The 87,373-nt window shown below is 66.8% G+C and carries 84 protein-coding genes, 1 tRNA gene and 1 pseudogene (1 of these 86 cut by a window edge); 41 read left to right on the top strand and 45 right to left on the bottom strand.

Annotated features, from left to right (window positions below; translation table 11 throughout):
* Positions 1 to 701, top strand: a 701-nt coding sequence (locus tag G5V65_RS14115; RefSeq protein ID WP_206526801.1) for a hypothetical protein, incomplete at its 5' end; no start/stop codon positions are given.
* On the opposite strand, the gene G5V65_RS14110 is transcribed toward G5V65_RS14115, so the two are convergent.
* Both G5V65_RS14110 and G5V65_RS14105 read right to left on the bottom strand, forming a co-directional pair.
* Positions 688 to 1,170 (bottom strand): hypothetical protein, encoded by a 483-nt coding sequence (locus G5V65_RS14110; RefSeq protein ID WP_165051223.1) that lies wholly within the window; start codon positions 1,168 to 1,170, stop codon positions 688 to 690. The genes G5V65_RS14115 and G5V65_RS14110 overlap by 14 nt on opposite strands.
* 445 nt (positions 1,171 to 1,615) lie before the next feature.
* A complete protein-coding gene (locus tag G5V65_RS14105) occupies positions 1,616 to 2,137 on the bottom strand; it encodes a hypothetical protein (protein WP_165051221.1) in 522 nt (173 codons plus the stop codon).
* 96 nt (positions 2,138 to 2,233) lie between these two features.
* Here G5V65_RS14105 and G5V65_RS14100 point away from each other — a divergent pair.
* The 3 genes and pseudogenes from G5V65_RS14100 to recG all read left to right on the top strand — a co-directional run.
* Positions 2,234 to 2,431: pseudogene (locus tag G5V65_RS14100) on the top strand (winged helix-turn-helix domain-containing protein); the annotation flags it as partial.
* Positions 2,432 to 2,503: 72 nt separating this feature from the next.
* Positions 2,504 to 4,753, top strand: a complete 2,250-nt coding sequence (gene ligA / locus G5V65_RS14095; protein ID WP_165051219.1) for an NAD-dependent DNA ligase LigA — start codon at positions 2,504 to 2,506, stop codon at positions 4,751 to 4,753.
* Positions 4,750 to 6,834 (top strand): ATP-dependent DNA helicase RecG, encoded by a 2,085-nt coding sequence (gene recG, locus G5V65_RS14090; RefSeq protein WP_165051217.1) that lies wholly within the window; start codon positions 4,750 to 4,752, stop codon positions 6,832 to 6,834. The genes ligA and recG overlap by 4 nt, the downstream gene beginning before the upstream one ends.
* 462 nt (positions 6,835 to 7,296) lie before the next feature.
* Here the strand turns inward: recG and G5V65_RS14085 are convergent, their stop codons facing one another.
* Positions 7,297 to 7,749 carry an iron-sulfur cluster assembly scaffold protein gene (locus tag G5V65_RS14085; protein WP_165051215.1) on the bottom strand — a complete coding sequence of 151 codons (453 nt, stop codon included), beginning with the start codon at positions 7,747 to 7,749 and terminating at the stop codon, positions 7,297 to 7,299.
* Between the two features lie 66 nt (positions 7,750 to 7,815).
* Here G5V65_RS14085 and hisI point away from each other — a divergent pair, with 66 nt between their 5' ends.
* Complete coding sequence (gene hisI, locus G5V65_RS14080) at positions 7,816 to 8,175, top strand: phosphoribosyl-AMP cyclohydrolase (RefSeq protein ID WP_165051213.1); 360 nt, start codon at positions 7,816 to 7,818, stop codon at positions 8,173 to 8,175.
* Positions 8,176 to 8,262: 87 nt separating this feature from the next.
* Here hisI and gluQRS read toward each other — a convergent pair whose 3' ends face one another.
* From gluQRS to gyrA, 5 genes are all read right to left on the bottom strand, one after another.
* Complete coding sequence (gluQRS, locus tag G5V65_RS14075; protein ID WP_165051211.1) at positions 8,263 to 9,102, bottom strand: tRNA glutamyl-Q(34) synthetase GluQRS; 840 nt, start codon at positions 9,100 to 9,102, stop codon at positions 8,263 to 8,265.
* A gap of 8 nt (positions 9,103 to 9,110) precedes the next feature.
* Positions 9,111 to 10,448: a methylenetetrahydrofolate--tRNA-(uracil(54)-C(5))-methyltransferase (FADH(2)-oxidizing) TrmFO gene (gene trmFO, locus G5V65_RS14070; protein WP_165051208.1), complete on the bottom strand. Its 1,338-nt coding sequence runs from the start codon at positions 10,446 to 10,448 to the stop codon at positions 9,111 to 9,113.
* Between the two features lie 83 nt (positions 10,449 to 10,531).
* Positions 10,532 to 10,909 (bottom strand): DoxX family protein, encoded by a 378-nt coding sequence (locus tag G5V65_RS14065; protein ID WP_165051206.1) that lies wholly within the window; start codon positions 10,907 to 10,909, stop codon positions 10,532 to 10,534.
* 212 nt (positions 10,910 to 11,121) lie between these two features.
* Positions 11,122 to 11,433 carry a hypothetical protein gene (locus G5V65_RS14060; protein ID WP_165051204.1) on the bottom strand — a complete coding sequence of 104 codons (312 nt, stop codon included), beginning with the start codon at positions 11,431 to 11,433 and terminating at the stop codon, positions 11,122 to 11,124.
* Entirely contained in the window at positions 11,426 to 14,149 is a 2,724-nt protein-coding gene (gene gyrA, locus G5V65_RS14055; RefSeq protein WP_165051202.1) for a DNA gyrase subunit A, read from the bottom strand. The genes G5V65_RS14060 and gyrA overlap by 8 nt, the downstream gene beginning before the upstream one ends.
* Positions 14,150 to 14,343: 194 nt before the next feature.
* Here gyrA and G5V65_RS14050 point away from each other — a divergent pair, with 194 nt between their 5' ends.
* Positions 14,344 to 14,625 carry an usg protein gene (locus tag G5V65_RS14050; protein WP_165051199.1) on the top strand — a complete coding sequence of 94 codons (282 nt, stop codon included), beginning with the start codon at positions 14,344 to 14,346 and terminating at the stop codon, positions 14,623 to 14,625.
* A gap of 337 nt (positions 14,626 to 14,962) precedes the next feature.
* Here G5V65_RS14050 and G5V65_RS14045 read toward each other — a convergent pair whose 3' ends face one another.
* Both G5V65_RS14045 and rocF read right to left on the bottom strand, forming a co-directional pair.
* The gene (locus tag G5V65_RS14045) at positions 14,963 to 15,991 is read right to left on the bottom strand and encodes an ornithine cyclodeaminase (RefSeq protein ID WP_165051198.1); all 1,029 of its coding nucleotides are present in this window, start codon (positions 15,989 to 15,991) and stop codon (positions 14,963 to 14,965) included.
* Positions 15,991 to 16,917: an arginase gene (gene rocF, locus G5V65_RS14040; protein WP_165051197.1), complete on the bottom strand. Its 927-nt coding sequence runs from the start codon at positions 16,915 to 16,917 to the stop codon at positions 15,991 to 15,993. The genes G5V65_RS14045 and rocF overlap by 1 nt, the downstream gene beginning before the upstream one ends.
* A gap of 110 nt (positions 16,918 to 17,027) precedes the next feature.
* On the opposite strand from rocF, the gene G5V65_RS14035 reads away from it, so the two are divergent.
* The 5 genes from G5V65_RS14035 (at position 17,028) to G5V65_RS14015 (ending at position 21,681) form a co-directional block, all read left to right on the top strand.
* A complete protein-coding gene (locus G5V65_RS14035) occupies positions 17,028 to 17,459 on the top strand; it encodes an Lrp/AsnC family transcriptional regulator (protein ID WP_165051252.1) in 432 nt (143 codons plus the stop codon).
* 225 nt (positions 17,460 to 17,684) lie between these two features.
* Positions 17,685 to 19,655, top strand: a complete 1,971-nt coding sequence (locus G5V65_RS14030; protein ID WP_165051196.1) for a heme lyase CcmF/NrfE family subunit — start codon at positions 17,685 to 17,687, stop codon at positions 19,653 to 19,655.
* 83 nt (positions 19,656 to 19,738) lie between these two features.
* Positions 19,739 to 20,182, top strand: a complete 444-nt coding sequence (locus G5V65_RS14025) for a cytochrome c-type biogenesis protein (protein WP_206526804.1) — start codon at positions 19,739 to 19,741, stop codon at positions 20,180 to 20,182.
* Between the two features lie 63 nt (positions 20,183 to 20,245).
* Positions 20,246 to 21,022: an enoyl-CoA hydratase-related protein gene (locus tag G5V65_RS14020; protein ID WP_165051193.1), complete on the top strand. Its 777-nt coding sequence runs from the start codon at positions 20,246 to 20,248 to the stop codon at positions 21,020 to 21,022.
* Between the two features lie 122 nt (positions 21,023 to 21,144).
* Positions 21,145 to 21,681, top strand: coding sequence for a DUF2062 domain-containing protein (locus G5V65_RS14015; RefSeq protein ID WP_165051192.1), 537 nt, complete (start codon positions 21,145 to 21,147; stop codon positions 21,679 to 21,681).
* Positions 21,682 to 21,728: 47 nt separating this feature from the next.
* On the opposite strand, the gene ilvN is transcribed toward G5V65_RS14015, so the two are convergent.
* Positions 21,729 to 22,289 (bottom strand): acetolactate synthase small subunit, encoded by a 561-nt coding sequence (ilvN, locus tag G5V65_RS14010; RefSeq protein ID WP_165051191.1) that lies wholly within the window; start codon positions 22,287 to 22,289, stop codon positions 21,729 to 21,731.
* A gap of 80 nt (positions 22,290 to 22,369) precedes the next feature.
* Positions 22,370 to 24,124 (bottom strand): acetolactate synthase 3 large subunit, encoded by a 1,755-nt coding sequence (locus G5V65_RS14005; RefSeq protein ID WP_165051190.1) that lies wholly within the window; start codon positions 24,122 to 24,124, stop codon positions 22,370 to 22,372.
* A 428-nt stretch (positions 24,125 to 24,552) separates the two neighbouring features.
* On the opposite strand from G5V65_RS14005, the gene gstA reads away from it, so the two are divergent.
* Positions 24,553 to 25,155, top strand: coding sequence for a glutathione transferase GstA (gene gstA / locus G5V65_RS14000; RefSeq protein WP_165051189.1), 603 nt, complete (start codon positions 24,553 to 24,555; stop codon positions 25,153 to 25,155).
* Positions 25,156 to 25,213: 58 nt separating this feature from the next.
* Here the strand turns inward: gstA and G5V65_RS13995 are convergent, their stop codons facing one another.
* From G5V65_RS13995 to G5V65_RS13975, 5 genes are all read right to left on the bottom strand, one after another.
* Positions 25,214 to 26,125, bottom strand: a complete 912-nt coding sequence (locus G5V65_RS13995; protein WP_165051188.1) for a calcium/sodium antiporter — start codon at positions 26,123 to 26,125, stop codon at positions 25,214 to 25,216.
* Between the two features lie 181 nt (positions 26,126 to 26,306).
* Positions 26,307 to 27,146, bottom strand: a complete 840-nt coding sequence (locus tag G5V65_RS13990; protein WP_165051187.1) for an arginyltransferase — start codon at positions 27,144 to 27,146, stop codon at positions 26,307 to 26,309.
* Between the two features lie 114 nt (positions 27,147 to 27,260).
* The gene (locus tag G5V65_RS13985) at positions 27,261 to 27,710 is read right to left on the bottom strand and encodes an RDD family protein (protein ID WP_394352246.1); all 450 of its coding nucleotides are present in this window, start codon (positions 27,708 to 27,710) and stop codon (positions 27,261 to 27,263) included.
* A 71-nt stretch (positions 27,711 to 27,781) separates the two neighbouring features.
* Entirely contained in the window at positions 27,782 to 28,234 is a 453-nt protein-coding gene (locus G5V65_RS13980) for a DUF2852 domain-containing protein (RefSeq protein ID WP_165051185.1), read from the bottom strand.
* 286 nt (positions 28,235 to 28,520) lie between these two features.
* Entirely contained in the window at positions 28,521 to 28,991 is a 471-nt protein-coding gene (locus tag G5V65_RS13975) for a YbaK/EbsC family protein (RefSeq protein ID WP_165051184.1), read from the bottom strand.
* 102 nt (positions 28,992 to 29,093) lie between these two features.
* Between G5V65_RS13975 and G5V65_RS13970 the strand changes: the two genes are divergently transcribed.
* Together G5V65_RS13970 and G5V65_RS13965 are read left to right on the top strand one after the other, a co-directional pair.
* Complete coding sequence (locus G5V65_RS13970; RefSeq protein ID WP_165051182.1) at positions 29,094 to 31,880, top strand: [protein-PII] uridylyltransferase family protein; 2,787 nt, start codon at positions 29,094 to 29,096, stop codon at positions 31,878 to 31,880.
* 16 nt (positions 31,881 to 31,896) lie between these two features.
* On the top strand, positions 31,897 to 32,169 hold the full coding sequence (locus tag G5V65_RS13965; protein ID WP_165051248.1) for a hypothetical protein: 273 nt from the start codon (positions 31,897 to 31,899) through the stop codon (positions 32,167 to 32,169).
* Positions 32,170 to 32,380: 211 nt separating this feature from the next.
* Here G5V65_RS13965 and G5V65_RS13960 read toward each other — a convergent pair whose 3' ends face one another.
* The 3 genes from G5V65_RS13960 to edd form a co-directional block, all read right to left on the bottom strand.
* Positions 32,381 to 32,842 carry a VOC family protein gene (locus tag G5V65_RS13960; protein ID WP_165051180.1) on the bottom strand — a complete coding sequence of 154 codons (462 nt, stop codon included), beginning with the start codon at positions 32,840 to 32,842 and terminating at the stop codon, positions 32,381 to 32,383.
* A 63-nt stretch (positions 32,843 to 32,905) separates the two neighbouring features.
* Positions 32,906 to 33,544: a bifunctional 4-hydroxy-2-oxoglutarate aldolase/2-dehydro-3-deoxy-phosphogluconate aldolase gene (gene eda, locus G5V65_RS13955; RefSeq protein WP_165051178.1), complete on the bottom strand. Its 639-nt coding sequence runs from the start codon at positions 33,542 to 33,544 to the stop codon at positions 32,906 to 32,908.
* Between the two features lie 102 nt (positions 33,545 to 33,646).
* The gene (gene edd, locus G5V65_RS13950; protein WP_165051176.1) at positions 33,647 to 35,452 is read right to left on the bottom strand and encodes a phosphogluconate dehydratase; all 1,806 of its coding nucleotides are present in this window, start codon (positions 35,450 to 35,452) and stop codon (positions 33,647 to 33,649) included.
* 252 nt (positions 35,453 to 35,704) lie between these two features.
* On the opposite strand from edd, the gene G5V65_RS13945 reads away from it, so the two are divergent.
* The 3 genes from G5V65_RS13945 to G5V65_RS13935 are packed head-to-tail and all read left to right on the top strand — an operon-like array spanning position 35,705 to position 38,242.
* A complete protein-coding gene (locus tag G5V65_RS13945; protein WP_165051174.1) occupies positions 35,705 to 36,385 on the top strand; it encodes a DUF6778 family protein in 681 nt (226 codons plus the stop codon).
* 40 nt (positions 36,386 to 36,425) lie between these two features.
* Positions 36,426 to 37,682, top strand: a complete 1,257-nt coding sequence (locus G5V65_RS13940) for an RSP_2647 family RNA methyltransferase (RefSeq protein ID WP_165051172.1) — start codon at positions 36,426 to 36,428, stop codon at positions 37,680 to 37,682.
* A complete protein-coding gene (locus G5V65_RS13935; protein WP_165051169.1) occupies positions 37,682 to 38,242 on the top strand; it encodes an RSP_2648 family PIN domain-containing protein in 561 nt (186 codons plus the stop codon). Before G5V65_RS13940 ends, G5V65_RS13935 begins: the two co-directional genes overlap by 1 nt.
* Here the strand turns inward: G5V65_RS13935 and G5V65_RS13930 are convergent.
* From G5V65_RS13930 to G5V65_RS13900, 7 genes are all read right to left on the bottom strand, one after another.
* On the bottom strand, positions 38,218 to 38,922 hold the full coding sequence (locus G5V65_RS13930; RefSeq protein WP_165051167.1) for a M48 family metallopeptidase: 705 nt from the start codon (positions 38,920 to 38,922) through the stop codon (positions 38,218 to 38,220). The two genes, G5V65_RS13935 and G5V65_RS13930, sit on opposite strands and share 25 nt — an antisense overlap.
* Positions 38,923 to 38,974: 52 nt before the next feature.
* Complete coding sequence (locus G5V65_RS13925) at positions 38,975 to 39,568, bottom strand: DedA family protein (RefSeq protein WP_165051165.1); 594 nt, start codon at positions 39,566 to 39,568, stop codon at positions 38,975 to 38,977.
* A complete protein-coding gene (locus G5V65_RS13920) occupies positions 39,565 to 39,897 on the bottom strand; it encodes a hypothetical protein (RefSeq protein ID WP_165051163.1) in 333 nt (110 codons plus the stop codon). The genes G5V65_RS13925 and G5V65_RS13920 overlap by 4 nt, the downstream gene beginning before the upstream one ends.
* Positions 39,894 to 41,075 (bottom strand): vWA domain-containing protein, encoded by a 1,182-nt coding sequence (locus tag G5V65_RS13915; RefSeq protein WP_165051160.1) that lies wholly within the window; start codon positions 41,073 to 41,075, stop codon positions 39,894 to 39,896. The genes G5V65_RS13920 and G5V65_RS13915 overlap by 4 nt, the downstream gene beginning before the upstream one ends.
* A 9-nt stretch (positions 41,076 to 41,084) precedes the next feature.
* Complete coding sequence (locus G5V65_RS13910) at positions 41,085 to 41,249, bottom strand: hypothetical protein (protein ID WP_165051158.1); 165 nt, start codon at positions 41,247 to 41,249, stop codon at positions 41,085 to 41,087.
* A gap of 47 nt (positions 41,250 to 41,296) precedes the next feature.
* A complete protein-coding gene (locus G5V65_RS13905; protein ID WP_165051156.1) occupies positions 41,297 to 42,679 on the bottom strand; it encodes a DUF2927 domain-containing protein in 1,383 nt (460 codons plus the stop codon).
* A 478-nt stretch (positions 42,680 to 43,157) separates the two neighbouring features.
* A complete protein-coding gene (locus tag G5V65_RS13900) occupies positions 43,158 to 43,997 on the bottom strand; it encodes an AAA family ATPase (RefSeq protein ID WP_165051246.1) in 840 nt (279 codons plus the stop codon).
* Positions 43,998 to 44,168: 171 nt separating this feature from the next.
* Here G5V65_RS13900 and dksA point away from each other — a divergent pair, with 171 nt between their 5' ends.
* Positions 44,169 to 44,591: an RNA polymerase-binding protein DksA gene (dksA, locus tag G5V65_RS13895; protein ID WP_165051244.1), complete on the top strand. Its 423-nt coding sequence runs from the start codon at positions 44,169 to 44,171 to the stop codon at positions 44,589 to 44,591.
* Positions 44,592 to 44,680: 89 nt separating this feature from the next.
* Positions 44,681 to 45,862 carry an FAD-dependent monooxygenase gene (locus G5V65_RS13890; RefSeq protein ID WP_165051154.1) on the top strand — a complete coding sequence of 394 codons (1,182 nt, stop codon included), beginning with the start codon at positions 44,681 to 44,683 and terminating at the stop codon, positions 45,860 to 45,862.
* Between the two features lie 128 nt (positions 45,863 to 45,990).
* Here G5V65_RS13890 and G5V65_RS13885 read toward each other — a convergent pair whose 3' ends face one another.
* From G5V65_RS13885 to erpA, 4 genes are all read right to left on the bottom strand, one after another.
* Positions 45,991 to 46,308 carry a hypothetical protein gene (locus G5V65_RS13885; protein ID WP_165051152.1) on the bottom strand — a complete coding sequence of 106 codons (318 nt, stop codon included), beginning with the start codon at positions 46,306 to 46,308 and terminating at the stop codon, positions 45,991 to 45,993.
* A 222-nt stretch (positions 46,309 to 46,530) separates the two neighbouring features.
* On the bottom strand, positions 46,531 to 47,313 hold the full coding sequence (gene xth / locus G5V65_RS13880; RefSeq protein WP_165051150.1) for an exodeoxyribonuclease III: 783 nt from the start codon (positions 47,311 to 47,313) through the stop codon (positions 46,531 to 46,533).
* 52 nt (positions 47,314 to 47,365) lie between these two features.
* Positions 47,366 to 48,085 (bottom strand): hypothetical protein, encoded by a 720-nt coding sequence (locus G5V65_RS13875; protein ID WP_165051148.1) that lies wholly within the window; start codon positions 48,083 to 48,085, stop codon positions 47,366 to 47,368.
* 81 nt (positions 48,086 to 48,166) lie between these two features.
* Positions 48,167 to 48,499 (bottom strand): iron-sulfur cluster insertion protein ErpA, encoded by a 333-nt coding sequence (gene erpA / locus G5V65_RS13870; protein ID WP_165051147.1) that lies wholly within the window; start codon positions 48,497 to 48,499, stop codon positions 48,167 to 48,169.
* A 76-nt stretch (positions 48,500 to 48,575) separates the two neighbouring features.
* On the opposite strand from erpA, the gene G5V65_RS13865 reads away from it, so the two are divergent.
* Complete coding sequence (locus tag G5V65_RS13865) at positions 48,576 to 49,766, top strand: deoxyguanosinetriphosphate triphosphohydrolase (protein WP_165051145.1); 1,191 nt, start codon at positions 48,576 to 48,578, stop codon at positions 49,764 to 49,766.
* Here G5V65_RS13865 and G5V65_RS13860 read toward each other — a convergent pair.
* Both G5V65_RS13860 and G5V65_RS13855 read right to left on the bottom strand, forming a co-directional pair.
* A complete protein-coding gene (locus G5V65_RS13860) occupies positions 49,745 to 50,233 on the bottom strand; it encodes a disulfide bond formation protein B (protein ID WP_165051143.1) in 489 nt (162 codons plus the stop codon). The two genes, G5V65_RS13865 and G5V65_RS13860, sit on opposite strands and share 22 nt — an antisense overlap.
* Complete coding sequence (locus G5V65_RS13855) at positions 50,230 to 50,817, bottom strand: YqaA family protein (RefSeq protein WP_165051141.1); 588 nt, start codon at positions 50,815 to 50,817, stop codon at positions 50,230 to 50,232. Before G5V65_RS13855 ends, G5V65_RS13860 begins: the two co-directional genes overlap by 4 nt.
* 147 nt (positions 50,818 to 50,964) lie before the next feature.
* Here G5V65_RS13855 and ypfJ point away from each other — a divergent pair, with 147 nt between their 5' ends.
* The 3 genes from ypfJ to G5V65_RS13840 all read left to right on the top strand — a co-directional run bounded on the left by ypfJ (position 50,965) and on the right by G5V65_RS13840 (position 53,230).
* Positions 50,965 to 51,813: a KPN_02809 family neutral zinc metallopeptidase gene (gene ypfJ / locus G5V65_RS13850; protein WP_165051139.1), complete on the top strand. Its 849-nt coding sequence runs from the start codon at positions 50,965 to 50,967 to the stop codon at positions 51,811 to 51,813.
* A 66-nt stretch (positions 51,814 to 51,879) separates the two neighbouring features.
* A tRNA-Leu gene (locus G5V65_RS13845) sits at positions 51,880 to 51,963 on the top strand.
* A gap of 229 nt (positions 51,964 to 52,192) precedes the next feature.
* Positions 52,193 to 53,230, top strand: coding sequence for a cytochrome-c peroxidase (locus G5V65_RS13840; RefSeq protein WP_165051137.1), 1,038 nt, complete (start codon positions 52,193 to 52,195; stop codon positions 53,228 to 53,230).
* 40 nt (positions 53,231 to 53,270) lie between these two features.
* On the opposite strand, the gene G5V65_RS13835 is transcribed toward G5V65_RS13840, so the two are convergent.
* The gene (locus G5V65_RS13835; protein ID WP_165051134.1) at positions 53,271 to 53,876 is read right to left on the bottom strand and encodes a nucleotidyltransferase family protein; all 606 of its coding nucleotides are present in this window, start codon (positions 53,874 to 53,876) and stop codon (positions 53,271 to 53,273) included.
* Positions 53,877 to 54,219: 343 nt separating this feature from the next.
* Entirely contained in the window at positions 54,220 to 56,646 is a 2,427-nt protein-coding gene (locus G5V65_RS13830) for a GcvT family protein (RefSeq protein ID WP_165051132.1), read from the bottom strand.
* Positions 56,647 to 56,851: 205 nt separating this feature from the next.
* On the opposite strand from G5V65_RS13830, the gene G5V65_RS13825 reads away from it, so the two are divergent.
* Positions 56,852 to 58,897, top strand: a complete 2,046-nt coding sequence (locus G5V65_RS13825; RefSeq protein WP_165051130.1) for a methyl-accepting chemotaxis protein — start codon at positions 56,852 to 56,854, stop codon at positions 58,895 to 58,897.
* Positions 58,898 to 58,980: 83 nt separating this feature from the next.
* Here G5V65_RS13825 and G5V65_RS13820 read toward each other — a convergent pair whose 3' ends face one another.
* The 5 genes from G5V65_RS13820 to G5V65_RS13800 all read right to left on the bottom strand — a co-directional run bounded on the left by G5V65_RS13820 (position 58,981) and on the right by G5V65_RS13800 (position 64,233).
* Positions 58,981 to 60,279 (bottom strand): branched-chain amino acid ABC transporter permease, encoded by a 1,299-nt coding sequence (locus tag G5V65_RS13820; RefSeq protein ID WP_165051128.1) that lies wholly within the window; start codon positions 60,277 to 60,279, stop codon positions 58,981 to 58,983.
* Complete coding sequence (locus tag G5V65_RS13815) at positions 60,276 to 61,286, bottom strand: branched-chain amino acid ABC transporter permease (protein WP_165051125.1); 1,011 nt, start codon at positions 61,284 to 61,286, stop codon at positions 60,276 to 60,278. Before G5V65_RS13815 ends, G5V65_RS13820 begins: the two co-directional genes overlap by 4 nt.
* A 3-nt stretch (positions 61,287 to 61,289) precedes the next feature.
* The gene (locus G5V65_RS13810; protein WP_165051123.1) at positions 61,290 to 62,000 is read right to left on the bottom strand and encodes an ABC transporter ATP-binding protein; all 711 of its coding nucleotides are present in this window, start codon (positions 61,998 to 62,000) and stop codon (positions 61,290 to 61,292) included.
* 134 nt (positions 62,001 to 62,134) lie between these two features.
* A complete protein-coding gene (locus G5V65_RS13805; RefSeq protein WP_165051121.1) occupies positions 62,135 to 62,926 on the bottom strand; it encodes an ABC transporter ATP-binding protein in 792 nt (263 codons plus the stop codon).
* Positions 62,927 to 63,051: 125 nt separating this feature from the next.
* On the bottom strand, positions 63,052 to 64,233 hold the full coding sequence (locus G5V65_RS13800; RefSeq protein WP_165051119.1) for an ABC transporter substrate-binding protein: 1,182 nt from the start codon (positions 64,231 to 64,233) through the stop codon (positions 63,052 to 63,054).
* 228 nt (positions 64,234 to 64,461) lie between these two features.
* On the opposite strand from G5V65_RS13800, the gene G5V65_RS13795 reads away from it, so the two are divergent.
* Positions 64,462 to 65,577 carry a PQQ-dependent sugar dehydrogenase gene (locus G5V65_RS13795; RefSeq protein ID WP_165051117.1) on the top strand — a complete coding sequence of 372 codons (1,116 nt, stop codon included), beginning with the start codon at positions 64,462 to 64,464 and terminating at the stop codon, positions 65,575 to 65,577.
* Here the strand turns inward: G5V65_RS13795 and G5V65_RS13790 are convergent.
* Positions 65,566 to 66,894 carry a flavin monoamine oxidase family protein gene (locus tag G5V65_RS13790; protein ID WP_241250571.1) on the bottom strand — a complete coding sequence of 443 codons (1,329 nt, stop codon included), beginning with the start codon at positions 66,892 to 66,894 and terminating at the stop codon, positions 65,566 to 65,568. The two genes, G5V65_RS13795 and G5V65_RS13790, sit on opposite strands and share 12 nt — an antisense overlap.
* Before the next feature lie 41 nt (positions 66,895 to 66,935).
* Positions 66,936 to 67,952, bottom strand: a complete 1,017-nt coding sequence (locus G5V65_RS13785) for a GlxA family transcriptional regulator (protein WP_165051114.1) — start codon at positions 67,950 to 67,952, stop codon at positions 66,936 to 66,938.
* 161 nt (positions 67,953 to 68,113) lie between these two features.
* Between G5V65_RS13785 and G5V65_RS13780 the strand changes: the two genes are divergently transcribed.
* Entirely contained in the window at positions 68,114 to 69,484 is a 1,371-nt protein-coding gene (locus tag G5V65_RS13780; RefSeq protein WP_165051112.1) for a class II 3-deoxy-7-phosphoheptulonate synthase, read from the top strand.
* Positions 69,485 to 69,551: 67 nt separating this feature from the next.
* Here the strand turns inward: G5V65_RS13780 and G5V65_RS13775 are convergent, their stop codons facing one another.
* Positions 69,552 to 70,157, bottom strand: coding sequence for a PAS domain-containing protein (locus G5V65_RS13775; protein ID WP_165051110.1), 606 nt, complete (start codon positions 70,155 to 70,157; stop codon positions 69,552 to 69,554).
* Positions 70,158 to 70,352: 195 nt separating this feature from the next.
* Here G5V65_RS13775 and G5V65_RS13770 point away from each other — a divergent pair, with 195 nt between their 5' ends.
* From G5V65_RS13770 to iolB, 8 genes are all read left to right on the top strand, one after another.
* The gene (locus G5V65_RS13770; RefSeq protein ID WP_165051108.1) at positions 70,353 to 71,249 is read left to right on the top strand and encodes a YicC/YloC family endoribonuclease; all 897 of its coding nucleotides are present in this window, start codon (positions 70,353 to 70,355) and stop codon (positions 71,247 to 71,249) included.
* 2 nt (positions 71,250 to 71,251) lie between these two features.
* Positions 71,252 to 71,887: a guanylate kinase gene (gene gmk / locus G5V65_RS13765; protein ID WP_165051240.1), complete on the top strand. Its 636-nt coding sequence runs from the start codon at positions 71,252 to 71,254 to the stop codon at positions 71,885 to 71,887.
* A complete protein-coding gene (locus G5V65_RS13760) occupies positions 71,884 to 72,402 on the top strand; it encodes a gamma carbonic anhydrase family protein (protein WP_165051106.1) in 519 nt (172 codons plus the stop codon). The genes gmk and G5V65_RS13760 overlap by 4 nt, the downstream gene beginning before the upstream one ends.
* Before the next feature lie 184 nt (positions 72,403 to 72,586).
* Entirely contained in the window at positions 72,587 to 73,390 is an 804-nt protein-coding gene (locus G5V65_RS13755; RefSeq protein WP_165051104.1) for a MurR/RpiR family transcriptional regulator, read from the top strand.
* A gap of 98 nt (positions 73,391 to 73,488) precedes the next feature.
* Complete coding sequence (locus tag G5V65_RS13750; protein ID WP_165051101.1) at positions 73,489 to 75,408, top strand: bifunctional 5-dehydro-2-deoxygluconokinase/5-dehydro-2-deoxyphosphogluconate aldolase; 1,920 nt, start codon at positions 73,489 to 73,491, stop codon at positions 75,406 to 75,408.
* On the top strand, positions 75,405 to 77,234 hold the full coding sequence (gene iolD / locus G5V65_RS13745) for a 3D-(3,5/4)-trihydroxycyclohexane-1,2-dione acylhydrolase (decyclizing) (RefSeq protein ID WP_165051099.1): 1,830 nt from the start codon (positions 75,405 to 75,407) through the stop codon (positions 77,232 to 77,234). Before G5V65_RS13750 ends, iolD begins: the two co-directional genes overlap by 4 nt.
* 14 nt (positions 77,235 to 77,248) lie before the next feature.
* Complete coding sequence (gene iolE / locus G5V65_RS13740; protein ID WP_165051097.1) at positions 77,249 to 78,145, top strand: myo-inosose-2 dehydratase; 897 nt, start codon at positions 77,249 to 77,251, stop codon at positions 78,143 to 78,145.
* A 66-nt stretch (positions 78,146 to 78,211) separates the two neighbouring features.
* A complete protein-coding gene (gene iolB / locus G5V65_RS13735; protein ID WP_165051095.1) occupies positions 78,212 to 79,033 on the top strand; it encodes a 5-deoxy-glucuronate isomerase in 822 nt (273 codons plus the stop codon).
* Here the strand turns inward: iolB and G5V65_RS13730 are convergent.
* Entirely contained in the window at positions 79,023 to 79,430 is a 408-nt protein-coding gene (locus G5V65_RS13730; protein ID WP_165051093.1) for a hypothetical protein, read from the bottom strand. The two genes, iolB and G5V65_RS13730, sit on opposite strands and share 11 nt — an antisense overlap.
* 105 nt (positions 79,431 to 79,535) lie before the next feature.
* Here G5V65_RS13730 and G5V65_RS13725 point away from each other — a divergent pair, with 105 nt between their 5' ends.
* From G5V65_RS13725 to phoB, 7 genes are all read left to right on the top strand, one after another.
* Positions 79,536 to 80,558 (top strand): ATP-binding protein, encoded by a 1,023-nt coding sequence (locus G5V65_RS13725; RefSeq protein WP_165051090.1) that lies wholly within the window; start codon positions 79,536 to 79,538, stop codon positions 80,556 to 80,558.
* A gap of 125 nt (positions 80,559 to 80,683) precedes the next feature.
* Entirely contained in the window at positions 80,684 to 81,730 is a 1,047-nt protein-coding gene (locus G5V65_RS13720; RefSeq protein ID WP_165051088.1) for a PstS family phosphate ABC transporter substrate-binding protein, read from the top strand.
* A 31-nt stretch (positions 81,731 to 81,761) separates the two neighbouring features.
* Positions 81,762 to 83,222: a phosphate ABC transporter permease subunit PstC gene (gene pstC / locus G5V65_RS13715; protein WP_165051086.1), complete on the top strand. Its 1,461-nt coding sequence runs from the start codon at positions 81,762 to 81,764 to the stop codon at positions 83,220 to 83,222.
* Positions 83,219 to 84,580 (top strand): phosphate ABC transporter permease PstA, encoded by a 1,362-nt coding sequence (gene pstA / locus G5V65_RS13710; RefSeq protein WP_165051084.1) that lies wholly within the window; start codon positions 83,219 to 83,221, stop codon positions 84,578 to 84,580. The genes pstC and pstA overlap by 4 nt, the downstream gene beginning before the upstream one ends.
* Before the next feature lie 21 nt (positions 84,581 to 84,601).
* The gene (pstB, locus tag G5V65_RS13705; protein WP_165051081.1) at positions 84,602 to 85,396 is read left to right on the top strand and encodes a phosphate ABC transporter ATP-binding protein PstB; all 795 of its coding nucleotides are present in this window, start codon (positions 84,602 to 84,604) and stop codon (positions 85,394 to 85,396) included.
* 11 nt (positions 85,397 to 85,407) lie between these two features.
* The gene (gene phoU, locus G5V65_RS13700) at positions 85,408 to 86,118 is read left to right on the top strand and encodes a phosphate signaling complex protein PhoU (RefSeq protein WP_165051079.1); all 711 of its coding nucleotides are present in this window, start codon (positions 85,408 to 85,410) and stop codon (positions 86,116 to 86,118) included.
* Positions 86,115 to 86,801 carry a phosphate regulon transcriptional regulator PhoB gene (gene phoB, locus G5V65_RS13695; RefSeq protein ID WP_165051077.1) on the top strand — a complete coding sequence of 229 codons (687 nt, stop codon included), beginning with the start codon at positions 86,115 to 86,117 and terminating at the stop codon, positions 86,799 to 86,801. Before phoU ends, phoB begins: the two co-directional genes overlap by 4 nt.
* Before the next feature lie 20 nt (positions 86,802 to 86,821).
* On the opposite strand, the gene G5V65_RS13690 is transcribed toward phoB, so the two are convergent.
* Positions 86,822 to 87,373 carry the 3' portion of a nucleoside hydrolase gene (locus G5V65_RS13690; RefSeq protein ID WP_165051075.1) on the bottom strand. Its footprint extends 396 nt past the window's final position, so only the last 552 of its 948 coding nucleotides appear in the window; the start codon falls outside the window, past its right edge; the stop codon is at positions 86,822 to 86,824.

Below are 87,373 nucleotides of genomic sequence, written 5' to 3'. Positions count from 1 at the left end.
GCCGTCAACGCCATGATTTATATGCGAAATATCACGATTACGACAGCGAAATCAGCGACTTACTTGGAGAATGTGGGCTAGGGTCGTTCTACGCCAGCAATCAATCCGTTCTGATCGGCTGTTATGCCGAAGATGGGAACGGGGATAACGCCCAATGGAATGGCACGATGATCGGCTGCATGATCACCGATTTTTCGGCTGGCTTGGGCCAAAAGCTGATGACGGAACAAGCCAACGGCCCGCGCGCTTTGCGGAACGACATGGGTGGGTTTCGGGGGACAAATGCCACCTGTAGCGCCGACCTCGGCACCGAAAGCGGGAACATCGTCACATCGCGGCACACGACGACAGGGATCAGCTATCCTTGGCGGCTGCGGTATAAGACAGATGGCGTCGGCTTGGAAATGGGGTTCGGCTCGTTCTCCAGCCCGCTGATGAATATCAACAGCAACACCACCACGGCCACTTATGGGCGGTCTTCTGCTGTCGGGGAAAGCGTCAATTTTCCGGCGCTGTTCCTCGGCCTCAACAACTCGGCGCGGGCGCTCACCTATTCCAGCGCGGCCCCGACGACTGGCACCTGGGCGCGCGGTGATATCGTGTTCAACAACGCGCCGTCTGCGGCGGGGAAAATCGGCTGGGTCTGCACGACAGCCGGAACTCCGGGAACGTGGAAGGCGTGGGGGGTTATTGATCCGTAAGGGCGGCGGCTAGAACTTTCGCCACGTCCTCAAATTCCAAATACTCGCCTAGCTTCGCTTCATCCATGCCATTGATGCCGCCAAAATCGTAGCGTTGCAGCAGGTATATACGCGCGGCAATGCCTTCGACAATGTTGGCCCTTGCAGCCTTTGAGCAGAAGGCTTGCGCGTCATCTTTCGGCAGAATGGTATTCTCCGCAAGGGCGGCGCGGGCTTTGCTTGCCATCCAAGCCTTAGTCGCTTCTTCTGGGTTTTCCGGCCCGCCGAACCCATCCCATATGCCCTTATCCAATCCCTCTCGATATGCGGCCTCCACCTTCCACGCCACCTCATCGCGCAGGGCTTCCAGCGCGGCGGCGGCTTCGATGTAGAACGTAACAGGCTCTTCCGAATAGTCCGCGCCTTCGGGGCCAAGAATGGCATAAATCTCTCGGTTCAGCCGCGCGATCAGGTCGTCAAGGTTGGTCATGGCGTGTCCTCTGCGGGTTTCCAGTGGGTGGGTTGTTCAAGCGCGCTATCCCACCATCCGACACACTTCCGCGCGAGTGCGAAAACATGCGTTTCCCATCGGCGGTTGGGCTTGTTCCAGAAGAAACAATCTGTCGGGGTGTAATTCTCGCTTCTCAAGCGAACCAGCGTCCCATCCTTCGGCGGCGGGTGGTCGGGGTCGTCAATGCGATGCCACATGGTCAGGCTCCGGGGGGTGGGAATCCGGCATTTGCCAGTGCTGCCTTAACCGCCTCTTGCCCGTTCCGCGTCGCAGCAAGCCTTACCGCCGTGATCGCGTTGCAAATTGAAATTGGCAATCCGCAATCGTCACATTTGCGCTCCATCACTTCTCTCCATCTCCCGGCCCCTGCGGCCTGTTCAACACTGCGGCGATGGCGGCCCGCACAGCGGCAACTGCGGCGGCGTCACAGTTCAAAGCCAACTTCGCGCACCAAATCTGCGTGGATTTCGTTGAAGTCGTCACGCCACTTTTTGGCACGATCCGCCATTTCCGCCAAGGCGCGCAGCTTCTCAAAGTCCAGCGCAATCGGCTTGGCCTCGCCCCTGTAGATATACAGAAGGCCATCATCAGACCCTTCAAACCGCACATGCGTTTTCCAGCCAATGGCGTCATGGAACTTCGCGCCAAGCTTGGGTATGTCGCCGTCATACTCGCTTTCGTTGAAGCCATCAGGGAAGGGCATCCGAAGCTGGCCCTTCGGCACAAGCTGCTTGTTGTATAGCGGGCGCTCACGCTCCACCGCTTCGCGCTCGGCCTTCATGGCGGCTTCTCTGTCCGCATGGGTTTCAACCGTGATGCTGGCAATCTCTGCCGACCATCCAGACCGCGCGACATGCTGCTTTAGCCGCTCCACCGCGCTGAGAGATATGCCGACGTAAAGCAATCGGCCCTCTGCGTCGAAGTGGCGGTAAAGCTGACAAGTCATGATATCTCGCGTTTCAAGGTTGCTAGGGTGTTCGGCATTTGTCCGGGGGAAACAAAAAGCCTAACCGATTGATCTTCCACGTCAGTTTACACAATCCTGAACCACCTTTATGGGGGGATGGACGAGCCGGAACTGAAGATCATCGACGTCTTCATCTGCAAGCTGCGCAAGAAGCTGGCCGAGGCGACGGGCGGTGACAACTATATCGAGACGGTCTGGGGGCGCGGCTATGTGATGCGCGATCCGGTGCCCGAGATCGCGCATCGCCGGGTTTCCATCGCCGCCGCAAGCTGATCGGCGATCGAGCCTTCTGGACGAGGCCCCGGTCGCCCCCTAAACCTTGGGGGGCGATCGAAGGGGGCGGAGATGACTGGTGATAGGGATCCTGCAGCGCTGACCGAAGCGGAAGCGCGCGACGAACTGGCCCGCCTTGCGGCCGAGATCGCGGCGGCGAACCAAGCCTATCACATGCTGGACGCGCCCGAGATTTCGGACGCCGATTATGACGCGCTGAAGCGGCGCAACGCAGAGATCGAGGCGCGGTTTCCCCATCTGAAACGGGCCGATAGCCCCAGCGACCAGGTGGGTGCGCCGGTGTCGGACGGTTTCGGCCAGATCCGCCACGAGGTGCGGATGCTGTCGCTTGCCAATGCCTTTGATGATGCGGAAGTGGCGGATTTCGACGGGCGGGTGCGATCCTTTCTGGGGACAGAGGCGCGCATCGCCTATGTGGCAGAGCCGAAGATCGACGGGCTGTCGCTTTCCTTGCGCTATGAGGGCGGGGTTCTGGTGCAGGCGGCGACGCGGGGCGATGGCGAGGTGGGGGAGAATGTCACCGAAAATGCCCTGACGATTGCCGATATTCCGCGCCGGGTTGCGGGCGCGCCCGCCGTGATGGAGGTGCGGGGTGAGGTCTACATGTCGCATGCCGATTTCGCGGCGCTGAATGCGCGGCAGGCGGCGAGCGGGGGCAAGGTCTTTGCCAATCCGCGCAATGCGGCGGCGGGATCGCTGCGGCAGCTGGATGCGGGGATCACGGCGACGCGGCCCCTGCGGTTCTTTGCCTATGCCTGGGGGGCGCTGTCAGAGCCCTTGGCGGGTTCGCAATTTGCTGCAATCGCGCGGCTGAAGGCTTTGGGATTTCAGGTGAATCCGCTGACCGTGCTTTGCGCCGGGCCGGAGGAGATGCTGGCGCAGTACCGACGGATCGAGGCGATGCGAGCGTCCTTGGGCTATGACATCGACGGGGTGGTCTACAAGGTGGATGACCTGTCGCTTCAGGCGCGGCTGGGGTTCCGGTCGACCACGCCGCGCTGGGCGATCGCGCACAAGTTTCCGGCCGAACTGGCCTGGACGCGGCTGGAGGCGATCGACATTCAGGTGGGGCGGACGGGGGCGCTGTCACCTGTGGCGCGGCTGGCGCCTGTCACCGTGGGCGGGGTCGTGGTGTCGAATGCGACGCTGCATAACGAGGATTACATCGCGGGGCGCGACTCGCGCGGTGAGGTGATCCGGGGTGGCAAGGATATCCGTGTGGGCGACTGGGTGCAGGTCTACCGCGCGGGGGATGTGATCCCGAAGGTGGCGGATGTGGACATGTCGCGCAGGCCGGAGGGGGCGGTGCCCTATGTCTTCCCCCATCTCTGCCCGGAATGCGGGTCTGCTGCGGTGCGGGAGGAGGGGGATTCGGTGCGCCGCTGCACCGGGGGCCTGATCTGCCCCGCGCAGGCGGTGGAGCGGCTGGTGCATTTCGTTTCACGCTCGGCCTTCGATATCGAGGGGTTGGGGCGGAAGCAGGTGGAGATGTTCTTTGCCGACGACATCCTGCCGGTGCGGGAGCCTGCGGATATCTTCACGCTTGAGGCACGGGATGCGGCGAACCCCTTGCAGAAGCTGAAGAATCGCGATGGGTTCGGCGAGAAGTCTGTCACCAACCTTTGGGCCGCGATCCGCGAGCGGCGGCGGATCGGGCTGGCGCGGGTGATCTTTGCCTTGGGGATGCGGCATGTGGGCGAGGTGGCGGCGCAGGATCTGGCGCGGCATTACCTGACATGGGACGCGCTGGTTGCGGCGGTCGATCTGGCGCGGCCTGCGGCGTTGGCGCATCGCGCGGCGGATGAGGCAGAGTTGGAGGAGCGGGCGGCGGCCGTGGCCGAAGGGCGGCGCGCGCGGGTGAAGGAGGCGCGGGATCGGGCGGTGGCTTCGCTCGCGGTGCCGGAAGAGGCTGCGGCGGCGTGGCGTGAGTTGATCACGGGCGACGGGATCGGGCCGGTGCTGGCGCTGTCGCTGTCGGATACGCTGGCGAACCCCGAGGAGCGGGCGTCGATCGCGCGGCTGGTGGCGCATCTGGATATCCAGCCGCCCGAGGCGCGGGCGACGGAGTCGCCGGTTGCAGGTTTGACGGTGGTGTTCACCGGGACGCTGGAGAAGATGACGCGGGCCGAGGCGAAGGCGCGGGCGGAGGCCTTGGGGGCGAAGGTGGCGGGGTCGGTTTCTGCCAAGACGGACCTGCTGGTTGCTGGGCCGGGGGCGGGGTCGAAGGCGAAGGAGGCCGAGCGGCTTGGCGTGAAGATGATCGACGAGGACGGGTGGCTGGCCCTGATCGGGGACGCATGAGCAGGCCGCCCGAGCTTTTCCCGCTATTCGCGGGGCTGGAAACGCTGGAGGGCGTGGGGGAGAAGACGGCGAAGGCCCTGGCGGGGCTGGGGGTGGAGAGGCCGAAGGACCTGCTGTTCCTGTTGCCGCATTCGGGGGTGGATCGGGCGCGGAAGGCATCCGTGCGCGAGCTGGTGCCGCCTTGCGTCGTGACGGTGGAGGTGGAGGTGGGGGCGCATTTCCCGCCGCGGACCAAGGGGAAGCCCTATCGCGTGATGGTGCGGGATGCGGCTTTGGAGTTCACGCTGGTCTTCTTTCACGCGCGGGGGGATTTTCTGCAGCGGCTGTTGCCCACGGGGCAGCGGCGGCTGGTGTCGGGGCGGGTGGAGCTGTTCGACGGGATCGCGCAGATGGTGCATCCCGACCATGTGCTGCGGGTGGAGGAGGCGGGAGAGTTGCCGCTCTTCGAGCCCGTCTATCCGCTGACAGCGGGGGTGACGCAAAAGGTTGTGGCGAAGGCGGTGGCGGGGGCCTTGGCCCGCACGCCTGTGCTGGCGGAATGGATTGACGGGCCGCTGCTGGCGCGGGAGGGGTGGCCGTCCTGGCGCGAGGCGGTGGAGGCGATGCATCGGCCTGTTGGTGCGGCGGACCTTGCGCCCACGCATCCGGCACGGCAGCGCCTGGCCTATGACGAATTGCTGGCGCATCAGCTGACGCTTGCGCTGGCGCGGGCGACGCTGAGGAAGCAGAAGGGGTTGCCGACGGTTGGGGATGGCCGTCTGCGGGCGAAGGTGGTGGCGGGGTTGCCCTATGCGCTGACCGGGGCGCAGGCGCGGGCGGTGGCCGAGATTGCGGGGGATATGGAGGGGCCGTTCCGCATGAACCGCCTGTTGCAGGGGGATGTGGGGGCTGGGAAGACGCTGGTGGCCTTCCTCGCGCTGCTGATCGCGGTGGAGGCGGGAGGGCAGGGCGTGATGATGGCACCCACCGAGATTCTGGCGCGGCAGCATTTCGCGGGGCTGGAGCCGCTGGCGGCTGCGGCGGGGGTGCGGCTGGAATTGCTGACGGGGCGCGACAAGGGGGCGGAGCGGGCGGCTAAGCTGCGCGATCTGGCCGAGGGGCGGATTGCGGTGCTGGTGGGGACGCATGCGGTGTTCCAGAAGGATGTTCATTTCGCCGATCTGCGGTTGGCGGTGGTGGACGAGCAGCACCGTTTCGGCGTGGCGCAGCGGATGGAACTGGGCGCGAAGGGAGCGGCGACGGATACGCTGGTGATGACGGCGACGCCCATCCCGCGATCGCTGGCGCTGGCGACCTATGGCGACATGGATGTGTCCGTGCTGGACGAGAAGCCGCCGGGGCGGAAGCCCATTCGCACCGCGCTGGTGCCGACGGCACGGATGGAGGAGGTGGTGGGCCATCTGGCGAAGGCGGTGGCCGAGGGGCGGCAGGCCTATTGGGTTTGCCCGCTGGTCGAGGACTCAGAGGTGCTGGACTATGCCAGCGCCGAGGCGCGGTTCCAGCACCTGCGCGCGGCCCTGGGCGATGTGGTGGGGATGGTGCATGGCCAGATGCCGCCTGCCGAGAAGGATGCCGCGATGGCGCGGTTTGTGTCCGGTCAGACGAAGGTGCTGGTGGCGACGACGGTGATCGAGGTGGGGGTGAACGTGCCCAATGCCTCGATCATGGTGATCGAGCGGGCGGAGACATTCGGGCTGGCTCAGCTGCATCAGTTGCGGGGCCGTGTGGGGCGGGGGGCGGCGGAGTCGACTTGCCTGCTGATGTATCAGGCACCATTGAGCGAGGGGGGCGAGCGACGGCTGAAGGTGTTGCGGGATACGGAGGACGGGTTCCGCATTGCCGAGGAGGACCTGGCGATGCGGGGGGCGGGCGACCTGATCGGGACGGCGCAGTCGGGGTTGCCGCGGTTCCGGGTGGCGGATCTGGAGCGGCAGGGGGCGCTGATGGCGATTGCGCAGACCGACGCGCGGCGGTTGCTGGCCGATGATCCGGCGCTGGAAGGGCCGCGCGGGAAGGCGGCGCGGCTGCTGCTATGGCTGTTGGATCAGGACCGGGCGATCCGGTTGATCGGGGTGGGATAGGGCCGCCGTTGCCGGTTCTTGCGTGAAGCCGGCACGCGTTTTCATTTTGCGCCCAGGCAACCCCCTCCCCAACCCTCCCCCATGTCTGGGGGAGGGAGTGTTCTTGATATGAACGCGAATGTTCTTAAAAAGTTCTTTACACGAGTCGAGAATTATGAGAACAAATCAGCAACAAGTCATGGAGGGTGACGATGCTGACGGATATGAAGGACATTCTTTCCCGCTCTCGCGCGACGGTGATCGAGGATACGATCGGGGTGGTTGCGCTTTTCTCCATGCTGGTGCTGTCGCTGCACCTGTTTTCTGCCTGAGTTCTGCCTGCGCTTTCGGTTCCACGTGCCTGTCCCCAAGCGGCACCCGGATGGCAGCCCTGCCCATCCGAAGAACGAAACGCCACTGACCGCCGCCGTCGCAGGACGTGCGGCGGTTTTTTTCATGGCCAGGTTAAGGGCAGGTTGACGATCAGACCGCCGCGCGGGCCTTGAGCGCCTCGTCCATGGCCGCAAGGGTTGCGTCGAGGGCGAGGAGGATGGAGGCGTGGCGGTTGGCATAGTCGCGGGCGGGGAGCAGCACTTCCAGCCCGTCGAAGGGGGCGGCGGGGACAGCACCGCCGCGCTTGAGCATGGCTTCGAGTTCGGTGCGGGCCGTGGCGATCTCGTCCCGCGAGCGGCCGATCACGACGCGGGCGGAGACGGAGGCAGAGGCCTGACCCAGCGCGCAGGCCTTCACGTCCTGCCGGTAATCGGCGATACGGTCGCCGTCGAGCGTGACGTCCACGGTGACGGTGGAGCCGCAGAGGGGAGAGCGCTTCCTGGCTGTGCCGTCGGGATTGGGCAGGCGGCCCGTCAGCGGCATGTCGGCGGCGAGTTCGAGGATGCGGCCCGAATAGAGCTTGACGAGATCTGTGTCGCTCATGGCTTTTCCTTTTGCGGCATCCCTCTTAGATAGACCCCTCTGACGCCCCTGCCAAGGAGAGGACCGATGTCCTTTGACCCCGCAAGCCTAAAGTATGATGCCAATGGGTTGATCCCCTGCATCGCGCAGGACCCCGTGTCGGGCGAGGTGCTGATGATGGCGTGGATGAATGCCGAGGCCGTGGCGCGCACGCTGGAGACGGGGCGCGTGACCTATTGGAGCCGGTCGCGGGCGGCTTTCTGGGTGAAGGGCGAGACGTCGGGCCATGTGCAGCGGCTGGTGGAACTGCGGGTGGATTGTGATCGGGATTGCCTTCTGGCGCTGGTGGAGCAGGAGGGGCCGGCCTGTCATACGAACCGGCGATCCTGCTTCTACACGGCGGTTCGGGATGGGGGCGAGGTGGTGCTGAGCGCGCCGATGGCGTGAGGGAAGGGGGCGCTCGCGCCCCGTCTTGGTGCCATGCGCCAATTCACCCGCATCGAGGATATTTGAGAATGGATGAAGCGGCAGGGGTCAGAGGCCTGTCATGCGGCGGATGTCCTGCGGGGTGGCGCCGTCGGCGCGGTATTTGGCGATGGCGCGGGCATCGTCGCGTTTGGCGAGGCGTTTGCCCTGGTCGTCGCGGATCAGGCGGTGGTGGTGGTAGAGGGGGGTCGGCAGGCCGAGCAGGCGTTGCAGGATGACCTGAACGGGGGTGAAGTCGAAAAGGTCTTCGCCGCGGATGACATGGGTGATGCCCTGGTCAGCATCGTCGAAGGCGGAGGCGAGGAAATAGGCGACGATGTCTTCGCCCTTGCGCGACAGGACCACGTCGCCGATCTGCGACAGGGCCTTGGCGCGGTCGATCCGGTGGGGGCCTGCATGGGCGGGGCCGGTTTCGGTGAAGGAGGGCGCGTCGGGAAGGGCGTCGAGGGCGGCGGCGAGGTTCAGGCGCAGCGCGTCGCCGGGGCGGCGGTCTGACATCGGGCGGTGGCGGCAGGTGCCGGGATAGACGTTGAAGGCCACGCCTTCCTGCGGGGCGGAGAGGGCCGCGCGGATATCGGCGCGGGTGCAGGCGCAGGGGTAGAGGAGGCCGCGGTCTGCCAGCGGTTCGAGGCGGGCGTTGTAGGCGGCGATCTTGTCGGATTGGCGGTGGATGGGGCCATCCCATCTGAGGCCGAGCCAGCGCAGGTCTTCGACGATCTGCGCTTCCCATTCGGGGCGGCAGCGGTCGAGGTCGGTGTCTTCCATGCGCAGCAGGAACGCGCCGCCTGCGGCGCGGGCCATGTCATGGGCGAGGATGGCGGAATAGGCGTGGCCGAGATGCAGGGGGCCGGTGGGAGACGGGGCGAAGCGGGTGCGGAATGGCGCCATCGCGGGGCCTATTGCGCGGCGAGCCAGCGGGTGAAGCTGTCCTTCGCGCGGTCGGTATAGGCCTTGTAGCGGTCCTTGCGGCCGCGGCGGCCGCCCTTGGCGTCGATCGGGGGGAAGAGGCCGAAATTGACGTTCATGGGCTGGAAGGTCTTGGCATCCGCCCCGCCCGTGATGTGGGTGATCAGCGCGCCCATCGCCGTGTCGGGCGGCGGCGGGGGCAGGTCGCGGCCGAGGATCTGGCTTGCTGCCATGCGACCGGCCAGCAGGCCCATTGCGGCGGATTCGACATAGCCTTCGACGCCCGTGACCTGTCCCGCGAAGCGCAGGTTGGGGCGGGATTTCAGGCGCATGCGATCATCCAGCAGCGTGGGCGAGTTGATGAAGGTGTTGCGGTGGATGCCACCTAGGCGCGCGAAGGAGGCGTTTTCAAGGCCCGGAATGGTTTTGAAAACAGCGGTTTGCGCGCCATATTTCATCTTGGTCTGGAAGCCGACGATGTTGTAGAGCGTGCCGAGTTTGTTGTCGCGGCGCAGTTGCACCACTGCATGGGGTTTGACGTCCGGGCGGTGCGGGTTGGTCAGGCCCACCGGCTTCATCGGGCCGAAGCGGAGGGTTTCGCGGCCGCGTTCGGCCATGACTTCGATGGGAAGGCAGCCGTCGAAATAGCCCGCCGTCTCGCCTTCGTGGAATTCGGTTTTTTCGGCGGCCAGCAGGGCGTCGATGAAGGCGTCGTACTGGGCCTTGTCCATCGGGCAGTTCATGTAGGCGGTCTGTTCTTCGACCGTTTCGCCCTTGTCGTAGCGGGACTGCATCCAGGCGACGGACATGTCCACCGTCTCGGCATAGACGATGGGGGCTATGGCGTCGAAGAAGGCGAGGTGTTCGGCACCCGTTGCCGCGCGGATGCTTTGCGCAAGCGCGCCGGAGGTGAGGGGGCCGGTGGCGATGATCCAGTGGCCTTCGGTGGGGAGGTCGGTGATTTCCCCATCCTCGACCGTGATCAGGGGATGGTTGCGCAGGGTGCGGGTGACGGATTCGGCGAAGGGGTCGCGGTCCACGGCCAGCGCGCCGCCTGCGGGCAGGCGGTGGGCGCGAGCGGTTTGCATGATGATCCCGTCGGCGGCGCCCATTTCCCAGTGCAAGAGGCCCACTGCGTTACGTTCGTCATCATCGGAGCGGAAGGAGTTGGAGCAGACCATTTCCGCAAGGTGCCCCGTGCGGTGGGCGAAGGTGCCGACGGTGGGGCGCATTTCGTGGATCACGACGCGGACGCCCATGCGGGCGGCCTGCCAGGCGGCCTCGGACCCGGCCATGCCGCCGCCGATGATGTGGAGTGTATCGCTCATGGCGAGGGATTTAGGGGGTTTGGGGGGAAAGGGAAAGCCCCTCACCCCCGCCCTCTCCCCCTCGGGGGAGAGGGAGTGGCGCGTCAGGCCTTGTCGAGGGCGAGTTTGCCCGGGCCGTGGATGGCGAACATCAGAAGGCCACCGGCGATGGCGAGGTTCTTGAGGAACATGGCCATCTGCATCTGGTCAGCAGGGGCGAAGTGGTAAAGGACGCCCGCCACCACGCAGAAGGCGGCGGTGGCCAGCGCCACGATCCGGGTCTGGTAGCCGATGATCAAGAGGAGGCCCACGGCGATTTCGAAGATCACGGCAGGCCAGGCGAGGAAGGCCGGAAGGCCGCCGGAGGCGAGGTAGCCCGAGAAGCCTGCGACATCGCCCAGCTTGCCGAGACCGGCAAGAAGGAAGAGGAGGCCGATGAGAACGCGGCCGACGAGGGGGCCGAAGGTGGAAAGTGCTTGCATGGTGGGTGTCCTGTCCCGGTTCGTGCTGCGATCCCGGCTTCGAAGGCCGGTCGGCGAGGTGCTAACATTCCCTTCAGATGCACGAAATAGAGACTGGCGCGCGGGTGCTGTGCGCTGATGCAGGGGGCGTGCTTGCTCTGCGAGCAAGATAGCGGGCGAATTTTCTGCGAAAATTCAGGGGTATGGCGAGAGGGGTCACCATGCGTGTGCAATCAGGATCTTTGTGGAGGATCCTGCCAGAGGCGGCCGCGGGTTTCGCTGACATAGCTGGCCGGGTCGGCGGGGTGGATGCCGAGTGCGGCGAGTTTCAGGAAGAAGCCTTGCGCGGGCAGGCCGTTGGAGAGGCGCCCCTCCATCAGCGCCGCGCGCTGGGGGCGGCCTGCGGCGGCGTCTTCTTCCATCAGGCGTTCGAGGGCGGCGGTCAGGTCTGCGACGCGCCAGCCCAGATCGCGGGCCAGCGCGCCGTAAGTTATTGTCTTCCCTTGCGCGGCAAGGTCGGCCAGCCGCGCGGCAAGGTCATTCATCGCCCTGTTCGGCGACGCGGGCGACGGAGACGACCTCTTCATCCGCGCCAACATTGAAGACCTTCACCCCGCCTGCGGAGCGGGAGCGGAAGCTGATCTGGTCCACGGGGACGCGGATCGACTGGCCGGTGGAGGTGGCGAGCATGATCTGGTCGGACATTTCCACGGGGAAGGAGGCGACGAGCTTGCCGCCGCGCATCGCGCCGTCCATCGCCTTGACGCCCATGCCGCCGCGACCGCGCACGGGGTAGCCGTGCGAGGAGGAGAGCTTGCCCGAGCCGCCTGCGGTGATCGTCAGGATCAGGTCTTCGGCGGCGGACATTTCGGCGTAGCGTTCGGTGGACAGCTGGCCGACCGCTGCGGTGACGCTTTCTTCATCATCGTCAGCCTCGGCGTCATCGTCCACCGCGCCTGCCATGAGGCGGCGTTGTTTCAGATAGGCTTCGCGTTCTTCGGGGGTCGCTTCGAAATGGCGGATGATGGCCATGGAGACGACCTTGTCACCCTCTGCCAGCCGGATGCCGCGCACGCCGGTGGAGCCGCGCGATTTGAAGACGCGGATTTCGGTGGTGGAGAAGCGGATGGCGCGGCCGCCTGCCGTGACCAGCATGACGTCGTCGTTTTCATCGGCAATCGCCGCGTTCACGAGGGACACGCCTTCCGGCAGCTTCATCGCGATCTTGCCGTTGCGCATGACGTTGGTGAAATCGCTGAGGTCGTTCTGCCGGACGTCGCCGTCAGAGGTTGCAAAGACGATCTGGAGGTTGGCCCAGTCTTCCTCGGGCACGTCCACGGGCATGAGGGCGGCGATGGAGACGCCGGTTTCGATGGGCAGGATGTTGACGATGGCCTTGCCCTTGGCCGTGCGACCCGCGAGGGGGAGGCGCCACGTCTTCATCTTGTAGACCATGCCGTCGGTCGTGAAGAAGAGGAGGTGGGTGTGCGTGTTCGCCACGAAGAGCGTGGTGACGACGTCGTCTTCCTTCGTCTGCATCGAGGACAGGCCCTTGCCGCCCCGGTTCTGCGACCGGAATTCGGCAAGCGGCGTGCGCTTGATATAGCCGCCGGAGGTGATGGTGACGACCATGTCTTCGCGTTCGATGAGGTCTTCATCCTCCATATCGCCGGACCAGTCCTGGATCTCGGTGCGGCGGGGGACGGCGAAGGCGGCTTTCACTTCGCGGAGTTCGTCCGAGATGATGGCCATGATGCGGTCGCGGGACGACAGGATTTCGAGGTAATCCTTGATCTTGGCGGCGAGGTCTTCGAGTTCGTCGGTGACTTCCTTCACGCCAAGTGCTGTGAGGCGTTGCAGGCGGAGGTCGAGGATGGCGCGGGCCTGAGCCTCGGAGAGGTTGTAGGTGCCGTCGTCGTTCATCGTGTGCGACGGGTCGTCGATCAAGCGGATATAGGCCGCGATGTCGGCGGCGGGCCAGCGGCGGGTCATCAGTTTCTCGCGCGCCTCGGCGGCATCGGCAGAGGCGCGGATGGTGCGGACGACTTCGTCGACGTTCGACACGGCGACGGCGAGGCCACAGAGGATGTGGCTGCGTTCGCGGGCCTTGCGGAGTTCGAAGGCTGTGCGGCGGGCCACCACTTCCTCGCGGAAGGTGATGAAATGCGTGAGGAAATCGCGCAAGGTGAGTTGTTCGGGGCGGCCACCGTTCAGCGCCAGCATGTTGCAGCCGAAGGAGGTTTGCATGGGCGTGAAGCGGTAGAGCTGGTTCAGGACGACATCGGGCGTGGCGTCGCGTTTCAGTTCGATCACCACGCGCACGCCGATCCGATCGGATTCGTCGGCGACGCCGGAAATCCCCTCGATCTTCTTGTCGCGGACCATTTCGGCGATCTTTTCGATCATGGCGGCCTTGTTCACCTGATAGGGAACCTCGTCCACGATGATGGCGAAACGATCCTTTCTGATTTCTTCCACCCGCGTGCGGGCGCGGATGATGACGCTGCCGCGCCCTTCGAGATAGGCCTTGCGCGCGCCGGAGCGGCCAAGGATCACCGCGCCCGTGGGGAAGTCGGGGGCGGGGATGATGTCCATCAGCGCCTCGGTCGAGAGATCGGGATTCTCGATCAGCGCAAGCGTGCCGTCGATGACTTCGCCAAGGTTGTGGGGCGGGATGTTGGTCGCCATGCCGACCGCGATGCCGCCTGCGCCATTGACCAGCATGTTGGGAAAGCGGGCGGGAAGGACGGTGGGTTCGCGGTCCTTGCCGTCGTAATTGTCCTGGAATTCAACGGTTTCCTTGTCGATATCGGCAAGGAGGAAGGCGGCGGGTTTGTCCATCCGCACTTCGGTATAGCGCATGGCGGCCGCTGCGTCGCCGTCCATCGAGCCGAAGTTGCCCTGACCGTCGAGGAGTTTCAGCGACATGGAGAAGGGCTGCGCCATGCGCACCAGCGCGTCATAGATCGCGCTATCGCCGTGGGGGTGGTATTTCCCCATCGTGTCGCCCACCGGCCTTGCGGATTTGCGATAAGGTTTGTCGTGGGTGTTGCCGGATTCCTGCATCGCGAAAAGAATGCGGCGGTGGACCGGCTTCAGCCCGTCGCGCAGGTCGGGGATGGCGCGGGAGACGATCACGCTCATGGCGTAGTCGAGATAGGCGGTCTTCATCTCGTCCGCGATGGAGACCTGGGGGCCGTGCCAGGGGTTCCGGGGGGCGGAATCTTCGGTGTTTTCAGGGGTTTCCGGGGTATCGTTCACGTGAGCCTCTGACTTCCGGCGCGGGGCCTATATCTTGTTGCGGGCGACCTTACACCATCCTGCATATGGGGTGCAATGCGGGAAGGGGTGGGGTTTTGGCAGCAGGGGTGGATGAGTGCCAACATATTGAAATCGTTGCCAGATCGCGCGAATCGATGCAGCCTTTCCACAGGGGGGCAAGCATGGAGGCGCGCATGGCTTCACTGGACGGGCGCAGCGAGACGGAGTTGATGCTGCGGGGATATGGTCTGACGACGGCAGAATTTTTCTACCGGATGCCGGATTATCGAAATGTTCTCAATACCTTCGTGTGGCAGCACTATGATCTGGCGCCGGATTATCCGGAACTTTTCCGCTTCATCGAATTCTGGCAGGAAAAGATCGAGGGGCCGCTGCATTCGGTGCGATTCACCCATCGCAAGCTGATCTCGCCGGGTGAGTGGCGCAATGTCGTGGGGGAATTCCGGCTGCATTGATCGGGGCGGGGGGCGGGGTGAACCCCGCCCTACGGGAAGGGAGCGGCGGGCGGGGTGAACCCCGCCCTACGGGAAGGGTGCGGCGGGCGGGGTGAACCCCGCCCTACGGGAAGGGTGCGGCGGGCGGGGTGAACCCCGCCCTACGGGGCAAATTTCGCGTGCAGCGCGCGGTGCAGATGGCCGGTGCAGCAGGGCGTATGCACGCGGCGAACGGTGGGTTAGGGGCTGCTTGATGCCCTGCCTGGCGCCATTGGCCGGTCGCCGGGGGGTTGACACCCCCGGACCCCCGTCGGGTATCTGGTCCGAGACGAAGGGGCGCGGGGTTGGCCCGACAAGATCAGGCGGCGCGGAGCAGCATGCCGAAGAGATCGCGGGGATCGTCGGGATCGGCGATCATGTCGAGGTCTTCGTAGAGGCCGGTTTCCGCGAGTTTGGAGCGGATGTAGTTCAGGGCGGAGAAATCCTCGATCGCGAAACCCACGGAGTCGAAGAGGGTGACTTGGGCGGGGTCGGTGCGGCCCGTGGCGCGGCCTGCGATGACCTCCCAGAGTTCGGTGACGGGGTGGTCGGGGGGGAGTTGCTGGATTTCGCCTTCGATGCGGGTCTGGGGCGGGTATTCGACGAAGATCGACGAGCGGGTGAGGATGTCGCGGTGGAGTTCCGTCTTGCCCGGGCAGTCGCCGCCGACGCCGTTGATGTGGACGCCTGCACCCAGCATGTTGTCGGACAGGATGGTGGCGTTGGTCTTGTCCGCCGTGACGGTGGTGATGATCTGCGCGCCGAGGATGGCGTCTTCGGCGGTGCGGCATGGCGTGACGGTGAGGCCTGTGCCTGCGAGGTTCTTCGCGCATTTGGCAGTGGCTGTGGGGTCGATGTCGTAGAGGCGCACTTCGGTGAGGCCGCAGACGGCCTTGAAGGCCAGCGCCTGGAATTCCGCCTGCGCGCCGTTGCCGATGAGGGCCATGGTGGTGGCGCCGCGCGGGGCGAGCCATTTGGCGGCCATGGCGCTGGTCGCCGCTGTGCGCAGCGCGGTGAGGATGGTCATTTCCGACAGCAGCACGGGGTAGCCGGTTTCGACATCGGCCAAGAGGCCGAAGGCGGTGACGGTCTGCAGCCCGCGCTTCATGTTGGAGGGGTGGCCGTTGACATATTTGAAGCCGTAGGTCTGCCCGTCGGAGGTGGGCATGAGTTCGATCACGCCCACGTCGGAATGGGAGGCGATGCGGGGTGTCTTGTCGAACTGGCCCCAACGGAGGAAGTCGGTTTCGATTGCTGTGGCGAGGTCGGTCAGCATGCGCTCCACGCCGATGCGGTGGACGAGTTTCATCATGCGGTCGACGGAGACGAAGGGGACGAGATTGAGCATCACATATGGCCTCTGGTGGGGCGGTCGAAGACCTTGCGCCCCATGAGGGAGGCGACGAGGTCGACCATCAGGCGGGCGGTGCGCCCGCGTTCATCGAGGAAGGGATTGAGTTCGACGAGGTCGAGCGAGGTGACGAGGTCGGATTCATGGAGGAGTTCCATGACCAGATGCGCCTCGCGGAAGGTCGTGCCGCCGGGGACGGTGGTGCCGACGGCGGGGGCGATGGAGGGATCGAGGAAATCCACGTCGAGCGAGACGTGGAGCATGCCGCCCGCCTTGCGCACGCGGTCGAGGAAGGCGCGGAGGGGGGCGACGATTCCCGCCTCATCCAGCACGCGCATGTCGTTGATGGCGATGTCATGGGTGAGGAGGGCGGCATGTTCCGCCGGATCGACGGAGCGGATGCCGTAGAGGCAGATGTTCTGCGGCGGGATCGGGGCCGGGAAGGGGGGGAAGGCGTCGAAGCCGTCGCGGCCGGCGATATAGGCGACGGGTGTGCCGTGCAGGTTGCCGGAGGTGGTGGTGAGGGGGGTGTGGAAATCGGAATGGGCGTCGAGCCAGAGGAGGAAGAGGGGGCGATCCTGACGCCTGGCGAAGGCTGCCGCGCCTGCGACGGTGCCGAGGGCGAGGGAGTGGTCGCCGCCCAGGATGATGGGCAGGCCGTTCTGCGAGAGGGCGTCATCGACACGGTCGGCAAGGATTTCGGTCCAGCCCACGGTTTCGGGCAGGGAATGGACGGCGGGGTTGGGGCAGGTGAGGGGCTTGAGGTCGGGCAGGGCGACATCGCCCCAGTCCTGCAGCCCGTGGCCGAGGTCGCGGATGGCCTGCGCGAGGCCCGCCACGCGATAGGCGGCGGGGCCCATGAGGCAGCCCGGATAGCGTTGCCCGGAATCGATGGGGGCGCCGATGAGGATGGCGTTGGGCATGGGAAACTCCTTCGTTCGGGGCAGGGTGTTACCGGGTTGCGGCGAATCCTAGCGTTGTTATGGTCGATCTGGACAGGGGTTTGCGCGGATCGGCGGAGAAATTGGCCATGATGGACGATGTTGACCAGCGGTTGATGGCGGAGTTGCGGCGCGATGGGCGGGCGGCGCTGTCCGATCTGGCGGATCGGCTGGGGCTGAGCCGCGCCACGGTGCGGGCGCGGATGGAGCGGTTGACGGTGAAGGGGGAGATTGCCGGGTTCACCGTGGTGACGCGGGGGGATGTGACGTCGTCCCCGGTGCGCGCGCTGATGATGATCGGGATCGAGGGGCGCGGGGGGGAGAAGATCATGGCGCGGCTGGGGGGGCTGCCGCAGGTGCAGGCGGTGCATTCGACCAATGGGCGCTGGGATGTGATCGTGGAATTGGGGACGCAGACTTTGCTTGAGCTGGACGAGACGATTCACCGGATCCGGGCGATGGAGGGGGTCACCGTGTCGGAGACGAACCTTCTTCTGTCCACGCGGAAGGCGGGGCGGCGGTAGGGGGCGACCCCCACCCCCGGCCCCTCCCCCGTGAAGGACGGGGGAGGGGAGGGCGCCCTTGGGCGGCCCGGGGTGGGGGTGGTGCCGTTGGAATTGGGTATTTGGGCCAAGATGAAGGGCCGGGGCGATCAAGCCTGCGTCAGGGCCTGCGACGCGGGGGCGCATCCCCATTGGAGCGGGCGCGGTTTGGGCCTATGGTCTGGCGCAGAGACCGGGAGGGCCAACATGATCGTCGAGCTTGGGCATTTCGCGCTGATCCTTGCGCTGGCGGTGGCGGTGATCCAGTCCATCGTGCCTCTGGTGGGGGCCGAGCGGCGCAATGCGGCCTGGATGGCGGTGGCCGATCCGGCGGCGGTGGCGCAGTTCCTGCTGGTGGGCTTTTCCTTTGCGGCGCTGACCTATGCCTTCGTGGTTTCGGATTTCTCGCTGTCGCTGGTGGTGAGCAATTCGCATACATTGAAGCCCATGCTCTACAAGATCTCGGGTGTCTGGGGGAACCATGAGGGGTCGCTGCTGCTTTGGGTTCTGATCCTTGCGCTGTTCGGGGCCTGCGCGGTGTGGTTCGGGGGGAATCTCCCGCCGCAGCTGAAGGCGCGGGTGCTGGCGGTGCAGGGGATGATCGGGGTGGCTTTCCTTCTGTTCATGCTGCTGACGTCGAACCCGTTCCTGCGGCTGGCGATCCCGCCGCTGGACGGGCAGGATCTGAACCCGCTGTTGCAGGATCCGGGATTGGCGTTCCATCCGCCGTTCCTTTACCTGGGCTATGTCGGGCTTTCGATGTCGTTCAGTTTCGCGGTGGCGGCGCTGATCGAAGGGCGGGTGGATGCGGCCTGGGGGCGCTGGGTGCGGCCATGGACGTTGGTATCCTGGGTGTTTCTGACCATCGGCATCGCGCTGGGATCCTGGTGGGCCTATTACGAGCTGGGCTGGGGCGGGTTCTGGTTCTGGGATCCGGTGGAGAATGCCTCTTTCATGCCCTGGCTGATCGCGGCGGCCTTGCTGCATTCGGCCATCGTGGTGGAAAAGCGCGAAAGCCTGAAGGCCTGGACGATCCTGCTGGCCATCCTTGCCTTTGGCTTTTCGCTGATCGGGACGTTCATCGTGCGGTCGGGCGTCATCACATCCGTGCATGCCTTTGCCAATGATCCGGAGCGGGGGGTGTTCATCCTGCTGATCCTTGGCGTCTTCATGGGGGGCGCGCTGACGCTGTTTGCGGCACGCGCGGGGGCGATGGAGGCGAAGGGCGTCTTCGGCATGGTCAGCCGCGAAAGCGCGCTGGTGGCCAACAACATCCTTCTGGCGGTGGCGGCCTTCGTGGTGTTCTTCGGGACGATCTGGCCCCTGGTGGCGGAGCTTCTGTTCCAGCGCAAGCTTTCGGTGGGCGAGCCCTTCTTCAACGCGGCCTTCTCGCCCTTTGCGGTGGCGCTGGCGATGCTTTTGCCGCTGGGGGCCATGATGCCCTGGAAGCGGGGCGATGCGGGGCGGGCGATGCGGCCGCTCTGGCCCTTGCTGCTTTTGTCGGTGGCGCTGGGGGCGCTGGTCTGGGCGATGCAGACCGGGCGCAGCGCGCTGGGCCCGGTGGGGGTGCTGCTGGGGATCTGGGTCGTCGGCGGCGCGCTGGTCGATCTGTGGACGCGGACGGGGCGCGGCGCGATTTCGGGCCGCCTGGCGCGGCTGGCGCGGTTGCCGCGGGCCGACTGGGGCAAGGCGGTGGCGCATGGGGGGCTGGGCGTCACGGTCTTTGCCGTGGCGGCGATGCTGGCCTGGAAGACCGAGGATATCCGCGTGGTGCAGGTGGGGGGGAGCTATGCTCTCGGCCCCTATGAGGTGACGCTGGTCGATGTGCGGGAGGTGCAGGGGCCGAATTTCCGATCGACCACCGCCGAGATGCTGGTCCAGCGGGACGGGCAGGAGGTGGCGCGGCTCTTCCCCGAGAAGCGCATCTATCCCGTGGCCGGAATGCCCACGACCGAGGCCGCGATCGACTATGGCCTTTTGCGCGATGTCTATCTGGTGATCGGCGATCCGCAGGAGAATGGCGGCTGGGCGGTGCGATCCTATATCGAGCCCTTCGCGAACTGGCTGTGGGCGGGCTGTCTGCTGATGGCCTTCGGCGGCGTGCTGAGCCTGACGGACCGGCGTTATCGCGTGGCGGCCGGGGCGCGGCGCGCGCCTGCGGGGGTGCCTGCGGAATGAGGGGGGGCGCGAAGCTGTTCGGGGGGGGCGGCGGGCTGAAGCCCGCCCTACGGCCCGCCCTACGGCCCGCCCTGCAATCCGCCCTGCGGGTTGCCCTGATCGTGGCGTCGGTCTGGGCGGCGCCCGTTCATGCGGTGCAGCCCGACGAGATGCTGGCCGACCCGGCGCTGGAGGCGCGGGCGCGGGACCTGTCGAAGGGGCTGCGCTGTCTGGTCTGCCGCAACGAGAATATCGACGATTCCGATGCGCAACTGGCGCGCGACCTGCGGATCCTGCTGCGGGAGCGGCTGCTGGCGGGCGACAGCGACGCAGAGGCGGTGGCCTTCCTGGTGGAGCGCTATGGCGAATATGTGCTGCTGAACCCGCCCGCGACGGGGGCCAATATCCTGCTCTGGGTTGCGGGGCCCGCCATGCTGCTGGCCGGGGCGGGGATCGCCTTTGCCACCTTCCGCAGGCGCGGCCAGGCGGCGGTGGAGGATCTGAGCGAGGCCGAGAAGGCCCGGCTGGCGGAAATCCTGAAGGAGTGACGCCGGGTCGGGCTTTTCCTTTGCCCATCGCCCGTTAGGGTGGGGCAAAAGGGAGGCTTTGCCATGTCATACCAGACGATCACGGTGGCGGTGGAGGGCGGCGTGGCGACGGTCACGCTGAACCGGCCGGAGGTGATGAACGCGCTGTCCTCGCTTCTGCGGGCGGAGCTTCTGGAGGCCTGGCAGAGGGTGGAGCGCGAGGCGCGCTGTATCGTGCTGACGGGGGCGGGGCGGGCCTTCTGTTCGGGGCAGGATCTGCAGGATGCGATGGCGCTGGGCCAGATGGACCTTGGCCGCGTGCTGGCCGAGGAATATGAGCCGCTTTTGCGCGCGATCTATGATTGCCCGGTGCCGACGATTGCCGCGGTGAATGGCGCGGCGGCGGGGGCGGGGGCCAATCTGGCGCTGGCCTGCGATGTGGTGATCGCCTGCGAAAGTGCATCCTTCATCCAGGCTTTCACGCGGATCGGGCTGATCCCGGATGCGGGGGGCACGTACTGGCTGCCGCGTCAGGTGGGGATGGCGCGGGCCATGGGGGCGGCGCTGTTTGCCGAGAAGATCGGCGCGCGGCAGGCCGCCGATTGGGGGATGATCTGGGAGGCGGTGCCGGATGAGGCCTTCGCTGCCCATGTGTCGGGGCGGGCGGCGGCGCTGGCGCGGGGGCCGGGCGCGGCCTATCGGCTGGTCAAGCAGGCCCTGCGGGCGAGCCCAGCCAACGGGCTGGAGGCGCAACTGGCGCTGGAGGCACGGCTGCAGGCCGAGGCCGGGGCCACGGCGGATTTCCGGGAAGGCGTCGCGGCCTTTCTGGAAAAGCGCCCGCCTCGGTTCGAGGGCCGGTGAGACAAATCTGCGGCGGATGGCAGCTTTTCACCCTTTGCTTACCTTTTGGCGGTTGAGTGGCGGGGATCCGATCCCCATCCTTGAGGGAAGGTCGGTGTGGCCGGGGCCGGAGAAGGGGCAGAATGCGCGATTGGCTGAAAGGGTTGGGACGTCTGCGCCATTCCCTTGAGGGGAACCGCGTGCTGCGGCCGGTGGCCCACTGGCTTTCGGCGCCTTCGATCTGGCATGTCAGCCGGCGCAGCGTCTCGCGCGGGGTGGCGGTGGGGCTGTTCTGCGCCTTTGTCCTGCCGGTGGGGCAGGTCTTTCTGGCGGCGGTGATCGCCGCCTTCACGCGCAGCAACCTGATCACGGCCAGCCTTGCCACGCTGGTGACCAATCCGCTGACGATGCCGCCGGTCTGGTACATGGCCTGGTGGGTGGGGCGCGGCGTGCTGGGCCCGACGACCGAGATCCGGGATGCGCTGGAAGAGGGGCCGGTTGCGGCAGGCTTTCTGGCGGGGCTGTCTGATGCCTCGTTGCAGACGGCCTGCGGGTTGCTGATCTTTGCGGTGGCATCATCCGTGCTGGGCTATGTGCTGGTGCATCTGACATGGTCGGTCACGGCGGCGCTGAAGATGCGGCGCAGACGGCTGCGGCGGCTGGCAGCGGGGCAGGCCTGAGGCCGCCCCCCGCCCGGCATGCGGGGGACGCTTGCCGTTGGGCCGGATCAGGCGCCGCGCGACAGGGCGGCCACGCCGGTGCGGGCGATTTCCCGCAGGCCGAGGGGGCGCATCAGATCGGCGAAGGCGTCGATCTTCTCGGGCGTGCCGGTCATTTCGAAGATGAAGCTTTCCAGCGTGCTGTCCACCACATTGGCGCGGAAGATCTCGGCCAGGCGCAGCGCCTCGATCCGGGCATCGCCCTTGCCTGCCACCTTGAACAGTGCCAGTTCGCGCTGCACGGCGGGGCCTTCGGCGGTCAGGTCATGCACCTCGTAGACCGAAACGATGCGGCCGAGCTGCGCCTCGATCTGGTCGATCACGGCAGGCGTGCCCGAGGTGACGATGGTGATGCGCGAGCGGTGGCCGGTGTGATCCACCTCGGCCACGGTGAGGCTGTCGATGTTGTAGCCGCGGCCCGAGAAGAGGCCGATGACACGGGCCAGGACGCCGGGTTCGTTCTCGACGATGATGGCGAGCGTGTGGCTTTCCTCGACCTGCGAATGGCTGTCGCGAAGATCATAGGCGGAATGGCTGGTAGAGCCCTTCTTGATGTTGAGCGCGGACATCCGTCACTCCCTTTTCTGGCGTTTGCTTGTCGTGCTGAGGGGGGTCCGGGGGGGCGGTTGCCCCCCCGGTGCGATGGGGGTCAGACCAGAACCGCGCCCTTGGCGCCGATGACGCCCTGGGTATCTGCCTCGCCCAGCAGCATCTCGTTATGCGGCTTTCCGCTCGGGATCATGGGGAAGCAGTTCTCGTGCTTTTCCACGAGGCAATCAAAGATCACCGGGCCGTCGTAACGGATCATCTCCATGATCGCATCGTCGAGATCCCTGGGATCGCTGCACTTGATGCCCTTGCAGCCAAAGGCCTCGGCCAGCTTCACGAAATCGGGCAGGCTTTCGCTCCAGCTGTGCGAATAGCGTTCGCCGTGCAGCAATTCCTGCCACTGGCGCACCATGCCAAGGCGTTCGTTGTTCAGGATGAACTGCTTGACGGGCGCGCGGAACTGCATGGCGGTGCCCATTTCCTGCATGTTCATCAGCCAGGACGCCTCGCCCGCCACATTGATCACCAGCGCCTCGGGATGGGCCACCTGCACCCCGATCGAGGCGGGCAGGCCATAGCCCATGGTGCCCAGGCCGCCCGATGTCATCCAGCGGTTCGGATCCTCGAAACCCAGGAACTGCGCCGCCCACATCTGGTGCTGGCCCACCTCGGTGGTGATGTAGCGATCCATCCCCTTGGTGAGCGCCTCGAGCCGTTGCAGGGCATATTGCGGCTTGATCGTCTTGTCGCTGTTCTTGAAGGCCAGGCAATCCACGGCCCGCCATTCGGCGATCTGCTTCCACCATTTCTCAAGCCCGGCCTTGTTCGTGCGCGCGCCGCGTTCCTTCCACAGGCGCAGCACCTCGCGCAGGACTTCGGTCACATCGCCCACGATCGGCACATCGACGCGGATCACCTTGTTGATCGAGGACGGGTCGATGTCGATATGCGCCTTGCGCGAATGGGGCGAGAAATCCTTCACCCGGCCGGTGATGCGGTCGTCGAAGCGGGCGCCGATGTTGATCATCAGGTCGCAGCCATGCATCGCGAGGTTGGCCTCATAGAGGCCGTGCATCCCCAGCATGCCCAGCCAGTTCTTCCCCGAAGCCGGGTAGGAGCCGAGGCCCATCAGCGTGGAGGTGATGGGGAAATCCGTCTCTGCCACCAGATCGCGCAGCAGGGCGCTGGCGGCGGGGCCGGAATTGACCACGCCGCCCCCGGTATAGAGGATGGGGCGTTCGGCGGTTTCCATCATCTCGACCAGGCGCAGGATCGCCTCGGGGTCGCCCTTGGTGCGGGGCTGATAATGCTGGAGGCGGGTCTTCTCCATCGGCGTATAGGTCGCGGTGGCGAATTGCACATCCTTGGGGATGTCGATCAGCACCGGGCCGGGGCGGCCCGAAGTCGCCACATGGAAGGCCTGATGGATGGTTTCCGACAGTTTCGCCGTGTCCTTCACCAGCCAGTTGTGCTTGGTGCAGGGGCGGGTGATGCCCACGGTATCGGCCTCCTGAAAGCCGTCGGTGCCGATCATGAAGGTGGGCACCTGGCCGGAGAGGACAACCAGCGGGATGGAATCCATCAGCGCGTCCACAAGGCCCGTCACGGCATTGGTGGCGCCGGGGCCCGAGGTCACCAGCACCACGCCCGGCTTGCCGGTCGATCGCGCATAGCCTTCGGCCATATGGACCGCGCCCTGTTCGTGGCGGACGAGGATGTGGCGGATGTCGTTCTGCTGGAAGATCTCGTCATAGATCGGCAGCACCGCCCCGCCGGGATAGCCGAAGACGACATCGACCCCCTGATCCTTGAGGGCCTGAACCACCATCCGTGCGCCGGTCATCTGTTTCGTCATCTGCCTTCACCCTTCCGTGGGGCCTTTCGCCCCGTCATCACGTCCACCGCGCAAGAAAAAGCCCCCGGCGTTCCGTCCGGGGGCGCATGGGAGCCATATGGCAAGCGTCACCGCCCCATGCGCCATCGTCCAACTACAGCAAGATTGCCGGACATCGCCCATCTCCTTGTCGACGGGGCGGACACTAGGGCGGGCTTGTGGGGGCGTCAACCGCAAAAGCGGGCCTAAAGTGTCGCGGTGGGGGCAAAAATTGTAATTTCATTTCAAATGGTGGCGGCTGGACGCAATGTCCGGAAATATCTGCGGTGATGCACAGGCGATCCTGCAAGGATGAGTCGGCTTTCCACGTGCCTTCGGGCGCGGCTTCTGCTTTGGAAGGGGGCAAGGGGCGGCAAGGTGCCGCCTGCTTGTGACAAAGGGTGATGAGGATGAAGCTCTACTTCTCTCCGGGGGCCTGCTCGCTGGCCTCGCATATCGTGCTGGCCGAAAGCGGCGCGGAGTTTTCCATCGAGCGCGCCGATATCCGCGCCAAGACAACCGAAAGCGGTGCGGATTTCGCCGCGATCAGCCCGCGCGGCGCGGTGCCGGTGCTGGTGCTGGCGGATGGCGAGGTGCTGACCGAGGGCGTGGCGATCATGCAATATGTGGCCGACAGCGTGACGCCGGGCAGGCTGCCTGCGCCGGGCACGCTGGCGCGCGCGCGCCTGCAGGAGGCGCTGAACTTCATCTCGACCGAGGTGCACAAGACCTATTCCCCCTTCTTCCGGGGGCTGGAAGGGGCGGCGCGAGATGCGCAGATGGCGCTGCTGGAAAGCCGTCTGGCCCTGGTCGAGGCGCGGCTGGGCGATGGGCGCGCCTTCCTGCTGGGCGAGGATTTCACTCCGGCGGATGCCTATCTCTTCACGGTGACCAACTGGTCCAAGGGCATCGGCCACGATCTTTCCGCCTTCCCGAAGCTTGAGGCGCTGCGCGCCCGCGTCGCGGCGCGGCCTGCCGTGCAGGCGGCGATGAAGGCGGAAGGCTTGATCTGAAGAGACAAGGGGGGTGCGGGGGGTGCGGTTGCACCCCCCGCTGCCCGTGACGGGGCCGTCAGCCCATCAGGAAGACATAGCCACCATAGGCCGCCAGCAGGAGGATGCCCGCGATTCGGGGCAGGCCGCCCAGCACGAAGGCGAGGATCGTCAGGCCAATGGCTGTGCCCGCGACCCAGGGCATGTCGATCGCGGCAAAGCGCGGATCGGCGGGGATCGGGGTGATCAGGGCGGTGAGGCCCAGAATGCCGAAGATGTTGAAGATGTTGGAGCCGACGACATTGCCCACGGCAATCTCCGTCTGCTTTCGGATCGCGGCGATGACGGAGGTGGCGAGTTCCGGCAGCGAGGTGCCGACGGCCACGATCGTCAGGCCGATCACGGCCTCGGAGATGCCATAAGCGCGGGCGATCTCGGTCGCGCTGTCCACCAGAAGCCGCGCGCCGATGACCAGGACGACAAGCCCGCCCAGCGTCATGCCCCAGGCCTTCCATTGCGGGATGTCGCCGAGATCGGCCTCCTCCTCTTCGGTCTTGCCGGTCAGGAAGGCGGTGGCGAGGAAGACGATCAGGCCTGCAAACAGGATGCCGCCTTCGGCACGCGTCACCGTGCCGTCAAGCAGCATGACCCAGATCGCCCCGGTCGCGGCCAGCATGAAGGCCAGATCGCGCCAGAGCTGGCGGGCCGGGATCAGCAGCGCGGCGATGGTGGCCGAGGTGCCGAGGATCAGCAGGATATTGGCGATGTTCGATCCCAGCACATTGCCGATGGCGATGGCGGGCTGGCCCGCAAGGGCCGCCTGCACCGAAACCAGCAGTTCGGGGGCCGAGGTGCCGAAGCCCACGATGGTGAGGCCGATCACCATGGGGGAAAGGCGGAAGTGGCGAGCCACGGCGCTGGCCCCCCGGACGAGGTATTCGCCGCCGAAGAACAAGGCCACGAGGCCAACGACAAAAAGAAGATAGGTCATGCTTTTTCCCTGCTGTCGGCCCGTCGGTGACGGGCCCCTTGCGCCCCCCCCAAATCGTGTGCGGTTTCCGGAAGACAAGGGGGCAGGGCGGGAAAAGATCGCGCTTCGGCCGGTTTTGTCGGGGGTGGCGTGGCGCGCGGGCCACGCTTCGGCCGGGCGGCGGGGGCCGTTGCGCCCGGGCTCAGCCCTCGCGCGGGACGCGGGTATCGGGCAGCGATATCCGCGCCACCTGTTCGGCGATGGGATCGACGGAGAGCGGGTGCAGTTCGGCCTTGTGATCGGCGGGATCGCCGATGTCCTGCCATCGGCCGGCCTTGTAGATCTCCAGCGCGTTGAAGCCCGCCTTGTAGCCCATCTTGCGGCTGCCCGGCACCCAGTAGCCGAGATAGACGTAAGGCAGCCCCGCCTCGCGCGCGATGGCGATGTGGTCGAGGATGACATAGGTGCCCAGCGACAGGTCGGTCAGGGCCGGATCGTAGAAGCTGTAGACCATCGACAGGCCGTCATCGAAGACATCTGTCAGGCAGACGGCGGCCAGCGGGCGGCCGCGTTCGCCGGGGCCTGCGGGGCGGGTATATTCGATGACCCGGCTCTTGATCGGGGTTTCCTCGATCATCGCGGCGAATTCGAAGATGTCCATGTCGGCCATGCCGCCATCGGCGTGGCGCGTGTCGAGGTAGCGGCGGAAGAGCGAGAACTGGTCTTCGGTGGCCCAGGGGCTGGTGGCGTTGCGGCGCAGATCCTCGGCCCGTTTCAGGACGCGGCGCTGGGTGCGGCGGGGTTCGAAATCCGCCACCCGGATGCGCGCGGACAGGCAGGCCGAACATTCCGCGCAGGAGGGGCGATAGAGCACGTTCTGGCTGCGGCGGAAGCCCTGCTTGGACAGGGTGTCGTTCAGCTTTTGCGCATGTTCCCCCTGCAGCGCGGTGAACAGCTTGCGTTCCATCCGCCCGTCCAGATAGGGGCAGGGTTGCGGAGCCGTCACATAGAACTGGGGCGCGATGGGAAGGGTGTGGCGCATCTGGCGATCATCATGGGGAACGGCACAACCCTAGCAAGGGTCGTGCCGGTCGCCAAGTCGGGAATCCGGCATTTTCCGGGCCTTTGCTGCCGATTTGCGCCTTGGCCCGGGCGATCAGGCCGCGCGGTTGATCGCGACCGAGCCGAGGACCATGTCGGTCAGGCCCTGGCCGCGGCGGCTGATCAGCATCAGCGCGACAGACAGGATCTGCGGCAGCACGAAGGCCATGGAGAGCGAATAGCCCAGCGTGTGCAGGAAGGCGGTGGCGGCATCGAAGCGCTGGCCGTAGCGATCGAGGAATTCGACCGACATCAGCCGCATCCCCCAGGTGGCGGAATCGCCCGACATCGTGATCCAGCGGTAGAGAAAGCCCACCGTCAGCCAGACCAGCGGCAGGATGAAGAGCGCGGTCAGCGCGGTGACAACGGCCACCAGCGCCACGATCAGCGTGACGAGGATCGTGTCGAGGATCCAGGCAAAGGCACGTTTGGCCGCGACGCCGCGGTAGAATTCGGCATGGCGGTCGGGATCGGGTTGGGCATGGGCCAGATCGTCGGTCATCATCATCGCGGGTTCCGGTGGATGGGGGGAAGGTGGCCCTTGCGGGCCACCGTTGCAAGTGCGGCAGGACGAGATCAGGCCTGTGCCGGGGGCAGGGGCGCGGCTTCGGGGCGCGGCGCGCGGGCGCGCTCGTCCATGAAGGCGTCGAATTCCTGCTTGTCCTTGGCTTCGCGCAGGCGGTTCAGGAAGCCTTCGAAGGCGGCCTGTTCGTCTTCGAGACGGCGCAGGGTTTCGGCCTTGTAGGCGTCGAAGGCGCTGTTGCCCGAAGAGGCGCGGACGCGGTCTTCGCCCCAGCGGGCGCGGCGGGCGGTGCGGCAGGTGGATCCGAACATGTCTTTGCTCCAGCGGTTGGTGACGGTCATGTAGGCGACGAGGGCAAGGCCCAGGGGCCAGAAGAAGATGAAGCCCAGCACCATGGCGGTGATCCAGGCCTTGCGGCCATGGTCATCGAGCCAGGCTTCGGCCCGGCGGGGCCAGGAAAGGAGGCCGCCCGGAAGGCGCTGGGCGGCGGTGGGGTAGCTGTTCATCGGCGGTCTCCCGTTGCGAGGTTGATGTGAATGTCTTTCACATGAGGGAAGATGTGGTGGCGCAGGGCACGCTGCAAGGGGGTATGTTAAAATAATTTACATGCGGAGCGGATGCCGTCCCGGCGGTGATCCTGCGGCGCGCGGGCGGGGCCCGCGCAAGCCGTTTCTCCCCACCCGCGCCCTGCGGCGCGGATGGGGCCCCGTGAAGGGGCATTCCGCCCCCTCTTGCCGCGTGCCGCGGCAATTCACCCCCTGAGGGTATTTGCCGCCAAGATGAAGGGCCGGGTCAGGCGGTGAAGGGGGCGAGGGTCGCGCCGGTGAGGCGATGCAGATCTGCGGGGGCGATCGGAAAGATGTGGCGCGGCGTGCCTGCGGCGGCCCAGACGAGGGGAAAGTCCATCAGGCGCGGATCGAGCCAGGTGGGCAGCGGCGTCAGGTGCCCGAGGGGGGCCACGCCGCCGATGGCGAAGCCTGTCACGGTGCGGACGGTGTCGATATCGGCGCGACCCAGCGCTTCGCCCGCGAGGGCAGTGGCGCGGGCGGGATCGACCCGGTTGCCGCCCGCGGTGAGAAAGAGGAAGAGCCGGTCTGGCGTGGCCCCTGCGAAGAGGATGGATTTCACGATCTGGTCGAGCCCGCAGCCCGCGGCGGCGGCCGCCTGTTCGGCGGTGCGCGTTTCGCCCGGCATTTCGAGCGGGGTGATCTGCAGGCCGGCCGCCCGAAGGGCGGCGGTGACACGGGCGAGGCTTCTGCTCATGCGGGCTCCTGTCCTTTGGCCGGGTCTAGCCTGCGGGGCGGGGGTTGGGCAATGGGGCGGGGCTTCGTTGACCCTGCCGGGCGGGCGGTGCAGGGTGCGGGCATGACAGATGCATCCTTTTCCGCCCGCACGAGCCGTTCCCCCCTTGCCCATGACGCCGAGGCCGCCGCCGATGTGGCGCGGGCCTTTGCCGATCTGGGCCCGGAGGCGGCCGGTCTTCTGGCGGCGACGGCGGGGTGCAGCCCGTTCCTGAAGGGCCTGATGGGGCGCGAGGGGGACTGGCTGCGCGAGGCGCTGGCCGGGGCGCCCGAGGCCGCGCTGGAGGCGGTGCTGGCAGCCCCCGCGCGCGCCGAGGGGGCCGAGGCGCTGGGCGAGGCGTTGCGGCTGGCCAAGCGGCGGGTGGCACTTCTGACGGCGCTGTGCGATCTGGGCGGGGTCTGGCCGCTGGAGATGGTGACGGGGGCGCTGACGCGGTTGGCGGACCTGTCGGTCGATCTGGCGATCCGTGTCCTTGTGGCCGAGGAGATCCGGCGGGGCAAGCTGCCGGGGGCCGTGCCGGGGGATGAGGTGACGGGCGCGGGCATGGTTGCGCTGGCCATGGGGAAGATGGGGGCGGGGGAGTTGAACTATTCCTCGGACATCGACCTGGTCTGCCTGTTCGACGAAACGCGCTATGGCGATCAGGCGGGTGAGGCGCGGGCCTCCTTCATCCGCGTCACGCGGAAGATGGCGGCGATGCTGTCGGATCTGACGGCGGGGGGCTATGTGTTCCGCACCGATCTGCGGCTGCGCCCCGATGCGGCGGTGACGCCGGTCTGCCTGAGCATGGCGGCGGCGGAGAGCTATTACGAAAGCGTCGGGCGGACATGGGAACGGGCGGCCTATATCAAGGCGCGGCCCTGTGGCGGCGATCTGGCGGCGGGGGAGCGGTTCCTGCGGGCGCTGACGCCCTTCGTCTGGCGCAAGCATCTGGATTTCGCGGCGATCCAGGATGCGCATGACATGCGGCTGCGCATCCGCGAGCATCGGCAGTTGAACCGGCCCCTGACGGTGGAGGGGCATAACATGAAGCTGGGCCAGGGGGGTATCCGCGAGATCGAATTCTTTACCCAGACGCGGCAGTTGATCGCGGGGGGGCGCGATCCCGATCTGCGCGACCGCACCACCGTGGGGGGGCTGGCGGCGCTGGCGGCCAAGGGCTGGATCCCGGCCGAAGTGGCGGGGGAGTTGACCGAGCTTTACCGCGCCCATCGCGAGGTGGAGCATCGGTTGCAGATGGTGGGCGATGCCCAGACCCATGACATGCCGGTGACGGCGGAAGGCGTGGCGCGCATCGCGGCCTTTTGCGGCCAGGACGAGGCAATGTTCCGGGCGGGGCTTCTGGACCGGCTGGCGCGCACCGATCGGCTGACCGAGGGCTTTTTCGCACCCGGCGAGACCGAGGCCCTGCCCGAGCTTTCCGACAGTGCGCGGCGGATCGTCGATGGCTGGTCGCATTACCCGGCGCTGCGGAGCGAGCGGGCGCAGGCGATCTTTCGCCGTCTGCGCCCGGCGCTGCTGAAGCGGCTGATGCGCGCGGCCAATCCGGATGAGGCGCTGGTGGCGCTGGACGGGTTCCTGGCGGGGTTGCCTGCCGGGGTGCAGCTGTTCTCGCTCTTCGAGGCCAATCCCGCGCTGATCGACCTGATCGTCGATATCGCCGGAACCTCGCCCGCGCTGGCGCGGCATCTGGCGCGCAATGCCGGGGTGCTGGACGGGGTGATCGGCGGGTCGTTCTTTTCCGCCTGGCCCGGGGTGCGGGTGCTGGCCGAGGCGATGGCCGCGGCCATGGCGGCCGAGCCGGATTACGAAAAGAAGCTGGGCGTGGTGCGGCGGGTGATGAAGGAATGGCATTTCCGCGTCGGCGTGCATCACCTGCGCGGGCTGGTCGATGCCTTTCAGGCGGCCAAGGAATATGCCGATCTGGCCGAGGCGGTGATTGCCGCGCTCTGGCCTGTGGTCTGCGCGGAATTCGCGCGCAAGCACGGGCCCTTGCCGGGGCGGGGGGCGGTGGTGATCGGGATGGGATCGCTGGGTGCGGCGCGGCTGAATGCGGGATCGGACCTGGACCTGATCGTGATCTATGATGCGCAGGGGATCGAAACCTCGGACGGGGCGCGCCCGCTGGCGACGCGGCCCTATTACGCGCGGCTGACGCAGGCCTTTGTCACGGCGCTGACGGCGCAGATGCCGGAGGGGCGGCTTTACGAGGTGGACATGCGGCTGCGTCCCAGCGGGCGGCAGGGGCCGGTGGCGACCTCGATCCAGTCCTTCACCAGCTATCAGGAGAGCGAGGCCTGGACCTGGGAACACCTCGCGCTGACGCGGGCGCGGGTGCTGGCGGGGCAGGGCGAACTGGCGGCCGAGGTGGAGGCCTTTCGCCGTGCGCTGCTGCCGGAAAAGGGGCGGGGGTCGAAGGTGCGGCAGGACGTGGCCGAGATGCGGGCGCGGCTGCAGGCGGCAAAGCCCGCGCGGGGGGCCTGGGAGGCGAAGAACGGCCCCGGCCGGCTGATGGATATCGAGCTGATGGCGCAACTGGCGGCGCTGCTGTCCGGTTCGCCCGCGCGTGGGGTGGAGCGGCAGCTGGAAGCGGGGCGAAAAGGGGGAATCCTGTCGGATTCGGACGCGTCGATGCTGTTGGATGCCTACAGGGTGCTGTGGCGGTTGCAGGCGGGGACGCGACTCATCACCGATGAGGTGCTGGAGCCGGAGCGGCTGGGTGAGGGGGCGCGCGCCTTCCTCTTGCGCGAGACGGGGGAGGCCGGGGCCGAGGCGCTGAGCGCGCGGCTGGATCTGGTGACGGGGCTTGCCGCGGGGGTGATTGCGGCCCATGTGGGCGATGGGGGCTGAAATGGGGAGACGGGCCGTGCGGCTGGAAGAGGCGGATCCGAAGGGGCTGGTGCGGGAAAGCTATCGCATCGAGGGCATCACGCCGGGGGAATGCCGGTCGATCCTGGTGGACTGGGCGCTGAGCCTGCCGCTGGATGCGCCGATGAAGGACGCGATCCGCACGGTGATGGCGGAATATGCGCTGGGCGCACCGGATCATCCGATGTCGAAGGTGCTGCAGGACGGGCTGATGACGCCCGATGCGCCGAAGCGGCGCGGCGGGCGCGCGGCGCGGGTCGGGGGCGCGTGAAGCGATTTCTGACGCAGAAATCGCGCCGAAATCTGGCGCAGATTTCGGGGGGCGACCCGGATGACGTGCGAGCGGCGCGGGTATGGGGCGTGTGAAGCGATTTCTGACGCAGAAATCGCGCCGAAATCTGACGCAGATTTCGGGATTGATCCGGTCGGGGGCCGGAAAATTCTGCGTCAGAATTTTCCGCGATTCTTGCGTCAAAAATCGCCTAGCCGCGGGCGGCGGCTTCGAGGGCGGCGACATCCAGTTTGACCATGCCCATCATCGCCTCGGTCACCCGGGCGGCGGCCGCGTCATCCGCGGCCTGCATCAGGCGGATCAGGCCACGCGGGATGATCTGCCAGGACAGGCCGAAGCGATCGGTCAGCCAGCCGCAGCGCATCGCCTCGCCCCCTTGCAGAAGCGCGTTCCACAGAAGATCCACCTCGGCCTGGGTATCCAGATGCACCTCGATCGAGGCGGCGGGGGTCAGGCGGTGATGCGGCCCGCCGTTGAGAAAGCTGTAGCGCTGGCCCAGAAGCGAGACATGCAGAAGAAAGACCCCGTCGCCGCCACGGCGGGGAAAGCTGTGGATGATCTTCGAGCCGGGCAGGAGCGCGACATAGGTTTCCGCGGCCTCTTGCGCCTGATCGTCGAACCAGAGGCAGGTCTGGATGGCTGGTCCGGTCATCGCGTCCCCCAGCGTTGCGGATCATTCCGAGAATGATCGCAACGGGGGAGTCGGGCAAGCCATTCAGCGCAGCGCCCGCGCCTCGGCTGCCAGCCGGGTGATGGCGGCCCAGTCGCCCGTGGCCATCGCCTCTTTCGGGGCGACCCATGAGCCGCCGACGCAGAGGATGTTCTTCAAGGACAGGTAATCGGGCGCGTTCTTCAGGCTGATGCCGCCGGTGGGGCAGAATTTGACCTGCGGGATGGGCGAGCCGATGGATTTCAGGAAAGCCGCACCGCCCGACTGTTCGGCGGGGAAGAATTTCTGCACCGTGTAGCCGCGCTCGAGGAGGGTCATGATCTCCGTGGCGGTGACCGCGCCGGGGAGGAGGGGGAGGCCCTCATCCTCGCAGGCCTTGATGAGGCTGTCGGTCGCGCCGGGGGAGACGCCGAAGGTGGCGCCTGCGCGTTTCGCGGCCTTGACGTCGGCGGGGGTCAGGAGGGTGCCTGCGCCGACCGTGCCGCCTTCGACATCGGCCATGGCGCGGATGGCGTCCAGTGCGACGGGGGTGCGAAGGGTGACTTCCAGCGCGGGCAGGCCGCCCGCGACGAGGGCCTTTGCCAGGGGGGCGGCATGGGCGAGGTCGTCGATCACGAGGACCGGAACGACGGGGGCAAGTTGGCAGACTTTCAGCGCGGCGGCGGATTGTTCGGCGGGGGTCATGGGCTTTCCTTTCGGCGGTTCGCTTGTGGCGAGCGCCGGGGGTTTTGCACCCCCGGACCCCCGCAGGATATTTGAAGAACAGATGAAGGGGGGCGGTTCCTGTCAGACGACGACGGCGCCCCCCGTTTCGGCGGGGCCGACATTGCGGCGGAAGGCTTCGAAGAGTTCGCGCCCGATGCCGAAGCCGTTCGCCGTGAGATCGGCGGTGACGGGGCTCCGGCTGTCGAAATCGGGGGCGAGGACGGTGAGGGTGCCTGCGGTGGCATCCAGGCGGATGATGTCGCCGTCGCGCAGGCGGGCGAGGGGGCCGCCGGAGGACGCCTCGGGAGAGACATGGATGGCGGCGGGCACCTTGCCCGATGCGCCCGACATGCGGCCATCGGTGACGAGGGCCACCTTCAGCCCGCGCTCCTGCAGGACCGAGAGGGTGGGGGTGAGGGAATGGAGTTCCGGCATCCCGTTGGCCTGCGGGCCCTGGAAGCGGACGACGACCACGGTGTCAGAGGTGAATTCGCCGCGCTTGAAGGCGGCCTTCACATCGTTCTGGTCGTGGAAGATGCGGGCCGGGGCCTCGATCACATGGCGTTCGGGGGCGACGGCAGAGATCTTGATGACGCCGCGGCCGAGGTTGCCGGTCAGTTGCCGGAGGCCCCCTGTCGCCTGGAAGGGATTGGTCGCCGGGCGGAGGATCTTGTCGTTGAGCGTTTCATTCGCGCCATCTTCCCAATGCAGCTTGCCATCCCTGAGCTTCGGTTCCTGCCGGTAGAGCGAGAGGCCGTCGCCTGCCACCGTCTTGGCATCGGGGTGCAGGAGACCCGCATCAAGGAGTTGGCCGATCATGTAGGACAGGCCCCCCGCCGCGTGGAAATGGTTCACGTCGGCAAGGCCATTGGGATAGACCTTGGCCATCAGGGGGACGACTTCGGAGATATCGGCGAAATCCTGCAGGTCGAGGATCACGCCCGAGGCGCGGGCCATGGCGGGCAGGTGCAGCACGAGGTTGGTGGAGCCACCGGTGGCCATGAGGCCCACGAGGCCGTTCACATAGGCGCGTTCGTCGAGGATTTCGCCCACGGGGCGGTAGTCGTTGCCGAGCGCGGTGATCTGGGCCGCGCGGTCGACGGCGGCCGTCGTCAGCGCCTCGCGCAGGGGGGTGCCGGGGTTCACGAAGGAAGCGCCGGGAAGGTGGAGGCCCATGAACTCCATCAGCATCTGGTTGGTGTTCGCCGTGCCGTAGAAGGTGCAGGTGCCGGGGCCGTGATAGGAGGCCATTTCCGCTGCCATCAGCTGATCGCGCCCGATTTCGCCTGCGGCATAGGCGTTGCGGATGCGGGCCTTTTCATCGTTCGGCAGGCCCGAGGTCATGGGGCCTGCGGGGACGAAGATCGAGGGGACATGGCCGAAGGTGGCGGCGGCGATGATGAGGCCCGGAACGATCTTGTCGCAGACGCCGAGGTAGAGGGCAGAATCGAAGGTGTTGTGCGACATGGCCACACCCGCCGCGAGCGCGATCACGTCGCGCGAGAAAAGCGAAAGCTCCATCCCCGGCTGGCCCTGGGTCACGCCATCGCACATGGCCGGAACGCCGCCCGCCACCTGGGCCGTGGCACCGGCCTTGCGGGCGGCGTCGCGGATCAGGGCGGGGTAGGTTTCGAAGGGCTGATGCGCCGAGAGCATGTCGTTATAGGCGGTCACGATCCCGATATTCGGGGCGCGGCCTGCGGCGAGGCTGTCCTTGTCCGCCCCCATGGCGGCATAGGCATGGGCCTGGTTGCCGCAGGCGAGGTGGCCGCGTGCGGGGCCTTCGGTCGCGGCGCGCGAGAGACGGTCGAGATAGGCCCCCCGAAGATCGGCAGAGCGGGCGCGGATGCGGTCCGTCACGCGGGCGATGGCGGGATTGATCGACATGGGCTTCTCCTTCGGCGGCGGCTGGCAGGGTTCTAACAGATTCTGTTAGCGCTAACAACCTCAACGGACGCCTGCAATATGGGCGGCTTTCCGCGCCATTCTAGCGCAGCGTTGCGCGGATGGCGATGATCGGGCCGATTGTTTCCAGATCGGCGCTAAATCTTGGAAATGTTCTGCCGTTAACCAATTTCGGCCACATTCGATTCGCATACCTCGTCCCATCAGTATGGGCGGAGGCCCGGAGGTATGCATATGAACAGTTTCAAGAAGATCGCCGCTCTGGGCCTTGCCCTGGCACTTTCGGCCTGTGTGAGCAGCGAACCGGCAAGCCGGAGCCTGAGCAATGATGCCCTGACGCTGGCATCGCGGGGGACCGGATCCATCCCGGAGACCGGCGCGCGCGTCGTGGCGCCGCTCTACTCGATCAGCGATATTCAGGTCTCGGTGCCGCGTGCCCTGCGCGTGTCCGAGGCGAATGTGTTCTATCCCATCGCCGATATCGTGTGGCGCGGGGATGCGCCCGGTGACCGTCATCAGCAGATCGGGGCGATCTTCCAGGCGGCGGCCAGCCAGGCGGCGGCCACGATGAAGGGGCCGCGCGCGGCGGTGCTGAAGCTGGAACTGGTGCGCTTTCACGGCGTGACGGAAAAGACCCGTTATACGGTGGGCGGCACGCATAACATGGTCTTTGATCTGACGGTTCTGGATGCCGCGACCGGCGCGGTGATCGACGGCCCGCGCCGCGTGACGGCCGATGCCAAGGCGGCAGGCGGGCAGGCGGCGATCCTGGAGGAACAGTCCGGCCGGACCCAGAAGGTCGTGGTGACCGAAAAGCTGGTCGAGACGCTGCGGCGCGAACTTTCCGGTGCGGTAACCGATCCGGCGCTGGTGGCGCGCGCGACGCAGGACCCGACGCAGCCCGTGCTGCGCTGAGGCTTTCGCACATTCGCAGGACTTGGTAAGGGGGGGCATGATGTCCCCCCTTTCTTCCATTGCCGGTGACGGCCCCGCCCCCGAACATCCCGCGCCCGGAAACCCCTTCGGGGATCGCCCGGTGGTGCGGCTGAAACCCAAGGCCGAGGCGCGGGCGATCCGGCACGGCTTTCCCTGGGTCTATGCCGATGAACTTGTGATGGACCGGCGGACGGGGAATATCCCGCCCGGCGCGCTGGCCGTGCTGGAGGATGGCGAGCGGCGGGCGCTGGGCCTTGTCACTGTCAATGTGAAATCGAAGATCGTGGCGCGGATGCTGGACCGTGATCCCGGCGCGGTGGTGGATGAGGCGTGGTTCGCGGCGCGGCTGTCCCGCGCGCTGGAGCTGCGCGCGCGGCTGCATGAGGCGCCTTTCTACCGGCTGGTCCATGCCGAGGCGGATGGATTGCCCGGCGTGGTGATCGACCGGTTCGGCGATGTGGCCGTGGTGCAGCCCAACGCGGCCTGGGCCGAGGCGTTGCTGGAGCCCCTCGTGGCGGCGCTGCGGGCGGTGACGGGTGTTTCGACGGTGATCAAGAACGGGACCGGGCGGTCGCGGGGCCTTGAGGGGTTGGCGGAGGAGACGGTTGTCCTGTGCGGCGGGGTCGCGGGGCCGGTGGCGGTGCCGATGAACGGTGCCACCTATATGGCGGATGTCACGGGGGGGCAGAAGACGGGCCTCTTCTATGACCAGCGGCCGAACCATGCCTTTGCCGCGCGTCTGGCAAAGGGGGCGCGGGTGCTGGATGTGTTTACCCATGTGGGCGGCTTTGCCCTGGCGGCGCTGGCGGGTGGGGCGGAAAGCGCGCTGGCCGTGGATGCCTCGGCGCCTGCGCTGGCGCTGGCGGAAGCGGGGGCGCGGGCGTCCGGTGTGGCGGATCGCTTTGCCGTGCGGCAGGGCGATGCCTTTGCCGTGCTGGAGGCGCTGGCGGCCGAGGGGGAGCGGTTCGATCAGGTGATCTGCGACCCGCCCGCCTTTGCGCCGGCAAAGCCTGCGCTGGAGGCGGGGCTGCGCGCCTATGAGCGGATCGCGCGGCTGGCGGCACCCGTCGTTGCGCCGGGGGGGTATCTGGTCCTGTGTTCCTGTTCCCATGCGGCGGACCTGGCGGCCTTTCGCAATGCATCCGCGCGGGGGATCGGGCGCGGGGGGCGGCGGGGGCAGTTGTTGCACACGGGCTTTGCCGGGGCGGACCATCCGATGTTGCCGCAGCTGGCAGAGAGCGGATACCTCAAGTCGCTGTTCTTCCGTCTGGATTGATGCGGGCGGTTCTGGATGCCTGCGTGCTGTTCCCGCCGGTGTTGCGGGATCTGCTGCTGGGCATGGCCGAGGCGGGGCTTTACGAGCCGAAATGGTCGGAGCGGATCCTTGAGGAATGGGCGCGGGCCACGGTGAAGCTGGGGCCTGCCGCCGAGGCGCAGGCGCGGGGTGTCGCCGTGCTGATGCGCGAGGTGTTTCCCCGCGCGATGGTGGCGGCGGCGCCGGGGGTAGAGGCGCGGCTGGTGCTGCCCGATCCGAACGATACCCATGTGCTGGCCGTGGCCATTGCCTGCGGGGCGGATGCCATCGTCACCTTCAACGCGGCCGATTTTCCCCGCCATGTGCTGGCGGCGGAAGGGGTGGCGCGGCGCGATCCGGACGGGTTCCTGTGGGAGTTGTGGTCAGGCGACCCCGGCAGGGCGGGCGCGGTGATCGCGCGGGTGCATGCCCGGGCCGAGGAAATGGCGGGGGGGACTGTCTCGCTCAAGGCGCTGCTGAAACGGGCGAGCCTGCCACGGCTGGCGAAGGCCGTCACTCAGGACGGCAGCCGCGCGGGTTGAAGCCAGCGGCGTTCGTTCGCCTCGATCTGGGCGATGCGGTCGGCGCTGCTGGGATGCGACAGAAGCCAGGCGGGCATGTCGCCGCGGTTCGCCTTTGTCATCGCATCCAGCTTGCGGAACAGCGATTTCTGCGGCGCGGTGCCGATGCCGGACTTGATCAGCAGGGCGGTGGCATAGGCATCCGCCTCATACTCGTCGCGCTGCGAGAGGCGGGCGGCGAGGGCTGCGGAAATGAGGTTCGCGATCCAGAAGCCGATGAAGGGCAGGAAACGGTTCAGCACCGCCGACAGCACGACGAAGACGGCGTTCTGGCCGGTGAAGTCGATCATCCGCCGCCGTGTATGGCCAAGGGCGACATGGCCCATCTCATGCGCGATGACGGCGGCGAGTTCCTCGGCCGTCACCTCGCCGCGCACCTTGCGGTTGAGAAAGCCGCGCGTCAGGAAGATGCGCCCGTCGGGCGCGGCGAGGCCATTGACAGGCTCCACCTCGAACACGTGAACCGGGATGGCGGGGATATCGAGCGCGGCGGCCATGCGGTCGGCCAGGCGGGTGACGGAGGGATCGGTCAGCGGGCGCGACTGCTGATCCAGCATCTTCGCCGTCCGCCAGACGGAAAAGCGATACATCATCAGCGCATAGCCGATGGCGATGAGGGTGGGGATGATCAGCGCGGCCATGGGGCAGGATATGGGGGTTTTGCCGCCGATGGAAAGGGGGGCAGGCGGCCCGTCAGGGCCTTTCCTGCCCGTTGCGCCAGAGGATGCGGCCAAGGATCACCGCCGTGACCGCGGCCCCGATGGCGGCGGCCAGATTGCCCAGGACGGCCCCCAGTTCCTCGATATCCGTCGAGAAGGTGTAGCCGAGCCCGATATAGATCGACACCCAGATGCATTCGCCCGCGATGGCGGGCAGGGTGAAGCCCGCCCAGTTGATGCGCGCGGCGCCGGCGGCAAAGTTCACGTAGGGACACAGCGCCGAGACCAGCCAGCGCGACAGGAAGATCGCGGGCAGGCGGCGCTGTTCCAGCCACGACACGGCCCTATCCAGCAACGCGGCCGTGCGGCGGCGGCGTGACAGGCGGTCGATCAGGCGGGGGCCTGCGGCGCGGCCCAGCCAGTAGCCCGCCTGATCGCCGAGGCTGGCCCCGACCAGCGCCCCGATCCAGAGCGGCAGCGGATCCAGATCGCCCGCCATGGCAAAGGCCCCGGCGGCCAGCATCACCAGCGAGGCCGGGATGGGCAGGGCGAGGCAGGCGAAGAAGTTCATCACCGCGATCAGGAGCGCGCCCCATTCCGGCACAAGGGTCAGCAGCGTGTCGGTCATGGCGCGCCATCCTGCGCGTCGATCAGCGCCTGCACGGCATTGATCAGATCGGTGACCGGCACATCCTGTTCGCGGGCAAGGGAATAGAGCGGCTGGCGCGCATCGTCGCGGTCGGTGGTGGACAGCAGCGCGGCGAGATCGTCACGCTCCAGCCCGTAGCTGCGGGCGATGTAGCGTGGCGTCATCCAGCCCGCGACGGGCTTTTCGGCGCGGTTGGACAGGATCAGCGCCATGTCCACGGCCCGCCAGCCGAAGAAGAGGCTGGCCAGCACCGCCAGGCAGAAGGCCAGCGTGATGCCCGGATTGCGCTGCCAGATGCGCCGGATCATCGCAATTCCCTTAGCCCGCGCGCGATGCCATCCAGCGTCATGGGCACCATGCGGCCTGCGAAGATCTCGCCGATCAGGCGGATCGACTGGGTATGGGGCCAATGCGCCTGTGGCACGGGATTGATCCACAGATGCCGGGGCCAGCGCGCGCAGGCGCGTTCCAGCCATGTGCGGCCCGACTCGCGGTTCCAGTGTTCATTGGCCCCGCCGGGATGGGTGATCTCGTAGGGCGACATCGAGGCGTCGCCCACGAAGAAGCAGTGCCAGTCGGGGCCGTAGCTGTTCATCAGGTCCATCGTCGGGGTCTGGTCATCCCAGCGGCGGCGGTTGTCGCGCCAGACACCCTCATAGAGGCAGTTGTGGAAATAGAAGGGGGCGAGATGCTTGAATTCGGAACGGGCGGCGGAGAACAGTTCCTCCATCACGCGGATATGGGGATCCATGCTGCCGCCGATATCAAGGAAGAGGATCACTTTCACGGCATTGCGGCGTTCGGGCCGGGTCTGCACATCCAGCCATCCGCGATCGGCGGTGGCGCGGATCGTTCCGTCGAGATCGAGTTCCTGCGCCGCCCCGTCGCGCGCCCAGCGGCGCAGGCGGCGCAGCGCCACCTTGATGTTGCGCGTGCCAAGTTCGACCCTGTCGTCGAGATTGCGGAAATCGCGGCGATCCCAGACCTTGACCGCGCGCTGGTGGCGGCTGCGGTCCTGCCCGATGCGCACCCCTTCGGGATTGTAGCCATAGGCGCCGAAGGGCGAGGTGCCGGCGGTGCCCACCCATTTCGATCCGCCCTGATGGCGGCCCTTCTGTTCCGCAAGCCGCTTGCGCAGCGTCTCCATCAGCGTGTCAAAGCCGCCAAGGGCGGCGATCTGCGCACGCTCTTCCTCGGTCAGGTGCTTTTCGGCCAGTTTCTCCAGCCAGTCGCGGGGCAGGTCGATGGCGTCCAGCACATGGTCGGGGGTGATCCTCTCAAGCCCGTTGAAGCTGGCGGCGAAGGCGCGGTCGAAGCGGTCGAGATGGCGTTCGTCCTTGACCATGGTGGTGCGGGCAAGGTGGTAGAAGCCGTCGACATCATAGGTCACGATCCCGGCAGCCATGCCTTCGAGAAAGGCCAGATATTCGTGCAGAGAGGCGGGAACCCCTTCCTTGCGCAAAGCCTGGAAGAAGGGCAGGAACATGGTCGCGCCCTAGACCATGCGGTCGATGAACAGGGTGACGAAGAGGCCCAGCACGGCAAAGGCGATGCCGAAGCCTGCGCCATATTGCAGGGCATCCAGCCGCTTTCCGCCTGATTTCAGGGCCTTGCGCGCCCCGATGATGGCGCCCAGAACGAAACCTGCGATGACGATCATTCAGCCTTGCCCCTGTCCTTGCCGTGACGGGGCGCAGGCCGGACCGATCAGCCGCGGCGGCCGGATGCGGCCAGACCGGCGATGTCGGACAGCCGCGCCCTGACCTGCGCATCCGTGCCGAAGCCATAGCGCGCCCAGCCCAGACTGTCGAGACGGGCCGCCTCTGCGGCGTCATCGCGGCCAAGGGCGACATTCGCCTCGGACCGGATCATCAGCAGGGTGGCCAGCAGCGCCGCATTCTCGGCCCGGCGCACCACGGGGATGGCGCGGTCCGTCAGGGCGAGCGCCTCGGCGAAATCGCCGCCGGCCAGGGCGAAGGCGGCAAGCTGCATGTCGACATGGGCGGTGCGCACCTCGCCGCCGGGCTGGCCCTGCCAGATGCGGCGGGCTTCGCGGAAGGCGCGGGCGGCGGTGTCGCGGTCATGGCCGACATTGGCGCGGCCCACGGCGAACCAGGAAAAGGCCAGGCGGTTGTCATTCCAGCCCTGTGCGCGGGCGATGGAGAGCATCCTGTCGGCGGCGCTGCGGCGGGCAGCATCCGAACCGCGGGCGCCAAGCGCCTTTTCCACCGCCTCGATCCAGGGGCGGGGGGCGATGGCGGCATTGCCGCCCGCGCCACGGCCTTCGCCCGCGGGGTTCAGGCGGGCAAGGATCGCGGGCAGGCGGGCGGCCACTTCGGCCCGGGTCATGCCATTGGCAAGGGCCGGGTCATTGTAGACGCGCAGGACCAGCATGTCGAAGCCGGTGAGGACGGTGTGGAAATTGTCATCGTTGAAGACGCTGTCGGGCAGGCGGTAGAGATCGTTCAGCGGGCCGATGGCCTGGGCCAGTTCCTCGTGCAGGCAGTCGCGCACTTCCTGCGGCGAGGTGTCGGAGGGGGCGATGATCCCCACACGCTCGCGCCGCGTCAGGGTGGACCAGTCGGTGGCGCCCGTCGCGCGACCCGCGCGGTATTCGGCAAAGGACGACACGCGCGGCACCACGAAGCAGGCGGCGCTGGGCACGAGGCGGCGCATCGTTGCCTGCGGCTGGAAGTCGATGGTGATGGCGGCATTGCCGCCCGGCAGGGCGGGGCGGATGTCGATGCCCGCCTCGGCGCGCAGGCGGGCCATGACGCGGGCCAGATCGGGATGGGCGGTGGCCGGGACATCGCCCGTCAGGGCCACGGTGATGGGGCCGTCGAAGCGGGTCAGGACCGGCAGCGCGCGCCCGCTTTCCATCTGGAAGGCAAGGTCGAGGAAATCGCGGGCGATATCGGCGTTACCACGCGCCGCCTGCGGGGCGGGCTGGGCGGCAAATCCCTGCAGGGGCGCCAGGGCGGCGCCGGCGATGGCCGGAGAAGGCCGGTTCATGGCCACCTGGGCCACGGGGGCCGGGGCGCAGGCGGAAAGGATCAGGGAGAGGGCCGAAACGACCAGGGATACACGCATGAGTGGCAGCTCTGCTTTCATCTTGAACCATGGGCCCGAAGGCCCGACTGACATCCGGAACCGGCGGCAGCGCCGCCTGTTCCTTACCCCGGCCCTGACGATGCCCCCGCATCGTCGCGCCGGATCCATTCCCGAAACGCAAGAAATCCGCGTCCTGCGAAAGGGGCCTGCCTGCCGCGCGTGGCGGGGCGGAGGGCAGACTTCTGCACAGGGACACGGACACTTGGTTAACCATCGACTAGAGGAACGGATGAGCGGACTGTGGTGTTAGCAAGTGTCGGCAAGTGGGCGGTCTGGTGTCAATTCCGGGAAAAGTCTTGGACCAAGGTCGAACTACCGATCGCGCGGTGGCCGGGGCGGACCACTCCATCTGCGCGCGAACATCACGCAATATTTCAAAATGTGTCAGAAATTTGCCAATCCGTTATCGGAATGTGGCGGGAAGATGGCGGAAATCGGGCAAAAGCGGGCGATTCGCCTAGCGCGTGCCCCGGGCCATGAAGGCGAGTCTTTCGAAAAGGTGAACGTCCTGCTCGTTCTTGAGAAGCGCGCCATGCAGGCGCGGCAGGGCGGGGCCGCCCTCGCGGCGCAGATCCTCGGGCGAAAGATCCTCGGCCAGCAGCAGGCGCAGCCAGTCCAGCACTTCGGAGGTTGAGGGTTTCTTCTTCAGCCCCGGCACCTCGCGCAGTTCATAGAATTGCGTCAGCGCGGCGGTCAGCAGGGCGGGCTTGATGCCGGGAAAATGCACTTCGACGATGGCGCGCATCGTGTCGATGTCGGGGAATCGGATATAGTGGAAGAAGCAGCGGCGCAGGAAGGCGTCGGGAAGCTCTTTCTCGTTGTTCGAGGTGATGATCACCACCGGGCGATGGGTGGCGCGGATGGTTTCGCCGGTTTCATAGACGTGGAATTCCATCCGGTCGAGTTCCTGCAGAAGGTCGTTGGGAAACTCGATATCAGCCTTGTCCACCTCGTCGATCAAGAGGACCGCGCGCTGGTCGGCCTCGAAAGCCTGCCAGAGCTTGCCCTTGCGGATGTAGTTCTTCACGTCATGCACCCGCGCATCGCCAAGCTGGCTGTCGCGCAGGCGGGAGACGGCGTCATATTCGTAAAGGCCCTGCTGCGCCTTGGTGGTGGATTTGACATGCCATTCGATCAGATCCATCCCCAGCGCGCGGGCCACCTGCCGGGCGAGTTCCGTCTTGCCGGTGCCGGGTTCGCCCTTCACCAGAAGGGGACGCTGCAGCGTGACGGCGGCATTCACCGCAAGGGTCAGGTCTTCGGTGGCGACATAGCCGGAGGTTGAGGCGAATTTCATCATGTCTCGCGCAGGTCATGGGCGGGTTGGGCCGGACCCTAGCCGCGACGCGATTCCGTCGCAACTGCTAGTGACAATGTCCCTGCGATGGTCTAGATGCACCGCCAACAGGAGCGCGCGATGCAAGCAGACCCCCTGTCGGCGCGATCCGACCAGACGGAGAGAGCAGTGATGAAGCCCGAAGTGTTTCTTCCAGATGATTACCGCCCGGCGGAGGACGAGCCGTTCATGAATGATCGGCAGCTGGAATATTTCCGGCGCAAGCTGATCAACTGGAAGGCCGAATTGCTGGAACAATCGGCCGAGACGATCGACAACCTGCAGGACTCCGCGCGCAACGTGCCCGATCTGGCCGACCGCGCCAGCGAGGAAACCGACCGCGCGCTGGAACTGCGCACCCGCGACCGGCAGCGCAAGCTGGTGTCGAAGATCGACGCGGCGCTGCGCCGGATCGACAATGGGGAATACGGCTATTGCGAGATGACGGGCGAGCCGATCAGCCTGAAGCGGCTGGATGCGCGCCCCATCGCCACGATGACGCTGGAAGCGCAGGAAAAGCACGAGCGGCGCGAGAAGGTTCACCGCGACGACTGATCGCGGGTCGGCCCCTTGCGGGGCCGCGCGACGGGGCAGAAAGTGGCGCCGGACCTGCGGGTTCGGCGTCTTGCATTTCGGGGGTTGGAATGAGCCTGATCGGGCGGCAGGTGACGGTGCTGGGGGCGGGCGTGGCCGGGCTGGCGGTGGCGCGGGCCTTGGCGATGCGCGGGGCGGCGGTGACGGTGCTGGAACAGGCCGATGCCATCCGCGAGGTGGGGGCAGGCTTGCAGATCAGCCCCAACGGGGCGGCGGTGCTGCGGGCGCTGGGGCTGGGCGCGGCGCTGGAGGCGGCCTCGGTCCGGGCCTCGGCCGTGGTGCTGCGGGATGGGCTGGACGGGGCGGCGGTCCTGCGCATGGATCTGGCGCGGCTGCGGCCCGATCAGGGTTGGCATTTCCTGCATCGGGCCGATCTGATCGCGATCCTGGAGCGGGGCGCGCGGGAGGCGGGTGTGGAGATGCGCCTGTTGCAGAAGGTGGAAGCTGTTGATCTGGCAGGGGAAAGGCCCGTGGCCGTAACGGCGCAGGGCGGGCGGGTGGAGGCCGATCTGATGATCGGGGCGGATGGGTTGCATTCGCCCGCAAGGATCGCGCTGAACGGAAAGGTGGCGCCGTTCTTCACGCATCAGGTGGCGTGGCGGGCGGTGGTGCCGGGGGATGTTTCCGATCCGGCCGAGGCCGAGGTGCATATGGGGCCGGGGCGGCATCTGGTGAGCTATCCGCTGCGGGGGGGCGCCTGGCGCAACATCGTGGCGGTGGAGGAGCGGCGGCGCTGGGTCGAAGAGGGCTGGTCGCTGCGGGATGATCCGATGGAGTTGCGGCTGGCCTTCGCGGGGTTCGGGCCAAGGGTGCAGGGATGGCTGGACCGGGTGGAGGATGTCTGGCTCTGGGGGTTGTTCCGGCATCCCGTGGCGAAGGCCTGGCATCGCTGCATGCCTTTGGGATCATTGGCTATTCTGGGCGATGCGGCGCATCCGACACTGCCCTTTCTGGCGCAGGGGGCGAATATGGCGCTGGAGGATGCCTGGACGCTGGCCGCTGCCCTGGCCGGGCATGACGGGGATGCGGCGGCGCTGGCCGCATGGGAGGCGGCGCGGAAACCGCGCTGCGCGCGGATCGTGGAGGCCGCCAATGCCAATGCGCGGAACTATCACCTGTCGGGGGCGAAGCGGGCCATCGGGCATGGGGTGTTGCGGCTGGGCGGGACGGTCGCGCCGGGCATGGCGCTGAAGCGGTTCGACTGGCTTTACGGGCATGACGTGACCCGGTGAGGCGTGCCGCGCCCGGTGCAGCACGGCGGTGCAGCAGGGCGTATGCACTGGGCGGCTCCGCGCGGGGTGGCCAGACGGGGGGCCGGGAGGCCCCAAGGCTCAGGCCCGGGGCAGGGGCACCCCGGGGATCATTCGTAGGTGAAGGTGGCGATTTCGCAGATATTCACCCCGGCGCGTTCCAGCACGTCGCCATCCTCGAACTCGGCGCGGAAGTCGAACATGCAGTATCCGGTCGAGTCGTCGAAATTGATGACGACGGAAGAGCCGGAGGGCAGGACATCCTCGCCCAGGATGTCTTCCTCCCAGCTTTTCGATCCGGTGTTGGAGCCGAAGAAGCGGACGATGGTGAAGCCGGTGTTGTTAACGATGGTTACCCGGCGGTCCAGTGCAACGGCGGGCAGGGCGGTGGCAAGGGACAGCGCGGCGATGAGGGTGAGGCGCAGCATGGCAGGCTCCGGCAGGGGATGACAGGGCGCAGGCTAGCCGGGCGGTGGCAGGCTGCAAGGCAGATGTTCAAAGGCAAAAGCGGCATCTGCCGCATGTGTTTTGCCCGCATCACGGAAGGCTGCGCACCCGGCGGACAAGGCGCGCACCGGGCTTTCCCCGGGGCGTCAGGATCTGCGGCCTGTTGCCTGATGGGGGGGAGGACCCGGGGCGCAGGGTTTGCCTCAGGCGTCCAGTTCCACCCAGACGGGGACATGGTCCGAGGGTTTTTCGCCGCCACGGACGGCCTTGTCGATTCCCGCCTCGCGCAGCAGATCGGCGCATTGGGCCGACAGCAGCAGGTGGTCGATGCGGATGCCGTTGTTCCGTTCCCATGCGCCTGCCTGATAGTCCCAGAAGGAATATTGCCCGGGGCGCGGGTCGCGGGCGCGGAAGGCGTCGGTGAGGCCCAGGTTGACGATCCGGCGGAAAGCGGCGCGGGTTTCGGGGAGGAAGAGGGCGTCGGTCACCCATGCCTCGGGCTTGGCGGCGTCCTGCGGTTCGGGGATGACGTTGTAATCGCCGCAGAAGGCAAGGGGTTCCTCGGTCGCCAGAAGGGTTTTCACCCGCGCTTCCATCCGGGCCATCCATGCGAGCTTGTAGTCGTATTTCGGCCCCGGCGCGGGGTTGCCGTTGGGCAGGTAGAGCCCGCAGACACGGATGGCGCGCCTTTCGCCGATGACGGTCGCCTCGATCCAGCGGGCCTGTTCGTCGGTGTCGTCGCCGGGAAGGCCGCGCGTCACATCCTCCAGCGGGAGTTTGGAGAGGATCGCCACGCCGTTGAAGGATTTCTGCCCGTGGGTTTCGACGCGGTAGCCCATGTCTTCGAAAATCTCACGCGGGAAGGCTTCGTCCACCGACTTGATTTCCTGCAGGCAGACGACATCGGGTTTCGCCTGCGCCAGCCATGCGGGCAGGGCTTCGATGCGGGCCTTGATGCCGTTGATGTTGAAGGTGGCGAGTTTCATGGGCGTCTCCCTTGCCCCCTCGTTCTAGGCCGGAGGGATGGGGGGAAACAAGTCAGCCTGTCGCGGCAAGGCCCATGCGGGCGGCGGAAAGCCAGAGCATGTCGATCCGGCGGAGTTCGGCGGGGTCGAAGCGGTGGGCCTCTTCCCAGTAGCGCCCCGAGGGGACGTGATAGCCGAGCGCGTCTTCGCGTTTGAGGGCGGCATCGGCGAGGCGGATGTCGAAGGGCATGGGGCGGGCATGGGCGGCGCGGTCGCGGGAGATGCGGGGGAAGATCAGGCGCGAGGGGCCGAAGGAGAGGTTGACCATCGCGCAGCCCTCCATCGCGGCAAGGATCATCAGGCGGGCGGATTTCGCCTCCAATGATTGAAGGGTGATGTCGGGGCGGAGGGGATCTGCGGTGCCGGCGCCGTAGAAATGGGTCTGCTGGCCCTTGGGATAGTGCATGTCGCAGCCAAAGGCCGCGATGACGCGGGGGTTGAGGGCATGAAGCGCCCAGTAGGCGGCGGTGAAGGCCATGGTGCCGCCCGCATAGACGAAGCCGCCGAAGGCGTTCTGGGCGGGGACGAAGTCGTCCTGCGTGACGGTGGTCTGGCCCGCGCGGGGTGTGGGGCGGCGATCCTCGGGGAAGTCCCAGGGGTGGATGTGATGCGTCCAGTCGGGGCGGACGGCATGGGCGTTGTTGATCGCAAGGATGGCGTCGAAGGGCGCGCGGGGCCAGTTGGCGGCCTCGGTCACGCTGGGGCCGGAGCCGAGCATCAGGACGCAGGTCATTGTTCCGTCTTCCCTTTCCCTTGGGAGGGAGAGGTTAGCCCGGCCCATCGGAAAGGCCAGTGCAAGATGCAGAGAATTGGATCAGATCGAGAAAGACGTACCGCAACCGCAGGAAGAAGAGGCATTCGGGTTTTCGATGACGAAACGCGCGCCGATCAGTTCCTCGGTATAGTCGATCACGGCGTTCGTCAGGAAGGGCAGCGACACGGCATCGACCAGCACCTTGGCCCCGTCCTTTTCAAGGATCAGGTCATCGGCGGCGGGATCGTCGAGCTTGATGTCATATTGAAAGCCCGAGCAGCCGCCCCCTTCCACCGCGACGCGGAGGGATTTCTGTTCCCCCGTCGCCTCGCAGATTTCGCGCAGGCGGGCATAGGCGCGGTCGGTGACTTTGGGCGGAAGGGCGAGGTCCATGAGGAAATCCGTGGTCCTTGGGGTGTGGTTGCAATATAGGCTAGGGGAAAAGGCGGAACAAGAACAGGCAGATCACATGCTCGCCCCCTATGCCTGCCAGCCCGACGCGTCGCGCGGGCGGCTGTTTCAGGAAAAGATGAGTTCCTTCCGGTCGCCGTTCCAGCGGGACCGGGACCGGATCATCCATTCCAGCGCCTTCCGGCGGTTGAAGCACAAGACGCAGGTCTTTGTGGAGCATGAGGGGGATTACTACCGCACCCGTCTGACCCATTCGATCGAGGTGGCGCAGGTGGCGCGGACGATTTCGGGCGTGCTGGGGTTGAACACCGATCTGGCGGAGGCCATAGCCCTGGCGCATGACCTTGGGCATACGCCATTCGGGCATACGGGGGAGGATGCGCTGGGGTTGCTGATGGAGCCCTATGGCGGGTTCGATCACAATGCGCAGGCGCTGCGGATCGTGACGCGGCTGGAGCGGCATTATGCGGATTTCGACGGGTTGAACCTGACATGGGAGAGCCTTGAGGGGATTGCCAAGCATAACGGGCCTGTGGTGGGGCCGAATGCGGACAGGAAGCATGAGGGGCCGTTGCCCTATGCCCTGGCCGAGGTGAATGCGGCCTGGGATCTGGAGTTGCACACCCATGCCAGCGCCGAGGCGCAGGTGGCGGCGATTGCGGATGACGTGGCCTATAGCCATCACGACCTGCATGACGGGTTGCGGTCGGGGTTGTTCACGGAAGATGACCTGATGGAGTTGCCGGTGACGGGGCCGGCCTTCGAGGAGGTGGACAGGCTTTATCCGGGGCTGGAGAAGATGCGGCGGCGGCATGAGGCGCTGCGGCGGGTCTTTGGCCGGATGGTGGAGGATGTGATCGCCGTGGCGCAGAACCGGCTGGCTGCGGCGCAGCCGAAGTCGGTGGATGACATAAGGCATCTGGGGACGACGGTGATCCGGTTTTCAAAGCCGCTGTATCAGGAGTTGAAGGCGATCCGGTCCTTCTTGTTCCACCGGATGTATCGCGCGCCTTCGGTGATGGAGGAGCGGGCGCGGGTGACGCGGTTCCTGAACGAGCTGTTCCCGCTGTTCATGGCGCGGCCGGAATTGCTGCCCGCCGAATGGCGCGCGGATATCGAGGCGGCGCGGGACGAGGTGACGCTGGCGCGGATCGTGGCGGATTACGTGGCGGGGATGACGGACCGCTTCGCCATCCAGGAACATGCGCGGCTGCTGGGCGGCGCGGATCAGGCCATGGAGCGCCGATAGGCCGCGACCCAGAGCATCGCGAGAAGCGCCGAGAGGATCACGTTCCAGCCCGCCATGGAGATGCCCAGCAGCGACCATGCGATTTCATCGCAGCGGATGACGGCGCCCACGTTCACGTCGGGGTTCAGCAGATCGGCGGTGGACAGGCCCGAGATCGAACTTGCGGTGCAGGAGGCGAGGCCCTCCCACCATTTCTGCTCCACCCCCACATGAAAGACGCCGATGGCCGCACTGGCCAGCGCCGCCAGCGCGCCCATCAGCGGCAGCAGGCGGCCCATCGTGCCGCGCGCCACAGCCAACGCGAGCAGGCCGATGAGGAGGGCCGCCGCATGGGGCCAGCGCTGCCAGAGGCAAAGCTGGCAGGGGGCAAGGCCGCCGAGATACTGGAAACCGAAGGCCCCCAGCAGCAGGGCGAGCGAGCCCCCGGCGGCAAGCAGGATGGTGAAGGCGCGGGTGTCGGTGATCATCGAAGAACCTCGAAGGCGATGAAGGCCAGCACGGCAAGCGCCGTGACGCCGAGGGCGATCCAGTTCAGGCGGGTTTCCAGAAACGCGGTGATCCGAAGCCCGTAACGCCGAAGAAGGACGGCCAGAAGGAAGAAGCGACCGCCGCGCGCGACGATCGCGGACAGGATGAACAGCTTCAGGTCGAAGGCAACCACCCCTGACAGGATCGTGACCACCTTCATGGGCGGAATATGCGTCAGCCCCGATGTCACCAGCATCACGAGGATGGCCAGGCTGCCGGTTTCCCCGCGCAGTGCCTCGAACGCTGCTTCCTTGCCGTAGAATTCCAGCAGGGGGCGGGCCAGCGCATCGAAGGCCCAGACCCCGATCGCCCAGCCGAAGATCCCCCCCAGAACCGAAGCCACCGTCGCGATCAGCGCATAGCGCATCGCGCGGTCGGGCCGCGCCAGGCACATGGGCAGGAACAGCACATCGGCGGGAATGGGAAAGACCGAGCTTTCGGTGAAGGACACGACGGCCAGCGCCTTGTCGGCATGGCGCGAGGCGGACCAGCGCAGGGTCATGTCATAGAGTGCGCGCAGCATCCCGGCCCTCGTTCATTCTTGTTGCGCGCTTCGATCATGCGGCCGGGTCCGCGTCAAGGCATCGGCGCGGCGGAAAGATGGCTGTCGCCCGATGGCTCGGCTGCGGTTATGCTGGTGTGGCCGGGATCGGGCAGGGGGATGACAGGGATGGAATGGCGAGGGCGCCGGGGCAGCCGGAACATCGAGGATCGCCGCCGCATGGGTGGGGGCGGCAGGGGCGCGGGCATCGGCGGGGCCGGGGTGATCGTGGTGCTGCTTCTGGGCTGGTTCCTGGGCGTGGATGTCACCCCGCTTCTGCAGGATCAGGGCGGCATGTCTTCCGATGCGCCGCGCGACCTGACGGCAGAGGACCGCGCGATGGGGGAATTCGTCTCGGTCACGCTGGCCGATACCGAAGAGGTCTGGGCCGCGCTGTTCAAGGACCAATTGGGCGAAACCTATCGGCCCGCCACGCTGGTGCTGTTCAAGGGCTATACCCAGTCGGGCTGCGGTGGCGCCTCCGAGGCGACGGGGCCCTTCTACTGCCCCTCGGATCGCAAGGTCTATCTCGACACGGGCTTTTTCACCGTGCTGGAACAGCGGATGGGCGCGGGGGGCGATTTCGCGGCGGCCTATGTCGTGGCGCATGAGGTGGGGCATCACGTGCAGAACGAATTGGGCATCCTGGAACAGACGACACGGCTGCGCCAGCAGGTCGATCAGGTGCAGGGCAACGAGATTTCGGTGCGGGTGGAGCTGATGGCCGATTGCCTGGCCGGGGTCTGGGCGCATGAGGCGGCGGCGCGGTTCGGCTCGATCCAGCGGGGCGATATCGAAGAGGCGATGAATGCCGCCGCGCGCATCGGCGATGACAGCCTGCAGCGCGAGGCCGGGCGCAGGCCGGTTCCCGACAGCTTTACCCATGGCACGAGCGAACAGCGCATGCGCTGGTTCCTGACCGGGCAGACCACAGGCGAGATCGCCGCCTGCGACACCTTCGGCGCGACGCGGCTTTGAAAGCCGCGCCCCCCGCGCCGCCCGCCGTTGACTGCCGCGCGACCAGCGGCTAGACCGCTGATGCGGGCCCGAGTGGCGGAATGGTAGACGCAGCGGATTCAAAATCCGCCATCGCAAGATATGTCGGTTCGAGTCCGACCTCGGGCACCAGTTCACCCGCAATGGATGTGACGGAAGGCAGCGCTCTCGGGCCTGTCTGTGGCGCTGTCTTGCGGCGCTGCGGTGCGCCCGGGGCGGGGCGTTCGTGTCGGCCGCAATGGGCGGCAGCGCGGGGTGCGTCAAACCGTCCAGTTTAGAATTGATCCAAGTCAAGGAGGGTAAATTGGGCTTCCGACAGGAAGGACCGGCGCGGACGAAACCCCTGATAAGGAAGAACGAGATGCGCCATATCCTGACTGCCTTGCTGGCCTCGGCCGCCCTTGCGGGCGTGGCCCAGGCCGATCCCCTGCGCGACAGCGCGCTGGAGATCTTCAAACCCCTGCCATCGACCATTCCGGCGGTGAAGGACAACCCGGTGACACCCGAGAAGATCGAACTGGGCAAGGCCCTGTTCTTCGATCCCCGGATTTCGGCTTCGGGCGTGTTCTCCTGCTATTCCTGCCACAACCTGACGACGGGCGGGGATGACAACATGGAAACTTCGGTCGGCCATGGCTGGCAGAAGGGGCCGCGGAACTCTCCCACCGTGCTGAATGCCGTGCTGAACGAGGCGCAGTTCTGGGATGGCCGCGCCGAAGACCTGAAGGCGCAGGCCAAGGGGCCGGTTCAGGCCGGGGTGGAGATGGCCAATACCCCCGCCGTGGTGGAGGCCACGCTGAATTCGATGCCCGCCTATGTGAACCTGTTCCAGGTGGCCTTCCCGGGCGAGGAGAATGCCGCCAATTTCGACAACATGGCCAAGGCGATCGAGGCGTTCGAGGCGACGCTGGTCACGCCCGCGCCGTTTGACGCCTGGCTGAACGGCGATGACGCCGCGCTGTCGGACGATGCCAAGGCGGGGCTGCAGCTGTTTGTCGACAAGGGCTGCTCTTCCTGCCATTCGGGGGTGAATGTCGGCGGGCATGGCTATTATCCCTTCGGCCTGATCGAAAAACCCGGATCCGAGATCCTGCCGCCCGGCGACAAGGGCCGCTTTGCCGTGACCGAGACGGCGGATGACGAATATGTCTTCCGTGCCGCGCCGCTGCGCAACATCGCGCTGACCGCGCCCTATTTCCATTCCGGCAAGGTCTGGGATCTGGCCGTGGCGGTGGAGATCATGGCCGAAAGCCAGCTGGGCGAGGCGCTGAAACCCGAGGAGACCGCGCAGATCGTGGCCTTCCTCGACAGCCTGACGGGGACGGTGCCGGTGATCACCCTGCCGAACCTGCCGCCGGAAACCGCGACTACCCCGCGCCCGACGGCGGTGGTGCAGTAGGCCCGGCCCTGCGGGGCATGGGAGACGGGGAAGGGCGGCGTCAGCCGCCCTTTTCCATGGCCTGCGCCGCGCGCCAGGCGGCCCAATCCTCGGGCGTGTCCAGATCGGTGGTGGCATGCCGGCCGGGCAGGGGCACCAGGTGCAGGCGGGCGCGGTGGCGGATGATCACGCTGCGCGCACCCTCATCCCCCTGCAGGCCCATCAAGTCGTCGCGCAGGTCGGGGGGAAAGCAGACCGGGTGGCCCGGCGTGCCATCCGCCGCCGCCCCGCGCAGGATCGCCGCGGGTTCAAGGCGCCACTGATCCAGCACGAGGCAGAGGTCGGCCCCGGTGATCTCGGGCAGGTCGGCCAAGAGCAGCATCACCCCTTGCCCCGCGGGGATGCCCGCCAGCCCGGCCTTCAGGCTTTCCGCCATGCCCAGATCCGGCTGGGCCACGGTGACGCGGTGCAGCGACAGCCCGTCCAGCGCCGAAAGCCGGGCCGGCCGGTCGGGGGGCAGGGCCACGGTGACGGGGCAGCGGGTGGCCAGGGCCGCGCGCGCGCTGCGCCGCAGGAGCGGCTCGCCCGCGACATCCTCGACCAGCTTGTCGCCCCCGCGCATGCGGGACGAGGAACCGGCGGCGAGAAGAAGGATATGGGGCTGCATCGCGGCACCCTTCCAAGCGGGGCGCGGGGCGTCAAGCGGGTTCGATGCGGCGCGGCGTGCCGCCGCAAGCCTTTTGTCTCGCCTGCCGCGCGTGCCGCGCGTCCGGCTCGGGCGTTCAGGGGGCGCTCGCGCCCCCTCTTGTCCCGCCTGCGGCGGGCCAATTCACCCCCGAGGGTATTTGGGGCCAAGATGAAGACATGCCGCTTCATCTTGGGAAAAATACCCTCGGGTGGGTCCGGGAGGGCAGAGGGCCCTCCCGGGGGGTGGGCCTCGCGCCACGTCCGGCAATCGCGGTGAGGGAGGGTCCGGGAGGGCGGGGCGCCCTCCCGGGGGTGGGGCAGGGTCAGCCCCGCATCCTTGCGCCATCGCCATCCCAGAGGGGGGCGAGGTGGACGGTGGCCGCGCGGCGTTCGCCCAGGATCTCGATCTCGCAGGCGAGGCCATCCTTGACCGCGTCGGCGGGCAGGAAGCCCATGGCGACGGATTTCCCCGTCCAGTGCGAATAGCCGCCCGAGGTGCAGAAGCCCACCACCGCGCCGTCAAGCCAGATCGGCTCCCAGGCCACGACATCGGTATCCCTGGCATCGACCACGAAAGAGACCAGGCGGCGCTTCGGGCCTGCGGCCCTTTCCGCCGTGGCGGCGGCGCGGCCGATCCAGTCGGCGTCCTTGTTCCAGCGGATGAAGCGGTCAAGGCCCGTTTCGCAGGGCGTATAGTCCGGGCTGAATTCGCGGCCCCAGCTTCCGAACCATTTGTCGAGGCGCAGCGACATCATGGCGCGCATGCCGAAGGGGCGCAGCCCCAGATCCTTGCCCGCCGCCGTCAGCACGTCCCAGAGATGGCGGACGGACATGTGATCCGTGAAGATCTCATACCCCAGATCGCCCGTGTAGCTCACGCGCTGGACGATGCAGTTGGCCATGCCGACGGTCATCCGCTTCACGTCCATGAACTTGAACGCATCGGAGGAGACGTCGGAGCGCGTGACGCGCGACAGCAGTTCGCGCGCCTTGGGCCCCGCGATCTGGAAGCCGGAGCGGGCGTCGGAGATGTTTTCCACCCGGCAGCCGTCCATGGCGTTCTGGTCGAACCAGCGGGAATGCCAGCCCTGCGCGCCATAGCTGGCGGTCAGCTGGAATTCGGTTTCCGTGAGGCAGGAGATGGTGAAATCGCCGATGATCTTGCCGGAATGCGCGAGCATCGGCGTCAGCGACAGGCGGCCCGGCTTCGGGACGGCCCCCGCCATGATGCGGTCGAGCCAGGCGCGGGCGTTGGGGCCGGTGACGCGGTATTTGCCGAAGTTCTGCACTTCGTTGATGCCGACGCCTTCGCGCACGGCCATCACCTCTTGGCGCGTCGCCTCCCAGGCGTTCGACCGGCGGAAGGTCGGCTGTTCGTAGCGGGGTTCCCCCGGCAGGGCGTGGTAGTTTACCACCTCCAGCCCGTATTGCTGGCCCCAGACGGCGTTCATGCCATCGAAGACCTCATACATCGGGGTGGTGCGGAAGGGGCGGGCGGCGGGGCGTTCCTCGTTCGGGTAGGAGACCGAGAAGCGCATCTGGTAGTTTTCGATGACCTTCGGCACGGTATAGCCCGGGCTGGTCCAGTTGCCGAAGCGGGCGACGTCGAAGCCGCGGGGATCGCGTTCCACCTCGCCCTCGATCATCCATTGCGCCAGCGCAAGGCCCATGCCGCCGCCCTGGGAGAAGCCCGCCATGACGGCGCAGGCGGACCAGTAGTTGCGCAGGCCGGGGACGGGGCCGATCAGCGGGTTGCCGTCGGGGGCGAAGGTGAAGGGGCCGTGGATCACGCGCTTGACGCCCGAGCGTTCCAGCACCGGGAAGCGGCGATAGGCGAAGTTGACCGAGTCCTCGATCTTGTCGAATTGTTCGTTCAGCAGTTCGTGGCCGAAATCCCATGGCGTGCCGTCGACCGACCAAGGCTCACAGGGTTTTTCGTAGAAACCGATGCAGAGGCCGCGGCCTTCCTGACGGAGATAGCTTTCGCCGCCGGGGTCCATGACATGCGGGAATTCGCGGCCCGATTTCAGGATGTCCATGATTTCGGGGATGTCGTCGGTGACGAGATACTGGTGCGCCATCGGCAGGAGCGGCAGGTAGACGCCCGCCATCGCGCCGATCTCGCGCGCCCAGAGGCCGCCTGCGTTGACGACATGTTCGGCGATGATGGTGCCCTTTTCCGTGACCACCTCCCACGATCCGTCAGGGCGCGGGTTGGTTTCCAGCACGCGGTTGTGCAGCACGATCTCTGCCCCGCCCATGCGCGCGGCCTTGGCATAGGCATGGGTGGTGCCGCTTGGGTCAAGGTGGCCATCCAGCGGATCATAGAGCGCGCCGATGATGCCTTCGAGGTTGACCATGCCATCGGTGAGCTTGTGGATTTCCTCGGGGCCGAGGATTTCGGTGTCCAGCCCCATGTAGCGGTGCTTGGCGCGTTCGGCCTTGAGCTGTTCGAAGCGCGCCTCGTTGTCGGCCAGCGTGATGCCGCCCACGTGGTGCAGGCCGCAGGACATGCCGGTGATCGCCTCAAGCTCTTTGTAGAGGCGGATCGTGTAGCCCTGCAGCGCGGCCATGTTGGTGTCGCCGTTCAGCGTGTGGAAGCCCCCCGCCGCGTGCCAGGTGGAGCCGGAGGTGAGTTCGGACCGTTCCACCAGCATCACGTCGGACCAGCCGAGCTTGGTCAGGTGGTAAAGGACCGAGCAGCCGACGACACCGCCGCCGATCACGAGCACTCGGGTATGGGTTTTCATGGGGGACTCCCTGCTTTGGATTGCCCGCAGATTGGCCGCAAGCCGGGGGCGGGGGCATGTTGATCCGCGACATGAAAGGGTCGGAAACCATCATCGGGTCGGGGGGAGGGCCGCGGGTGGCGGCCCGGCGCTAAAGTTGCGGCGGGGGCGGACGTAGAGGGGCGGGTAACGGTTTGCTCCGGATCATCCGAGGGGTCTTGCAGGGATGCGTTTCAAGTGGAAGGTTGCGGCGGCCCTGTTGGCCGCTGGTCTGATCCCGACGGGGATCGTGCTGAATCTGGGGCTGGAGCGGTTGTCTGCCTATTCCCGGCAGACCGCCGAGCAGGAGGTGATGACCTCCATGCAACTGAAGGGGCAGGCGGTCGAGCGGCATGTCGACAGTCTTGTCGATCTGGTGACGGGGCTTGCCAGCCTGCCCGAGACGGCGCTGGCCCTGGGCGAAATGGACGAAGCCGCCGATGCGCTGGCGGGGGATGCGACGGTGCAGCCGGACATGGCGGCGCTGGCGGCGCGATATGACGAACAGATGGCCCGGACGGATGGCGCGGACAGCGCGGATCGTGACCGCTGGATGGCCGGGCTGGATCCCCTGGGGTTGAAGCTGCAGCATCTCTATATCGGCAAGAACCGGGCGCAGGTCGGCAAGAAGCTGATCCTGGACGATGCCCGCGACGGCAGCGCCTATTCCGCCCTGCACCGGCAGTTGCATCCCGTCTATCGCGACTTCATGGAGCGCCACGGTTTCTACGATATCCTGGTGGTCGAGCCGCATCAGGGGCGGGTGATCTATTCTGTGCAGAAGGAGACGGATTTCGGCACATCTCTTCTGGACGGCCCCTATGCGGCGGGCCGGCTTGGCGCGGCGGTGAAGCGGCTGATCGGCTCGGGCGGGGCGGAACCCTTCCTGCTGACGGATTTCGAAGCCTATGCGCCGTCCTTCAACGATCAGGCCTTCTTCCTTGTGGTGCCGGTGAAGGAAAGGCGCAGCCTGCAGGGGATCCTGATCGCGCAGATCCCCGTCAGCTTTGCCACTGATCTGGTGACGGCCTCGGATCACGAACGGAGGACCCTGGATACCTTCCTTCTGGGCAAGGACGGGCGGTTGCGGTCGGTGCCGCGCTTTGCCGAGGGGATCGCGTTGGATGCGCCGCTGTCCGGGCCGGTTGCGGCGGCGGCGGTGCAGGGCGACAGGGGCAGCCTGTCCGATGTCAACTATCGCGGCGTGCCGGTCATCGCCGCCTATCGCCCGCTGGCGATCGAGGGGCTGGACTGGTTCCTTGTCGCCGAGGTGGAGCGGGACGAGGTGATGGCCATGGCCGGACAGATGCAGCAGGCCGGGCTTTATCTGGGCGGGATCGTGGCGGCGGCGGTGATCCTGGCGGGGCTGGTCCTGTCACGCTGGCTGCTGGGGCCGATCCATCGGCTGGGCGTCGACCTGCAGGCCGAGGCGGCGGAGGTGATCGAAACCCTGCGCGCCTCGTCCCTGCAGGCGCGCGCGGCGGCCGAGACGATGGCCGCGACGGCCGAGGAAACCAGCCGCCAGACGCAGAATGTGAAGCAGGGCGCCGACATGACGGCGGGGGATGTGGCCAGCGTGGCCGCGGCGGTCGAGGAACTGTCGACCTCGATCAACGAGGTGGTGACGGGGATCCGCCAGACCACCGATCTGGCGGGCCGGGCCGAGATCGAGGCAGGCGAGGCGGCGCGGCTTCTGGCAGAGCTGGAACAGGTGGCCGGGCGGATCACCGGGATCGTGACGCTGATCAACGATGTCGCCAACCAGACCAACCTTCTGGCGCTGAATGCGGCGGTCGAGGCAAGCCATGCGGGCGAGGCCGGGCGCGGCTTTGCCGTGGTGGCCAGCGAGATCCGCAAGCTGGCGGCGCGCACGACCAGTTCTACCGAAGAGATCGCGGCCGAGGTGCGCGCGGTCCTGGCCGCCGTCCGGCGCAATGGCGCGGCGATCCGGTCGATCACCGCCTCGATCGGACAGGTGAGCGATCAGGCGCGCGGGATCGCCAGTTCCGCCAGCCAGCAGGGCGTGGTGACCGGCGAGATCGCGGGACGCATGGCCCGCACGGCGGGCCGGGTGGCCGAGTCGACCGAGAACCTGACCGAGGTTCAGGCCGCGTCGGAAAACGCCAATCGCGCGGCGGGCGATGTGCTGGGCGGGGTGCTGTCGGTGGAACGCGCGGCAGAGGCCATCGACACTGCGATGGGCCATTTCCTTGGCCGGGTGCGCCGGATCTGAACGTGCGAAAGGGGCGGCACCGGGCCGCCCCTTTCCCCTTGGGCCGGGGCCTGCGGCCCTGACCTTTCCGGATTCTCCCCGACCTATTTCTCGGGGATCAGGCCCCGCGGGCTGAACCGCAGCACCAGCAGCAGAACGACACCCATGGTCAGCAGGCGCATATGCTGGGCGCTGTCGATCAGATGCGCCTTGAGCGGCCCTTCCGAAAGGCCCGCCACGATGCCGCCCATCACCATCGGGCCAAGGCTTTCCACGATCAGCCAGAGCCAGCCGATCAAGAGGCCGCCCAGCACCGCGCCCCAGTTGTTGCCCGATCCGCCCACGATCACCATCACCCAGATCAGGAAGGTGAAGCGCAGGGGGTTGTATTCGCCGGGCGTCAGCTGGCCCGCCATGCTGGTATACATCGCCCCCGCGATCCCCACCACCGCCGAGCCGAGGATGAAGACCTGCAGATGCCGGCGGGTGACGTCCTTGCCCATGGCGGCGGCCGAGACCTCATTGTCGCGGATGGCGCGCATCATCCGGCCCCAGGGGCTTTTCAGCGCGCGTTCCGACAGCCAGATCACCGCCAGCAGCACCGCAAGGAACAGCGCGGCATAGATCAGCTTGACGATGATCGACGAGGCGGTGGTGGGCGCAAAGCCCCAGCGCGTCGCCCAATCGACAAAGGCCGCCGATTGCTGAAGGCTCACCTCATAGGGAACCGGCCAGGGGCGCGGCATGTCGATGATGTTCTTCACGCCACGGGCGAGCCAGTCCTCGTTCTTCATCACCGCGATGATGATCTCTGCGATGCCCAGCGTGGCGATGGCGAGGTAATCCGACCGCAGGCCGAGGGCGATCTTGCCGATGGCCCAGGCGGCGCCGGCGGCCAGCAGGCCGCCCACCGGCCAGGCCAGCGTGGCGGGCAGGCCCAGCCCGCCGATATTGCCGGCGGTGGCGGGGTTGAACGCCTCGACCGCGTTCACCGCCGGGTCAAAGACCATGCGGAACAGCACGAAGCCCGCCACCACGATGGCTAGCGTCGCCGCCATGCGCAGCCCGCCCTTGGGCAGGCGGTTCCAGGCGAAGATGGCCAGCGCGATGGAGGCCGCGCCAAGGAACAGCCCCAGCAGGATGCCGCTGCCGCCCGCCGCCCAGCCTTCGGCCACGGGCCGGGCCGAGACCAGCACCACCGCCAGCCCGCCCAGCGCGGTAAAGCCCATGATCCCGGTGTTGAAGAGGCCCGCATAGCCCCACTGGATGTTCACCCCCAGCGCCATGATCGCCGAGATGAGCGAGATGTTCAGGATCGACAGGGCGAGGTTCCAGCTCTGGAACATCCCCGTCAGCAGGAACAGCAGGCCGACGGCCGCGAAAAGAGCAAGGTTCCGGGTCATACCGATTTCCCCTTGAACAGGCCGGTGGGCATGAAGATCAGCACAAGGATCAGGATGGCGAAGCTGACGGCGAATTTGTAATCGGTCGACATCAGCTGCAGCAGCCCCTCGGGCGCCATGCTTTCGGGCACCAGATAGGTGACGACCTTCTTCCAGGCATAGGTCACCATCACTTCGGAAAAGGCGATGACGAAGCCGCCCGCGATGGCCCCGATGGGCGAGCCGAGCCCCCCCACGATGGCCGCCGCGAAGATGGGCAGCAGAAGCTGGAAATAGACGAAGGGCTTGAAGCTCTTGTCGAGGCCGTAAAGCACGCCCGCGATGGTGGCGAGTGCGGCGGCGATGATCCAGGTCACCTGCACCACGCGATCGGGATTGATGCCGGACAGCAGGGCCAGATCCTCGTTGTCGGAAAAGGCGCGCATGGATTTGCCGGTGCGCGTCTTCTGCAGGAACCAGAACAGAAGCCCCATGACGACCAGCGCGGTGACGACGGTGACAGCCTGGGTCGACTTGATCGCCAGCCCTTCGGCAAGGCCCGTCATCGTCTTGAAATCGCCCGCCGAGATCAGGAAGCGGCCGCCATCGGCAAAGTTCTGGTCATCGACGCCGATGATCAGGCGGACGATGCCGTTCATCACGAACATCACGCCGAGCGAGACCATGACAAGGATCACCGGCGCGGCCTTCTGCTTGCGGTAGAAGCGGTAGACGACGCGATCCGTGCCCAGTGTCATGGCCGCGGTGATCGCGATGCCGAAGGGCAGGGCCAGAAGCGCCGTGGGCAGGACGCCGAAGCTGATGCCCATCGACTGGAACCACCAGGTGAAGAGGATCGTCACCATCGTGCCGAAGGCCATGGTATCGCCATGGGCGAAGTTGGAGAAACGCAGGATGCCATAGATCAGCGTCACCCCCAGCGCCCCCAGCGCCAGCTGCGCGCCATAGGCAAGGCCCGGGATGAAGACGAAATTCAGAAAGACCACAAGGGCGTTCAGGATATCCATGGTTCAGCCCCCGAGGAAGGAACGGCGGACTTCCGGATCGGCGAGCAGCGCCTTTCCGGTGTCGGTGAAACGGTTCGCGCCCTGCACGAGGACATAGCCCTTGTCGGCGATCTCCAGCGCCTGCCGCGCATTCTGTTCGACCATCAGGATCGAGATGCCGGTGCGTGCCACCTCGATGATGCGGTCGAAAAGTTCGTCCATCACGATGGGGCTGACGCCCGCGGTGGGTTCGTCCAGCATCAGAACCTTGGGCCGCGTCATCAGCGCCCGGCCCACGGCGACCTGCTGGCGCTGGCCTCCCGAAAGCTCGCCCGCGGGCTGCAGGCGCTTCTGCTTCAGGATCGGGAAAAGGTCATAGACCTGCGCCATGGTATCGCTGAAATCGTCGGTCCGCAGGAAGGCGCCCATCTCGAGGTTTTCCTCGACCGTCATCGAGGTGAAGATGTTGTGGGTCTGAGGCACGAAGCCCATCCCCTTGGCCACGCGGGCCTGCGGGGCGAGCGCGGTGATATCCTCGCCATCCAGTTTCACATGGCCCGCGCGCAGTTTGAGCATGCCGAAGACGGCCTTCATGGCGGTGGACTTGCCCGCGCCATTGGGGCCGACAATCACCGCGATCTGGCCCTTTTCCACCGCGATGGTGCAGGAATGCAGGATGTCCGCGCCGCCATAGCCGCCGGTCATCGCCTCGCCGATCAGGAAGGGCTCAGCCATGGCTCACCCCCCTGACTGCAACGAATTTTCTGCGAAAATTCAGCAGTCTGCACGGGGTCGGGGCCTGAATTTTCGCAGAAAATTCGTTGGCCCCGTATTCGGGGGCCCCGTATCGGGGTTCCGTTCCGGGGGCGTCACGCATGGGCCGCCTCCTCCTTGACCTTGTTCTTCAGGCCCGTGCCGAGATAGGCCTCGATCACGCGTTCGTCGTTCTTCACTTCCTCAACCGTCCCCTGGGCCAGCACCTTGCCCTCGGCCATGCAGATGACCGGGTCGCAGAGGCGGCCGATGAAATCCATGTCATGCTCGATCACGCAGAAGGTGTAGCCGCGTTCCTTGTTCAGCCGCACGATGGCATCGCCGATGGTGTTCAGAAGCGTCCGGTTCACGCCCGCGCCGACCTCGTCCAGAAAGACGATCTTGGCATCCACCATCATGGTGCGCCCCAGTTCCAGGAGCTTCTTCTGCCCGCCCGAGATCTGCCCCGCCTTCTGTTCGGCAAGATGGCTGATCGTCAGGAAATCCAGCACGTCCAGCGCCTTCTGGCGGATGCGCTCTTCCTCGGCGGCAACCGCGCCGCGGTTGAACCAGGCGTTCCAGAGCGTTTCGCCCTTCTGACGCGCCGGCACCATCATCAGGTTCTCGAGGCAGGTCATCGACCCGAATTCATGCGCGATCTGGAAGGTGCGCAGAAGGCCCTTGTGAAACAGCTCATGCGGCGGCAGGCCGGTGATATCCTCGCCATCCATCAGCACCCGGCCCGAGGTGGGCGGCAGGCGGCCTGCGATGACGTTGAAAAGGGTGGTCTTGCCCGCGCCATTCGGGCCGATCAGCCCGGTGATGGAGCCGGTCTTGATCTCCAGCGAGGCACCGTCGACGGCACGAAAGCCGCCGAAATGCCTGTGCAGGTTCTCGACTACGATCATCTGGTGTTCCCCTGTATCCCGTCATTTCCATCCGCCCTTTCATGGGCGGCGTCGCGGGACGTCTGGTTAAGGCAACGGCCCGGGCGTTTGCCCGGGCCGCGCCCAATGTCATGCCGGAAGGCGGATCAACGGAAGCCGACCGTCGAGATGGTGCCATCCTTGATTTCGTATTCGCGGTAGTTGCCGGCGGATTCGCCCGCGCCCACCAGTTCCACCGCCGTCGCGCCGACATAGTCGATGTCGGTGCCCGCCGCGATCAGTTCCAGCGCCTTGCCCAGTTCGCCCGGCAGGATCGGCTCGCCCGGGGCGTTGGCCAGATCCATCACCTTGGTCGTCCAGTCCTTCGAGGCCGTCGAATTGGCCGCCGCCATCGACATCAGGATCAGCGCCGCCGCGTCATAGGATTCGGGCGAGAAGGCCGAGGTGCCGTCAAAGCCCGCAGCCGTGGCCATTTCCTGGAACTTGGCCGCGCCTTCGGAATCGGTGCCCGGCACCGCGCCGAAGGAGCCGTTCAGCGGCTCGCCGATGGCTTCGATCAGCGCTTCGCCATACATCCCGTCCACAAGGTAGAAGGTCGAGAAGGCGCCCGAGTCGATCGAGGCCTGGATCACGCCCTTGCCGCCCTGGTCGACATAGCCCGCCACGATCAGCATCTCGCCACCGGCCGAGGCCAGCGAGGCGACTTCGGCCGAATAGTCGGCCTTGCCGTCTTCATGCGGGGCCGAGATCGTCACCGAACCGCCCTTGGCCGCGAAGGCCGCGCCGAAGCTGTCGGCCAGGCCCTTGCCATAGTCGTTGTTGGTATAGGTCACGGCGACCGACTTGATCCCCTTTTCCGACAGGATGTCGGCCATGATCTCGCCCTGGCGCGCATCCGAGGGCGCGGTGCGGAAGAACAGGCCGTCATCTTCGGCGGTGGAGAGCGCGGGCGAGGTTGCCGAGGGCGAGATCATCCCGATCCCGTTCGGGCGCGCGACGTTCTGCAGGACAGCCCCGGTCACGCCCGAGCAGTCGGCGCCCACGATGCCCACGACGCCATCGGCGGTGACCAGACGTTCGGCGGCGGCGGTGGCGGCGGCGGCATCGACGCAGGTCGAATCACCGCGCACGGCCGAAGCGGTGCCAAGGGTGAACTTGCCCGAGTCGTTGATTTCCTTGATCGCCAGATCCGCGCCCGCGCCCATGGCGGGGGTGATGGATTCGAGCGGGCCGGTGAAGCCCAGCAGCACGCCCAGTTTCACGTCTTGCGCCGAGGCGGCACCGGCCACGAGGGCGGTTGCGGCCGTGGCCAGCAGCAGTTTCTTCATTGTTGTCTCCCGTGTTGGAACATCGTCCTGACGCGAACCTAGTGTGCTTGTGATCAAAAGAAAAGCACCCCGATGCAGCGCCGGGCAGGGCAGGGCGCGGCTGACGTCGGGTCAGATTGCCGTGAGGCGGGGTTGATCGCGGCGGCCGCAGCCCTTGATCAGGGGGGCCACAAGCCGAAAGGACAAGACACCGTGCAGGATCGCGCAAGACCCGCCCTGATGCCGAAGATGCCCCTTCCGCCGCTTCGCGCCGCCCTTTGCGCGGCGTTGCTTGCGCCGGCGCAGGGCGCGCTGGCCGAAACCCTTGCCTCCTCAACCGGGCCATTGAAGGTGGAGCCGGTCATCACCGGGCTGGAAGAGCCCTGGGCGCTGGATTTCCTGCCCGACGGGGCGGTTCTGATCACCGAACGCGACGGGCGGCTTTTGCGGGCCGAGGGCGGCGTGGTTGCGGAAATCGCGGGCGGGCCTGCGGTTCTGGCGCAGGGGCAGGGCGGGCTGCTTGATGTCATGGTGCCGCGCGATTTCGCGCAAAGCCGCGAGATCTGGCTGAGCTATGCGATCCCGCTTGCGGGCGGGGCGGCCACGGCGGTGGGCAAGGGCGTGCTGTCGGCGGATGGCGCGCGGCTGGAGGGGTTCGCCACGCTCTATCACGGCGATGCGGCACGGGGCGGGCGGCATTTCGGATCGCGGCTTGTCGAGGCGGGCGATGGCACGGTCTTCCTGACGACCGGGGATCGCGGCACGGGGCCCGAGGGGATGGAGGCGCAGGATCCCGCGCGGGTGGAGGGGAAGGTCATCCACCTGAACCGCGACGGCAGCCCCGCGACCAGCCTGCCGGGGCATCGGCCCGGGGTCTATTCGCTGGGCCATCGCAACGCGCAGGGGGCGGCGCTGGGGCCGGACGGGGCGCTGTGGCTGGTGGAGCATGGCGCGCAGGGCGGGGATGAGGTGAACCGCGTCGAAGCGGGGCGCAACTATGGCTGGCCCGTCATCTCATATGGCGAGGATTATGGCGGCGGCCGCATCGGCGAGGGCGTCTCGCGCGACGGGATGGAACAGCCGCTGCATTACTGGGATCCCTCCATCGCGCCTTCGGGGATGATCTTCTATCAGGGCGATCTCTTCCCCGCATGGAAGGGGGATATCCTGACCGGCTCGCTGAACAGCGATTTCATCAGCCGCCTTGATCCCGAGGCAGGCTTTGCGGAAGAGCGTATCGCGGGCGATCAGACAGGCCGCGTGCGCGACATCGTCGAGGCGCCGGACGGGGCGATCTGGTTCCTGTCGGTGACCGATGGCGCGGCCTATCGCATCACGCCGGGGGAGGATGCCTCATCCGGCTAGGGCCTGCGCGGCGGCAAGGCCGGACAGCCAGGCCCCATGCACGGTCGAGGGGTGATCGGGCGAGGCGGCCTCGCCCGCGAAGGCCAGCCTGCCGTCCCAGTCCAGCCCGGCCAGCGCGCGGCGTGTGTCGGCCCCGGTCCCCGGCGGGTGGAAGGAATAGCTGCCGCGTGCTGCCGGATCGGCGCGCCAGCGGCTGACCTGTGCCGCGATGGGGGCGGGAAAGCGGCTGCCGAACATGGCTTTCAGGGCGTCATGGGCCGAACCGAGGGTGGTGGCGTCATCCCATGCCTCTGCCTCATCGGCCCTTGGGCCTGCATTGAAGGCCAGAAGCAGCGGCGCGGGCGCGGCTGCCGAGGGGTTCACCCATTCGGGCCACAGGTCTGCGGGCGGGCCAAGGTTCAGGATCCAGTCGGCCCGCGGCACCGGGGGCGGCGCGTCGAAGCGCAGCCAGCATTTGTTCAGAAGCCCCATGCCGAGGCTTTCGATGGCGCTCTGGCGCGCGGGGGAAAGGGGCGGATCGAAGGCGATATCGCCCGATTGCAGCACGCCAAGGGGCAGGGTGCAGACCATGGCATCGGCCCCGGCCTCTGATCCATCGGCAAAGGTCAGGCGAAGGCCGTCGCGCGCGGCCCTGACCGCCGTCAGCCTTGCCCCGAGGCGGATATCAAGGCCGCGCGCCGCGTGATGCGCCAGCTGGTCATAGCCCTGCGGGAACAGCGCGTCGCCACCGCCAAAGCCTTCGGCCTCGTCATAGGACCGCGCCGAAAGCTCGCCCCAATCGGCCCCGTATTCATGTTCCACCATGCGGTGGACGGCGGCGCGGAAGGCGTCGCGTTCCGCCGCCGTCATGCGGCCCCAGCGCGGCAGCGCCGCGACCGCCGCGCGCAGCGAGAGGTCCGCATCGGCCTTCCATGCCTGCGCCTGCGCTTTCTCCAGCATCCCCCAGGGTTCGGCGGGGTAGGGCCGTTCCCGGCCCGCCCCGAAGGCGGCGGCGCTTTCGTAATCGGTGGGATGCAGCGCCGCCCCCGCCTCGCGCGCCAGCGCTGTCAGCGGGTTGCCCGTCAGCCCGTGGATCCAGCTTGCGCCCATGTCCACCGGCAGGCCGGGCCAGGAGCGATCCGTCCAGATGCGGCCCCCGATCCTGTCGCGCGCCTCGAATATGGTGACATCGGCCCCGGCCTGTGCCAGGGCCCGCGCGGCGGCAAGGCCCGCCATGCCCGCGCCGATGACGGCCACCCGCCGCCCGCCTGCCGCCCCTGCCGCCATGCCCATGGGCGCCATTGCCAGAATACCCATCACGCCGCGCCGCCCGATCATGGCCCGCGCCCCCCCACCCGTTACTGCACCGTCACCGGCTGTCAGATCGACAGCCGCACCCCTGTTCCGCCGCCCTGCGTGCCGCGTTCGCGATAGGGCGTGGTATTGTAATGCGCGCGGTAGCATTTGGAGAAATGCGAGGGCGAGGCAAAGCCGCAGGCCAGGGCCACGTTGATCACGCTCATATCCGTCTGCATCAGCAGGTTGCGCGCCTTCTGCAGGCGCAGTTCCATGTAATAGCGCTTGGGCGAGCGGTTCAGGTAACGGCGGAACAGCCGTTCCAGCTGGCGGGTGGACATGCCCACTTCCTCGGCCAGGTCGGCGGGCGACATCGGATCCTCGATATTGCCTTCCATCATCTGGATGACCTGGCTCAGCTTCGGATGGCGCACGCCGATCCGGGTGGGGATCGACAGGCGCTGCGTGTCCTGATCGGTGCGGATGGTGGAATAGATCAGCTGATCGGCCACGGTATTGGCAAGATCCTCGCCATGGTCAGAGGCGATGACCTTGAGCATGAGGTCGATCGAAGAGGTGCCGCCCGCCGTGGACCAGCGGTTGCCATCCATCACGAAGACCGATTTCGTCAGCTTGACCTCTTCGAATTCCTCAAGGAAACCGTCCTGGTTTTCCCAGTGGATCGTGGCCTTCTTGCCATCCAGCAGCCCCGCCTTGGCCAGGGCATGCGCCCCGGTGCAAAGCCCGCCCATGGTGACGCCGCGCCGCGCCTCGCGCCGCAGCCAGTTCAGCACGCCGCGCGTGGTGGCCTTCTGCACATCCACCCCGCCGCAGACGAGAAGCGTATCCTCGCGCTCGATCTCATCGAGACCCATGTCCAGCTTGAACGAGGCCCCGTTGGAACAGGTGGCCATGTCGCCCCCTTCGCCGGCCAGCTTCCAGACATAGAGCGTCTGCCCCGAAACCCGGTTGGCGATGCGCAGCGGTTCGATCGCGCTGGCGAAGGAAAGCATGGTGAACCGGTCCAGCAGCAGGAAGACGAACCGCCGGGGTTCGGTGACCTTGGCCATCTGCTGGGCCTTCTTCGGGGGGGTGGGCATCTGAGCGACCTGAAAGTGTCGGTATTCGGCGCGCAGCCAAACATCAATCGCCCGCAGGTGCAAGGCCATTCCCGACATGGATCAGGCCAGTTTCTTCCTTTGCATATGCCGCCTGCTTTCCTTATACCCGCCCCCGTTACCGCAAACTTCGGAGAAGACCCATGACCAAGGGCTGGATGAAATCGGATTGGCGCGCAAAGCCGCGGATCCAGATGCCCGATTACCCGGATCAGGCCGCGCTGAACGCCGTCGAGGCGCAGCTTGCCAAATATCCGCCGCTGGTCTTTGCGGGCGAGGCGCGCAAGCTGAAGAAGCAGCTTGCCCTGGCGGCGGAAGGAAAGGCCTTCCTGCTGCAGGGCGGGGATTGCGCCGAAAGCTTCGCCGAATTCAGCGCCGACAACATCCGCGACACCTTCCGCGTGATGCTGCAGATGGCGGTGGTGCTGACCTATGGCGCCAAGGTGCCGGTGATCAAGGTGGGCCGCATGGCGGGGCAATTCGCCAAGCCGCGCTCTGCCCCGACCGAAGTGATCAACGGGGTGGAGATGCCGTCCTACAAGGGCGACATCATCAACGGCTTCGATCCCACGCCCGAGGCGCGCATCGCCGATCCGGGCCGGATGCTGCAGGCCTATACGCAGGCGGCGGCCAGCCTGAACCTGCTGCGCGCCTTCTCCACGGGCGGTTTCGCCGATATCCACCGCGTCCATTCCTGGACGCTGGGCTTTGCCGAACATGACAAGGCCGAACGCTATCGCGAGCTTTCCAACCGCATTTCCGACGCGCTGGATTTCATGAATGCGGCGGGGGTGAATTCGGACACGGCCAACGAACTGAGCCGCGTCGATTTCTACACCAGCCACGAGGCGCTGCTTCTGGAATACGAAGAGGCGCTCTGCCGCATCGATTCCATCACCGGCCAGCCGGTGGCGGGCTCGGGCCACATGATCTGGATCGGCGACCGCACGCGCCAGCCGGATGGCGCGCATGTGGAATTCTGCCGCGGCGTGCTGAACCCGATCGGGCTGAAATGCGGGCCTTCGACCACGGCCGAGGATCTGAAGGTGCTGATGGCCAAGCTGAACCCCGGCAACGAGGCCGGGCGTCTGACGCTGATCGCGCGCTTTGGCGCGGGCAAGGTGGGCGAACATCTGCCGCGCCTGATCAAGGCCGTGCGCGAGGAAGGCGCGAATGTCGTCTGGTCCTGCGATCCGATGCATGGCAACACGATCAAGTCGTCGACCGGCTACAAGACGCGGCCCTTCGACAGCGTCCTGCGCGAGGTGCGCGAATTCTTCGCCATCCACAAGGCGGAAGGCACGATCCCCGGCGGCGTGCATTTCGAGATGACGGGCAAGGATGTGACCGAATGCACCGGCGGCCTGCGCGCCGTGACGGATGAGGATCTGTCGGATCGCTATCACACCGCCTGCGACCCGCGGCTGAATGCCAGCCAGTCGCTGGAACTGGCCTTCCTCGTAGCCGAGGAACTGACCGCGCTGCGCGAAGCCGGGCGGCGCATCGCGCTCTGACAGGCGCGGCCTGCACGGGCCTTCCGGACATCAGAAGGGGGCGATCCGCCGGATCGCCCCCTTCTCATCAGCCCCGCGACCAGACCAGAACAGGCGGCGGACCGCCCTCGACCGGCGGGGCGCGGGCGGCCTCGCCTGCGGGCAGGTCCAGGGTTTCGCCCAGCACGCGTTCGATGCGAAAGCGGCGTGGCGGCAGGAGGGCCGGGCCGTCCAGATCAAGGCTGCCGATCAGGGTGATCCCTTCCGATCCGCAACCCGCCAGCGGCAGCAGCATCAGCCGCGCCGTCAGCGGTGGGCGCGTCAGGCCGCGTTCGGAATGCAGCGCCATGCTCAGCGCGCGCTGGCCGGCAAAGGCCGGCTCCAGCGCGGCCAGAAGATCGGCCCGCGCGCCGGTCTCGAACAGGGCGGAAAGCGGGCGGCCGGTCAGATCCTGCCCATGCACCGCATTCACCGCCATGCCCGCATAGCGCAGAAGCACCGCCCCGTCGGGCCGCCGTTCCACCATGAGCGCGTGGTCCAGCATCGCCGCCAGCGCCCGCGGGGTGATCTGGTCGCGGCGGGGCAGGGCAGGGCCGCGCCGCAGCCCCTGCCAGTGGCGGCGCAGCAGCGCCGAGGGCGCGCCATGGGAGGCATCCCCGCGCATGCCCTGCTGCCCTGTCCGTCCGCTTGCCATCGGTCCTTGCCTTCCGCTCGGGCGGGGCAGGTGGCCGCCGCCGGTTGTGGGGAGTGATCCCCTCTGTTACGCCCAGTAACGGTTGCCGGGCCGCCCCGGTTAGCCGTCATGGCCGATTGTAGGGCAGATGCGCGGCAATTTGGCGGAAAGGTGAACAGAAGGTTAATCGCGCCACCGCTGGCGCAGGAGGCAGGAATGACCGTTTCGATGACCGGCTTCGCCGCCCGCAAGGGGCAGGCTGCGGGCCATGGCTGGCTGTGGGATCTGCGGTCCGTCAATGGCAAGGGGCTGGATCTGCGCCTGCGCGTGCCGGACTGGATCGACGGGCTGGAAGCCGCGCTGCGCGCCGAGCTGGGCCGGGCGCTGGGGCGGGGGAATGTGTCCTTGTCGCTGAAGGTGGCGCGCGAGGAGGGCGCGGCCGAGGCCGCGCTGCGCGTCAACCCCGCCACGCTGCAGGCGGTGCTGCGGGCGCTGGCCGAGGTGGAAGAGGCGGCGATGGGCGCGGGCGTGACGCTGGCCCAGGCCACCGCCGCCGATGTGCTGGGCGTGCGCGGGGTGCTGGATCAGGGCGTGACGGACGAGGATACCGCCCCCCTGCGCGCGGCGATCCTGGCCGACCTGCCCGCGCTGCTGGCCGATTTCAACGCCATGCGCGCCGCCGAAGGCGCGGCGCTGCAGGCGGTGATCGCCGCGCAACTGGACCGGATCGAGACGCTCACCCGCGCCGCGACGGCCGAGGCCGAGGCCCGCCGCGAGGCCGCCGCCACCGCCCTGAAGGACGCGCTGGCCAAGGTCATCGCCAATGCCGATGGCGTGGACGAGGCGCGGCTGACGCAGGAACTGGCGCTGATCGCGGTTAAGAACGACGTGACCGAGGAACTGGACCGCCTGACCGCCCATGTCGCAGCCGCCCGCGCCCTGCTGGCCGAAACAGGCCCGGTGGGGCGCAAGTTCGATTTCCTGATGCAGGAATTCATGCGCGAGGCGAACACGCTCTGTTCCAAGGCGCAGGCGCTGGCGCTGACGCGCATCGGGCTTGACCTGAAAACGGTCATAGATCAGATGCGCGAACAGGTTCAGAACGTGGAATGACCATGGCGCGCAAGGGGCTTCTGCTTATCCTTTCCTCTCCCTCCGGGGCGGGGAAATCCACGCTGACGCGGATGCTGATGGGCTGGGATCCGACCATGCGCTTTTCCGTTTCGGCCACCACCCGCGCGCCGCGCCCGGGCGAGACGGACGGGCGGGAATATTTCTTCCGGTCGCGGGCCGAGTTCGAGGCGATGGTGGATCAGGGCCAGATGCTGGAACATGCCGAAGTCTTCGGGAATTTCTACGGCACCCCGCGCGGCCCGGTGGAAGAGAACATGCGCGCGGGCTGCGACACGGTCTTCGACATCGACTGGCAGGGCGGCCAGCAGATCCGCAATTCGGCGCTGGGGCGGGATGTGGTTTCGGTCTTCGTGCTGCCGCCCTCGATCGCGGAACTGGATCGCCGCCTGCGGTCGCGCGGGCAGGACAGCGATGAGGTGATCGCCGGCCGCATGGCGAAAAGCCGCGACGAGATCAGCCATTGGGCGGAATATGACTATGTGCTGGTGAACGAGGATCTCGACACCACCTTCGCGCGCCTGAAGACGATCCTTGAAAGCGAACGCCTGCGCCGCGACCGCCAGCCCGGGCTGGCCGATTTCGTGCGCGGCCTGAACCGGGAGTTCGAGGCGCGATGATCTATTCGCTCGACGGGGTGGAACCGCAGATCGACCCTTCGGCATGGGTCGCGCCCGATGCCAACCTGATCGGCCGCGTGGTGCTGGAGGCGGGCGCCTCGGTCTGGTTCGGCGCGACGCTGCGCGGGGATAACGAGGAAATCCGGGTGGGGGCGGGGTCCAACGTGCAGGAGGCCTGCGTGCTGCATACCGACATGGGCTATCCGCTGGTGATCGGGGCGGATTGCACCATCGGCCACAGGGCGATGCTGCATGGCTGCGTGATCGGGGATGGCACGCTGATCGGGATGGGCGCAACCATCCTGAACGGAGCAAGGATCGGGCGGGGCTGCCTGATCGGGGCCTGCGCGCTGATCACCGAAGGCAAGGAGATCCCCGATGGATCGCTGGTCATGGGCAGCCCGGGCAAGGTGATCCGCAGCCTGGACGAGGCAGCGCAGGCGCGGCTTTTGCAATCGGCGGCGGGCTATCGCGCCAATGCGCTGCGGTTCCGGGCGGGGTTGCGGGCGCTCTAGCGAAAAATGACGCATTTTTCGCGCCGATTTCTGACGCAGAAATCGGGCTCCGACCGGAGGGAGGCGGAATTTGCGTCAAATTCCGATGCGATTTCTGCGTCAGAAATCGCCTTTCCCGCCGTTCCATAAATGGTTGGAATATTCGTTCCACGCTGCTAGCCTCCGCGCAAAGACGAGGGAACGCATGTCCGCACCGGCCAGTATCGAGGAATTCCGCAACCGCCTGGCCGACTTGTCCGAAGGCCTGCCCAAGCGGTTGCGCCAATGCGCCGATTACATCGCCGCCAATACCGACCGCATCGCCGTCTCGACGGTGGCGGAACTGGCGGCGGGGGCCGATGTGCCGCCATCCGCCCTGATGCGGTTCTGTCAGATCATCGGCTTTTCCGGCTTTTCCGAAATGCAGCGCCTGTTCCGCGAGGCCTATAGCCCCGGCTGGCCGGACTATTCGACCCGGCTCAGAAACCTCAAGGACAATGGTGCCGGGAGCCCCGCCGCCCTTCTGGCGGAATTCGTGGAGGCGGGCCGCCTGTCGCTGGAACAACTGGCCAAATCGGCGGATGAGGCGGCGCTGTCGCAGGCGGTGGCACAGCTTGCGGGGGCCGGGACGCTGCATGTGGTGGGCCTGCGCCGCGCCTATCCGGTGGCCAGCTACCTGACCTATGTCTTCGAAAAGATGCAGGTGCCCGCCATGCTGCATGACGGGGCGGGCAAGCTGGACCATCGCCACGCCATGCGCCCGGGCGATGCCTGCATCGCCATCACCTTTGCCCCCTATTCCGACGAAACCCTTGCCCTGGCGGGCGACGCGCAGGCGCGGGGATTGCCGGTCATCGGCATCACCGACCGGCTGACCAGCCCGCTGGCAAAGCTGTCCTCTCCCGTCCTGACCGTGCCGGAAGTGGACTTCGGCGCCTTCCGCTCGCTCTCGGCGACGCTGGCGCTGTCCATCGCGCTGGCGGTGGCCGTGGGATCGGCGCGGGGCTGAAGAAATCCCTTTCCCTTTGCGCGGGTTTGGAATAAAAATTCCAAAATCAGCAAAGGACCGAATCCCTGCGCCATGCGGGGCTTCGGCAAGGAGGAACGGTGTCCCAGCCAGCACGCGCCCTTGATGTCATCACCATTGGAAGATCCTCGGTCGATCTTTACGGCGCGCAGGTGGGCGGGCGGCTGGAGGATATGGGGTCGTTCCAGAAATACATCGGCGGCAGCCCCACCAACATGGCGGCGGGCACGGCGCGGCTGGGCCTGCGCTCGGCCCTGATCACGCGGGTGGGCGACGAACATATGGGCCGTTTCATCCGCGAGGAGCTGGCGCGGGAAGGCGTGGACGTGCGGGGCGTCAAGACCGATCCGGAACGGCTGACCGCGCTGGTCCTGCTGGGCATCCGGGACGAGACGCAGTTTCCCCTGATCTTCTACCGCGAGAATTGCGCCGACATGGCGCTGTGCGAGGCCGATATCGACGAAGGTTTCATCGCAGAGGCGCGATCCGTCGTCGCGACAGGCACGCATCTGTCGCATCCGCGCACCGAGGCGGCGGTGATCAAGGCGCTGGCCCTGGCGCGCAAGCACGGGCTGCAGACGGCGCTGGACATCGACTATCGCCCGAACCTCTGGGGGTTGGCGGGGCATGGCGCGGGGGAAAGCCGCTTCATCGAAAGCGCCGCCGTCACGGCCAAGCTGCAATCGACGCTGCATTACTTCGATCTGATCGTGGGGACCGAAGAGGAATTCCACATCGCGGGCGGCACGACCGATACCATCGCCGCGCTGCGGGCGGTGCGGAAGGTGTCGAAGGCGACGCTGGTGTGCAAGCGGGGGCCGATGGGGGCGGTGGCCTTCACCGGCGCCATTCCCGACAGCTTGGACGAAGGCGAAAGCGGGCCGGGTTTCCCGATCGAGGTGTTCAACGTGCTGGGCGCGGGGGATGGGTTCATGTCGGGCCTGCTGAAAGGCTGGCTGGATGGCGAGCCTTGGCCGGTGGCCTTGAAATACGCCAATGCCTGCGGGGCCTTTGCCGTGTCGCGGCATGGCTGCACACCCGCCTATCCGTCTTGGGAAGAACTCCAGTTCTTCCTGAAGCGCGGCGTCGTCGAAAAGGCGCTGCGCAAGGATGCGGCGCTGGAACAGGTGCATTGGGCCACGAACCGGCACAGGGACCTGTCCACGATGCGGGTCTTTGCCTTTGACCACCGCATGCAGCTGGAGGCGATGGAGGGTGCGACGCCCGCGAAGATCGGTGCCTTCAAGGAGTTGTGCCTGAAGGCCGCGCTGACGGTGGCCGATGGCCAGCCGGGGCATGGCATCCTCTGCGATGCGCGCCTGGGTCGCCAGGCGCTTTACGCGGCCGCCGGAACGGGGCTGTGGATCGGGCGGCCCGTCGAATGGCCGGGATCGCGGCCCCTGACGCTGGAGCCCGAGCTTGGCCCCGATTTCGGGGGCCTGCAGGAATGGCCGCTGGAACATGTCGTCAAGGTGCTGTGCTTCTATCACCCCGATGACGATGCCGCGACCAAGGCAAGGCAGGAGGAAACCGTCCTCCGCCTGTTCCATGCCTGCCGCCGCAACCGGCTGGAGATGCTCTTGGAAATCATTCCGTCCAAGGTCGGCCCGGTGGACGACATGACTTCGGCAAAAGTCATTGAACGGTTCTATGACCTTGGCGTCTACCCGGATTGGTGGAAGCTGGAACCCTTTGCCACCGATGCCGCCTGGGCCAATGCCTGCGCTGCGATCACGGCGCGCGACAGCCATGTGCGCGGGATCGTGGTCCTCGGCCTGGATGCGCCCGAGGATCAGCTTGCGGCATCGCTGGCGCTTGCCGCGCGGCATGATCTGGTGAAGGGTTTCGCCGTGGGACGCACGATCTTTGCCGATGCCGCGCGCGGCTGGCTGGCCGGGGAATTGAGCGATGGGGCCGCCGTCGCGATGATGGTTGAACGATACAGCCGCCTTTGCACCATCTGGGACAAGGCGCGCGCCAAGGGGGAGATTGCCGCATGAACACGATCCGACTGACCGCCGCGCAGGCGATGGTGCGCTGGCTTGCCAACCAGCAGGCCGAGGATGGGACGCGCTTCATCGAAGGCATCTGGGCGATCTTTGGCCACGGCAATGTGGCGGGGCTGGGCGAGGCGCTGCAGGGCGCGCGCGACGTGTTCCCCACATGGCGGGGGCATAACGAACAGACGATGGCGCATACGGCGATTGCCTATGCCAAGGCGTCCAAACGGCGGAAGGCGATGGCGGTGACCACCTCCATCGGGCCGGGGGCGACCAATGTGGTGACGGCGGCAGCGCTGGCCTATGTGAACCGCCTGCCCGTGCTGATCATTCCGGGCGATGTCTTTGCCAACCGCGCGCCGGACCCGGTGCTGCAACAGGTGGAGGATTTCGCGGATGGCACGGTTTCGGCGAATGACTGCTTCCGCCCCGTTTCACGCTATTTCGACCGCATCACGCGGCCGGAACACATCATCACCGCGCTGCCGCGCGCGCTGCGAGTGATGACGGACCCCGCGGAATGCGGCCCCGTGACGCTGGCCTTCTGTCAGGACGTGCAGGCGGAGGCCTATGATTACCCGGAGTCCTTCTTCACCCCGAAGGTCTGGCGCATCCGGCGGCCGGAGCCGGATCAGGCGGAGCTTGCGGCGGCCGTTGCCGCGATCAAGGCGGCGAAGAACCCGGTGATCGTGGCAGGCGGCGGCGTGATCTATTCCGGGGCAGAGGCGGCGCTGTCGGCCTTTGCGGCGGAGCATGGGGTTCCCGTCGTGGAGACGCAGGCGGGCAAATCCGCACTGGCGCATGACGAGGCGATGAATTTCGGGCCTGTCGGCGTGACGGGCGCATCCTCGGCCAACATCGTCTGCGAAGGCGCCGATCTGGTGATCGGCCTTGGCACACGGTTCCAGGATTTCACCACGGGGTCCTGGTCGCTGTTCAAGAACCCGGCGCGGAAGATATTGGCGATCAATGTGCAGGCCTATGATGCGGGCAAGCATGGCGCGATCAGCCTTGTGGCCGATGCGAAGGTGGCGCTGGAACGGCTGGGTCCGGCGCTGAAGGGGGTTAAGTTCTCCGCGCCGGATGCCAAGCTGAAGGCGGATTGGGCGGCGGCAAAGGCGGCGGTGAAGGCCGCGCCTGCGGCAGGCAACGAATTGCCGACCGACATGCAGGTCGTGGGGGCGGTGCAGCGTGCCTCGGGCCCGGCGACCATCGTGATGGGGGCAGCAGGCACGATGCCGGGGGAGTTGCACAAGATCTGGGATGCCGCGCAGGGCGGGTATCACATGGAATACGGCTTTTCCTGCATGGGGTATGAGATTGCGGGGGCGCTGGGGATCAAGATGGCGCGGCCCGATGCGGATGTGGTCTGCATGGTGGGTGATGGCAGCTACATGATGGCCAATAGCGAGCTTGCGACCGCCGTGATGATGGGCGTGCCCTTCACCGTGGTGATCACCGACAACCGCGGCTATGGCTGCATCAACCGCCTGCAGAAGCACACGGGCGGCGCGCCGTTCAACAACCTGCTGGATGACAGCTATCACGTGAACCCGTCGGCCATCGACTTCGTGTCGCACGCGGCCAGCATGGGGGCGCGGGCGGTGAAGGCGGGGTCGGTGGCGGAGCTGGAGGCGAAGATCACCGCGATGCGCGGGGGGCAGGTGCCTTCGGTCATCGTGATCGACACCGATCCGATGCCTTCCACCGCCGCAGGCGGGACGTGGTGGGAAGTGGGCGTCCCCGAAGTCTCCACCCGGGCCGAGGTGCGCGCGGCGCGCGAGAAATTCGAAACTGCAAAAGAAAAACAGCGGCTTGCCGACTGAAGTCGAGAAAGAACATGATCCTTTTCGGAACCAATCCCATCGCCTGGGCGAATGACGACGACCGCACGATCGGGGCCAATATCCCCACCGCGCGCATCCTGGACGAAGCCGGTCGCCAGATCGGCTTTGACGGAATAGAGAATGGCCACCGCTGGCCGGACGACCCCGAGGAATTGCGCGCCCTTCTCGGCTCTTACGGGCTGAAGTTCATCTCCGGCTGGTATTCGACCGAGTTGCTGGTCCGGTCGGTGGAGGATGAGATCGCCGCCTGCCAGCCCCATCTGGCGAAGCTGAAGCACAATGGCTGCCGCGTGATGATCGTCTGCGAAACGTCGAACGCCATCCATGGCGATGCGGGCCGCGCGGTGAATGATCGTCCGACGCTTTCTGCCAGTGAAATGAAAGACTTCGGCGCGAAAATTGAAGCTTTCGCCGCCTATCTGGCGGGGCAGGGCATCACGCTGGTCTATCACCACCACATGGGCACCATCGTCGAAAGTCCCGAGGATATCGACGCCTTCATGGCGGCCACCGGGCCTCATACGCATCTGCTGTTCGATGCCGGGCATTGCGCCTTTGGCGGCGGCGATCCCGTGGCGGTGCTGACAAGGCATGTCGCCCGGGTGCGGCACTTCCATGCCAAGAACATCCGCCCCGCCGTGGTGGAGAAGGTGCGCAAGGAGGGTTGGTCCTTCCTGAAGGGCGTGGTCGAGGGCGCCTTTACCGTGCCGGGCGATCAGGAGGGCGGCGTGGATTTCGGGCCACTGCTGAAGATCCTGGCAGGCGCGGGCTATGACGGCTGGATCGTGATCGAGGCGGAACAGAACCCGGATGTGAGGAACCCGCTGCTCTATCAGACGCTGGGCCTTGCGACGTTGAAGCGGCTTTCAAAGGAAGCCGGTCTGATCTGACGACGCGGCGGACCGGGGGTTTTGCACCCCCGGACCCCCGCAGGATATTTGGGAACAGATGAAACCATGGCTGATCTTCTGCGCAAACCGACCGGGACCAATGGCAAGGTGCACGACATCACCCCCGAAAGCGCGGGCTGGGGCTATGTGGGCTTTGGCCTGTATCGCCTGACGGCGGGGCAGTCGGCGGCCGAGGCGACGGGGGATCGGGAAGCCATCCTCGTGCTGGTCGAGGGGAAGGCGCGGATCACGGCGGGCGGGCAGGATTTCGGCGAGATGGGGGACCGGATGAACGTCTTCGAACGCACACCGCCGCATTGCCTTTACGTGCCGAATGGCAGCGATTGGGCGGCTGTGGCCACGACTGACTGCGTCTTGGCCGTCTGCACCGCGCCGGGCAAGGGCAACCATCCGGTGCGGCGGCTTGGGCCCGAAGGGATCGAACTGACCCCGCGCGGGACGGGGGCCAATACGAGGTTCATCAACAATATCGCCATGGAGGCGCGCGAGGTGGCCGACAGCCTGCTGGTGACAGAGGTCTTCACCCCGGCAGGCAACTGGTCAAGCTATCCGAGCCATCGGCATGACGAGGATGATTTCCCCCGCATGACCTATCTGGAAGAGACCTATTACATGCGCCTGAACCCGGCGCAGGGCTTTGGCATCCAGCGCGTCTATACCGAGGATGGCAGCCTGGACGTGACCATGGCCGTGAAGGACCATGACGTGACGCTGGTGCCGAAGGGGCATCATCCCTGCGGCGCGCCCTATGGCTATGACCTGTATTACCTGAACGTCATGGCCGGGCCGCTGCGGAACTGGCGGTTCCAGAACGATCCCGATCACGACTGGATCTATCGGCGCGACAACCCCGAGCCTAAGGCTTGACCACCACCGAGACGCGCAGGCCCCCGGCCTGATTGCGGATCTCGCGTTCCACCATGCGCGGATTGGGCAGGTCGGGTGCCAGCACGACCAGCGTGCCGTCAAAGCCGAGGCTGCGCAGATGCCCGGCCACGACCAGCGCATCGTAATCCTCGGCGAAGAGGGGGCAGATCACCTTTTGCGCGCGGGTGCTGGCCAGAAGGGCCGCGTCGATCCGGGCGGGCGCATCGACGGCCACGCAATCGGGGGCGGCCGAGTCGAAGCCCAGGGCGATGGTGATGGCATCCGGCGCATCGGCCGCGGCCTCCTTTCGCGCGGGGCGTGCGGCACGTCGGCCCGGGGCGAGGGCCTGACCTGCCTTCGCCGGAGGCAAGCCCCGTTCCTGTCCACCCGTCTGCATGGGTCCTCCGCCTTGATCGGGCGTCGGGGGGCCGAATGGTTCCCCCGGCGCGCTGGCCTCTGCTTCTCAGCGTGCTATGAGGGGGGAAGACGGCAGGAGAGTGGCATGTATGCGGAATTGATGCGGTCAATCGTGGCAGCCGTGCCGCTTCCGGTGATTGCGATCGGCCCGGATGAGCGGGTGGTGGCGGCCAATGCGGCGGCGCTTTCGCTGTTCGGGGCGGGGATCGAGGGGCGGCATCACCTGCTGTCGCTGCGCCAGCCCGCGCTGCAGGCGGCCATCGCGGCGGCCCTGGCCGAGGGCCGGACCGGCACGGCGCGGCATGTGGTGCCCGGCCCGTCGCAGGACATCAGCTATCGCGTCACTGTGGCCCCGGCGGGCGAGGGGCATGCGCTGCTGACCTTCGAGGATGTGACCGAGGCCGAACAGATGGGCCAGATGCGCCGCGATTTCGTGGCCAATGTCAGCCATGAATTGCGCACGCCGCTGACGGCGCTGCTGGGCTTCATCGAAACCCTGCGCGGTGCCGCCCGCGACGATCCCGCCGCGCGCGACCGGTTTCTGGGCATCATGGAGCGTGAGGCGGGCCGGATGAACCGGCTGATCGGCGATCTTCTGCAGCTGAGCCGGGTCGAGGCCGAGGAACGCGTCCGCCCCACGGCGCAGGTCGATCTGCAGGCGCTGGTGGCGGGGGCGGTGGCCACGCTGCGGCCGCTGGCCGAAGGGGCGGGGGTGGCGGTGGAACTGACGGGAGAGACCGGCCCCCTGCCGGTGCCGGGGGATGCCGACCAGATCATGCAGGTTCTGGTGAACCTGATCGAGAATGGCGTGAAATACGGCGGTGCGGGGGGCAGCCTGCGGATCCATATCGCGCGCGAGCAGTTGCCGCGCGGGCCGGGCATACGGCTGGATGTCATGGACCGGGGCGAGGGAATCGATCCCGTCCATATCCCGCGCCTGACCGAACGATTCTACCGCGTGGATGGCCACCGCTCGCGCGAGAAGGGGGGGACGGGGCTGGGGCTGGCGATTGTAAAACATATCGTCCAGCGCCACCGCGGCCGCATCCGCATCGAAAGCGAGCGCGGAAAAGGCAGTGTTTTCAGCGTGATATTCCCCGAAACCTGATCTTTTCGCCCAAGTCTTCGCGCCGCGTGCGGGGGCGGGCCGACGTGCAATCGTCATGCAACTGTTACAAAGCTGTCGCAAAAGGCGCCCATCCGTGCCCGCCCGCATCCGCTGCAGGAGATGCCATGACCGCCCGCCCGATCCTGATCCTTGCCGCAGCGCTGGCCGCCTCCCCGGCCATGGCGCGCGACAATATCCAGATCGCGGGGTCTTCCACCGTGCTGCCCTATGCCACCATCGTGGCCGAACTCTTTGGCGAGAATTTCGATCATCCCACCCCGGTGGTGGAGGGTGGCGGTTCCGGCGCGGGGCGCAAGAAACTGTGCGAGGGCCTGGGCGAAGGCACCATCGACATCGCCAATTCCTCCAGCCGGATCAAGCAATCGGATCTGGATCTCTGCGCCGCGAACGGGGTCAGCGGGGTGATGGAGGTGCGCTTTGGCTATGATGGCATCGTCTTTGCCGCCCTGCGCGACCAGCCCGATTTCGCCTTCACCCCGGCGGATTGGTATCTGGCTCTGGGCGCGCAGATCCCGCGCGACGGGGCCCTGGTGAAGAACGATCTGCGCGACTGGGCCGAGGTGAACCCCGCCTTCCCGCCGCAGGAGATTCTGGCCTTCATCCCCGGCACCAAGCACGGCACGCGCGAGGTATTCGATCACAATGTCCTGCTGGCGGGCTGCAAGGCGAGCGGGGCCTTCGATCTGCTGGCCGATGCGATGACGGGCGATGAGGCGGCCCGCGCCAAGGGGGCCGAGGAAGCCTGTCTCGACATTCGCGGCGATGGCGTGGCGGTGGATATCGACGGCGATTACACCGAGACGCTGGCGCGGGTGCAGGCCAATCCGGTGGGGATCGGCGTCTTTGGCCTGTCCTTCTACCAGTCCAACACCGACAGGCTGCGGGTCTATCCGATGAACGGCGTCCTGCCTTCGGTGGAAACCATCGCCAGCGGGGCCTATCCGGTGTCGCGGCCGCTGTTCTTCTACGTCAAGATCGCGCATCTGGGTGTGATCCCCGGCCTGCGCGAGTATCTGGCCTTCTTCCTGTCGGATGAGGTGGCAGGCCCCGACGGGCCGCTGGCCGATTACGGGCTGGTGCCCGATCCCGAATTGCACAGGACGCAGGCCATGGTCGCGGCGGAACAGCCGATGGAACCGCTCAGCCAGTGACCCATCCCATTTCCCATCACAGGACCGGACCATGAATGCGGGCCTTCTTCTTCTGTTGCTGGCGGGCCTTGGCGCGCTTGGCTTTCTGGCCGGGCGGGCGCGGGCGCTGTCCCTGGTGCGCGGCGATGCGCGGGGCCTGCATTCGCTGCCGGGCTATTACGGCCAGACCGTCGCGCTTTTCGCGGTGGTGCCGGCCTTCCTTCTGCTGCTGGGCTGGCTGCTGCTGCAGCCGGTTCTGGTGGAACGCAGCATCACCGCCATGATCCTGCCCGCCGACATCGCCAGCGGGTCCTCGCGCGAATTGGTGATGGCCGATGTGCGCCGCATCGCCGAAGGGATGGAACGGCTGGTGGCCACGGGCGCGCTGAACGAGGGCGAGCTTGCCGCGCTGGTGCCGCAGCCCGATCTTCTGAAGGACAGGCTTTCCGCCGCCGGCGTGGCGCTGGCCGCGCCGATCCAGCCCCATATCGCCGAGGCCGCCACCGCCTGGCGGGCCGAGATGGCGCTGGGGCAGGGGCTGATGGCGCTTTCGGTGCTGGCGGTTGCGGTGACAGGGTTCCTCTGGTCGCTCTGGCGCGTCGCGCCGGGCTTTCGCGCGCGCAACGTGGTGGAACGCTTCATCCGCTGGATGCTGATCGCGGCCTCTTCCATCGCGATTCTGACGACCATCGGCATCATCTTCTCGCTCGTCTTCGAAAGCTGGCATTTCTTCCAGCTTTACCCGGCGCGGGATTTCTTCCTGTCGCTGACCTGGTCGCCGAAATTCGGCGGCGGGTCGGATCTGGGGATCTGGCCGCTTCTGTGGGGCACGCTCTATGTCTCGTTCATCGCGCTTCTGGTGGCGGTGCCGGTGGGGCTGATGGCGGCGATCTATCTGTCGGAATATGCCACCCCCGCGCTGCGTGCCGTAGCCAAGCCCGCGATCGAGGTGCTGGCGGGCATCCCCTCCATCGTCTACGGGCTTTTCGCGCTGATGACGGTCGGCCCCTTCCTGCGCGACTGGTTCGCCCGGCCCATGGGCCTTGGCGACAGTTCCTCATCGGTGATGACGGCGGGGGTGGTGATGGGGATCATGCTGATCCCCTATGTCTCGTCCCTGTCGGATGACATCATCAATGCCGTGCCGCAATCGCTGCGCGACGGGTCCTATGGGCTGGGGGCCACGCAATCGGAAACCATCCGGCAGGTGGTATTCCCGGCGGCCCTGCCGGGGATCGTGGGGGCCATCCTGATGGCCGCCAGCCGCGCCATCGGCGAGACGATGATCGTCGTGCTGGGGGCAGGGGCGGCGGCAAGGCTGGACCTGAACCCGTTCGAGGCGATGACCACCGTCACTGTCAAGATCGTAAGCCAGCTGACCGGCGATACCGAATTCGCCAGCCCCGAAACGCTGGTCGCCTTCGCGCTGGGGCTGACGCTGTTCGTCTTTACGCTTGGGCTGAACATCCTGGCCCTTGGCATCGTGCGGAAATACCGGGAGCAATACGAATGACCGACCTTTCCGCTGCCGCCCCCAGTTCGTCCCCCCATCACAGGGGCGGGGCCTCGCTCATCGCGCCCGATGCCCGGACGCAGGCGCGCAACGCCGCCGAGCGGCGCTTTCGCCGCTTCGGCCTTTCCGCCGTGCTGCTGGGCCTTGTCGCGCTGGTGGTGCTGCTGGCCTCGGTCCTGGGGAACGGGGTTTCGGCCTTCCGGCAGACCTATGTCATCCTGCCCGTCACGCTTGAGGCGTCGGTGCTGGACAAGGCGGGCAACCGCAACCCGGACGAGATGAAGAAGGTCACCACCCTGGGCTATGGCAAGCTGATGCAAGAGGCGCTGATTGCGGCGCTGGCCGAAAGGGGCATCGACACGGGCGATCTGAAACCGAAGGAGATCATGGCCCTTCTGTCGAAAGAGGCCCCGGCCGATCTGCGCGACGCGGTGCTGGCCGATCCGTCGCTGATCGGGCAGAGCATCGCCTTTCCGGCCTTTGCCACCTCGCGCGTGGATGGCTATTTCAAGGGGCGCGTCACCATGGACAGCGCCGCCCGCGATGCCAATATCAGCCCCGCGCAGTTGCAGCTTGCCGATGCGATGCGGGCGGCGGGGCTGATCGAGACGCGGCTGAACCCGGGTTTCCTGACCCGCCCCGATGCCTCGGAACTGCGGCCCGAGGCGGCGGGGCTGGGCGTGGCGATCCTGGGGTCGGCCTATATGATGCTGGTGGTGCTGGTGCTGTCGCTGCCCATCGGGGTGGCCGCCTCGATCTATCTGGAAGAACTGGCCCCCAAAAACCGCTGGACCGACCTGATCGAGATCAACATCGCCAATCTGGCCGCCGTGCCCTCCATCGTTTTCGGCATCCTGGCGCTGGCCCTGTTCATCAACATCGCGGGCCTGCCGCAATCGGCCCCCATCGTGGGCGGGCTGGTGCTGACGCTGATGACGCTGCCCACCATCATCATCGCCACGCGCGCCAGCCTCAAGGCGGTGCCGCCCTCGATCCGCGATGCGGCGCTGGGGGTGGGGGCCAGCCGGATGCAGACGATCTTTCACCATGTCCTGCCGCTGGCCATGCCCGGCATCCTGACCGGCACGATCCTTGGCCTTGCCCGCGCGCTTGGCGAATCCGCGCCGCTGCTGCTGATCGGCATGGTGGCCTTCGTGCGCGATTTCCCCGCCGCCCCGCCGGCCGGTTTTTTCGATCCGGCCTCGGCGCTGCCGGTGCAGGTCTATAGCTGGACCCAGCGCGCCGATCCCGCCTTCGCGGAACGGGCCTCGGGCGCGATCATCGTGCTGCTGGTCTTCCTTCTGTCGATGAATGCCCTTGCCATCCTGCTGCGCCGCCGCTTCGAGCGGCGCTGGTAAGCCCCAAGCCGGAGCCCGAACATGAACGACATGCGCCTGACGGAGAGAGCCGTGACCCAGACAGCCAAGATCACCGCCCGTGGCGTGCAGGTCCATTACGGGACGAACCACGCTCTGAAGGATGTCGATGTCGATATCCTCGACAAGACCGTGACCGCCTTCATCGGCCCCTCGGGCTGCGGGAAATCCACCTTCCTGCGCTGCCTGAACCGGATGAATGACACGGTGGCCAGCGCCCGCGTGACGGGCAAGATCGAGATGGACGGACAGGACATCTACGATCCCCGCGTCGATCCGGTGCAGTTGCGCGCCAAGGTGGGTATGGTGTTCCAGAAGCCCAACCCTTTCCCCAAGTCGATCTATGACAATGTGGCCTATGGCCCCAAGATCCACGGTCTGGCGCGCGGCAAGGCGGAACTGGATCAGATCGTGGAAACCTCGCTGAAGAAGGCCGCGCTCTGGAACGAGGTGAAGGACAGGCTTTCCGCCCCCGGCACCGGCCTTTCGGGTGGCCAGCAGCAGCGGCTTTGCATCGCCCGCGCCGTGGCGACCAGCCCCGAGGTTCTGCTGATGGACGAACCCTGTTCGGCGCTGGATCCCATCGCCACCGCGCAGGTGGAGGAGTTGATCGACGAATTGCGCGCGCAGTTCAGCGTGGTGATCGTGACCCATTCCATGCAGCAGGCGGCCCGCGTGTCGCAGCGCACGGCCTTCTTCCACCTTGGCCATCTGGTGGAATATGGCGAGACGGGGCATATCTTCACCAACCCCACCGACCCGCGCACCGAAGCCTATATCACCGGCCGCATCGGCTGACGGAGGAAGTCATGTCCCAATCCCATATCATGTCGGCCTTCGACCGCGACCTGGAATCCATCCAGGCGCTGGTCATGCGGATGGGCGGCCTGGTCGAGGCCGCCATCCTTGACGCGGCCGAGGCGCTGGAAACCCGCGACGAGGAAATCGCCCAGCGCGTGCGCGCGGGCGACAAGGCCATCGACGCGCTGGAAGAACAGATCAACGCCGAATGCGCCCGCGTCATCGCCATCCGCGCCCCCGCCGCATCCGACCTGCGCACCGTGCTGACGGTCATGAAGATCGCGGCCAATCTGGAACGCTGCGGCGACTATGCCAAGAACCTGGCCAAACGGTCGATGGTGCTGGCGCAGATGACGGCGCTGCCCGGCTCCACCGGCTCCATCCGGCGCATGGCGAAACAGGTGACGCTGCTGCTGAAGGATGCGCTGGATGCCTATATCGCCCGCGACGCCCGCCTGGCCGAGGATGTGCGCCAGCGCGATCACGAGGTCGACCAGATGTATAATGCCCTCTTTCGCGAATTGCTGACCCACATGATGGAAGACCCGCGCAACATCACCCCGGCGATGCATCTGCACTTCATCGCCAAGAACATCGAACGCGTGGGCGATCACGCCACGGCGGTGGCCGAACAGGTGATCTATCTGGTGACCGGCCAGTTGCCCGGCGATGCCCGACCCAAGGTCGACAGCACCACCGCCGGTGGCCCGGTCGCATGACCGGGCAGCCCACCGTCCTTCTGGTGGAAGACGAACCCGCCCAGCGCGAGGCGCTGGCCTATAACCTGCGCGCCGAGGGCTTTGCCCTGCTTCTGGCCGAAACCGGGGCCGAGGCAGAGCTGATCATCGCCGAAACCCCGCCCGACATCATCCTGCTGGATTGGATGCTGCCCGAACTTTCCGGCATCGAGCTTTGCCGCCGCCTGAAGATGCGGCCCGAGACGCGGGCCATCCCCGTCGTGATGATCTCGGCCCGGGGGGAAGAGGTGGATCGCGTGCGGGGCCTGGAAACCGGGGCGGATGACTATGTGGTGAAGCCCTATTCGATTGTGGAACTTATGGCCCGCGTCCGGGTGCAGCTGCGCCGGGTGCGCCCGGCCAGCGCGGGCATGGTGCTGGAACATGGCGACCTGCGGCTGGACGGCGAAACCCACCGCGTGCATCGCGCAGGGGTGGAGCTGCATCTCGGCCCCACCGAATTCCGCCTTCTGGCCACGCTGATGGAACGGCCCGGCCGCGTCTTCACCCGCGAAGCGCTGCTCGACCGGGTCTGGGGCCGTGACATCTATGTCGAGACGCGGACCGTCGATGTCCATGTCGGCCGCCTGCGCAAGGCGCTGAGCGAGGCGGGCGCCGGCGATCCGATCCGCACTGTGCGCGGATCGGGCTATGCGCTGGGGTAGGGTGCTGCGGGGCAGGCGCCTCAGGGCAGGCGTGCGATCCGTTCCGTGAGAAGGGCATAGAACCCCTCTGCATCCACCGATCCGATGAAGAGCGCATTGGCAGGCCGATCCGTCACCCCCCACCAATCGGCCACCGTCATGCCCAGCGTCAGGTCGGACTGCGTCTCGATCTCCACATTGATATGGCGTCCGGCGAAAAGCTCGGGCCGGATCAGATAGGCGATCACGCAGGGGTCATGCAGCGGCGCGCCCTCGCTGCCGTATTTCTGCATGTCGAAGCGTTCGAAGAAATCGGTCCATTCCGCCACCATGCGCCCCGATTCGTTGCCCAGCGCGCGAAACGCCTCGACCCGCGCGCGGTTGGTCAGGGCCTTGTGCGTCACGTCCAGCGGCATCACGACGATGGGCACGCCCGAGCGGAACACGATCGCGGCCGCCTCGGGATCGACATAGATGTTGAACTCGGCCGCCGGGGTGATGTTGCCCACCTCGAAATAGGCCCCGCCCATCAGCACGATCTGCTGCACCCGTTCCACGATGTCGGGCGCGCGTTCAAAGGCGGTGGCGATGTT

Source organism: Paragemmobacter kunshanensis, from assembly GCF_011059185.1.
GTDB lineage: Bacteria > Pseudomonadota > Alphaproteobacteria > Rhodobacterales > Rhodobacteraceae > Paragemmobacter > Paragemmobacter kunshanensis.
The sequence above is the reverse complement of the archived record's forward strand: the minus strand, read 5'-3'. Positions and strand labels throughout refer to the sequence as shown.

Bases quoted from the DNA above. Each gene is read 5' to 3' on its own strand.
- G5V65_RS14110 (WP_165051223.1), bottom strand. From the start codon at position 1,170: ATGACCAACCTTGACGACCTGATCGCGCGGCTGAACCGAGAGATTTAT.
- G5V65_RS14105 (WP_165051221.1), bottom strand. From the start codon at position 2,137: ATGACTTGTCAGCTTTACCGCCACTTCGACGCAGAGGGCCGATTGCTT.
- ligA (WP_165051219.1), top strand. From the start codon at position 2,504: ATGACTGGTGATAGGGATCCTGCAGCGCTGACCGAAGCGGAAGCGCGC.
- recG (WP_165051217.1), top strand. From the start codon at position 4,750: ATGAGCAGGCCGCCCGAGCTTTTCCCGCTATTCGCGGGGCTGGAAACG.
- G5V65_RS14085 (WP_165051215.1), bottom strand. From the start codon at position 7,749: ATGAGCGACACAGATCTCGTCAAGCTCTATTCGGGCCGCATCCTCGAA.
- hisI (WP_165051213.1), top strand. From the start codon at position 7,816: ATGTCCTTTGACCCCGCAAGCCTAAAGTATGATGCCAATGGGTTGATC.
- gluQRS (WP_165051211.1), bottom strand. From the start codon at position 9,102: ATGGCGCCATTCCGCACCCGCTTCGCCCCGTCTCCCACCGGCCCCCTG.
- trmFO (WP_165051208.1), bottom strand. From the start codon at position 10,448: ATGAGCGATACACTCCACATCATCGGCGGCGGCATGGCCGGGTCCGAG.
- G5V65_RS14065 (WP_165051206.1), bottom strand. From the start codon at position 10,909: ATGCAAGCACTTTCCACCTTCGGCCCCCTCGTCGGCCGCGTTCTCATC.
- G5V65_RS14060 (WP_165051204.1), bottom strand. From the start codon at position 11,433: ATGAATGACCTTGCCGCGCGGCTGGCCGACCTTGCCGCGCAAGGGAAG.
- G5V65_RS14050 (WP_165051199.1), top strand. From the start codon at position 14,344: ATGGCTTCACTGGACGGGCGCAGCGAGACGGAGTTGATGCTGCGGGGA.
- G5V65_RS14045 (WP_165051198.1), bottom strand. From the start codon at position 15,991: ATGCTCAATCTCGTCCCCTTCGTCTCCGTCGACCGCATGATGAAACTC.
- rocF (WP_165051197.1), bottom strand. From the start codon at position 16,917: ATGCCCAACGCCATCCTCATCGGCGCCCCCATCGATTCCGGGCAACGC.
- G5V65_RS14035 (WP_165051252.1), top strand. From the start codon at position 17,028: ATGGACGATGTTGACCAGCGGTTGATGGCGGAGTTGCGGCGCGATGGG.
- G5V65_RS14030 (WP_165051196.1), top strand. From the start codon at position 17,685: ATGATCGTCGAGCTTGGGCATTTCGCGCTGATCCTTGCGCTGGCGGTG.
- G5V65_RS14020 (WP_165051193.1), top strand. From the start codon at position 20,246: ATGTCATACCAGACGATCACGGTGGCGGTGGAGGGCGGCGTGGCGACG.
- G5V65_RS14015 (WP_165051192.1), top strand. From the start codon at position 21,145: ATGCGCGATTGGCTGAAAGGGTTGGGACGTCTGCGCCATTCCCTTGAG.
- ilvN (WP_165051191.1), bottom strand. From the start codon at position 22,289: ATGTCCGCGCTCAACATCAAGAAGGGCTCTACCAGCCATTCCGCCTAT.
- G5V65_RS14005 (WP_165051190.1), bottom strand. From the start codon at position 24,124: ATGACGAAACAGATGACCGGCGCACGGATGGTGGTTCAGGCCCTCAAG.
- gstA (WP_165051189.1), top strand. From the start codon at position 24,553: ATGAAGCTCTACTTCTCTCCGGGGGCCTGCTCGCTGGCCTCGCATATC.
- G5V65_RS13995 (WP_165051188.1), bottom strand. From the start codon at position 26,125: ATGACCTATCTTCTTTTTGTCGTTGGCCTCGTGGCCTTGTTCTTCGGC.
- G5V65_RS13990 (WP_165051187.1), bottom strand. From the start codon at position 27,146: ATGCGCCACACCCTTCCCATCGCGCCCCAGTTCTATGTGACGGCTCCG.
- G5V65_RS13985 (WP_394352246.1), bottom strand. From the start codon at position 27,710: ATGATGACCGACGATCTGGCCCATGCCCAACCCGATCCCGACCGCCAT.
- G5V65_RS13980 (WP_165051185.1), bottom strand. From the start codon at position 28,234: ATGAACAGCTACCCCACCGCCGCCCAGCGCCTTCCGGGCGGCCTCCTT.
- G5V65_RS13975 (WP_165051184.1), bottom strand. From the start codon at position 28,991: ATGAGCAGAAGCCTCGCCCGTGTCACCGCCGCCCTTCGGGCGGCCGGC.
- G5V65_RS13970 (WP_165051182.1), top strand. From the start codon at position 29,094: ATGACAGATGCATCCTTTTCCGCCCGCACGAGCCGTTCCCCCCTTGCC.
- G5V65_RS13960 (WP_165051180.1), bottom strand. From the start codon at position 32,842: ATGACCGGACCAGCCATCCAGACCTGCCTCTGGTTCGACGATCAGGCG.
- eda (WP_165051178.1), bottom strand. From the start codon at position 33,544: ATGACCCCCGCCGAACAATCCGCCGCCGCGCTGAAAGTCTGCCAACTT.
- edd (WP_165051176.1), bottom strand. From the start codon at position 35,452: ATGTCGATCAATCCCGCCATCGCCCGCGTGACGGACCGCATCCGCGCC.
- G5V65_RS13945 (WP_165051174.1), top strand. From the start codon at position 35,705: ATGAACAGTTTCAAGAAGATCGCCGCTCTGGGCCTTGCCCTGGCACTT.
- G5V65_RS13940 (WP_165051172.1), top strand. From the start codon at position 36,426: ATGTCCCCCCTTTCTTCCATTGCCGGTGACGGCCCCGCCCCCGAACAT.
- G5V65_RS13935 (WP_165051169.1), top strand. From the start codon at position 37,682: ATGCGGGCGGTTCTGGATGCCTGCGTGCTGTTCCCGCCGGTGTTGCGG.
- G5V65_RS13930 (WP_165051167.1), bottom strand. From the start codon at position 38,922: ATGGCCGCGCTGATCATCCCCACCCTCATCGCCATCGGCTATGCGCTG.
- G5V65_RS13925 (WP_165051165.1), bottom strand. From the start codon at position 39,568: ATGACCGACACGCTGCTGACCCTTGTGCCGGAATGGGGCGCGCTCCTG.
- G5V65_RS13920 (WP_165051163.1), bottom strand. From the start codon at position 39,897: ATGATCCGGCGCATCTGGCAGCGCAATCCGGGCATCACGCTGGCCTTC.
- G5V65_RS13915 (WP_165051160.1), bottom strand. From the start codon at position 41,075: ATGTTCCTGCCCTTCTTCCAGGCTTTGCGCAAGGAAGGGGTTCCCGCC.
- G5V65_RS13910 (WP_165051158.1), bottom strand. From the start codon at position 41,249: ATGATCGTCATCGCAGGTTTCGTTCTGGGCGCCATCATCGGGGCGCGC.
- G5V65_RS13905 (WP_165051156.1), bottom strand. From the start codon at position 42,679: ATGCGTGTATCCCTGGTCGTTTCGGCCCTCTCCCTGATCCTTTCCGCC.
- G5V65_RS13900 (WP_165051246.1), bottom strand. From the start codon at position 43,997: ATGAAATTCGCCTCAACCTCCGGCTATGTCGCCACCGAAGACCTGACC.
- dksA (WP_165051244.1), top strand. From the start codon at position 44,169: ATGAAGCCCGAAGTGTTTCTTCCAGATGATTACCGCCCGGCGGAGGAC.
- G5V65_RS13890 (WP_165051154.1), top strand. From the start codon at position 44,681: ATGAGCCTGATCGGGCGGCAGGTGACGGTGCTGGGGGCGGGCGTGGCC.
- G5V65_RS13885 (WP_165051152.1), bottom strand. From the start codon at position 46,308: ATGCTGCGCCTCACCCTCATCGCCGCGCTGTCCCTTGCCACCGCCCTG.
- xth (WP_165051150.1), bottom strand. From the start codon at position 47,313: ATGAAACTCGCCACCTTCAACATCAACGGCATCAAGGCCCGCATCGAA.
- G5V65_RS13875 (WP_165051148.1), bottom strand. From the start codon at position 48,085: ATGACCTGCGTCCTGATGCTCGGCTCCGGCCCCAGCGTGACCGAGGCC.
- erpA (WP_165051147.1), bottom strand. From the start codon at position 48,499: ATGGACCTCGCCCTTCCGCCCAAAGTCACCGACCGCGCCTATGCCCGC.
- G5V65_RS13865 (WP_165051145.1), top strand. From the start codon at position 48,576: ATGCTCGCCCCCTATGCCTGCCAGCCCGACGCGTCGCGCGGGCGGCTG.
- G5V65_RS13860 (WP_165051143.1), bottom strand. From the start codon at position 50,233: ATGATCACCGACACCCGCGCCTTCACCATCCTGCTTGCCGCCGGGGGC.
- G5V65_RS13855 (WP_165051141.1), bottom strand. From the start codon at position 50,817: ATGCTGCGCGCACTCTATGACATGACCCTGCGCTGGTCCGCCTCGCGC.
- ypfJ (WP_165051139.1), top strand. From the start codon at position 50,965: ATGGAATGGCGAGGGCGCCGGGGCAGCCGGAACATCGAGGATCGCCGC.
- G5V65_RS13840 (WP_165051137.1), top strand. From the start codon at position 52,193: ATGCGCCATATCCTGACTGCCTTGCTGGCCTCGGCCGCCCTTGCGGGC.
- G5V65_RS13835 (WP_165051134.1), bottom strand. From the start codon at position 53,876: ATGCAGCCCCATATCCTTCTTCTCGCCGCCGGTTCCTCGTCCCGCATG.
- G5V65_RS13830 (WP_165051132.1), bottom strand. From the start codon at position 56,646: ATGAAAACCCATACCCGAGTGCTCGTGATCGGCGGCGGTGTCGTCGGC.
- G5V65_RS13825 (WP_165051130.1), top strand. From the start codon at position 56,852: ATGCGTTTCAAGTGGAAGGTTGCGGCGGCCCTGTTGGCCGCTGGTCTG.
- G5V65_RS13820 (WP_165051128.1), bottom strand. From the start codon at position 60,279: ATGACCCGGAACCTTGCTCTTTTCGCGGCCGTCGGCCTGCTGTTCCTG.
- G5V65_RS13815 (WP_165051125.1), bottom strand. From the start codon at position 61,286: ATGGATATCCTGAACGCCCTTGTGGTCTTTCTGAATTTCGTCTTCATC.
- G5V65_RS13810 (WP_165051123.1), bottom strand. From the start codon at position 62,000: ATGGCTGAGCCCTTCCTGATCGGCGAGGCGATGACCGGCGGCTATGGC.
- G5V65_RS13805 (WP_165051121.1), bottom strand. From the start codon at position 62,926: ATGATCGTAGTCGAGAACCTGCACAGGCATTTCGGCGGCTTTCGTGCC.
- G5V65_RS13800 (WP_165051119.1), bottom strand. From the start codon at position 64,233: ATGAAGAAACTGCTGCTGGCCACGGCCGCAACCGCCCTCGTGGCCGGT.
- G5V65_RS13795 (WP_165051117.1), top strand. From the start codon at position 64,462: ATGCCCCTTCCGCCGCTTCGCGCCGCCCTTTGCGCGGCGTTGCTTGCG.
- G5V65_RS13790 (WP_241250571.1), bottom strand. From the start codon at position 66,894: ATGATCGGGCGGCGCGGCGTGATGGGTATTCTGGCAATGGCGCCCATG.
- G5V65_RS13785 (WP_165051114.1), bottom strand. From the start codon at position 67,952: ATGCCCACCCCCCCGAAGAAGGCCCAGCAGATGGCCAAGGTCACCGAA.
- G5V65_RS13780 (WP_165051112.1), top strand. From the start codon at position 68,114: ATGACCAAGGGCTGGATGAAATCGGATTGGCGCGCAAAGCCGCGGATC.
- G5V65_RS13775 (WP_165051110.1), bottom strand. From the start codon at position 70,157: ATGGCAAGCGGACGGACAGGGCAGCAGGGCATGCGCGGGGATGCCTCC.
- G5V65_RS13770 (WP_165051108.1), top strand. From the start codon at position 70,353: ATGACCGTTTCGATGACCGGCTTCGCCGCCCGCAAGGGGCAGGCTGCG.
- gmk (WP_165051240.1), top strand. From the start codon at position 71,252: ATGGCGCGCAAGGGGCTTCTGCTTATCCTTTCCTCTCCCTCCGGGGCG.
- G5V65_RS13760 (WP_165051106.1), top strand. From the start codon at position 71,884: ATGATCTATTCGCTCGACGGGGTGGAACCGCAGATCGACCCTTCGGCA.
- G5V65_RS13755 (WP_165051104.1), top strand. From the start codon at position 72,587: ATGTCCGCACCGGCCAGTATCGAGGAATTCCGCAACCGCCTGGCCGAC.
- iolD (WP_165051099.1), top strand. From the start codon at position 75,405: ATGAACACGATCCGACTGACCGCCGCGCAGGCGATGGTGCGCTGGCTT.
- iolE (WP_165051097.1), top strand. From the start codon at position 77,249: ATGATCCTTTTCGGAACCAATCCCATCGCCTGGGCGAATGACGACGAC.
- iolB (WP_165051095.1), top strand. From the start codon at position 78,212: ATGGCTGATCTTCTGCGCAAACCGACCGGGACCAATGGCAAGGTGCAC.
- G5V65_RS13730 (WP_165051093.1), bottom strand. From the start codon at position 79,430: ATGCAGACGGGTGGACAGGAACGGGGCTTGCCTCCGGCGAAGGCAGGT.
- G5V65_RS13725 (WP_165051090.1), top strand. From the start codon at position 79,536: ATGTATGCGGAATTGATGCGGTCAATCGTGGCAGCCGTGCCGCTTCCG.
- G5V65_RS13720 (WP_165051088.1), top strand. From the start codon at position 80,684: ATGACCGCCCGCCCGATCCTGATCCTTGCCGCAGCGCTGGCCGCCTCC.
- pstC (WP_165051086.1), top strand. From the start codon at position 81,762: ATGAATGCGGGCCTTCTTCTTCTGTTGCTGGCGGGCCTTGGCGCGCTT.
- pstA (WP_165051084.1), top strand. From the start codon at position 83,219: ATGACCGACCTTTCCGCTGCCGCCCCCAGTTCGTCCCCCCATCACAGG.
- pstB (WP_165051081.1), top strand. From the start codon at position 84,602: ATGAACGACATGCGCCTGACGGAGAGAGCCGTGACCCAGACAGCCAAG.
- phoU (WP_165051079.1), top strand. From the start codon at position 85,408: ATGTCCCAATCCCATATCATGTCGGCCTTCGACCGCGACCTGGAATCC.
- phoB (WP_165051077.1), top strand. From the start codon at position 86,115: ATGACCGGGCAGCCCACCGTCCTTCTGGTGGAAGACGAACCCGCCCAG.